The 115343-nt window shown below is 72.1% G+C and carries 98 protein-coding genes and 1 pseudogene (2 of these 99 only partly in view); 41 read left to right on the plus strand and 58 right to left on the minus strand.

Annotated features, from left to right (window positions below; genetic code table 11):
• From Pta02_RS04825 to Pta02_RS04855, 7 genes are all read left to right on the plus strand, one after another.
• Positions 1-516: the 3' portion of a LysR family transcriptional regulator gene (locus tag Pta02_RS04825; RefSeq protein WP_203873432.1), read on the plus strand. The gene continues 432 nt to the left of window position 1, outside the view; only the last 516 of its 948 coding nucleotides appear in the window; the start codon falls outside the window, past its left edge; it ends in the stop codon at positions 514-516.
• A gap of 100 nt (positions 517-616) precedes the next feature.
• Complete coding sequence (locus Pta02_RS04830) at positions 617-1771, plus strand: PP2C family protein-serine/threonine phosphatase (RefSeq protein ID WP_203873433.1); 1155 nt, start codon at positions 617-619, stop codon at positions 1769-1771.
• On the plus strand, positions 1768-3384 hold the full coding sequence (locus Pta02_RS04835; protein WP_203873434.1) for a sensor histidine kinase: 1617 nt from the start codon (positions 1768-1770) through the stop codon (positions 3382-3384). The genes Pta02_RS04830 and Pta02_RS04835 overlap by 4 nt, the downstream gene beginning before the upstream one ends.
• Complete coding sequence (locus Pta02_RS04840) at positions 3377-3817, plus strand: response regulator (RefSeq protein WP_203873435.1); 441 nt, start codon at positions 3377-3379, stop codon at positions 3815-3817. Before Pta02_RS04835 ends, Pta02_RS04840 begins: the two co-directional genes overlap by 8 nt.
• Positions 3818-4040: 223 nt before the next feature.
• Positions 4041-4835 (plus strand): succinate dehydrogenase subunit SdhC, encoded by a 795-nt coding sequence (sdhC, locus tag Pta02_RS04845; protein WP_203873436.1) that lies wholly within the window; start codon positions 4041-4043, stop codon positions 4833-4835.
• Positions 4836-4853: 18 nt separating this feature from the next.
• A complete protein-coding gene (locus Pta02_RS04850; RefSeq protein ID WP_203873437.1) occupies positions 4854-6758 on the plus strand; it encodes a fumarate reductase/succinate dehydrogenase flavoprotein subunit in 1905 nt (634 codons plus the stop codon).
• Between the two features lie 4 nt (positions 6759-6762).
• A complete protein-coding gene (locus Pta02_RS04855) occupies positions 6763-7527 on the plus strand; it encodes a succinate dehydrogenase/fumarate reductase iron-sulfur subunit (RefSeq protein ID WP_203873438.1) in 765 nt (254 codons plus the stop codon).
• A gap of 97 nt (positions 7528-7624) precedes the next feature.
• Here Pta02_RS04855 and Pta02_RS04860 read toward each other — a convergent pair whose 3' ends face one another.
• The 12 genes from Pta02_RS04860 to Pta02_RS04915 form a co-directional block, all read right to left on the minus strand.
• Complete coding sequence (locus Pta02_RS04860) at positions 7625-8404, minus strand: alpha/beta fold hydrolase (RefSeq protein ID WP_373872342.1); 780 nt, start codon at positions 8402-8404, stop codon at positions 7625-7627.
• A gap of 250 nt (positions 8405-8654) precedes the next feature.
• Positions 8655-10289 (minus strand): hypothetical protein, encoded by a 1635-nt coding sequence (locus Pta02_RS04865; RefSeq protein WP_203873440.1) that lies wholly within the window; start codon positions 10287-10289, stop codon positions 8655-8657.
• Positions 10290-10364: 75 nt separating this feature from the next.
• A complete protein-coding gene (locus Pta02_RS04870; RefSeq protein ID WP_203873441.1) occupies positions 10365-11858 on the minus strand; it encodes a hypothetical protein in 1494 nt (497 codons plus the stop codon).
• A 77-nt stretch (positions 11859-11935) separates the two neighbouring features.
• On the minus strand, positions 11936-12337 hold the full coding sequence (locus Pta02_RS04875; protein ID WP_203873442.1) for a (deoxy)nucleoside triphosphate pyrophosphohydrolase: 402 nt from the start codon (positions 12335-12337) through the stop codon (positions 11936-11938).
• A 32-nt stretch (positions 12338-12369) separates the two neighbouring features.
• Positions 12370-13458 carry a C40 family peptidase gene (locus tag Pta02_RS04880; RefSeq protein ID WP_203873443.1) on the minus strand — a complete coding sequence of 363 codons (1089 nt, stop codon included), beginning with the start codon at positions 13456-13458 and terminating at the stop codon, positions 12370-12372.
• Positions 13455-14126 (minus strand): hypothetical protein, encoded by a 672-nt coding sequence (locus Pta02_RS04885; RefSeq protein WP_203873444.1) that lies wholly within the window; start codon positions 14124-14126, stop codon positions 13455-13457. The genes Pta02_RS04880 and Pta02_RS04885 overlap by 4 nt, the downstream gene beginning before the upstream one ends.
• 2 nt (positions 14127-14128) lie before the next feature.
• A complete protein-coding gene (locus Pta02_RS04890) occupies positions 14129-16486 on the minus strand; it encodes a type IV secretion system protein (protein WP_239129587.1) in 2358 nt (785 codons plus the stop codon).
• Positions 16487-16617: 131 nt separating this feature from the next.
• Positions 16618-19110 carry an ATP-binding protein gene (locus Pta02_RS04895; RefSeq protein ID WP_203873446.1) on the minus strand — a complete coding sequence of 831 codons (2493 nt, stop codon included), beginning with the start codon at positions 19108-19110 and terminating at the stop codon, positions 16618-16620.
• A gap of 70 nt (positions 19111-19180) precedes the next feature.
• Positions 19181-22258, minus strand: a complete 3078-nt coding sequence (locus Pta02_RS04900; RefSeq protein WP_203873447.1) for a TcpE family conjugal transfer membrane protein — start codon at positions 22256-22258, stop codon at positions 19181-19183.
• 46 nt (positions 22259-22304) lie between these two features.
• Positions 22305-22580, minus strand: a complete 276-nt coding sequence (locus tag Pta02_RS04905) for a hypothetical protein (protein WP_239129693.1) — start codon at positions 22578-22580, stop codon at positions 22305-22307.
• A 163-nt stretch (positions 22581-22743) separates the two neighbouring features.
• Positions 22744-23475 carry a conjugal transfer protein gene (locus Pta02_RS04910; protein ID WP_239129590.1) on the minus strand — a complete coding sequence of 244 codons (732 nt, stop codon included), beginning with the start codon at positions 23473-23475 and terminating at the stop codon, positions 22744-22746.
• A gap of 754 nt (positions 23476-24229) precedes the next feature.
• Complete coding sequence (locus Pta02_RS04915; RefSeq protein WP_203873450.1) at positions 24230-24403, minus strand: hypothetical protein; 174 nt, start codon at positions 24401-24403, stop codon at positions 24230-24232.
• Positions 24404-24587: 184 nt separating this feature from the next.
• Here Pta02_RS04915 and Pta02_RS04920 point away from each other — a divergent pair, with 184 nt between their 5' ends.
• Positions 24588-25193 carry a hypothetical protein gene (locus Pta02_RS04920; RefSeq protein ID WP_203873451.1) on the plus strand — a complete coding sequence of 202 codons (606 nt, stop codon included), beginning with the start codon at positions 24588-24590 and terminating at the stop codon, positions 25191-25193.
• Between the two features lie 108 nt (positions 25194-25301).
• Here Pta02_RS04920 and ychF read toward each other — a convergent pair whose 3' ends face one another.
• Together ychF and Pta02_RS04930 are read right to left on the minus strand one after the other, a co-directional pair.
• Positions 25302-26390, minus strand: coding sequence for a redox-regulated ATPase YchF (gene ychF / locus Pta02_RS04925; protein WP_203873452.1), 1089 nt, complete (start codon positions 26388-26390; stop codon positions 25302-25304).
• Between the two features lie 123 nt (positions 26391-26513).
• The gene (locus tag Pta02_RS04930; RefSeq protein WP_203873453.1) at positions 26514-27377 is read right to left on the minus strand and encodes a hypothetical protein; all 864 of its coding nucleotides are present in this window, start codon (positions 27375-27377) and stop codon (positions 26514-26516) included.
• Between the two features lie 162 nt (positions 27378-27539).
• On the opposite strand from Pta02_RS04930, the gene Pta02_RS04935 reads away from it, so the two are divergent.
• Positions 27540-28853, plus strand: a complete 1314-nt coding sequence (locus Pta02_RS04935) for a DNA recombination protein RmuC (protein ID WP_203873454.1) — start codon at positions 27540-27542, stop codon at positions 28851-28853.
• An 80-nt stretch (positions 28854-28933) separates the two neighbouring features.
• Positions 28934-29458, plus strand: coding sequence for a DUF6542 domain-containing protein (locus Pta02_RS04940; RefSeq protein ID WP_203873455.1), 525 nt, complete (start codon positions 28934-28936; stop codon positions 29456-29458).
• Between the two features lie 120 nt (positions 29459-29578).
• Here Pta02_RS04940 and Pta02_RS04945 read toward each other — a convergent pair whose 3' ends face one another.
• Entirely contained in the window at positions 29579-30550 is a 972-nt protein-coding gene (locus Pta02_RS04945) for a 4-hydroxy-3-methylbut-2-enyl diphosphate reductase (protein WP_203873456.1), read from the minus strand.
• Positions 30551-30661: 111 nt separating this feature from the next.
• Here Pta02_RS04945 and Pta02_RS04950 point away from each other — a divergent pair, with 111 nt between their 5' ends.
• Both Pta02_RS04950 and xseA read left to right on the plus strand, forming a co-directional pair.
• Positions 30662-31648, plus strand: coding sequence for a DUF8129 domain-containing protein (locus Pta02_RS04950; protein ID WP_203873457.1), 987 nt, complete (start codon positions 30662-30664; stop codon positions 31646-31648).
• Positions 31649-31709: 61 nt separating this feature from the next.
• Positions 31710-33092, plus strand: a complete 1383-nt coding sequence (gene xseA / locus Pta02_RS04955) for an exodeoxyribonuclease VII large subunit (protein WP_203873458.1) — start codon at positions 31710-31712, stop codon at positions 33090-33092.
• Here xseA and Pta02_RS04960 read toward each other — a convergent pair.
• Positions 33070-33540 carry a GNAT family N-acetyltransferase gene (locus Pta02_RS04960; protein ID WP_203873459.1) on the minus strand — a complete coding sequence of 157 codons (471 nt, stop codon included), beginning with the start codon at positions 33538-33540 and terminating at the stop codon, positions 33070-33072. The two genes, xseA and Pta02_RS04960, sit on opposite strands and share 23 nt — an antisense overlap.
• 51 nt (positions 33541-33591) lie before the next feature.
• On the opposite strand from Pta02_RS04960, the gene Pta02_RS04965 reads away from it, so the two are divergent.
• A complete protein-coding gene (locus Pta02_RS04965) occupies positions 33592-33816 on the plus strand; it encodes an exodeoxyribonuclease VII small subunit (RefSeq protein WP_203873460.1) in 225 nt (74 codons plus the stop codon).
• Between the two features lie 50 nt (positions 33817-33866).
• Here Pta02_RS04965 and Pta02_RS04970 read toward each other — a convergent pair whose 3' ends face one another.
• The gene (locus Pta02_RS04970; protein WP_203873461.1) at positions 33867-34421 is read right to left on the minus strand and encodes a DUF4245 domain-containing protein; all 555 of its coding nucleotides are present in this window, start codon (positions 34419-34421) and stop codon (positions 33867-33869) included.
• Between the two features lie 77 nt (positions 34422-34498).
• The gene (locus tag Pta02_RS04975) at positions 34499-35071 is read right to left on the minus strand and encodes a TetR/AcrR family transcriptional regulator (protein ID WP_239129592.1); all 573 of its coding nucleotides are present in this window, start codon (positions 35069-35071) and stop codon (positions 34499-34501) included.
• 114 nt (positions 35072-35185) lie between these two features.
• On the opposite strand from Pta02_RS04975, the gene glpX reads away from it, so the two are divergent.
• Complete coding sequence (glpX, locus tag Pta02_RS04980; RefSeq protein WP_203873463.1) at positions 35186-36220, plus strand: class II fructose-bisphosphatase; 1035 nt, start codon at positions 35186-35188, stop codon at positions 36218-36220.
• A gap of 78 nt (positions 36221-36298) precedes the next feature.
• Here the strand turns inward: glpX and Pta02_RS04985 are convergent, their stop codons facing one another.
• Positions 36299-36901 carry a DUF1707 SHOCT-like domain-containing protein gene (locus Pta02_RS04985; RefSeq protein ID WP_203873464.1) on the minus strand — a complete coding sequence of 201 codons (603 nt, stop codon included), beginning with the start codon at positions 36899-36901 and terminating at the stop codon, positions 36299-36301.
• A gap of 132 nt (positions 36902-37033) precedes the next feature.
• Here Pta02_RS04985 and Pta02_RS04990 point away from each other — a divergent pair, with 132 nt between their 5' ends.
• A complete protein-coding gene (locus tag Pta02_RS04990; RefSeq protein WP_203873465.1) occupies positions 37034-38209 on the plus strand; it encodes an MFS transporter in 1176 nt (391 codons plus the stop codon).
• A 33-nt stretch (positions 38210-38242) separates the two neighbouring features.
• Here the strand turns inward: Pta02_RS04990 and iolD are convergent, their stop codons facing one another.
• From iolD to Pta02_RS05025, 7 genes are all read right to left on the minus strand, one after another.
• Complete coding sequence (gene iolD / locus Pta02_RS04995; protein WP_203873466.1) at positions 38243-40084, minus strand: 3D-(3,5/4)-trihydroxycyclohexane-1,2-dione acylhydrolase (decyclizing); 1842 nt, start codon at positions 40082-40084, stop codon at positions 38243-38245.
• A gap of 52 nt (positions 40085-40136) precedes the next feature.
• Positions 40137-40988 carry a 5-deoxy-glucuronate isomerase gene (iolB, locus tag Pta02_RS05000; protein WP_203873467.1) on the minus strand — a complete coding sequence of 284 codons (852 nt, stop codon included), beginning with the start codon at positions 40986-40988 and terminating at the stop codon, positions 40137-40139.
• A gap of 67 nt (positions 40989-41055) precedes the next feature.
• Positions 41056-41937, minus strand: coding sequence for a Cgl0159 family (beta/alpha)8-fold protein (locus Pta02_RS05005; protein ID WP_203873602.1), 882 nt, complete (start codon positions 41935-41937; stop codon positions 41056-41058).
• 44 nt (positions 41938-41981) lie between these two features.
• Positions 41982-42956: a 5-dehydro-2-deoxygluconokinase gene (iolC, locus tag Pta02_RS05010; RefSeq protein WP_203873468.1), complete on the minus strand. Its 975-nt coding sequence runs from the start codon at positions 42954-42956 to the stop codon at positions 41982-41984.
• A 38-nt stretch (positions 42957-42994) separates the two neighbouring features.
• Positions 42995-43891: a TIM barrel protein gene (locus Pta02_RS05015; protein ID WP_239129594.1), complete on the minus strand. Its 897-nt coding sequence runs from the start codon at positions 43889-43891 to the stop codon at positions 42995-42997.
• On the minus strand, positions 43888-44871 hold the full coding sequence (locus tag Pta02_RS05020; RefSeq protein ID WP_203873469.1) for a Gfo/Idh/MocA family protein: 984 nt from the start codon (positions 44869-44871) through the stop codon (positions 43888-43890). Before Pta02_RS05020 ends, Pta02_RS05015 begins: the two co-directional genes overlap by 4 nt.
• 107 nt (positions 44872-44978) lie before the next feature.
• Positions 44979-46583, minus strand: coding sequence for an aminotransferase-like domain-containing protein (locus Pta02_RS05025; protein ID WP_203873470.1), 1605 nt, complete (start codon positions 46581-46583; stop codon positions 44979-44981).
• A gap of 98 nt (positions 46584-46681) precedes the next feature.
• On the opposite strand from Pta02_RS05025, the gene Pta02_RS05030 reads away from it, so the two are divergent.
• The 6 genes from Pta02_RS05030 (at position 46682) to Pta02_RS05055 (ending at position 55418) form a co-directional block, all read left to right on the plus strand.
• Positions 46682-47650 (plus strand): DMT family transporter, encoded by a 969-nt coding sequence (locus Pta02_RS05030; RefSeq protein ID WP_239129595.1) that lies wholly within the window; start codon positions 46682-46684, stop codon positions 47648-47650.
• Between the two features lie 287 nt (positions 47651-47937).
• A complete protein-coding gene (locus Pta02_RS05035; RefSeq protein ID WP_203873471.1) occupies positions 47938-49590 on the plus strand; it encodes a fumarate hydratase in 1653 nt (550 codons plus the stop codon).
• A gap of 166 nt (positions 49591-49756) precedes the next feature.
• The gene (locus tag Pta02_RS05040) at positions 49757-50890 is read left to right on the plus strand and encodes a serine/threonine-protein kinase (protein ID WP_203873472.1); all 1134 of its coding nucleotides are present in this window, start codon (positions 49757-49759) and stop codon (positions 50888-50890) included.
• Between the two features lie 35 nt (positions 50891-50925).
• Positions 50926-53523 carry a serine/threonine-protein kinase gene (locus tag Pta02_RS41820; RefSeq protein ID WP_203873473.1) on the plus strand — a complete coding sequence of 866 codons (2598 nt, stop codon included), beginning with the start codon at positions 50926-50928 and terminating at the stop codon, positions 53521-53523.
• 91 nt (positions 53524-53614) lie between these two features.
• The gene (locus tag Pta02_RS05050; RefSeq protein WP_203873474.1) at positions 53615-55006 is read left to right on the plus strand and encodes a class II fumarate hydratase; all 1392 of its coding nucleotides are present in this window, start codon (positions 53615-53617) and stop codon (positions 55004-55006) included.
• Positions 55007-55031: 25 nt separating this feature from the next.
• Positions 55032-55418, plus strand: coding sequence for a tautomerase family protein (locus tag Pta02_RS05055; RefSeq protein ID WP_203873475.1), 387 nt, complete (start codon positions 55032-55034; stop codon positions 55416-55418).
• Here the strand turns inward: Pta02_RS05055 and mca (Pta02_RS05060) are convergent.
• Positions 55400-56257, minus strand: coding sequence for a mycothiol conjugate amidase Mca (mca, locus tag Pta02_RS05060; protein ID WP_203873605.1), 858 nt, complete (start codon positions 56255-56257; stop codon positions 55400-55402). The two genes, Pta02_RS05055 and mca (Pta02_RS05060), sit on opposite strands and share 19 nt — an antisense overlap.
• A 187-nt stretch (positions 56258-56444) precedes the next feature.
• A pseudogene (locus Pta02_RS05065) lies at positions 56445-57347 on the minus strand (RNA polymerase sigma factor); the annotation flags it as partial.
• A 428-nt stretch (positions 57348-57775) separates the two neighbouring features.
• Here Pta02_RS05065 and Pta02_RS05070 point away from each other — a divergent pair.
• The 4 genes from Pta02_RS05070 (at position 57776) to Pta02_RS05085 (ending at position 63417) form a co-directional block, all read left to right on the plus strand.
• Complete coding sequence (locus Pta02_RS05070; RefSeq protein ID WP_203873476.1) at positions 57776-58534, plus strand: 3-hydroxybutyrate dehydrogenase; 759 nt, start codon at positions 57776-57778, stop codon at positions 58532-58534.
• Between the two features lie 79 nt (positions 58535-58613).
• Entirely contained in the window at positions 58614-60575 is a 1962-nt protein-coding gene (locus Pta02_RS05075; RefSeq protein ID WP_307837447.1) for a helix-turn-helix domain-containing protein, read from the plus strand.
• A 128-nt stretch (positions 60576-60703) separates the two neighbouring features.
• Entirely contained in the window at positions 60704-62047 is a 1344-nt protein-coding gene (locus Pta02_RS05080) for an MFS transporter (RefSeq protein WP_203873478.1), read from the plus strand.
• Entirely contained in the window at positions 62044-63417 is a 1374-nt protein-coding gene (locus Pta02_RS05085; RefSeq protein WP_203873479.1) for a 3-hydroxybutyrate oligomer hydrolase family protein, read from the plus strand. Before Pta02_RS05080 ends, Pta02_RS05085 begins: the two co-directional genes overlap by 4 nt.
• Here Pta02_RS05085 and Pta02_RS05090 read toward each other — a convergent pair.
• The gene (locus Pta02_RS05090) at positions 63402-65381 is read right to left on the minus strand and encodes a glycosyltransferase family 2 protein (protein WP_203873480.1); all 1980 of its coding nucleotides are present in this window, start codon (positions 65379-65381) and stop codon (positions 63402-63404) included. The genes Pta02_RS05085 and Pta02_RS05090 overlap by 16 nt on opposite strands.
• Before the next feature lie 60 nt (positions 65382-65441).
• Complete coding sequence (locus Pta02_RS41030; protein WP_239129596.1) at positions 65442-66188, minus strand: aggregation-promoting factor C-terminal-like domain-containing protein; 747 nt, start codon at positions 66186-66188, stop codon at positions 65442-65444.
• 328 nt (positions 66189-66516) lie between these two features.
• On the opposite strand from Pta02_RS41030, the gene Pta02_RS05100 reads away from it, so the two are divergent.
• The 3 genes from Pta02_RS05100 to Pta02_RS05110 are packed head-to-tail and all read left to right on the plus strand — an operon-like array spanning position 66517 to position 69196.
• Positions 66517-67191 (plus strand): response regulator, encoded by a 675-nt coding sequence (locus Pta02_RS05100; protein ID WP_203873481.1) that lies wholly within the window; start codon positions 66517-66519, stop codon positions 67189-67191.
• Positions 67188-68624: a sensor histidine kinase gene (locus Pta02_RS05105; RefSeq protein ID WP_203873482.1), complete on the plus strand. Its 1437-nt coding sequence runs from the start codon at positions 67188-67190 to the stop codon at positions 68622-68624. Before Pta02_RS05100 ends, Pta02_RS05105 begins: the two co-directional genes overlap by 4 nt.
• A complete protein-coding gene (locus Pta02_RS05110; RefSeq protein WP_203873483.1) occupies positions 68621-69196 on the plus strand; it encodes a hypothetical protein in 576 nt (191 codons plus the stop codon). Before Pta02_RS05105 ends, Pta02_RS05110 begins: the two co-directional genes overlap by 4 nt.
• A 223-nt stretch (positions 69197-69419) precedes the next feature.
• On the opposite strand, the gene phoH2 is transcribed toward Pta02_RS05110, so the two are convergent.
• The 11 genes from phoH2 to Pta02_RS05165 all read right to left on the minus strand — a co-directional run bounded on the left by phoH2 (position 69420) and on the right by Pta02_RS05165 (position 80533).
• Complete coding sequence (phoH2, locus tag Pta02_RS05115) at positions 69420-70763, minus strand: RNA 5'-3' helicase PhoH2 (RefSeq protein ID WP_239129597.1); 1344 nt, start codon at positions 70761-70763, stop codon at positions 69420-69422.
• A gap of 221 nt (positions 70764-70984) precedes the next feature.
• Positions 70985-71752 carry an isoprenyl transferase gene (locus Pta02_RS05120; RefSeq protein WP_203873485.1) on the minus strand — a complete coding sequence of 256 codons (768 nt, stop codon included), beginning with the start codon at positions 71750-71752 and terminating at the stop codon, positions 70985-70987.
• Between the two features lie 81 nt (positions 71753-71833).
• Complete coding sequence (locus Pta02_RS05125) at positions 71834-72349, minus strand: hypothetical protein (protein WP_239129598.1); 516 nt, start codon at positions 72347-72349, stop codon at positions 71834-71836.
• A gap of 210 nt (positions 72350-72559) precedes the next feature.
• A complete protein-coding gene (locus Pta02_RS05130) occupies positions 72560-72997 on the minus strand; it encodes an SCO6045 C-terminal-like domain-containing protein (protein ID WP_203873487.1) in 438 nt (145 codons plus the stop codon).
• Positions 72990-73796: an MbnB/TglH/ChrH family RiPP precursor modification enzyme gene (locus tag Pta02_RS05135; RefSeq protein ID WP_203873488.1), complete on the minus strand. Its 807-nt coding sequence runs from the start codon at positions 73794-73796 to the stop codon at positions 72990-72992. Before Pta02_RS05135 ends, Pta02_RS05130 begins: the two co-directional genes overlap by 8 nt.
• Before the next feature lie 87 nt (positions 73797-73883).
• A complete protein-coding gene (locus Pta02_RS05140; protein WP_203873489.1) occupies positions 73884-74858 on the minus strand; it encodes a TIGR04222 domain-containing membrane protein in 975 nt (324 codons plus the stop codon).
• Positions 74859-75115: 257 nt separating this feature from the next.
• Positions 75116-76987 (minus strand): phosphoenolpyruvate carboxykinase (GTP), encoded by a 1872-nt coding sequence (locus Pta02_RS05145; protein WP_203873490.1) that lies wholly within the window; start codon positions 76985-76987, stop codon positions 75116-75118.
• Positions 76988-77278: 291 nt separating this feature from the next.
• The gene (gene abmR / locus Pta02_RS05150; RefSeq protein ID WP_203873491.1) at positions 77279-77806 is read right to left on the minus strand and encodes an ATP-binding transcription factor AbmR; all 528 of its coding nucleotides are present in this window, start codon (positions 77804-77806) and stop codon (positions 77279-77281) included.
• A gap of 113 nt (positions 77807-77919) precedes the next feature.
• Positions 77920-79254: a C40 family peptidase gene (locus Pta02_RS05155; protein ID WP_239129599.1), complete on the minus strand. Its 1335-nt coding sequence runs from the start codon at positions 79252-79254 to the stop codon at positions 77920-77922.
• Positions 79255-79480: 226 nt separating this feature from the next.
• Positions 79481-79984, minus strand: coding sequence for a transcription elongation factor GreA (greA, locus tag Pta02_RS05160; RefSeq protein WP_203873492.1), 504 nt, complete (start codon positions 79982-79984; stop codon positions 79481-79483).
• Between the two features lie 120 nt (positions 79985-80104).
• The gene (locus tag Pta02_RS05165; RefSeq protein ID WP_203873493.1) at positions 80105-80533 is read right to left on the minus strand and encodes a DUF4307 domain-containing protein; all 429 of its coding nucleotides are present in this window, start codon (positions 80531-80533) and stop codon (positions 80105-80107) included.
• Between the two features lie 143 nt (positions 80534-80676).
• On the opposite strand from Pta02_RS05165, the gene mca (Pta02_RS05170) reads away from it, so the two are divergent.
• On the plus strand, positions 80677-81561 hold the full coding sequence (gene mca / locus Pta02_RS05170; RefSeq protein WP_203873494.1) for a mycothiol conjugate amidase Mca: 885 nt from the start codon (positions 80677-80679) through the stop codon (positions 81559-81561).
• 34 nt (positions 81562-81595) lie between these two features.
• A complete protein-coding gene (locus Pta02_RS05175; RefSeq protein WP_203873495.1) occupies positions 81596-81853 on the plus strand; it encodes a hypothetical protein in 258 nt (85 codons plus the stop codon).
• Between the two features lie 65 nt (positions 81854-81918).
• Here the strand turns inward: Pta02_RS05175 and Pta02_RS05180 are convergent, their stop codons facing one another.
• A complete protein-coding gene (locus Pta02_RS05180; RefSeq protein ID WP_203873496.1) occupies positions 81919-83070 on the minus strand; it encodes a hypothetical protein in 1152 nt (383 codons plus the stop codon).
• A gap of 122 nt (positions 83071-83192) precedes the next feature.
• Between Pta02_RS05180 and Pta02_RS05185 the strand changes: the two genes are divergently transcribed.
• On the plus strand, positions 83193-84059 hold the full coding sequence (locus Pta02_RS05185) for an alpha/beta fold hydrolase (RefSeq protein WP_203873497.1): 867 nt from the start codon (positions 83193-83195) through the stop codon (positions 84057-84059).
• A 1-nt stretch (position 84060) separates the two neighbouring features.
• On the opposite strand, the gene fxsT is transcribed toward Pta02_RS05185, so the two are convergent.
• The 4 genes from fxsT to Pta02_RS05205 form a co-directional block, all read right to left on the minus strand.
• Positions 84061-87948 (minus strand): FxSxx-COOH system tetratricopeptide repeat protein, encoded by a 3888-nt coding sequence (gene fxsT, locus Pta02_RS05190; protein ID WP_203873498.1) that lies wholly within the window; start codon positions 87946-87948, stop codon positions 84061-84063.
• Positions 87949-87950: 2 nt separating this feature from the next.
• Complete coding sequence (locus tag Pta02_RS05195) at positions 87951-89180, minus strand: TIR-like protein FxsC (RefSeq protein ID WP_203873499.1); 1230 nt, start codon at positions 89178-89180, stop codon at positions 87951-87953.
• Between the two features lie 94 nt (positions 89181-89274).
• On the minus strand, positions 89275-91692 hold the full coding sequence (locus tag Pta02_RS41035) for an FxsB family cyclophane-forming radical SAM/SPASM peptide maturase (protein ID WP_239129601.1): 2418 nt from the start codon (positions 91690-91692) through the stop codon (positions 89275-89277).
• Between the two features lie 14 nt (positions 91693-91706).
• The gene (locus Pta02_RS05205; protein WP_203873500.1) at positions 91707-91880 is read right to left on the minus strand and encodes a hypothetical protein; all 174 of its coding nucleotides are present in this window, start codon (positions 91878-91880) and stop codon (positions 91707-91709) included.
• A gap of 443 nt (positions 91881-92323) precedes the next feature.
• Here Pta02_RS05205 and Pta02_RS05210 point away from each other — a divergent pair, with 443 nt between their 5' ends.
• On the plus strand, positions 92324-94321 hold the full coding sequence (locus Pta02_RS05210) for a thioredoxin domain-containing protein (protein WP_203873501.1): 1998 nt from the start codon (positions 92324-92326) through the stop codon (positions 94319-94321).
• A 57-nt stretch (positions 94322-94378) separates the two neighbouring features.
• On the opposite strand, the gene Pta02_RS05215 is transcribed toward Pta02_RS05210, so the two are convergent.
• Complete coding sequence (locus Pta02_RS05215) at positions 94379-96592, minus strand: transglycosylase domain-containing protein (protein WP_239129602.1); 2214 nt, start codon at positions 96590-96592, stop codon at positions 94379-94381.
• Between the two features lie 108 nt (positions 96593-96700).
• A complete protein-coding gene (locus Pta02_RS05220; protein ID WP_203873502.1) occupies positions 96701-97180 on the minus strand; it encodes an Lrp/AsnC family transcriptional regulator in 480 nt (159 codons plus the stop codon).
• A 102-nt stretch (positions 97181-97282) separates the two neighbouring features.
• On the opposite strand from Pta02_RS05220, the gene hppD reads away from it, so the two are divergent.
• Positions 97283-98392: a 4-hydroxyphenylpyruvate dioxygenase gene (hppD, locus tag Pta02_RS05225; RefSeq protein WP_203873503.1), complete on the plus strand. Its 1110-nt coding sequence runs from the start codon at positions 97283-97285 to the stop codon at positions 98390-98392.
• A gap of 178 nt (positions 98393-98570) precedes the next feature.
• A complete protein-coding gene (locus tag Pta02_RS05230; RefSeq protein WP_203873504.1) occupies positions 98571-100019 on the plus strand; it encodes a M1 family metallopeptidase in 1449 nt (482 codons plus the stop codon).
• Between the two features lie 318 nt (positions 100020-100337).
• Here the strand turns inward: Pta02_RS05230 and ilvA are convergent, their stop codons facing one another.
• The 3 genes from ilvA to Pta02_RS05245 form a co-directional block, all read right to left on the minus strand.
• On the minus strand, positions 100338-101546 hold the full coding sequence (gene ilvA, locus Pta02_RS05235) for a threonine ammonia-lyase (RefSeq protein WP_203873505.1): 1209 nt from the start codon (positions 101544-101546) through the stop codon (positions 100338-100340).
• 168 nt (positions 101547-101714) lie between these two features.
• A complete protein-coding gene (locus Pta02_RS05240; protein WP_203873506.1) occupies positions 101715-102890 on the minus strand; it encodes an ROK family protein in 1176 nt (391 codons plus the stop codon).
• Entirely contained in the window at positions 102891-104081 is a 1191-nt protein-coding gene (locus Pta02_RS05245; RefSeq protein ID WP_239129612.1) for an FIST signal transduction protein, read from the minus strand. It lies immediately after the preceding gene.
• Positions 104082-104284: 203 nt separating this feature from the next.
• Between Pta02_RS05245 and Pta02_RS05250 the strand changes: the two genes are divergently transcribed.
• Both Pta02_RS05250 and Pta02_RS05255 read left to right on the plus strand, forming a co-directional pair.
• Positions 104285-105682: a sigma 54-interacting transcriptional regulator gene (locus tag Pta02_RS05250; protein ID WP_203873507.1), complete on the plus strand. Its 1398-nt coding sequence runs from the start codon at positions 104285-104287 to the stop codon at positions 105680-105682.
• A 125-nt stretch (positions 105683-105807) separates the two neighbouring features.
• A complete protein-coding gene (locus Pta02_RS05255) occupies positions 105808-107775 on the plus strand; it encodes a vWA domain-containing protein (RefSeq protein WP_203873508.1) in 1968 nt (655 codons plus the stop codon).
• Between the two features lie 19 nt (positions 107776-107794).
• Here Pta02_RS05255 and Pta02_RS05260 read toward each other — a convergent pair whose 3' ends face one another.
• The 3 genes from Pta02_RS05260 to Pta02_RS05270 form a co-directional block, all read right to left on the minus strand.
• Complete coding sequence (locus tag Pta02_RS05260) at positions 107795-108337, minus strand: GNAT family N-acetyltransferase (RefSeq protein WP_203873509.1); 543 nt, start codon at positions 108335-108337, stop codon at positions 107795-107797.
• Positions 108338-108414: 77 nt separating this feature from the next.
• Positions 108415-108825 (minus strand): DUF6292 family protein, encoded by a 411-nt coding sequence (locus Pta02_RS05265; protein ID WP_239129617.1) that lies wholly within the window; start codon positions 108823-108825, stop codon positions 108415-108417.
• Positions 108826-108874: 49 nt separating this feature from the next.
• On the minus strand, positions 108875-109714 hold the full coding sequence (locus Pta02_RS05270) for a GntR family transcriptional regulator (protein ID WP_203873510.1): 840 nt from the start codon (positions 109712-109714) through the stop codon (positions 108875-108877).
• A gap of 195 nt (positions 109715-109909) precedes the next feature.
• On the opposite strand from Pta02_RS05270, the gene Pta02_RS05275 reads away from it, so the two are divergent.
• Positions 109910-110131: a hypothetical protein gene (locus Pta02_RS05275; protein WP_203873511.1), complete on the plus strand. Its 222-nt coding sequence runs from the start codon at positions 109910-109912 to the stop codon at positions 110129-110131.
• A gap of 47 nt (positions 110132-110178) precedes the next feature.
• Here Pta02_RS05275 and Pta02_RS05280 read toward each other — a convergent pair whose 3' ends face one another.
• Positions 110179-110595: a DUF6292 family protein gene (locus Pta02_RS05280; RefSeq protein ID WP_203873512.1), complete on the minus strand. Its 417-nt coding sequence runs from the start codon at positions 110593-110595 to the stop codon at positions 110179-110181.
• Between the two features lie 283 nt (positions 110596-110878).
• Here Pta02_RS05280 and Pta02_RS41825 point away from each other — a divergent pair, with 283 nt between their 5' ends.
• From Pta02_RS41825 to Pta02_RS05290, 3 genes are all read left to right on the plus strand, one after another.
• Positions 110879-111001: a hypothetical protein gene (locus tag Pta02_RS41825; RefSeq protein WP_275423556.1), complete on the plus strand. Its 123-nt coding sequence runs from the start codon at positions 110879-110881 to the stop codon at positions 110999-111001.
• 111 nt (positions 111002-111112) lie between these two features.
• Entirely contained in the window at positions 111113-111358 is a 246-nt protein-coding gene (locus Pta02_RS05285) for a hypothetical protein (protein ID WP_203873513.1), read from the plus strand.
• A 10-nt stretch (positions 111359-111368) separates the two neighbouring features.
• Complete coding sequence (locus Pta02_RS05290; RefSeq protein ID WP_203873514.1) at positions 111369-111794, plus strand: hypothetical protein; 426 nt, start codon at positions 111369-111371, stop codon at positions 111792-111794.
• 20 nt (positions 111795-111814) lie between these two features.
• Here Pta02_RS05290 and Pta02_RS05295 read toward each other — a convergent pair whose 3' ends face one another.
• The gene (locus tag Pta02_RS05295; RefSeq protein WP_203873515.1) at positions 111815-112954 is read right to left on the minus strand and encodes a cystathionine gamma-synthase; all 1140 of its coding nucleotides are present in this window, start codon (positions 112952-112954) and stop codon (positions 111815-111817) included.
• 160 nt (positions 112955-113114) lie between these two features.
• Positions 113115-113348, minus strand: a complete 234-nt coding sequence (locus tag Pta02_RS05300; protein WP_203873516.1) for a hypothetical protein — start codon at positions 113346-113348, stop codon at positions 113115-113117.
• A gap of 138 nt (positions 113349-113486) precedes the next feature.
• On the opposite strand from Pta02_RS05300, the gene Pta02_RS05305 reads away from it, so the two are divergent.
• Entirely contained in the window at positions 113487-114650 is a 1164-nt protein-coding gene (locus Pta02_RS05305) for a sensor histidine kinase (RefSeq protein ID WP_203873517.1), read from the plus strand.
• A 3-nt stretch (positions 114651-114653) separates the two neighbouring features.
• Here Pta02_RS05305 and Pta02_RS05310 read toward each other — a convergent pair whose 3' ends face one another.
• A protein-coding gene (locus tag Pta02_RS05310) for a cystathionine beta-synthase (RefSeq protein WP_203873518.1) crosses the window boundary here: on the minus strand, positions 114654-115343 show its 3' portion. 681 nt of this gene lie beyond the right edge of the window; 690 of the gene's 1371 nt are visible here — the last part of the coding sequence; its start codon lies off the right edge, out of view — the gene reads right to left on this strand; its stop codon occupies positions 114654-114656.

Raw genomic sequence — 115343 nt, forward strand, 5'->3', positions numbered from 1 at the left:
CTGATCATCATGCCGCTGCAGAGCGACGACCCCGCCCTGGTCACCGAGGAGATCCTGCGGGAGAACCTGGTCGTCGTCTCCCCCTCCTCCTCGCGGGTGCGCAAGCCGTACCTGCGCATCCAGGAGCTGCGCGGGCAGCCGATGGTGATGTTCCGGCGCGGTTACGACCTCCGGGAGGCCACGCTCGGCGCCTGCCGGCAGGCGGGGTTCGAGCCGCGTTTCGCGGTGGAGGGGGGCGAGATGGACGCCGTGCTGCGCTTCGTGGAGGCCGGGCTGGGCATCGCGCTGGTCCCCTCGATGGTCCTGGACGGACGCCCCGGCCTGACGGGGACCCCGCTGGCGCCTCCCGGTCTGCGGCGCACGATCGCCATCGCCCACCGCAAGGACGTCGAGCCGACCCGGGCCGCGCAGGCCTTCCGCGCCACTCTGCTGTTCTTCCTGGCCGAGGCCGCCCACGAGGGCAGCCTGCCCGAAGGGGTGGAACTGCTGCCCGGCGGCCAGGCGGGGCGGCCGTAGTCCTTCACCGGACCGAAACCGATCGCCTATCCGCGACACGGGATCCGGCCCACTATTCTCGTAAGGTCGAACATGTGTCCCCCGAACCCGAAGAGGCGTCGTGACCGCCCCTCCCGACGAAACGCTCACCCTCCTCCTCATTGAGGATGATGCGGGCGACGCCTTCCTTGTGGAGGAGCTGCTCAGTGAGGCGGAGAACCCGCCGAAGATCATTTGGGTTCGCAGCCTGGCCGAGAGCCGGGTACGGCTGACCGACGAGGTCCGATGCGTCCTCGTCGACCTCTCGCTCCCCGACGCCTCCGGCCTGGAGGCCCTGCAACAGGTGCTGACGATGGCACCGGAGGCGGCAGTGCTGGTGCTCACCGGCCTGAACGACTCGTACGTGGGCGTCGAGGCGGTCTCCGCCGGGGCCCAGGACTTCCTGATCAAGCAGGACATAGACGCCCGGCTCCTGATCCGGGCCGTCCGCTACGCCATGGAGCGCAAGCGCGCCGACCTGGCCCACCTGAAGCTGGTCGAGGCCGAGCTGACGACCAAGGAGAACTCCCGGCTGGAGCGCGGCCTGCTCCCGGTCCCCCTGCTGCAGGACGGACTCCTGGACCACGAGGCCCGCTACCTGCCCGGCCGCCAGCGCACGCTCCTGGCCGGGGACTTCTGGGACACCGTGCAGGGCCCCGACGGCGCCGTGCACGTGGTGGTCGGCGACGTCTGCGGGCACGGCCCCGACGAGGCCGCCCTCGGGGTGGCGCTGCGCATCGCCTGGCGGACCCTGGTCCTGGCCGGCCACACCGGCAACGACGTGCTGCGCACCCTCGACTCGGTGCTCCGGGTCGAGCGCAAGTCCGGGGAGATCTTCACCACCCTCTGCACGATGACCGTGGATCCGGGCCTGCGAAGCGCCCGCATGCACGTCGTCGGCCACCCGCCGCCGCTGCTGATCCGCGACGGCGTGATCGACGTGGTGCCCGGCACGCCCTCCGGGCCTCCCCTGGGCATCTTCCCCAACATCGACTGGACCCCCATCGACGTGCCGCTGGGCGATCGGTGGTCGGTCCTGCTCTACACCGACGGCCTGATCGAGGCGACCGTGGGCGGCGGCCCGGACCTGCTGGGCACCGAGGGCCTGCAGCGGCTGGTCCGCGAGCAGGGCGGGGTCAACCTCGACCGGCTCATCGAACGCGTCGTCGAGCTGAACGGCGACAGCCTCAGCGACGACCTGGCCACCGTGCTCATCTCACGGGGAAGCAGGGAATGAGCGGGCCCTCCCGGCTCCGTCCCCTGCCCCGCCCGGCGCCCGCCCAGGGAGTCGGCAGGCTGCCGGTCGGACGGTGGTTCCTGCTCGCCGGGTCGGCCGCGGCGCTGATGATCGCGGTCACCGCCGTGATCACGGTCAGCGTGATCAGCACGACCCGCGAGGCCCGCTCGGTCGTGGTCGACGTCGTCGACCCCGCCGCGCTGAGCGCGCTCGAACTCTCCGGCGCGCTGACCACCCAGGAGAGCGCGGCCCGGGCGTACGGCAGGACCGGCGATCGGCAGCACCTCGACGACTACCGGGAGGGGATCCGCCGGGAGGGCGCCGCGCTGGCCGTGATCGACGACCTCCTGCCCCGCATGCCCGAGCGGGACGGCGTGCGCGCCGAACTCGCCGCGATCAGGGGTGCCACGGCGAGCTGGCGCAGGGAGTACGGCGACGCCGTCGTGGCCGGCGGCCGGGCCGATCCCTCGCAGGAGGTGCTGAGGGACGCCCAGCAGGCCGGCAACGTGCGCTACGCCGCGGTCCGCGCCTCCCTGACGGCGCTGGAGGAGCACCTGAAACGGCTGCACTCGGCCGCGGGCGAGCAGCTGGAGCAGGGATGGCAGCGGGTCTACTTCGCCCTCGGCGGGATCGCCGCGGTGCTGATCCTGACGGGTCTCGGTTTCGCGTTCATCGTCCGCTACGCCGTACTGCGCCCGGTGGCCGAGCTCACCGGACAGGTCCGCGCGGTCGCCCAGGGCGATTTCGGGCACGCCCTGAAGGTGGAGCGTCCCGCCGAGCTCGCCGAGCTCGCCGGCCACGTGGACGCGATGCGCGGCCGCATCCTCTCGGAGTGGCAGCGGGCCAGTGAGGCGCAGGCCAAGCTCCAGGAGCAGGCGGCCGAGCTGCGGCGCTCGAACGCCGAGCTGGAGCAGTTCGCCTACGTGGCCAGCCACGACCTTCAGGAGCCGCTGCGCAAGGTGGCCAGCTTCAGCCAGATGCTGGAGCAGCGCTACGGCGACCAGCTCGACGACCGGGCCAAGCAGTACATCGGCTTCGCGGTGGACGGCGCCAAGCGCATGCAGTCGCTCATCAGCGACCTGCTCGACTTCTCCCGGGTGGGCAGGCTCGGCGGCGAGCGCGTCCCGGTCGACGGCGCCGTGCCGCTGAAGGAGGCGCTGAACAACCTGTCGGCCCGGATCGAGGAGACCGGGGCGACGGTGACCCACGACGAGCTGCCCCGGGTGCTCGGCAACCGCCCCCAGCTCACCCAGCTGTTCCAGAACCTGATCGGCAACGCGCTGAAGTTCCGCTCCGACCGGGCCCCGGTCGTGCACATCGGGGTGCGCCGCGACGGGGAGATGTGGGAGTTCTCCTGCTCCGACAACGGCATCGGCATCGACGGCAAGTACGCCGACCGGATCTTCCTGATCTTCCAGCGCCTGCACGGCCGCGACGTCTACCCCGGCACCGGGATCGGGCTCGCCCTGTGCAAGAAGATTGTCGAATATCACGGCGGGCACATCTGGCTGGACGCCGGCGCCGGCTCTTCCGACCTCACAGAAACCGATGAATCACCGAAAAGCGGGACAACTTTCCGCTGGACCCTTCCTTCCGGAGACACGAATGAATGACATGCGCTGGATCGACGTGCTCCTGGTCGAGGACGACCCGGGCGACGTCCTGCTGACCCGGGAGGCCTTCGAGCTCAACAAGGTCAAGAACAAGCTGCACGTCGTCAACGACGGTGAGCAGGCCATGGCGTTCCTGCGCAAGGAGGGCGACTACGCCGACGCGCCGACCCCCGACCTGATCCTGCTCGACCTCAACCTGCCCCGTAAGGACGGCCGCGAGGTGCTGCAGGACATCAAGGCCGACGACCAGCTGCGCCGGATCCCGGTGGTGGTGCTGACCACCTCCGAGGCCGAGGAGGACATCTTGCGCAGCTACAACCTGCACGCCAACGCCTACGTCTCCAAGCCGGTGGACTTCGACCAGTTCATCAGCGTGGTCCGCCGGATCGACGACTTCTTCGTGACGGTGGTGAAGCTGCCAAGTTCTATCTGACTTTTACGGGACCTCTCACTGTCTGACGTGACAGGAATCACACTCAGTCAGCGAAAATGTGAGTGACGCTTCTCACACAAGTGCTGGGCCGCGTCGTAACGTATCCCCCACCGATAGGCGTGCGCCCCTGTGAGCCGGCCTGGGCCCGCTCCGGCGTGCGGCACAACTGAAACGACCCGGACCCCTTGGCGAGCAGGGTCCGTGGGAGGTGGAGAGGTCCCCGATGACCCAGACAGCGGCCGACAGTCCGGCCCCGGCCAGAAGGCAGCGCGCGCAGCTCAAAGAGCGCACCCTGCGAACCGACCAGTGGTGGCGTTATCCACTGGTCACTTTCATCATTTTCACGGCGTTCCTCGTCTACGCCACGTGGGCGATCTTCGATAACGATTTCTTCGTCGCGCCGTACCACGCGCCCTTCGCCTCGCCGTGCCTGGCGGAGGCGGTCTGCCCCGAGGAGGCGCAGCTGTTCGGCTGGGCGCCGTTCGGCGACTGGTACACCTGGCCTCCGGGCCTGCTGATCCTCGGCCTGCCGGCGGGCTTCCGCTTCACCTGCTACTACTACCGCAAGGCCTACTACCGCGCCTTCTGGCTGTCGCCTCCGGCGTGCGCCGTCAACGAGCCGCACAGCAAGTACACCGGTGAGTCCCGTTTCCCGCTGATCCTGCAGAACATCCACCGCTACTTCTTCTACGCGGCGATCGTGGTCGGCCTGATCCTGGCCTACGACGCGGTGAAGGCGCTCATCGAGAAGCCGGCCGGGATCGGCACCTGGGTCCTGATCGGCAACGCGATCCTGATCAACCTGTACACGCTGTCGTGCCACTCCTGCCGGCACATCACCGCCGGGCGCCTGAACCACTTCTCCAAGCACCCGATCCGCTACCGCGCCTGGGGTTTCGTCTCCAAGCTCAACGCCAAGCACCAGGAACTGGCCCTGATCTCGATGTTCTCGGTCATGGGCGCCGACCTGTACGTACGGCTGGTCGCCAAGGGCGTCATCTCCTTCCCGTTCGCATAAGGAACCGTGGAACCTCACATGGAAATCGAGCGTCACGAATACGACGTCGTCGTCATCGGCGCCGGCGGAGCGGGGCTGCGGGCCGCGATCGAGGCCCGACAGCAGGGCAAACGCACCGCGATCGTCTGCAAGTCGCTGTTCGGCAAGGCGCACACCGTCATGGCCGAGGGCGGTGCCGCCGCGGCCATGGGCAACGTCAACAGCGACGACAACTGGATGGTGCACTTCCGCGACACCATGCGCGGCGGCAAGTTCCTCAACAACTGGCGGATGGCCGAGCTGCACGCCAAGGAGGCCCCGGACCGGGTCTGGGAGCTGGAGGCCTGGGGCGCGCTGTTCGACCGCACCAAGGACGGCAAGATCAGCCAGCGCAACTTCGGCGGCCACCAGTACCCCCGCCTGGCCCACGTCGGCGACCGCACCGGCCTGGAGATGATCCGCACCCTCCAGCAGCGCGTGGTCGCGCTGCAGCAGGAGGACGAGAAGCTGCACGGCGACCCCGAGGCCTACATCAGGGTCTTCCAGGAGTGCACGGTCACCCGCCTGCTCAAGACGGGCGACCGTCCCGGGGACGCCGTCTCCGGCGCCTTCGGCTACTGGCGGGAGAACGGCAGGTTCATCCTGTTCGACGCCCCCGCGGTCGTGCTGGCCACCGGCGGCATCGGCAAGTCCTACGTGGTCACCTCCAACTCCTGGGAGTACACCGGGGACGGCCACGCGCTGGCGCTGCTGGCCGGGGCGAAGCTGATCAACATGGAGTTCATCCAGTTCCACCCGACCGGGATGGTCTGGCCGCCGTCGGTCCGCGGCATCCTCGTCACCGAGTCCGTCCGGGGTGACGGCGGCGTGCTGCGCAACTCCGAGGGCAGGCGCTTCATGTTCGACTACATCCCGGACGTGTTCAAGGACCAGTACGCCACCACCGAGGAGGAGGGCGACCGCTGGTACAACGACCAGGCCAACAACCGCCGTCCCCCGGAGCTGCTCCCGCGCGACGAGGTGGCGCGCGCCATCAACGCCGAGGTGAAGGCCGGGCGGGGCTCACCCCAGGGCGGCGTCTATCTGGACGTCTCCACCCGGCTCCCGGCCGCTGAGATCACCAGGCGGCTGCCGTCGATGCACCACCAGTTCAAGGAGCTGGCCGACGTCGACATCACCAAGGAGCCCATGCAGGTCGGCCCGACCTGTCACTACATCATGGGCGGCGTCGAAGTCGACGCCGACAGCGGCGCGGCGTCCGTACCCGGCCTGTTCGCCGCCGGCGAGGTCTCCGGCGGCATGCACGGCTCCAACCGGCTGGGCGGCAATTCCCTGTCCGACCTGCTGGTCTTCGGCCGCCGGGCGGGCGCCGGGGCCTCCGCCTACGTCGACGGGCTCAAGGCCCGCCCGGCGGTCTCCGAGGAGTCGGTGGCCGCGGCGCGGGCCGAGGCGACGGCCCCCCTGGAGCGCGACGGTGAGAACCCCTACGAGGTCCACCACGAACTGCAGCGGACGATGAACGAGCTGGTCGGCATCATCCGCAAGGCCGAGGAGATCACCCAGGCCCTGGAGGCCGTGGAGAAGCTCAAGGAGCGGGCCAAGGGCGTGGGCGCGATCGGCGGCCGGATCTACAACCCCGGCTGGCACCTCGCGCTCGACCTGCGCAACATGCTGCTGGTCTCCGAGTGCGTGGCCAAGGCCGCGCTCAAGCGCGAGGAGAGCCGCGGCGGGCACACCCGCGACGACTTCCCCGGCATGTCCCCCGAGTGGCGGCGCAAGCTCCTGGTCTGCGGCGCCTCCGCCGACGGGTCGGACGTCACCGTCGAGGAGAAGGTCCAGCCCGCCATGCGCGACGACCTGATCAGCCTGTTCGACCGGGCCGAGCTGAAGAAGTACATCACCGAGAAAGAGCTGGCCGACTTCGACGCGCTGGTCAAGGAGTAGAGCCATGAGTTACAAGGCGAAGTTCCGCGTGTGGCGGGGCGAGGGCGGCGAGGGAAAGCTTGAGGATTTCACCGTCGAGGTGAACGAGGGCGAGGTCGTCCTCGACATCATCCACAGGCTCCAGGCCACCCAGGCGCCCGACCTGGCCGTACGGTGGAACTGCAAGGCCGGCAAGTGCGGTTCGTGCTCGATGGAGATCAACGGCAAGCCCCGGCTCGGCTGCATGACCCGGATGTCCACCTTCGCGGAGGACGAGACGATCACCGTGACGCCCATGAGGACGTTCCCGGTGATCAAGGACCTGGTCACGGACGTGTCGTTCAACTATCAGAAGGCGCGGGAGATCCCGTCCTTCACCCCGCCGGCCGGCGTGCAGCCGGGTGAGTACCGCATGCAGCAGATCGACGTCGAGCGGAGCCAGGAGTTCCGCAAGTGCATCGAGTGCTTCATGTGCAACAACGTCTGCCACGTGATCCGCGACCACGAGGAGAACAAGCCCGCCTTCGCCGGGCCGCGCTTCCTGATGCGGATCGCCGAGCTGGACATGCACCCCTACGACGTGGTGGACCGCAAGGACTCCGCCCAGGAGGACCACGGCCTGGGCTACTGCAACATCACCAAGTGCTGCACCGAGGTCTGCCCCGAACACATCAAGATCACCGACAACGCGCTGATCCCGATGAAGGAGCGCGTCGTCGACCGCAAGTACGACCCGCTCGTCTGGCTGGGCGACAAGATCTTCAAGCGCTCCAGGAGCACGAAGGGCTGAGGCCCGGACCGCTCGCCGTACCGGCCCGCCCAGGCGGCCGGTGCGGCGAGTTCTGCTTTTCCGGGCCTTCGCCGGCCTCCGCCGGGCGGCTCCCCCCTCAGGCGGCCGCGCCGCCGAAGAAGTCGGCCAGCGCCGGGGCCAGCACCTCGTCGGGCACGCCGTGCCAGTCGCCCTTGAGCGCCAGGTGGCGCCCCCTCGGAAGAGCCGCCGCCACCTCCTCGGCCCAGCCGCGCAGCCGGTCGTCGCTGGCCTCGCTGTTGACGACCAGGGCGGGCGCGGTGACGGCCTGGAGCGTCTCGCGGGAGACGGCCGCGGTGACCCGGCTGTCGTAGGCGAGCGTGTGCGCGATGCCCTCCAGCGCCGGGAAGAACGGGGCCTGCCGCATCCCCGCGGTCATCTCCTCGGGGACGCCGATGCTCCGGTGGAAGTGCTCGACCGCGTCGGCCCGGCGGCCGGCGGCGACGAGCTCGTCGATCTCGGCCGCGAGGTCGCCCTGGTCGTCCTCCTGCGGCCGGTCCAGGACGATCGGCGGTTCGAGGAGGGAGAGCATCGGGATCGGCAGCCCGGCCGCGGCGCCGAGCAGGCCCAGGACCGCGCCGGAGGAGAAGCCGTGGACGAACGCCCGCCCGCCGGTCGCCTCGATCACCGCCGCGAGGTCCTCCACCTCCCGCTCCACCGCGTACGGCGGGGTGTCGCCGCTCTCGCCGCGCCCGCGCCGGTCGTAGGCCACCACCGTGAACCTGTCGGCGAGGTGCCGGGCCAGCGAGCCCATGGGCCCGAACCCGCGGAACCCGCCCGCCGCGTCGACCAGGACGAGCGTCGGCCCGGTCCCCGCTTTCTCGAATGCGATGCGCGTGCCATCGCGTGACGTCACCATGGCGATCCCTTCGTCCGGCGGCCTCCGACGCTACAGAACCCCACCGACAAATCCGCGCTCCCGACCCGGGCGCCCGCCGTACCTCACGGGGTACGGCGGGCGCGGCAGCGGGAGCGGACGGGCAAAGGGCGGGAAGGACCGTACGACGGGGCAGGCCGGTGGGGCGGCGTGGCAGAGCGCAGGCGGAGCCGTACGGCGGGCACGGATCAGGGGCGGCGTGGCAGAGGGCGGGCGGGGCCGTGCCGCGGGCCTACGGGCGCTTGCGGCGGAACAGGCCGCGCTTCTGCTTGCCCGGGCCCTTTTCGGGGAGCGGGTAGACCGCCGTGGCGCCGCCGGGCGGGACGTCCTGGGGCGGCGGACCGGCGGGCCCCTGCCACTGCGGCGGGGGCTGCTCCGGGAACCTCATCGTGCCGCCCGGACCGTCGGCCGGACCCTGGGGGCCGCCCGTGGGACCGGCCGGACCCTGGAACGGACCGCCGGCGGGATCCACCGGACCCTGGAACTGACCACCGGGAGCGTCCGCCGGACCCCGGGACGGGCCGGCCGGCGATCCACCGGGAGCGAACCAGGCGTCGGGCACGGGCGGCGGGAGGTCGGGACCCGGTCCCTGAGCGCCGGGCTGTCCGAAGTCATGTCCCGTGACCTGCGGACCGAGCGGTCCACGGTCGTGTCCGGAGCCCTGCGGCCCCGCGTCCTGGAGGCCGGGATCCTGGGGGAAGCGGTCCGAGGCGGCCGGGCCCTGCGGGGACTGCTCCTGCAGAGCGGGATCCTGCGGGAAGGGAGGGCCGGAGAAGTCGCCCAGGCCCTGCGGATGCGCGGCCGACGGGTCGCCGGGGCGCCCGTGCCCGCCCTGGTCGCCGGGAGCGGCGGGGGGCTCGAACCACGAGGACTGGCCGGGGGCCTGCGGGGCGTCGAAGCCGTAGAAGGGCTGCTCGGAGCCGGGCGGCGGCGCGTAGGCCGTCGTCTGCTGGTCGTAGAGCGTCTGGTCGTAGGCCGCCTGGTCGTAGCCCTGGGGGTACTGCTCGGGGAGGTAGCCCTCGGGGTAGACCGGGGGATACATCTGCATCGGGACGAAGCTGATGATCGGGGCGTACGCCGCGCCCCCCTGGTAGGCGGGGTGCGGGAAGCCCGCCGACGCGTACCCCGGGCCCGCCGGATAGGCGGCGGGGTCCATGGCCCGGGGCCCGGCCCGGCGGACCGCGGCGGCGTGGGCCAGGCGGCGCAGCCTGCCCTCGAAGATCAGGATGGCGAACACCACGAGCAGGACCAGGATCAGCGCCGGGATGCCGAGCTGCTGGCTCAGCGCGGTCGTGTTGTACTCGGAGCCCGCGTTGCGGATCTCGTACGGCACCGTGGAGGAGTCGGGCTCGAACGAGCTGGCGCCCGTCTCCGGCGTCACCGTCGGGATCGCGGTCTGCGTCGGCTGGGTGCTGGGGAACACGACGTCGGGGTCGGTGGCCGTCTCCGAGGGCACGACGGGCGGCGGCTGGACCGGGGCCGTGGTCGCCGGGGCCGGCGGCGCGGTCGTGGCGGGCGCCGTCGTGGCGGGCGCCGTCGTGGCCGGCGGCTTCGTCGTGGTCTTCGTCGGCGTGACGGTGACCGTGGCGGTCACGGTGACCTGGTCGGTCGAGGTGCTCGTGGGCTCGGGGTTGGGGTCGTCCGGGTTGTGGGTGATCGTGACGGTGACGACCGGCGTGGGGTCGCACTCCGCGGAGGGATCGACGTCGCATCCCGGGATGGAGGTGGGGCCGGCGATGACCGCCCTGGTGGAGGCGTCCGCCTGGCCGGAGCCGGCGAGCGCCCCGGCGGCGATCGTGATCATGCCGCTCAGCCCCAGGGAGAGGGCCACGGCCGAGACGGCCGCCACACGGCGAGATCTCGTCACCGACGCCTCCGTGAAATCCCGCACTTCTCAGGTCGAGGAAATTCTAGTGCGGTAAAAATAACAGCAAAGCACCTTTTACAGTACAGCTCGCGAAGCGCGCCTCCGCTGGATCCTCGCTTGCAGCCACAACAGGCCGAGCAGTCCGCCGATCGCGACCCCCGCCGCGGGAAGTCCGCGGATTCCTTTCAGGTCCTCACTTGACTGGCCCACGGTACGCATCTCCGGCTGCGAGCCGCCCGGGTCCATGGGCAGCGGCGCCCCCAGCGGCTCCGAGCCCGACAGGCCCGGCGGTACGGCCGGGGGCGGCGCGGCCGGGGGCATCCGGACCCCGGGAGGGGCCCAGGCGCCGGGGGTCTGGGCCGCCGCCGGCGGCGGGAAGCTCGGCGCGGCGGGAGCCGGGGCGACGGTCACCGGGCTCGTGTACAGGTCTCCGATGATGATCGGGTACGGGGCCTGGGGAGTCTGCGGGAGCTGCGCGCTCTGCGTGCCCTGCGGATCGGGCTCGCCCTGCGAGGACTCCGGCAGCAGTTCACTGCCCAGGTCTCCGGCGTACGGGTCCTCTCCCCGGTTCTCCTTTTCGCGGTCTTTCTTTTTCCGCGGCTCGTCCGGCTCCGGCCATTTCGGCAGCACCGTGGCCCGGGGCTCCTCCTCGGGATCGTCCGGGGTGGAGGGGGCCGGCTTGAGCGGCGCCGGCTTGCCCGGAGGCGTGCCGGGCCTGCCGGGCGACGTGCCCGGCTTGGACGGCAGCTTGCCGGGGATCGCCGGGATGGGCGAGACCGGGGGCACGGGGGGGACCGACCCCTCCCCTTCCTGGGCCGGGCACCCCGGATCGGCGGACACGGCCTCCGCGCCGCCCTCTCCGCCCCCGGCCGGGTCTCCGGCGCACTCCCCTCCGGACCCGGACGAGCCCTCAGAGCCGGACGAGCCCTCAGAGCCGGAAGAGCCCTCGGACCCGGGCGAACCCTCCGGCCCGGACGGGCCCTCCGGAACGTCACCCTCGGATCCCGGCGGGCCGTCCGGGACATCACCCTCAGACCCCGGCGGGCCGTCCGGGACGTCACCCTCGAAACCGACCGCCTCCCCATCGGGTCCGGCCGGGGCGTCGGGGGCCTCCTCCGGAGCCTCCGGCACGTCGGACGGGGAACCGGAGAGGCTCTCCAGGGCCGCCACGAGCCCGGCCAGGTCACCCTCGTCATGGTCGCGCAGCCAGCGCCACAGCTCCTCCGCGCTCTCCCGCTGCTCCTGGAGCAGGCTCCAGATATCGTCCGTCTCGTGCTCCCGGAGCCACCGCCTGAGCTCCTCCGCCTCCTCGGCGTGCTCCTGGAGCCAGTCCTCCGGCCGCTCCTGGCCCTGCCCCCCGAGCCGGTCCTCCAGCCGCTCGCCCTCTCCCAGGGCGCGCAGCCACGAGGCGAGATCCTCGGCCGCGGAGTGGCCGGACACGACGGGCGCGTCCCCGAGCGCGTCCGTCACGGGCGTGTCCGCCACCGCCATCGCACCGGGAGCCAGCGCCCCCGTGCCCACGGCCGACACCACCACGACATGCCTCAGCCATCCGGTTACCCCGCTCACCGTACGTCTCCGATCCCCCGACTCGGACGTACGAGGACAGCACGCCCAGTAGCTGTTATGTCACCATGCGCTCACTTTCAACCCTCACGCATGAGGTCTCGCACGGCGTTCACGATCGGCAGGTCGGCGGGCAGCCAGGGCACGTCGTACAGCTCGTCCGGGGTGAGCCAGCGCAGGTCATGGTGCTCCTTGGCCTCCGGGGTCCCCTCCACGATCACCGCGAACCAGACCCGGAGCACGTAGCCCTTCGTGAGCGGCCAGTCGCCGCCGACCCGCTCGCCGATCTCGATCAGGACGCCGAGTTCCTCGTGGCACTCGCGGATCAGCGCCTCGTGGTCGTCCTCCCCCGGGTCGACCTTCCCGCCCGGGAACTCCCAGCCCCCGGCGAGCTCGGGCGGCTCGGCGCGCTGGGCGGCCAGCAGCCGGCCCGCCCCGTCGACGATCGCGGCCCCCACGACGATTTTCTCCACGCTTTCCATGAGCCTCGATTCTGTCCCATGGGCGGTACGGCCTAACCCTGCTCCCTCAGTTCGAGCTGGGCCCGGATGGCGGGGTTCTGGAGAGGGCGGGTGAAGCCGACGATGCCGGTGCGGGTCCGGTAGGACGTGACCTTGATCGGGCCGCACAGGCGGCACCTGGCCTCGACCATCTTGCCCGGTGAGACCACCATGCCCACGTGCCCCGGCCTGTCGGGGCCGGTGCCCGGACCGGCGTTGAAGAAGACCAGGTCCCCGGCCTGCTCCTGGCCGGCCTCGACCTTCACACCGAACGGCCACTGGCCGAAGGTGGTGCGCGGGATGGACAGGCCGACGCTCCGGTAGGCCATGTAGATGATCCCCGAGCAGTCGAAGGCGTCGGGCCCCGTGCCGCCCCACAGGTACGGCTTGCCGCGCTGGGCCAGCGCGTAGGAGAGGATCTGCGCCACCACGTCGTCGGGCGCCGCCGCCACCAGCGGCGGGTCGCAGGCGGGCTCCGCCTCCGGCGGGGTGCCGACCTCGCCGTCCTCGGCGTACTTGCCGGCGACCTCCATGACCTGGTCCACGTACCACCAGGCCCGGTTGTAGACGAACAGCGCCCGCCGTACGTCCTCCGGCGCCCCGTTGCGCTTGAGCATCTTCGCCGCGCCGAGGATGGCGTCCGCCGGGTTGTAGACGTCGGCCCAGCCGTCGCCGTCGCCGTCGGAGGCGTAGCCGTTGAACTCCGACGGGATCTTGATCTTCGCCTTGCCGCCCCAGGTACTGATCAGGAACTGCATCGGCCCCGCGGCCCCGGCGTAGTTGGTCCCGCTCTGCACGCCCGGGAGCGTGGAGCGCCCGTGGTCGGTCTCGCGCTTGCCGACCCCGGCCAGCACGTTCCACTGCACGCCGACCTTCTCGCCGTGCTCGCGGTACAGCTCCAGGTACTCCGGCGGGATGTCGGAGGTCGCCGTCTCGGAGGCGCCGGCCGGCCGGCCCGCGCTCTCCTCGCAGTCGGGGATGTCGCCCCCGCCGGTGAACGAGGGGAAGGTGCTCACCATCATCATCGGGGCCATGACCAGGGTCACCAGGCAGATCCCGGCGACGGCGAGGACCAGGATGATCCGTGCCCTCCCGCCGCTCATCCGTCCGTCTCCGCGGCCCGGTCGTCGCCCTCCTGCCCGTCCGCGGCCGGCTGGAGGTCGTGGACCCGCCAGCCGGAGCCGACCGGGACGAGTGTGACGGCGTACTCGTCGGTGCGGTCACGCCTGCCGCTCTTGGCGGTGATCTGCTCGGTGGCGGTGACCACGAACACCACCGAGGAGTCCTGGATCTGCCGGATCTCCTTGACCTTCGCCGATCCGGCCGAGACCACCTCGTCGGCGCTGTTGGCCTCCGCGAAGCCCGGCGCCGTGCGCGCCCGCACCAGCGTGTCGCCGAACTCCGCCGTGGCGTAGCCCCGCAGCCGCTCCCCCGCGGCCACCGGGTCCTCGTCGTAGCGGTAGGTCCCGTACTCGGCGGCGAAGCGCTCGGCGTAGTCGGCGGCGGCGGCCAGCTCCTGCTTGCTCATCGGCAGGTAGGAGTAGACGTCGAAGGGCGCGTCGCTCGCCGTCGCCTCCGGGCGCGACGGCTCCGCGGACGCCCGCGCCGTCGCCGGTGCGGTACGGCCGACGCCCGCGGACTCGGCCCGCGGCCGCTCACCGGCCTCGGACCCCGGAGAGCCCGAGGACATGGTCAGGTACACCCCGACCGCGGCGAGCACCGCCACGAGCACCGCGAAGACGACCCCCCTGCGGCCGCCCGGCTCCGACATCGTCAGTCCTTGTCCGGGTTGGACGGGCGGAGCCAGAAGGGCGTGGGCGCCTCATCGGCCCGCTTGCCCCGGTCGGACCGGCCGGACAGCCAGAGCGGGGGCGCCTCGGAGGCGCGGTCCGAACGGCCGGAGTCGCCGCCGCGCGAACCCCCCGATCCCCGCGAACCGCCGAAGATGCTCCCGCCGGAGTCGGAGGAACCGCGCGAGCCGCCCGAGGAGCCCCGTGAGCCGCCGCCGAAGATGCTGCCGCCCGACGAGCCGGAGGACGTCCGGGAACCGCCGGAGGAACCGCGCGGACCGGTGTTCCGCGAGCCGCCGGAGGAACCGCGCGAGCCGCCCGAGGAGCCTCGCGAGCCGCCGCCGAAGATGCTGCCGCCCGACGAGCCGGAGGACGCCCGGGAACCGCCGGAGGACGGGGCGGGCGCCGAGCCGCCGCCCGAGCCCGAAGCGTTCTGGGAGGCCCAGCCTCCGCCGGACCGCCCGCCGAACCAGCCGCCGGCGCTCCCGGTGCGTGCGGGAGTGCCGCCGCCGGTGCTCTCGCCGCGTGCGGGGGCGCCGCCGCCGGTGCTTGCGCCGCGGGCGGGGGGCACGGTGCCCGCCGTACGGCCTCCGGACAGGTTGAGCGGCGGCGCCGCGCCGGTGCGCGGGGCGGTGACCGGACGGCCCACGCCCTTGCGCCGCGCGCCCGACTGGGCGTCGGTGTCCAGCGGCGCGGGCTGTCCCGCCACCGGGACCCGGGTGCCCGAGGGCGTGCCCGCCGCCGCACCGCCCTCCTCGCCGCGGAGCTTGCCCTGGGCGACCGCGGCCGCCGCTCCGGCGGACGCCCCCCCGGCCACCGCGGCCGCCTGCAGCAGGGGCTCGGCCTTGCGCGTGCCCCACCGGCCGGCCCGCACCGCCGCGACCGGCGGCAGCACGCCCGCCGCCCGCTGCAGGGTGGGCGCGCTGGCCGCCTCGCCCAGCACCCGGGTGGTGAAGGTGTGCCCGTCCATCGAGGCGAACAGGTGCTGGAAGGGGCGCCGGTAGAAGAAGACCGCGATGGTCAGCAGCGCCATGAACATGACCTGCATGCCCCACGGCATGGCGGCGGAGATGATCAGGGCGTAGCCGTACACCAGCACGCCCAGCACCAGCGCCAGCACGGCCTGCCGCAGGAGCGTGCCGACCAGCATCTCCACCCAGCGCATCGCGATGATCCGGCCCGAGCCCGGATGCACGCCGATCAGCAGGAAGACCGGCGCGAGGATCAGCAATAACAGGAACCCGACCTTCAGCACCAGCAGCGAGACCGCCACCAGGAAGATCAGCAACCCGGCGACCACCGCGGCCATGAGCGCGCCGATCGCGATGCCGAGCCGGCTGGTCCAGTCCTTGCCCTGCAGGAGGAAGTAGATCGGGGTGTTCTTCAGGTAGGTGACGACCTCCTGCTCGTACCGGGCCTGATGGGCGCTGCTGCTGGGCAGCTGGGCGGCCTTCTGCTCGGCCAGGTCGATGGCCTGGATGTCCAGCACCTTGGGCCCGAAGTCGCGCACCACCGGAGCGTCGGCGTCGGCGGTGCCGAACATGCCCATCAGCCACGGCTTGCAGACCAGGGTGGACCACAGGGCGTCGGCGTTCTGTTCCACCGCCGGGACGCCCGTGCGGCCGTAGCCGCCGGCCTGCGCCTGCGGGCTGGTCTCCCCCTTGGCCGGTATGCACGACGCCCCGCCCGCGCCGGGCAGGCCGGAGAAGGCCGAGTTGACGACCTCTCCGGTCTTGTCGGTGACGATCTTGCCCATCCCGGTGAGGTCGCCGGGACGGCTGAAGAACCACACCGCGACGGTGACCGCGAGCACCATCCAGATGACGCCCTCGGCGGTCGTGGTCGCGCGCTTGCGGATCAGGCCGTACCAGGCCAGCCAGATGGCCCCGAGGATCACGACGGGCCGCAGGTACGGCCAGTACATCGCGTTGGACAGGCTGACCACGATGTCGTCGACCACGTTCTTGATCGACTCCAGCGGCCCCTCGGTGGCCGCCGCCTGGTAGGTCGTGATGGTCAGCCGGTCCAGCGCCTTGGCCCAGGAGAAGACCGTGTTGGCCCAGGCGTTGCCCAGCACCGCGGCGACGTCGTCGCAGCCGAGCTCGTTGGTGTGCCAGAACTGACCGCTCATGCCGTAGGTGGCGTAGTTCGACTGCACGCCCGAAGGCTGCGCCGCCGCACCCTCGACGGGCGGGGGCTCGACCAGGCCGTCCACTCCGGCGCCGACGACCTCGGGGGCCAGATCGGGCGAGAGGTCGCAGGGCGCCGCGGCCGCGATGGACCCGCCTGTGGGGAACACCAGCGGCAGTGCCGTGAACGCCACCAGCGCCACGAGCGCCACGGCGATCCGGCGACCGACTCGCCCGCCGGACCGTCCCGGACGCCGCCTGAGCGTCCATCCGCCGACGGCACGTCCCGGCCACCGGCGCGAACGTCTCCCACGGGGAGGATTCGATCCCTCGTCGGAGTCCTTCATGACCGCACCTCCAGCGCCGCAGCCGCCGCCTGACCGACTCTGTCGCCCCCAGGAAGATCATGCACGTTCTCGTGGGGTTTGTCGTGGGTGGGATTCGTGTCGAGCCAGCTCAGCAGCTCACCGGAGATGAGATCCACCCCGATGCGGCCCGCACGGCCGTCCAGGTCGCGGAACACGCACTCGCCGTTGCCCAGCAAGCGCAGCACCGCCTTGTGCTCCTCGGAGGGATCGACCCCGAGCAGCGCCATGACGTTCTCCACCTCGACGCGCTCGGTGGAGCGGAAGGCGAACACCGACGACAGACAGTTCGTCACCTGCTCGTTCAGCAGGTCGCCGGCGTTCTGCGAGACCAGGACGAGCGCGGTGTTGCGCGAGCGGCCCATCCGGCTCACCTCGGGCACCAGCTTGGCGCCCTCAGGCGTGGAGGTGATCGCCCACGCCTCGTCCAGGAAGATCGCCTTGGGGGTCCGCCGGTCCAGGCCGTTCATCAGGCCCCGGGCGAACTGGGCGACCAGGTACAGCAGCGCCACCGACAGCCGCTGCTCGTAGGAGTAGTCGTCGCGGCCGGTGGTGGCGTCCGGCAGGGTCAGGCCGCCGAGGGTGAAGACCGTGGTCCAGCCCTGGGTGTCGATCTGGTCGCCGCCGGAGGGGTCGAAGCAGAGCCGGGCCAGGTGCATCTCCGACATCGAGCGCAGCACGGCGCCCAGGTTCTTGGAGGCGGCGTCCTCGGCCTGCTCCAGGAAGTCGACGACCTTGCCCAGCGAGGGGGCCTCGCCGTTGGAGACCGCCGCCACCGCCTGGATCATCGCCGACTCGCGCTCCTCCGACATGCGCGGCAGCAGCAGCCGCAGCGTCTCGGTGGCCATCGTCTTCTTGGCCGCGAGATCCTCTCCGAAGGAGAACGGGTCGAGCAATCCCGGCGCGGCCGAGCCGAGCGGGATGATCCGCGCCTTCCTGCCCCGCTCCTGCAGGAGCCGGACCAGGGAGTCGGCGTCGCCCTTGGGGTCGATCACCGCCACCGTGACCCCGCGCATCGCCATCTGGTAGATCATCAACAGCGCCAGCGTGGTCTTGCCGCCGCCCGGCTCACCGGTGATCGCGATGGCCGTCGGCCGGTTGCGCGCCGCCGCCACGAGCGGGTCGAAGTGCACGATGCTGCGGGCCCGGCCCAGGGTCTCCCCGATGTACGGCCCCGCCCAGCCGGCGTTCGTCTCGTCCACCCGGTCGCCGAGGTCCACCGTGGCGGTGGCCATGCCGCCCGCGATGGTGCGCAGCGGCTGCCGCTGGGCGTAGGCGTTGACCCGCACCCGCTCGCCGGGTAACGCCTCGCAGAACAGCGAGAACTGGTCGCCGGTGGAGTTGACGATGTCGATGCCCATGTCGCGGTAGTGCTCCACGACCGCCTCGACCCGCTGCACGCAGATCTCCTCGGTGGGGGCGGAGACGATCAGCCGGTGCCAGCCGTACACGAACGGCAGGCGCTCCTTGGTGATGCCGTGCTCCAGCATCCGGGCCGCGTCGATCTGCTCGGCCAGCGCCAGCGGCGCCTCCGCGCCCGCCTCCCGGATGTGGATGTCCATGTCACGGGCGTGGGCGAGCTTGCGCGCGACGTCCTTGCTGGCCTTGACCGGGGGGATCAGCCGCATCCGGGAGCTGATCTCGACGGGGAAGGGCAGCTGGTCGGCGAAGTGCATCCACGGCTCGCCGTCGGGGAAGGGCATCAGGTCGGGGAAGCGGGCGAAGGACAGGTGGGCGACGTAGGAGTCGCCGTGCGGCTGCTCGATCCGCAGCAGCGACCTGCCGTTGTGGATCTGCCCCTCGACCAGGGACTCGATCTCCCCCTTGCCCCACCGGCGTTTCGGGCTGGCCGAGGCGGGCGGGTCGCCCAGGGATCCGGTCGCGGCGTGCTGGAACAGCCAGGCGATCTCGGTGGAGGTGGCGTGCCGGGCGTACAGGGCGCTGGCCCCCAGGGCCCGCCCGAGCCGCTCGGCCGACTCGGTCCACCGGGTGATCTCGGCCTTGGGGATCTGGTCGTCCTCGATGCCCAGGGCCTTCTCGCTGCGCTGGTAGAAGCCGAAGAGCTGGGCGAACACCCCGGTGCCCAGCTGCACGCCCCGCTGGCCGAGCCGTACGCCGAGGTAGACCTCCTTGTTCCAGAAGTCCTTGGCCCAGACGTGGCGGTACATCTCCTCCAGATAGTCGCGCCAGCCCGGCCCCTCGTCGGAGGTCGCGTTGAGCGCCATCGCCCACTCCGCCGCCGGGTAGGTGCGGTGCGCCACCCGCAGGTGCACCTCGGCGTCCGGCATCCTGATCGCCGCGAGCGCGATCGTGATGTTGGTGGCCAGCGCCTCCCGCTCCTCGGGGGTGATGAACTCGTAGCTCACGGTCGGGAGGCGGAAGTACGCCCACGCCGCCGAGTCGGTCAGCAGGATCCGGTCGTCGAAGTAACGGACGGCCAGGCGGCTGCGGGCCCGCGACGCACGGCTCATACGCCCTCCTCCGGCCGCACGGCCCGATCGGCCGCTGTCGGGGACAGCTCGTCTTGTCGCGTCCCGGGGATCACTGGGCCAGTTCCTCCTCGTTCGTTCGCGCCGCCCGCGCCGCTCCGAAGCCGGCCACCACCACACCGGCCAGCGCGAGATACGCCCGTCGGCCGGCCGCGCGCAGGTGGGACGGTTCCACCCGATCGGACCTGCCGGGAGCCAATTCGTCCTCCCAGGGCACACGGACGATGGCCCGGCACCTTCCCCGCGCCACCGCCTCCGCCTGCTCGACGTCACCCATGCTCCGGCGGCTCACCCCGTTGACGACCATGACCGCCCGCCGGCGCAGGTCCTCGCAGCCGTGCCCGTCGAGCCACTCGTAGGTCATCGCCACCGCGTCCGGCCCGTCCTCGCTGGCCGGGGCGACCAGGACCAGCTGGTCGGCGTACGGCAGGACCCGGGCGGCCAGCGCCGCCGCGGGGTCCACGACGATCAGCTTGTAGTGCAGGTCCAGCAGGTCCATCGTCCGGCCGAGCCTGTGGTCGGAGAACAGCGCCCGGTCCGCCAGGCGCTGCTCGGCGCCCGCGTCGGTATCGCCCGCCAGGACCTCCAGACCGGAGGCGCAGCGGCTGGTGTAGGCCCGCATGCCCAGATAGCCCTGGACGTTGTCCAGGTTCGCCAGCAGGGAGCCCAGCGTCTCGGGCGACTCCTCCTCGATCCGCCCCGACAGCGGATGCGGCCCGGCCCCGGCGTCGACCGCGAGCACCCGGTCCTCGCGGTAGCGGGCGAGCGTGTGTCCCAGCATGAGCGCCGTGGTGGTCTGACCCGCGCCACCGGTGCACCCCAGCACGACCACCCTGCGGCTGCCGCTGAAGATCCCCTTGGCCCGCGCCTCGTCGATCTCCGACCCGTCCGTACGGCTCCCGCTCCCGGGGCCCATCACGACCTGGGCCAGCCGCCGCCATCCCCCTTCGGAGTCACGCCCGACGACCGACTCGACCCTGCGGACCCTGGCCTCCCCACGCCCCGGCCCGCTCTCGCCCCGCCCCGCCCTGGGCACCGGCACCCCGGGATCGGCCTCCCCCGCGGTCCCCGAGGGAACCGCCCGGATGGAGACGTTCCCCGGCACGATCATCGGCCGCTCCGGCCCCCGACCCCACCGATCCTGCCCGGTCCGCTCGCCTTGCCCCTCACCGGCCCGCTGCCCGCTCTGAGCCGCCCCACCCTGCCCGGTCCGGCCTTCAGCCTGCTGCCCGCTCTGCTCGGCCGCCCGGACTTCATCGGCCTTCCGGGCCGCCGTTTCCCGGGTCTGCTCCTCAGCCTGACGTCCGGTTCGAGACTGGGCCTGCTCCCCGGCCCGATGTCCGGTCCGGGGCTGCGCCTCACCGGCCAGATCCGCCGATCTCCGCCCGGGCCGGATCGCCGCCGGTTGCCCGGTCGAGGAGTCGCTCTTGCCGATGGGCGACGGCTGCCCGCGGCGGTGCTGGGCGCGTACGCCCTCGTCCGTCTCCGCCCTCGTCCCGGCGCCCTGCGACTCGGCCGGAGCCTTACCGGATGGCTCCTCCGAGACTCTGCCGGAAGCCGTACCCTCCAGGCCGCCCTCGGCCCGAGCCGGAGAATCCTCGGCCGTGAACGGCCGAGCCGCCGAAGTCCGCTCCGCGGGAACCGCATCCTCCGGGCCACCCTCGGCCCGGCCTGAAGGAACCTCGGTGGGGAACGGCCCGGCGGACGGAGGGATCTGAGCCGGAGGCGAAGGGGTGCGCGGTGGCAGGGGCGGGGAGACCCGGTCGGCCTCGGCGGAGGCGGCGAGCCTGCGCAGGCGGCGTAGCGCCTCGGTGTCGATCGGGGTGGCGCGTCCGCCCGTCGCCCGTGCGGGTCGCGGTGCCGTACCCCCGGAGGGCTCGGCCGGTTCGGCACGCTCCTGCGGTGCGGCGTGGGACTCTTCCACCGAACCCGCACCCGAGCCCGAACCCGATCCGGCGGGCACTCCGGAGGAGGACGCGGATCCGGCCGGAGTGGCGGGAGCCGCCCCGGACGAGGAGGCGGGAGCGGCCGATGTCGCGGAGACCGACCCCGGGGAGGCGTCCGAAGCAGCGGGCTCGGACGAGGTGATCGGAGCGGTGGACTCGGACGAGGTGGCCGGAGCGCCGGGATGGACCGGCACGTCGGAACCCACCGATCCCACCTGTTCGGCGGAACCGGCCGGCTCCGCCCGCGCGGTGGAGTTCACCGGCTCCGCCGCGGCAGAACCCGTCGACTCCGCCCGCGCGGTGGAGTCGACGGCCTCCGGCCGTGCGCTGGAACTCCCCGACTCCGGTCGTGCGGTGGAAGGGGTCCCCTCCGGTGCCGGTGCCGGTGCCGACGCCACGAGACGATCACCCCGTGTGCCGCGCCTTTCAGGATCGGCCGACTTCGCGGCCACGAGCTTGTCGGCTCGCGCGGGTCGCGTGCCGGGGACGGGCCGTACGTCGGGCGCAGGCCGTACATCGGGCACGGACCGCAGGTCGGAGACGGGTCGCACATCGGGCCGCGCGTCAGAGGCGGGCCGGGGGGACGGGGGCGCATCGGCGGGCGGGGCGGCATGGCCGAGGGCGGGGGCGGTGCCCTTGCGGGGGGCGACGGCCGTGCCCCAGACCACGCGGTCGCCGGCGACCGGTGCGGAGGCCGCCGCGGCGGCGGCAGCGGCCACGGCGGGGCGGACCGTCCGCGAGGGGGAGACCGCCCGCTTCGGCTGCGCGTGGCGTGCCCGGCGGGTGGCCTTGACCCGGACCGGCGCGGCGGGCTGGGGGGTGGCGCGCCAGACCCGGCCGGTGAGGGCGATCTCCGTGGGTTCCGCGTCGGGGGCCATCCTGCACCAGGTCCGCGGCTCGCCCATGTAGCGCACCTGCGACTGCAGCAGCTCCGTGAGCCTCTTGCTCTCGATCACCGGCCGGGTGGAGAGCCAGGTCACCACTCCCGGCGGAACCAGGTAGACGACGTGCCAGGGAGTCTCGAAGGGCACACCGACCAGCCACAGCAGGAGCGACCACGGTGCTATCACACCCACGAACACACCGATCCAGACAATCGGAAGCGGCATCGGCAGCCGTAGGTCGTACAGCTTGTAGAGCCGCTTCTCAATTCGCCAGATATTGGTATAAGTGGGCAGATCCACTCGCTCCTCCTTTCGCTGCTCGATGTCCGGCCGCACGGATGCGGCCTCAGCCTCCGGTGATGCCCAGGGCTCCGGCGATCGCCTTGGCCGTCACCTCGATGATGTTGGGCACGTAGAAGATCACGCCGATCGCGATGGCCAGGATGATGAACTGCACGAACCTGGTGATCTCCCGGGTGAACAGGAAGAACAGGGCCACCACGGAGACGATGACGAGGAAGAGCGGGGCGAAGAACCGGCGCAGGAAGTCGGCCAGGCCCTCGGTGTTCACGCCCGCGGGAGGACCCGCCGGAGGATTGGTCGGCTGAGCGAGATCGATCATGCTCAGCAGGATGGTCTTCAGGGTCACTTCTCGTCCTCCGTGCTCATGATCGCCGATTTCCGGCGGTCATGGGCGCGCGACGCGCGCGCGTCGGCCGCCTCACCGCCGGTTGGCCGATCAGGGGGGCTCTGTTCACTGCGGACTGGCACCGTTCGATCATGCGTCATCCCGCGGACCGTTCCGCGCCGCGGATTTCTTTGACGAACCACTTGCCGTCCTGCTCGACCACGGTGAGGACGTAGGACTGTTCCAGCTTCCCGCTCATGTCGCCCGGATCGCCGGGGGTGGGCTCGGCGGACGGGGCCGCCCCGGTGGGCACGCCCCAGACCACCGTGGCGGTCACCTCCCGGGTCGCGCCGCTGACGAGCGGCACGGCGAGGTCCTTGAGCTCCACGAAGGTGAACGCCCCTCCGAAGCCCTCCAGGGTGACGCCCGAGGCGGCGTACTGCTGCAGGGAGGCGGTGTCGCTCGCCGCGTAGGCCTTGAAGAAGTTGGCCATGGGGGTGCGCAGCTCCCGCTCGACGGCGTCGTCGCGCTCGGGCTCGGGCAGCACGGGCAGGTTCGCCGCCGACGGGGCCGGCAGGATGCCCGGACGCCCCGAGACCACGAACCGCCCGTCCTGCGGGTCGTGGAAGATCGGCACGGACAGCAGCTGCCGGCGGTTGCCCGACTGGTACATCAGGGTCACGACCGCGTTCGAGCCGTCGACGACCCGGGTGTCGTACGGCTGGATCGCCCCGGCGCTCATCCTCCCGAGACCGTCCCAGCCGAACTGCGGCTCGGCCCCGTCGGGGAGGAAGGGAGCCAGGCGGCCGGCCCGCTCGGACGCGCGGACGGCGTCGAAATTCAGGTAGACGGCCGCGAACTGGCTGGCGAAAGACGTCGCCTCCGTCACGGGGAATCCCTGGTCGGTGGGGGTGGAAGCAGTTCCTCCCGCCGTTCCTTGCTGGGTAAATCGCTCAAAAGGCGCACGGACCCCATTTACCACGATAACCACAATTAACGCCCACAGGATGGCGCGCCCGGTCCACACCAGCCAGCGCCCGCCGCCACCGGACCAGCGCCCGCGGCGCGGCGTCCGCCCGCGCGCCGGAGCGCGCTCGGGATCGTCGAACTCCTCCGTGTACGCCGAAAGCTCAGGGTCGCCAGCGATCCGCGGATCCTGCTGGACGGTGGACCTTCGAGCCATCACGCCTCCGCTCGCGCCGATTCCCCCGGTTGGCGCGGTGTCGTATTACTCCCGATCCCGTTAGCCATGGTGAAGTAATTACCCTAACCGCCTTGCCGATTCTTCCAGGAAAACCACGCCCATGCTGCAGGCATCGCCCTCACTGAGCAAACCGGATCTGGGAGCGGCCGGACGACCGGGACAGTTCAGGACGATGAACGCAGCACATTACTCCTGGCCAGCGCCAGGACCGGTTACCCAAACGCCATCCCTTGCTATCCGTGGAGCGCCGTGACTGTCTCGACCTGCGCCTTTGGGAGAAGGGACTGCTGAGGACGGCGTGACGTGGCGTCACCGGGCCCTCACACCACGGCGCCCCCGCCGGATGGACGGAGGCGCCGGCCGTACGGACCGCGCACGGATCGGCCGGGCGAAGTCCGTACGGATCCCGTACGGCTCGGCCGGGCGGAGGCCGTACGGATCACTCGGACGGAGGATCGAAGCCCGTGCACGGCTGAAGCGTCCACGAGCGGCGGATCCGCGCGTCGAGCAGCTTGCGCACCAGCTCCGGGTCCATCTCCTTCAGCACCTGGAGAGGAAGGCTGCTCGGCTCGGAGCGGTCGGCGGGTTCCGGGGTCTTCCTTCTGCGGGTCATATCCGCAGCCTGCGCCTCCGCCCCGCGGATGTCCAGGCGGAGCCGGACCCCGGAAGGCACCCCGGCGCGGCGGGCCGGGCCCCTGCGGACCGAATCCGTATCCGATCCGTCAGCGTCCGTGCACCGAGCGCACACCACGCGCGTCCTCTTCCCCGCCCGCATCCTCGATCCAGGGAGACGCCCGATGCGCGTTCGCCGCATGGCCGCAGTCCTGCTCCTGCTCGCCCCCACGCTTCTCCTCGCCCCACCGGCCTCCGCGGCTCCGAAGGTCTACAAGGGCGAAGGCGACCGCGTCCTGCGGATCCGGGCGACGGCCGAGCCCGGCATCGTGAAGATCACCTATGACGGGGAGGGCTACTTCTCCGTCTGGGGACTCACGTCCAAGGGCAAGATGAACGACCTCCTGGCGTCCGCCACCGAGGCGTACAGGGGGACGGTCGCCTACAACACCACCGGGGCGGGCGACACCGCGGGACTGAAGATCAGCGGCGATGGGGCGTGGACCGTGCAGTTCCTGCCCCTGTCGAAGGCCCGCTACTGGCCGATCACCGCCAAGGGCCCGGGCGACGACGTGCTCCGGCTGACGAGGACGAGCAGGGGCCTGCGCACCTTGCGGATCCGCTACGCCGGCGACGGCTACTTCTCCGCCTGGGCGCTGACCGCCTCCGGGCGCCTGCACGACCTGCTGGCCTCCGACGTCGACCGCTACAGCGGGACGGTGCCGCTGCCGCCCGGCACCCGGTACGTGAGCGTCAAGGCGTCCGGACCGTGGTCGATCGTCCGCAAGTAGCCGGGCGTCCCACGGGGCCGCGACTCCCTCGGTCATGACGCGTCCGGCCCGGACGGGGGCGGTGAGCCACCCGGCCGGGCCGGACACGTGTACGCCGGACGCGTGCGGCTAGACGTTGAAGCGGAACTCCACGACGTCGCCGTCGCGCATGACGTAGTCCTTGCCCTCGATGCGCGCCTTGCCCACCTGCCGGGCCGCGGCGATGGAGCCGGCCTCCACCAGTTCGTCGAAGGAGACGATCTCGGCCTTGATGAAGCCGCGCTGGAAGTCGGTGTGGATGACCCCGGCGGCCTCGGGGGCGGTCGCGCCCTTGCGGATCGTCCAGGCCCGCGTCTCCTTGGGGCCGGCCGTCAGATAGGTCTGCAGGCCGAGGGTCTCGAACCCGACGCGGGCGAGCTGGGCCAGGCCCGACTCCTCCTGGCCCACGGACTGCAGCAGCTCCAGGGCCTCCTCGTCGGAGAGCTCGACCAGCTCGGACTCGATCTTGGCGTCCAGGAAGACCGCCTCGGCGGGGGCGACGATCCCCGACAGCCGGGCCCGCAGCTCCTCGTCGACCAGCTCGTCGGCGTCGAGGTTGAAGACGTAGAGGAACGGCTTGGCCGTCAGCAGGTGCAGCTCCCGCAGGTCGGCCGGGTCGATGCCGGCGCCCTTGGCCCCGGCGTAGAGCGTCGTGCCGCCGTCGAGGAGCTTGGACGCCGCCTCGGCGGCGTCCAGCGTGGCCTTGCGGTCCTTGTTGGTCCTGGCCTCCTTCTGCAGGCGCGGGATCGCCTTCTCCAGCGTCTGCAGGTCGGCGAGGATCAGCTCGGTGTTGATCGTCTCGATGTCGCGCTCGGGGGAGACCGCGCCGTCCACGTGGGTCACGTCGGGGTCGCTGAAGACCCGGATGACCTGGCAGATCGCATCGGTCTCGCGGATGTTGGCCAGGAACTGGTTGCCCCGCCCCTGCCCCTCGGAGGCGCCCCGGACGAGCCCGGCGATGTCGACGAACTCGACCTTCGCAGGAATGATCTTCGCGGAGCCGAAGATCTCGGCCAGCTTCTCCAGGCGCGCGTCGGGGACACCGACGATGCCCACGTTGGGCTCGATGGTGGCGAACGGATAGTTCGCCGCCAGGGCGTTGGCGGTCTTGGTCAGCGCGTTGAAAAGCGTGGACTTACCGACGTTGGGCAATCCGACGATGCCGATGCTCAGGCTCACGTGACCCGAGTCTACGGGGAAGCGCGCAGTGCTGCCCGACGCAGGCAGGTCACGGGCGCCGGAGTCCGCCGTCCGGCGCAGGCGGGTCACCCGACGCCGGAGCCCGCCGTCCGGCGAGGCGGGTCACCGGGCGCCGGATTTCGCCGTCCGGCGCAGGCAGGTCACGGGACGGCGGACCCCGGGGTCGCGCACCCGCAGGTAACGGTCGGAGCCGCGGGGACAGCCGGAGCGGGCCTCGGCCCTGGCCGTCACCTTCGCCCAGGCGCGGCCGGACGCGCACGGCGCCTTCACCAGCGCCTCGCGGCTCACCAGCCGCCCTCCCGGCCTGGCCACGCAGTCGCCCGCCGAGAGCACCCGCCCGCCCTCTCCCAGGCAGGCGACCGCCCGGTCGTCCAGGGCGATCGCGTCCAGGGCCTCGCGGGGGCAGGCGGAGCTCCGCTCCACCACGGCCAGCACCTTGCCGTACCAGCCCTCGGCCGAGCAGGGCCGCTCCCCCTCGCGCAGCGTCAGGCAGTCACCCGCCCGCAGCACTCCCCCGCCCCGGCCCGGGTCTCCGGGGTGCGGGCCGCGGAGGTTGCGTACGCACGCCGTACGGTCGGACCGCGAGGCGGACATCCCGGCCTCCGCCCTCTCCGGATCGGACGCCTTCGGGGACGACGCCTTCGAGGCCGGCGAGGCCGGCGCCTTCGGGGACGGTGTGACCGGAGGCGTCGTGATCCTGACGAACTCGTCGGTGATGACGGGGCAGTCGGGCGCGCGGAGGCCGACCATAGAGATCACCCTGCCGTCGGCGTCGTCGCAGAGCACCAGGGCGAACCTGCCGCCCTCGCGCTCGACGCAGGCCCCCTTCTTCCAGGTGAGCGCGGCGGTGGCCGCCTCGGCCGCCCGCGTCGCCTCGTGCGCCCGCTCGGCGCGCCCGGCGATGAACACCCCCGTCGCGGCGACCACCGCCACAGTGACGGCCGCCGTCACCCCGAGCGCGGGCACCGCCCTGGACCCCAACCCCCGTGCGCCCACAGAGACCCCCTACTTTCCGTGTTCAACAACAAACTTTGGGTGATCGGATGCGTTCGCACAAGCGGAACACGAGGGTCGGTCGGAAAGCGTGTCGGACGCATGGGAGCCGCCATACCTGGGATCATGCGAAAGATGGACGTCATGGCACTCGCCTTCCAGTTGGCCGTGGGACTCGCGGCGGGGCTCGCGATCGGGTTCCTGCTGGGCCGGGGGCGCGCGTCGGCCGGGGCGTCGGACGCCGTCACCCGCCTGGTGGAGGCCGAGGCCCGCGCCGCGGCGGCCGAGGAGAAGGTCCGCTACGTCGAGGAGCAGCTCGCCGAGCGCTTCCAGGCCCTGTCCGCCCGCGCGCTGGACGTCAACAACCTGCGCTTCCTGGAGCTGGCCGAGACCCGGCTGGCCGCGAGCCGCGCCGAGGCGACCGGGGAGCTGGAGCAGCGCAAGCAGGCGGTCGAGCACTTGATCGAGCCGCTGAAGGACACCCTGGCCCGGGTCGAGACGCAGCTGCGCGACACCCAGTCGGGCCAGCGCGCCGCGCACGCCGAGCTGACCCGGCACATCGACGTCATCCGCGAGAGCAACGACCGGCTCCGCGACCAGACCGGCGCCCTGGTCCGGGCCCTGCAGCGGCCCGACGCCCAGGGCCGGTGGGGGGAGCTCCAGCTGCGCAGGGTCGCCGAGATCGCCGGCATGCAGCGCTTCTGCGACTTCGACGAGCAGGCGAACGCGACGACCGCCGACGGCGCGCTCCGCCCCGACATGGTGGTGCGGCTGGCGGGCGGCAAGAACATCGTGGTCGACTCCAAGGTCTCCCTGGCCGCCTATCTGGAGGCCGCGGAGTCCGCCGACCCCGACCACCGGTCCTCCCGGCTCGACTCCCACGCCAGGCACGTGCGCGAGCACGTGGACCGGCTGGCCGCCAAGAGCTACTGGCAGGCCTTCAGCCCGGCGCCGGAGTTCGTCGTGCTGTTCATCCCGGGAGAGGCCTTCCTCGCACCGGCGCTGGAGCGCGACTCCGGCCTGCTGGAGTACGCCATGCGGCGGCGGGTCCACATCGCCACGCCCACCACACTGATCACCATGCTCCGGACCGCCCAGTACGCCTGGCAGCAGGAGGCGCTCAGCGAGAACGCCCGGGCGGTCTTCGAGCTCGGCAAGGAGCTGTACGAACGGCTGAGCACCATGGGCAGGAACATGGACGCGATGGGCCGCTCGCTGAGCCGGGCGGTGGAGGCCTACAACCGCACGGTCGGCTCCCTGGAGACGCGGGTGCTGGTGAGCGCCCGCAAGCTGAACGACCTGGGGCTGGTCGACACCGACATGGATCGGCCCGCCACGGTCGAGGACCTCCCCCGCGCGCTCACCTCTCCGGAACTGCTGGAAGAAGACACGCCAAGCTCATCCCTCATCTCCCGGTTGAACGGTAAGTTGGCCAACGACCTGCCTTGAAAGGTGTTTCCTGGAACCGGGGTGCGGCGGACACTGGAAACCGCGGGGGCGGCTGTGAGGGGGACGGGCGAGGTGGTCGCATGAGTGAACGTAGCCGGGCATCCGGCATCCGGCTGACCGCGCGGGGGGCGGTGGCGTCCATGCTGGTGTTCACATTGGCGGGAAGCGTGCTGCACGCCCTGTTCGGGCCCTCCGCCCTGGTCGGGGCGGCGTTCGTGGTCGGCTGCGTGGCCGCGGTGTCCCTGGTCAACCCGCGCGACCTGCTCCCGCTGGTGGTCTCCCCGCCGCTGGTCTTCTTCGTCGCCGTGTTCATCACCGAGGCGGTCCGCTCGTTGTCGGCGGCCTCGCCGGTCCAGGCCTTCGGCTTGGGCATGTTCACCGCGATGTCCGGCGGGGCCCCGTGGCTGTTCGCCGGCTCGGCCCTGGTGCTGGTCGTCGCCTGGCGGCGGGGGCTGACCCGGTGCGTCCGCGAGCTGCGCGAGGAGATCCGCGCCGGAGCCCCGGGGGTGCCCCGCCCGAGGGTCGGCGACGACACCGGCTTCGCACCCGAGCCCGAGGGTTATTTCGAGCCCCGGATCTACGGCACCCCCCGCGAGGGTCAGTGACCCTCGCGGTCCGGCGGGCCGTACGGGCCCGGTGAGCACCGCATCCGAGCCTGACGGGCGCCGTACGGACCCGGTGGGTGCCGTACGGCGGCGCCCGGCGCCGCCGTACGACGGGGCGCGTCAGACGGCCGCGGCCCGGAGGTTCTTGCGCAGCTCGTGCGGGAGGGCGAAGCGCACGTTCTCCTCGACGGAGTGGACTTCCTCGACGTCGTCGAAGCCGTTCTCGGCGAGGCGGGCCAGGACGCCGGCGACCAGCTCGTCGGGGACCGAGGCGCCGCTCGTCACGCCGACGGTGGTGACGCCGTCGAGCCACTCGTCCTTGATGAAGGAGGCGTTGTCGACGAGGTAGGAGGCGTCGGCCCCGTGGTCGAGGGCGACCTCGACCAGGCGCTTGGAGTTGGAGGAGTTCTCCGAGCCGACGACGATGACCAGCTCGGCCTGCGCGGCGATCTCCTTCACCGCGACCTGGCGGTTCTGGGTGGCGTAGCAGATGTCGTCGCTCGGCGGGTCGATGAGGCCGGGGAAGCGCTCCTTGAGCCGGGTGACCGTCTCGGTCGTCTCGTCCACCGACAGCGTGGTCTGCGAGAGCCACACCAGCCGCCCGGGGTCCTTGACCTCGACGGAGTCGACGGCGGCCAGGCCGTCCACGAGCTGGATGTGGTCGGGCGCCTCGCCCGCGGTGCCCTCGACCTCCTCGTGGCCCTCGTGGCCGATCAGCAGGATGTCGTAGTCCTGGGAGGCGAAGCGCTTGGCCTCGTTGTGCACCTTGGTGACCAGCGGGCAGGTGGCGTCGATCGTCTTCAGCCCGCGCTGGGCGGCCTCCTGATGGACGGCCGGGGAGACGCCGTGGGCGGAGAAGACGACGATGGCGCCCTCGGGGACCTGCTCGGTCTCCTCGACGAAGATCGCTCCGCGCTCTTCCAGCGTCTTGACCACGTGGGTGTTGTGCACGATCTGCTTGCGGACGTAGATCGGCGCGCCGTACTGCTCCAGGGCCTTCTCGACGGCCTGGACCGCCCGGTCGACCCCCGCGCAGTAACCACGGGGCTTCGCCACAAGTACACGACGGGTCGCGCGGGTCTTTGAAGTCATGTTCTTATGCTACGTGGAGTGCCCATGGGGTCCGCTCATGTGCCCCTTGACCTCGCAATGACCCCAACTGCCAGACAAGCCGTCCAATACAGACCTCCCAAGGGAGACGAAATGTCAGTCCCCGATCTCTTCCGCACCGTCGCGGGGAAGGCCAAGGACCTGCCCCTGCACATGTTGCAGACCGCGCTGAGCGGCGTCGGCCAGGCCCTGCTGCTCGGCGACCGGGTGCGCAGCCGCCTCAAGCGCCTGGCGGGCAACGACGAGGAGCTGGAGGAGACCACCCGTCCCACCGCCGCCGACCAGCTCGCCGAGACGGACAAGCCCGCCGAGGACAAGCCCGCCCGCCGCGAGCCGGTCATCTTCGCCCCCGCCAAGCCCAAGCCGAAGCCCGCCGAGAGCGAGCCGGAGCCGGTGAAGGCCGAGACGGCGGAGGCCGAGACGGAGCCCGCGGCCGTGAAGGCCGAGACCGTGAAGCCCGAGCCCGCGAAGGCCGAGACCGTGAAGCCCGAGCCGGTGAAGGCCGAGAGCGCGGCGGAGACCGAGCCCGCGGCCGTGGCCACGGCCGAGCCGGCCGCGACCGAGTCCAACGGCGCCAAGGCCCGGCCCGAGCCGGTCATCTTCGCCCCCGCCAAGCCCAAGCCCGCCGAGACCGAGCCGGAGCCCGCGGCCGAGATCGCCGCGCCGCCGGCCGTGAAGGTCGAGGTGGCCGAGGTCGAGGTGGCCAAGCCCGAGACGGCCGACGCCGCCGCGGTCGAGGTCGTGAAGACCAGGCCGGCCAAGCCGAGGACGGCCAAGCCGAAGGCCGCGACGGCCGCCAAGAGCACGACCTCCAGGAGCACGAAGGCCGCCAAGGCCGCGGACGAGCCGGAGAGCGGGACCGGGACGGCCGATGCCGTCGAGGCCGGCGTCGCGGCCGTGCCCGCCGAGCCGCTGCCCGGGTACGCCGAGCTGACCGTGGCCTCGCTGCGCGCCCGGATGCGCGGCAAGAGCGCCGAGCAGATCAGGGACCTGATCGCCTACGAGAAGGCCACCAGCGCGCGTCCCGAGGTTGTGCGGATGTTCGAGAACCGCCTGACCAAGCTCGAAGCCGGCCAGTGATCCGCCGCTGCGCGTAGGCAATCCCCCGCTCCGCGTGCGGCGTCCGCGTAGGGTCTTCGCCATGAGCGCGAAGACCACACCGGAGCAGCCGCTGCCGGTCCGCACCGTCCTGCAGATGGTGGGCGGCTGGATCGGCAAGCTCGGCACCGTCTGGGTCGAGGGGCAGATCACCGAGCTGACCGCACGCGGCGGGACGGTGTTCCTGACCCTGCGCGACCCGGTGGCCAACATGTCCGCCCGGGTCACCTGCCCCCGCGGCGTCTACGAGGCGACCGTCCCCCGCCCGGTGGACGGCGCCCGGGTCGTCATGAACCTGAAGCCGGACTTCTGGGTCAACCGGGGCTCCTTCGCGTTCACCGCGCTGGAGATGCGCCCGGTCGGCGTCGGCGAGCTGCTGGCCCGGCTGGAACGGCTGCGTCAGGTGCTCGCCGCCGAAGGGCTCTTCGGCGCCGACCGCAAGCGCCGCCTGCCGTTCCTGCCCGGCACGATCGGGCTGATCTGCGGCCGCGACTCCGCGGCCGAGCGCGACGTCCTGGAGAACTCGCGCCGCCGCTGGCCCGCCGTGCGCTTCAAGGTCGAGCCGGTCGCCGTGCAGGGGCCGTACGCCGTCGGCGAGGTCACCGAGGCGCTGCGGAAGTTCGACGCGGACGCCGAGGTGGACGTGATCGTGATCGCACGGGGCGGCGGGTCGCTGGAGGACCTGCTGCCCTTCTCCGACGAGTCCCTCGTCCGGGCCGTGTCCGCGTGCCGGACCCCGGTGGTCAGCGCCATCGGCCACGAGCAGGACAGCCCGCTGCTCGACCTGGTCGCCGACGTGCGGGCCTCCACCCCCACCGACGCGGCCAAGAAGGTCGTACCGGACGTCGGCGAGCAGCTCACGCTCGTACGCCAGCTGCGCGACCGGGGCCGCCGGGTGACCGCCGGCTGGCTGGACCGCGAGACCGCCTGGCTGACGGCGGTCCGCTCCCGGCCGTCCCTGGCCGACCCGGTCCGCGAGATCGAGCGCCGGGCCGAGCAGGCCGAGCAACTGCGGGACCGGGCCCGGCGCGCGCTCACCGGGTCCCTGGACCGCGCCGGGGACTCCCTGGGGCACCTGCGCGCCCGCCTGGTCGCCCTGTCGCCCGCCGCCACCCTGGAACGCGGCTACGCGATCGTCCAGCGTCCGTCCGGCGACGTGGTACGGCGCGCGGCCGACGTCGCCCCCGGCGACGAGCTGACGGTCCGCTTCGCCGACGACCGGATCACGGTCAGGCGCGAAGCCGCCGCGGGAACGAGGGCCAAGAGGGAGCCCGCCGCCGGAGCCGAGGCCGGGCGGGGGCCCGCCACGAGGACGAAGGCCGGCAAGGAGCCGGCCACGGAAACGGCGGCCGGGCAGGATCGCGCCGCCGGAGCCGGGCGGGAGCCCGTCACGGCGCCGAAGGTCAGGAAGAAGCCCGCCACGTGAGCGAGGGATAGCCGTCCTCGACGAAGCCGAACTGCCGGTACAGCGGCTCCCCGTCGGAGGTGGCGTGCAGGTCCACCTTGCGGATGCCCGAGGCCCGGTACCACTCCATGAGCGCGCCCATGATGGCCCGGCTGTGCCCGCGGCGCCGGTGGCCGGGGTCGGTGGTCATGCCCTGGATGTAGCCGTACCTGCCGTCGGGCAGGCTCGGCCCGGGGAAGCGGTCGAAAATGAGACCGATCCCACAGGCGGCCAGACCGCCCTGCGGGGCGTCCACGACGTAGACGGCCGTGTCGGCGCTGCCGAGGCGTTCCTTCAGGCTGTCGGCGTAAGCCTCCTCCCAGAGGCTCTCGACCGGGAGGCTGCCGTCCATGGCCATGCGGTCGGCCAGGATCTGGCGCAGCCGGACCAGCTCGGGGATGTCGTCGGGGGTGGCGCCGCGGACGGTCATCGATCCATTCTCCCAGCCCTCCCGCGTGATCCCACCCTTTAGGGTGGGTGGGTGGCTGAGGACAAGACGCCGTCGTATGAGCAGGCGCGCGAGGAGCTGACCGAGGTGGTCCGCCGTCTGGAGGCGGGCGGCCTGACCCTGGAGCAGTCGATCGAGCTGTGGGAGCGGGGCGAGAAGCTGGCCGCGCTCTGTGAGGAGTGGCTGCAGGGCGCCCGGGTGAAGCTCGCCGCGGCCATGGCCAAACGCGGCCAGCCCGCTCCCGACTCCCCCTTCTGAGTCTCCGGTTCCGTACGGCCCGCGCCGCGCGTCGCCGTACCCGCTCTCGGCTAGCTGGGGGTGGGCGTGGGGGTCTCGGTGGGCTTGGGCTGCTGCTTGAGCGAGCTCGCCAGGGCGGTCAGCTCGTCCCACTCCGCGGTGCCGGTGACGACGACGGTCGAGCCGGGCAGGAGCCGTACCAGCGAGCGCTGGTTCTTGTCCTTGCGATAGCGCTGCTCCCAGCTCTCACCGGCGATCCGGACGCTGCCGGTGGCCTGGTCGGTGTTGGCCATCCGGCTGGCGAAGCCGGCCGCGGGCTTCTCGTCGCTCTGGATGAGCATCGCGTGCCTGCGCTCGGCCGTGGCGAAGCCGAGCCGCCAGGTCACCACGCCCTTCTGGTTCGTCGCCCGGGAGCTGTTGGGGACCCAGTTGGCCGGAACCGGCTCGGGGGCCCAGACCGGGAACGGCGCGTCGCGGCGCAGGTTGGCCACGTCGATCGAGTAGTCGACCCTCGGGATGCGCTCCGTCCTGCTCTGCGGGGTGACGAACAGGAAGATCACGACGCCGACGAGGCAGACGCCCATCGCGACGACGTAGCCGTAGAAACCCTGAGTGAAGCGTTGCACGACTGGCGAGACTACCCGCCCGCAGGGCCGGTCCCGCGCCGGGGATGGCGGCGGGGATGGTGACGTCGGGGGCGGCGTCAGGGGCGGCGGATCTGCCCGATGATGGTCAGGGCGTCCTCGGCGAGCCTGCGGGAGGCGGTCTCGTCCTCCGACAGGGCGACCTCGGAGACCGCGGCGGCCAGGGCTCCGGTGAGGACCACGACCAGCGCCCCCTCGTCGTCCTCGAACAGCGCGGCGTTGCGCTTGGCCCACTGGCGCAGCCGGTCGCGCATGATGACCTCGAAGCCGGGCGGGCCGTCACCGCGCAGGAACAGCGCGGCCAGCTCGCGCTCGGCCAGGCAGCCTTCGAGATAGGCGCGGGCGCCGGCGACGAACAGCCGCATCGGGTCGGTCTCGCCCTCCGCCTTGGCGGCCTGGACCGCCTGCTTGGTGCGCTGGGCCTGGCGGTTCTGGAACTCGTCGAAGAGCGTCAGATAGAGATCGGCCTTGCCGGAGAAGTGGTGGTAGAGGCTGCCCACGCTCGCCCCCGCCCGCGCGACCACGTCGGTGACCCCGGCCTCGGCGAAACCGCTCGCGACGAAGGTGTCCCTGGCCGCCGCCAGAAGCGAGACGCGTGTGGCGGCGCCCCGCTCGGAGGTCCGTGCAGTCACGCTCGTCACCAACCGTTCCGTGTCGCTGCTCGTGGTTGGGACACATTATCCTCCGCGGCCTGGCAAGGAGGGGACAACTACGATTGCCGTAATCCACGAGAGGGGCTTTCCGCCATGTCCGAGCAGACGTCCGTCCCCGCAGCCCTCGCCACGGGCGAGCACGCGCCCGACCGCAACCTCGCGCTCGAACTGGTCCGGGTCACCGAGGCCGCCGCGATGGCCGCGGCCCGCTGGGTGGGACGCGGCGACAAGAACGGCGCCGACGGCGCCGCCGTCAACGCGATGCGTCAGCTCATCAACACGGTCTCGATGAACGGCGTGGTGGTGATCGGCGAGGGGGAGAAGGACAACGCGCCGATGCTCTACAACGGCGAGTCCGTGGGCGACGGCAGCGGTGCCGAGTGCGACGTGGCCGTCGACCCGATCGACGGCACCCGGCTGACCGCCCTGGGCATGCCCAACGGGATCTCGGTCATCGCGGTCAGCGAGCGCGGCTCGATGTACGACCCGTCGGCCGTCTTCTACATGGACAAGCTGGTGACCGGGCCCGAGGCCGCCTCCGCGGTGGACATCAACGCGCCGGTGGCCGACAACATCAACGCGGTGGCCCGCGCCAAGGGGTGCGGTCCCTCGGACGTCACCGTGGTCATCCTCGACCGGCCCCGGCACGAGAAGATCATCAGGGAGATCCGTGAGGCCGGCGCGCGGATCAAGCTCATCACCGACGGCGACGTGGCCGGTGCGATCATGGCGGCCCGCGTCGGCACCGGCATCGACCTGATGCTCGGCATCGGCGGCACGCCCGAGGGCATCATCGCGGCCTGCGCGCTCAAGTGCCTGGGCGGCGTGATCCAGGGCAGGCTGTGGCCGCAGGACGACGCCGAGCGCCGCCGGGCGCTGGACGCGGGGCTCGACCTGGACGCCACGCTGACCACCGACGACCTGGTCAGGTCCGACGACGTGTTCTTCGCGGCCTCCGGCATCACCGACGGCGAGCTGATGCAGGGCGTGCGCTACCGCGGCGGGCACGCGGTGACCAGCTCCCTGGTCATGCGCGGCCGGTCCGGCACGATCCGGAAGATCGAGAGCGAGCACCAGCTCTGGAAGCTCCGCGCCTACAGCGCGATCAACTTCGACACCGCCGGCTGAGACGGCCGAGGCGGCTGGGAGGGCCGAGACGTCCCGGCCCCGCCCGCCCGGCGCAGACCCCGGGCGGGCGCGGGCGGGTCAGCGGCGGAACCAGGAACGGCGGGGACGCTTGGGCGACTTGGCGACGATGTTGCCCATGGAGACGACGCCGGTGATCTCGATGACCGGGCCGTCGGGCGAGGACGGCACCTGGTTCTTCTTGCCGCCCAGGAACGTCGAGGCGGGCATCTCGATCCGGACGCCCTCCGGGACGACCAGCGTGAGCGTCCCGCCCATCACGGTGACCTGGAGGGTCACGTGCCTGGACTGCAGCAGCGCGTCGCACAGGTCGAGGGTGACGTTGGCGCAGATCGCGGTGGCGGTGAAGTGCGAGGGGACCACCCAGCGGCCCGAGCGCCTCTCCGAGCCGAAGAAGGCCGCCACCGGGCGGACGTCCGTCCGCAGCGGCTGCTCCTCCGGCGGCAGGAGGTCGGCGATGAGCGCGGTGATCTCACCGAGCGTGCGGGCCTGATAGAGCCTTTCGAGCCGCTCCTCGTGCTCGTCGTGGCTCAGCCGCCCGTCGGCGAGGGCGTCGTTGAGGACCACGGCCACCTGCTCACGGTCGGTGTCTCCCGCCCTCAGATCGGCGGGTTTCGGCTCTGCGGTGTTCTTACGGATCGCGGGAGGCCTGAAGGAGTCCACCCTTCGACGATAAGCCCTCCCATCCCCTGTCCGGGCGGATCGGCACGGCCCCGCACGGGACCATTGACCCCCGGGAACGGCGCCCCTACGCTGACGGAAACTTGAACCCCCCTCATGTTCATGGAGGCCGTGGTGCCGACCCCGCGTGACAGGCAGGCACGGGTGGCGACCTGGGGCGCCTTCTTCGTCCAGGGCCTGTGCTTCGCCACCCTGCTCACCCACGTGGCCGATCTGCAGCACAAGTTCGAGCTGAGCGACGGCGACCTCACCATGGTCCTGCTGCTGGTGCCGGTGATCGCGGGAGTCGGGAGCGCCGCCGCGGGCTTCCTCGCCGCCCGGTACGGCAGCGCCCCGGTGCTGAGGATCTCCCAGCTGGCCGTGTGCGCCATCGTGGTCCTCCTGGGCTGGAACGGCGACCTCACCGGCCTGTACGTGCTGAGCGCCGCCTTCGGTCTCGCCGTCGGAGCGGTCGACGCGGCGATGAACATGCAGGCGGTGGCGGTCGAGCGCACCTACGGCATGAGCGTGCTGACCGGCTTCCACGCGGTGTGGAGCGTCGGCTCGATGCTGGGCGCCGGGATCAACTCCGCCTTCAGCGCGCTCGGGGTGGACCTCAGCTGGTCCTTCACGGTCCCGGTGGTGATCGGCGCGGTCATCTCGCTGGTCATGCTCCCCCGCCTCTACGGGCGCGAGGAGGAGCGGGCGACCGCGCGGGCCGTGGAGGTCGCGGCGGCCCGGGTGCCGTGGCGGCCGATCATCCCGCTCTGCCTGGCGATGGCCTTCCTCTACGTCGGCGACGCGGCGGTCTCCAACTACAGCACCGTCTACATGGAGAGCGCGCTGGGGGCGACCGGCTGGCTGGTGCCCTTCGCCTACCTCGCCTACCAGGCGGCGATGCTCCTGGCGCGGATCCCCGGGGACCTCGCCGTGCGCCGGTACGGCCCGGCCCCGATGGTCCGGCTGGGCTCGGTGGTCGCCACGCTGGGCCTGCTCGGCATCGTCGTCGCCCCCGGCGCCGTGCCGGCCGTGCTCTCCTTCGGCCTCGTCGGCATCGGCCTGTCGATCATCGCCCCGCAGTCGTTCTCCGCGGCGGGCCGCCTGGGAGCAGGGGCCGAGACCGCCATCGCCCGGGTCAACCTGTTCAACTACGTCGGCTTCGTCGTCGGCGCCGCCGTGGTCGGGACGGTCAACGACCTGGTGAACGTGCGGGTGGCGTTCATCCCGGCCGCGGTCCTGGTGGCGCTGATCGTGTTCCTGGCGAAGGGCTTCCAGCCCCGGACCGCCGAGGCCGCGGCGCGTCAGGGATAGCGCTCGCCGGGACGTCCGCCGCTCCCGGGCGTGTCACAGATAGGGCAGCTGGTCCCGCTTGGCCCTCTCGTAGGCCTCGCGGGCCCGCCGTACCTCCTCCTCGCCGGACACCTCCGCGACCGGCACGTCCCACCAGGCCGTGGTGGCCGCGGCGGGGCCGGGAACGGTCTCCACGTACACGACCGTGGTGCGGGAGGACCCGCGGGCCTCGGTCAGCGCCGCGCGCAGCGACTTGGGGTCGTCGGCGCGCAGCACCTCGGCGCCCAGGCTGGCCGCGTTGGCGGCCAGGTCGACCGGGACGAACGGGCCGTCCAGCTGCCCGGAGGCGCCGCGGGCGCGGTAGGCGGTGCCGAGCCTGCGCGCCCCGACGGACTCCGACAGCCCGCCGATCGAGGCGAAGCCGCGGTTGTCCACCAGGACGATCACGAGCTTGACGCCCTCCTGCACGGCGGTGGCGATCTCCTGGGCCATCATCAGGTAGGACCCGTCGCCGACCAGCACGAACACCTCGCGCTCCGGGGCGGCGAGCTTCACCCCCAGCCCTCCGGCGATCTCGTAGCCCATGCAGGAGTAGCCGTACTCCACGTGGTAGGCGCCGGGCTCGCGCGTCATCCACAGCTTGTGCAGGTCCCCGGGCATCGACCCGGCCGCGTTGACCACCACGCCGTCCTGGGCGACCTCGTTGACCAGGCCGAGCACGACCGGCTGGGTCAGCTCCTCCCCGGTGGTGACCAGGGAGACCTGCTCGTGCCAGCCGTGGGCCAGCTCGGCGGCCCGGCCGGTCCACCCCGCCTCGGCCCGCCAGTCCCCCAGCGCCCCGAACGCCTCCAGCGCCGCGCGGGCGTCGGCGACGAGCGTCTCCCCGGCGTTCTTGGCCGCGTCGAAGGCGGCGACGTTGACGTTGAGGAACCGGGCCTGACCGAACAGGGTCCGGGAGGCGGTGGTGAAGTCGCTGTAGCGGGTCCCGACGCCGATCACCAGGTCCGCCTCCCGCGCCAGCGCGTTGGCCGCGGCGGTGCCGGTGTGGCCGACCGCGCCGACCCAGCGGGGATGGTCGTACGGCACGGCGCCCTTGCCCGCCTGCGTCTCGGCCACCGGCACGCCGTGCCGCTCGGCGAAGGCGGCCAGCGCGCCGGCGGCCCCGCTGTAGATCACCCCTCCCCCGGCGACGACCAGCGGCCTGCGGGAGGCGCGGATCAGCTCCAGCGCCCGCTCCAGCGCGGCGGGCTCGGGCACCGGCCGGGCCACGTGCCAGACCCGCCGGGCGAACAGCTCCTCGGGCCAGTCGCGGGCCTCGGCCTGCACGTCCTGCGGCAGCGCCAGCGTGACCGCGCCGGTCTCGGCCGGGTCGGTCAGCACCCGCATCGCGGCCAGCAGCGCCGAGGGCAGCTGCTCGGGCCGGTTGATCCGGTCGAAGAAGCGGGAGACCGGCCGCAGGGCGTCGTTGACCGTCACGTCGTAGGAGCGCGGGTCCTCGAGCTCCTGCAGGACCGGGTTGGCGACGCGGGTGGCGAAGACGTCGCCGGGCAGCAGCAGGACGGGGATCCGGTTGATCGTGGCCAGCGCCGCCCCGGTGACGAGGTTGGTGGCGCCGGGGCCGATGGAGGTGGTGCAGGCGAAGGCCGAGAGCCGGTAGCGGGCGCGGGCGTAGCCGACGGCGGTGTGCACCATGGCCTGCTCGTTGCGGGCCGGATAGTACGGCAGCGCGTCACCGGTGCCCGCGCCCCGCTCGGCCAGGGCCTGGCCGAGGCCGGCCACGTTCCCGTGGCCGAAGATGCCCAGGACGCCCGCGACCAGCCGCTGTTCGGCGCCGTCGCGCTCCGACCACTGGCCGGCGAGGAAGCGCACCAGCGCCTGTGCCACCGTGAGCCTCATCGTGCCTCCTCGGGGAGAGCCGGGGCTCCGGGCCGCGCGGCCCGGAGCGGGGTCAGCGCCGCGTGGCCGCGTCCGTCACGGGGCCCGCCGCGGGGCCCGTCATGGGGACCCGGGGGTCGAGCGGCTGGTCCGCCCAGGAGGAGCGGACCCACGCGTGCCGGGGGTCGTCGCAGAAGGCCATCGACCGCTCGTCGGCGGGCCCGGCCAGCACGTTCAGGTAGTACAGGTCGTAGCCGGGGGCCGCCATCGACGGGCCGTGGTAGCCGTGCGGGACGAGCACCACGTCACCGCACGAGACCTCGGCGAGCACGTCGTGCGTGCCGTACACCCGCTGGTAGCCGGGGCCGCCCTCGAAGTAGTAGATCTCCTCCAGCACGGCCTCGTGCTCGGAGGCCGTGTCGTGCTTGTGCGGCGGGTAGGACGACCAGTTGCCGCCGGGGGTGAGCACCTCGACCGCCACGAGCTTGTCGCACTCGAAGGCGTCGGGGGAGCAGAAGTTGTTGACCTGGCGGCTGGCCTGCCCGGTGCCGCGCACCTCCACCGGCACCTCGCCGGCCGGGCCGTACCGCACGGGCAGGCGCCGGGACGCGCGGGCCGAGGGCAGGGCGAAGCGGCCCTCGCCGGTGATCCGGACGGTCGCCTCGACCGGCAGGTAGGCGAAGTCGGAGACCGCGTGGAAGACCGAGGTGCGGCCGTCGAGCGCGAGCCGTACCCCGTCGCACTCGACCACGCACGACCCCGACATCGGCAGGACCAGCATCTCCTCGCCGCCGGTGGCGAACTCGACGCTCTCGCCCGACAGGTTGAGCAGGCGCAGCCCGCAGTAGGTCCATCCGGCCGACTCGGGGGTCAGCCACAGCGCCCAGGGAGCCAGCGCGGTGCTGCCGGCCGGGATGAACGTCATGCCCCCTCCCCGCGCCGTGACCGGCCGGGACGCGGCGGCAGCGCGCCGCGCCTGTGTGATCGCCTGCTCATGTCGCCTCCAGCATCGCCGCCGCGGTGTCCACCGCCGCTGCCACGTCGTCATCGGAGGGGTACAGCAACGCCCGGCCCACCACAAGCCCCCGGACGCCGGGAAGCCGCAACGCCTTGCGCCAGGCGGCGTACGCCAGGTCGGGCGCGTCGCCCGGGTCGCCGCCCAGCAGCAGCGTGGGCAGGGTGGTGGCGCGCATCACCCGCTCCATGCCGTCCACGACCGGGATCTTCAGCCACGTGTGCGCCGAGGTCGCGCCGAGGCCCTGGCAGACGTGCACCGACCGGATGACGCCCTCGGCCGACAGGTCGTGGGTGACCGCCCCGTCCACCCGGCGCGACCAGAACGGCTCGACCATCGCGACCAGCCCGCGGGCGGCCAGCTCGGTGACCGCCCGCCCGCAGGACTCCAGCGTGGCGGCGGTGGCGGGCTCGTCGACGCCGATCCGGCAGAGCATCTTGCCGCCGTCCAGGCCCATCCGCGCGATGGTGGCGGCGTCGTAGGCGGTGAAGCGGTCGTCGAACTCGAAGACGGTGCCCTGCACGCCGCCCCGGTTCATCGACCCGATGACGACCTTGCCGTCCAGCGCGCCGAGCAGCAGCAGGTCCTCGACCACGTCGGGGGTGGCCAGCAGCCCGTCCACGCCCGGCCTGGCCAGCGCCACGCACAATCGCCGGAGCAGATCGATCCGGCTGCCCATGGCCAGCGGCCGGTTGCCGACGCCGAGCGCGCCCCTGGCGGGGTGGTCGGCCGCGATGATCAGCACCTGGTCGCGCTCCTCCAGCAGGCTCCGCCTGCGCCGGGCGGCGGCCGCCTCGGCGATCCGCCAGGGATGACGCGCCCTGGTCTCCAGCAGCCTGCGGTGGTCGGCCTCCCGCAGCCCCGCGATCTCCTCGGCTCCAGATCTCTCGGCCCCCGATCCGCTCACCGCCCGCCCCCTCGCCTCGCATCCGGCCGGCCCCCGCCCGGCGCGGCCGGTGTCCCGGCCGCACCGAGCACGTCCAGCACCTCCTCCACCGCAGGCATGGCCGGCGCGCAGGCCAGCCGGCCCGCCACGATCGCCCCGGCCGCGTTGGCGAACCGGAGCGTGCGCTCCAGCGGCCACCCTTCGAGCAGGCCGTGGCAGAGCGCCCCGCCGAAGGCGTCGCCAGCGCCGAGCCCGTTGACGACCTCGACCGGGACCGGCGGCACCTCCACCGTCTCGCCCGCGGTCATGCCCAGCACCCCGCCGCCGCCCTGTTTGACGACCGCCAGTTCCACGCCCGCCTCCAGCAGCGCCCTGGCCGCCTCATGCGGCTTGCGCGTGCCGGTGGCGACCTCGACCTCGTCGAGGTTGCCGACCGCGACGGTGACGTGCCCGAGCACCCCGCGCACCTGGTCGCGGGCCTCCCCCGGATCCGTCCAGAACATCGGCCGGTAGTCGAGGTCCAGCACCGTGTGCCGGCCCCGCGCCCGGGCCCGCCAGGCGGCCAGGTGCGCGCTGCGGGACGGCTCCGCCGACAATCCGGTCACCGTCGCCCAGAACAGCTGCGCCGCGGCCACGGCGGGCAGGTCGAGCTCCTCCGGGAGGATCTCCAGGTCGGGGGCCTTGGGGTAGCGGTAGAAGTAGAGAGGGAAGTCCTCCGGCGGCCGGATCTCGCAGAACGTCACCGGGGTGGGCAGGCCGGGCACCGCGGTGACGTAGCGGTCGTCGACGCCGTACTCCCGCAGCGCGTCGTGGACGAACAGGCCGAACGGGTCGGCCCCGGTCCGGGTGATCACGGCGCTGGAGCGGCCCAGCCGGGCGGCGGCCACGGCCACGTTGGTCGGACTGCCGCCCAGGTACTTGCCGAAGGTCTCCACCTCCCGCAGCGACACCCCCACCTGCAGCGGGTAGACGTCGACCCCGACCCGTCCCATGGTCAGGACCTCGGGCGCCGGCGCGGAGCCCTCCGCCCTCACGAGAGCCCTTCCAGGTAGGCCAGGCTCTCCCGGACGTTCCACCTGGGATCCTCGTCCGAGGCGGCCCCGGGTCCGAGGATGACGTCCTGTTCCAGGACGTACCAGCCGGCGTAGCCGGCCGCGGTCAGGCGGGCGACGATGCCCGCCACGTCCACGTCGCCGAGCCCGAGCGGGCGGTACAGGCCCGCCCGCACCGCCCGGGTGTAGGTCAGCCCGCCCTCCCGCACCCGCCCGGCCGTCTCGGCGTCCACGTCCTTGAGGTGGACGTGGGCGACGCGCCCGGCGGCGCGGCGGACCAGCTCGCCGGGGTCGGTGCCGCCGATGAGCAGGTGGCCGGTGTCCAGGCAGAGCGGCACCGTGCTGCCGTCGAGCACCCGGTCCACCTCCTGCGGGGTCTCGACCATGGTCCCGACGTGCGGGTGCAGGGTGACGGCGCGGCCGAACTCCCTGGCGTCGCGCAGGATCAGGCGCAGGTTGTTGAGCAGGGTCTTCCAGCCGCCGGCGTCCAGGACGGGCTTGGCGTCGTAGCCCTCCCCGCCGGTCGCGGCGGCCAGCACGACGACCTCGACGTCGCCGTCCTGGAAGGCGCGCATGGTGGCGCGGACCTCGGGGAGCGGGTCGTAGCGGGGGTCGTGCAGGACGACGGGGACGAACCCGCCGACCGCGCGCAGGCCGTACCGCCCGAGCAGGGCGCGGCACCGCGACGGCGAGGGGGGCAGGAAGCCGGGGGGGCCCAGCTCGGTGGCCGTCAGGCCCACGTCCCGCATCTCGGCGAGCACCAGGGAGCGGTCCAGCTGCCGCCCCCATCCGGGGACCTCGCACACGCCCCAGGAGATCGGGGCGCCGGCCGTCCTGATCGCGCCCTTGCCCGCCGGCCGCTCCGGCCCGCTCATCTGACCACCTCCGCCACTCGGACCGCCCGCCGTTGCCGCAGCGACAGGTCGGCCGCCTCGGCGACGTAGAGGGCGGCCAGCGCGTCCTCGACGGTGCACGGACTGTCGATCTCCCCGCGGGCGGCGGCCAGGAAGGCCCCCAGCTCGGCCACGTAGGCGGCGGCGAACCTGGTGGCGAAGTCCGGCCACGGCTCCCCGCCGGGTTGCAGGCCCTCGGCGCTGGTCAGCGGGGCGCGCGGATCGAGGCCGACCGCCTGGGTCCGCAGCGTCCCGGCCAGCTCCATCCGCACGTCGTAGCCGGCCCCGTTGTAGCGGGAGCCCTGCAGCGTGACCAGCGTGCCGTCGTCCATCGTGACGAGGGCGGCGCTGTTGTCGACGTCCCCGGCCTCGGCGAAGAACGCCTCGCCGCGGTTGGCCCCGGTCGCGTAGACGCCGACGGCCTCCCGGCCGGTGACCCAGCGCAGGATGTCGAAGTCGTGGATGTGGCAGTCGCGGTAGATCCCGCCGGAGGTGGCGATGTATCCGGCGGCGGGCGGGCGGGGGTCGGCGGTGATCAGGTGCACCCGGTGCAGCCGCCCGATCTCCCCGGCTCGCAGCGCCCGGCGGGCCTCGGCGTAACCGGCGTCGAAACGGCGCTGGAAGCCGATGTGCACGACCGTCCCGCTCTGCTTGGCGGCCTCCAGCACCCGGACCGTGTCGTCCACGTCCGAGGCGGCGGGCTTCTCGCAGAACACCGGGATCCCCGCGGCGCAGGCCCGCAGCAGCAGCCCGGCGTGGGTGGCCGTGGGGGTCGCCACCACCAGGGCCTCGGCCTCGAAGGGATCGCCCACCCCGGCCTTCTCCCCCAGCCCGGCGGCCACTTCGGCGGCCCGTTCCCCGTCCTCGTCGGCCACCACCAGCTCGTCGACGCGGGGGTGCGCCGCCAGAGTCATCGCGTGGAACGCCCCTATGCGTCCGAGACCCAGCAAACCGACGCGCATAATGCCTCCGGCGGAGAGAGCGGCTGGTTTCCAGTTCTAAGCGACGCTCCGGGCATCGTCAAGACTTTGTCAGGACATGCGGACGATCTATCAACTCGGCGAGGTCGTCAGCGCGCCCTCAGCGCGAAGGCGCGGATCACCTCTCCCGTGCGGTGGACCGGGAGCCTGGCGAACCCCATGACGAGGGCGGGCGGGCCCGGCCGGCGGCGCATCGGCCCCACCGGCTCGGCCGCCAGCCCGCACTGCCGCGCCGCCGCCGCGACGGCCGGTTCGTCCCAGTCCCCGGGCAGCTCGGCGAGCAGGTGCAGCCCGGCGGAGACGCCGCGCACGGTGATCTCGGGGAGGTGCTCGGCCAGGGCCCGGACCAGGGCGTCGCGCCGGATGCGGTACTCCCGGCGCATCCGCCGCAGGTGCCGGTCGTAGGCGCCCGTGCGCACGAAGTCCGCCAGCGCGTACTGCTCCAGCACCGGGGAGCCCATGTCCAGCTCGCTCCGCGCCAGCCGTACGGCGGCGGCGATCTCCGGCGGGGCCGCCACCCAGCCGAGCCGGAGGCCGGGGGCCAGGGACTTGCTGACGCTCCCGGCCAGGACCACCCGGTCGGGGGCGAGCCCCTGCAGGCAGCCCACCGGGTCGCGGTCGAAGCGGAACTCGGCGTCGTAGTCGTCCTCCAGGACCGTCGCGCCCGTCGCCGTGGCCCATTCGATCAGCTCGGCGCGGCGGCGCGGGGAGAGCACGACCCCGGTCGGGTAGTGGTGGGCCGGAGTGAGCAGCACCGCCCGCACCCCCGTCCCGGCGAGCGCCGCCACCTCGACGCCCTCCTCGTCCACCGGGACCGCGACCGGGTCGGCCCCGGCCGACCGGAGAAGCGGGAGCTGGCGCAGGCCGGTCGGGTCCTCGACCGCGAGCCGGATCCGCCCGGGGCCCGGCGGCGGGGCCGCGCCCCCGTCCACGAACCAGCTCAGGTCGGCGCCGCTCCGGTCGCCCGCGGGCAGCCGCCCGGCCAGCGCCTGCACGGTGAGGTTCAGCCCCTGGGCCACCCCGCCCACGATCACCAGGTTCTCCGGCGTGACGTCGGCCCCGCGGACCCTGCGCAGGTAGGCGGCCAGCTCCTCGCGCAGCTCGGACACGCCGCCGGGGTCGCCGTAGTCCAGGGCGTCGGCGGGCAGCGCGGCCAGCGCCCGCCGGGTGGCGGCCGTCCACCGCTCGCGGGGGAAGGAGCGCAGGTCGGGCGAGGTGGGACGGCGCGTGTAGTCGCACTCGGGGACCGGCTCCCCGGGAGCCGCGGCGCCGCCCTCCGGGCGCTCGCGCGGGCCGGCGGGGCCTGCGACGGCGGGACCCGCGTCCGCGGAACTCGCGGCGGCAGCACCTGTGACGGCGGGATCCGGGGCGGTGAAGCCCGCGGCGGGGCCCGCGGCGGGGCCCGCGGCGGGGCCCGCGGCGGAGTCCCGGGCCGACGGGGCGCGGCAGGCCGCGGGGGCCACCCGCGTCCCCACGCCCACCCGGGAGATCAGGAAGCCCTCGGCGACCAGCTGCTCGTAGGCCTCCACCACCACGCCGCGCGAGAGCCCGAGGTCCCTGGCCAGCTCCCGGCTGGCGGGCAGCCGCTCCCCGGCCGCCAGCCTGCCGCGCCGTACGGCGTCGCGCAGCTCGCGGGTGATCTGCCCGGAGATGCCCCCCGCCTCGCGGTCGATGGTCAGGTGAAGATCCGCCACCCGTCCCCCTCCAGATCGGCCGCAGCCGGGATTGGTCCTGTTTCCCAAGCGCCGATTGGACTGAACGAGGGAACCATTGGCTTCCTAGCATTCCCGACATGAGCACCGATGTCATCACCAGAGGCGGGGAAACCCGGGGTCTCGTCCAGGCCTCCGGGGCGATGTTCCTGGTGGGCACCCTCGCCGGGGTCGCCGGAGCGATCCGGGACTATCCCCTGTACGGCGGGCAGGCGCTGCGCTATCTCCTGGCCTCGGCCGTCCTGCTGGCCGTCGCGCGACTGGCCGGTCTGAGGTTCCTGCGGCTGACGCTCAAGGAGACCGCCCTTCTGGTCGCGCTCTCCATCACGGGGCTGGTCATCTTCAACGTCTGCGTGATCGAGGCGACCGGGCACGGCGGCCCCGCCCTGGTCGGCACCGTACTCGGCACCGTCCCGCTGGCGCTGGCCCTGCTGGACGGCCGCCCCTCGCCCCGGGTGGTCGGGGCGGCGGCCGTGGTGGTGGCCGGGGCGACGGTGGCCACCGGGCTGGGCAGCGGCGACATGACCGGTCTGCTGTGGTCGCTGGGCGCTCTGGTCTGCGAGGTCTGCTTCTCGCTGCTGGCCCTGCCGCTGCTGCCCCGGCTGGGCGCGGTGCGGGTCTCGGCCTACTCGGCGGCGCTGGCCGTGCCGATGCTCGTGGTGATCGGCCTGACGGTGGACGGCGCCGCGATGCTGCGCGTGCCGACCCCCGCCGAGGCGGCGGGCCTCGGCTACCAGTCGATCATCGTCACCACCGTGGCGTTCTTCCTGTGGTACGACGCGCTGCCCCGGCTCGGCCCCGGACGGGCGGGGCTGTTCGCCGGGCTGATCCCGGTGGGCGCGATCGCGACGGGGGCCGTACTCGGCCTCGGCGCCCCGTCGGCCGCCGACCTGGCCGGCGCCGCGCTGGTCGTCGCCGGCATCGTCATCGGCCTGCGGGTCTCCCGGACCCGCCAGGCGCCCCCGGGAACGGACGGCGGCTCAGTGCCGCAGCGGTCCCCAGAACTTGCTCTCCTCGGCGACGCTCCGCAGCACGATCGCGAGGAGTGATCCTCCCAGACCGACGCTGATGATCGCCCCGAGCACGTACATCACGATGTAACCGGCTTCCATGACTCCTCCTCCTCAAGCGGTGGATCGGCCTTCATCGATATCTTCGTCGGCCCGCGTCCCGGGGTTGCCCGTCCCGTCCGATGGCAGCGTCAAGATTCGGCGCCGATATCCGGTCAGGCGCCCGGCCGCGGCGGGGGCGGCGCCGCGGCCCTCCGGAGCGCCCGCCGGGAGGCCGTACCCTCTAGGGGACCGGAGAAGACCCCCGGCACGGAGGATCCGAGACGATGCCCGAGTTCGACTACACCGACCTGCTCCCGCTGGGACCGGATGAGACGCAGTACCGTCTGATCAGCAGCGAGGGGGTGCGCGTCGTCGAGGCCGCGGGCCGCAGGTTCCTGGAGGTCGAACCCGAGGCGCTGCGCCTGCTCACCGAGACCGCGATCCACGACATCTCCCACTATCTCCGGTCCTCGCACCTCGCCCAGCTCCGGAAGATCATCGATGACCCGGAGTCCAGCGGCAACGACCGCTTCGTCGCGCTCGACCTGCTGAAGAACGCCTCCATCTCGGCCGGCGGCGTGCTCCCGATGTGCCAGGACACCGGCACCGCGATCGTGATGGGCAAGCGCGGCCGGCACGTGCTCACCGACGGCGCCGACGCCGAGCACGTCTCGCGGGGCGTCTACGACGCCTACACCAGGCTCAACCTGCGCTACTCGCAGATGGCCCCGATCACCATGTGGGAGGAGAAGAACACCGGCTCCAACCTCCCCGCCCAGATCGAGCTGTACGCCGAGGACCCGCACGGCCACCCCGACGAGTACAAGCTGCTGTTCATGGCCAAGGGCGGCGGCAGCGCCAACAAGTCGTTCCTGTACCAGGAGACCAAGGCGGTCCTCAACGAGAAGCGCATGCTGGCCTTCCTGGAGGAGAAGATCCGCTCCCTGGGCACCGCCGCCTGCCCGCCGTACCACCTGGCGATCGTGGTGGGCGGCACCTCGGCGGAGTACGCCCTGAAGACGGCCAAGTACGCCAGCGCCCGCTATCTGGACTCCATCCCCACCTCCGGCTCCCCCAGCGGTCACGGCTTCCGCGACACCGAGCTGGAGGCCAAGGTCTTCGAGCTCACCCAGAAGCTCGGCATCGGCGCCCAGTTCGGCGGCAAGTACTTCTGCCACGACGTCCGCGTGATCCGCCTGCCCCGGCACGGCGCCTCCTGCCCGGTCGCCGTCGCGGTCTCCTGCAGCGCCGACCGCCAGGCCCTCGCCAAGATCACCCCCGAGGGGATCTTCCTGGAGCAGCTGGAGACCGACCCGGCGCGGTTCCTGCCGGAGACCACCGACGAGCACCTGTCGGACGACGTGGTGAAGATCGACCTCAACCGGCCGATGCAGGAGATCCTCGCCGAGCTGACGAAGTACCCGGTCAAGACCCGCCTGTCGCTGACCGGCCCGCTGGTCGTGGCCCGCGACATCGCGCACGCCAAGATCGGCGAGCTGCTCGACGCGGGCGGTGAGATGCCGCAGTACATGAAGGACCACGCCGTCTACTACGCCGGCCCCGCCAAGACCCCCGAGGGCTACGCCTCCGGCTCCTTCGGCCCCACCACCGCCGGCCGGATGGACTCCTACGTCGAGCGCTTCCAGGCCGCGGGCGGCTCCATGGTGATGCTCGCCAAGGGCAACCGGTCCAAGCAGGTCACCGAGGCCTGCCAGAAGTACGGCGGCTTCTACCTCGGCTCGATCGGCGGCCCGGCCGCCCGCCTGGCCCAGGACTGCATCAAGAAGGTCGAGGTCCTGGAATATCCGGAGCTCGGCATGGAAGCCGTCTGGAAGATCGAAGTCGAGGATTTCCCGGCCTTCATCGTGGTCGACGACAAGGGTGAGGACTTCTTCACCGACACCACCGGACCGGTTCTGACAATCGGCCGCCGCTGACGGGTTCCGGCCGGGTCCGCGCAGGCCGTGAGGCCGCCGCCGGACCCGGCCGGATATCACTGAGCGTTTCCCAACGGATACAAGACAGAAAATCTGACTACATCAGGCAAGAAACTTCAGGCCTGTCTCTACTGGTCGCATTGCGCAAATAGGTAAGCTGCCCAACATGCGTGCGCCGTCCGGATACCTCCTTGCCGCGCGATATCGGCTTGTGGAGCCGGTCGGCCGTGGCGGCATGGGCACGGTCTGGCGGGCGCGCGACGAGCTGCTCGACCGCGAGGTCGCGGTCAAGGAGGTGCGCCTGCCCCTGGTCCTGGACGAGGACCTGCGGGCGGAGCTGTGCGCCAGGACCGAGCGCGAGGGGCGGGCCACCGCGATGGTCGCCCATCCTTCGGTGATCACCGTCTTCGACGTCGTCACCGAGGACGAGCGCCCCTGGATCGTCATGGAGCTGCTCAACGCCAGGTCCCTGGAGCAGCTGGTGCAGCAGGAGGGCCCGCTGCCGCCGCGCCGGGCGGCGGAGATCGGGCGGCAGGTCCTGGGCGCCCTGCGGGCCGTGCACGCCAAGGGCATCCTGCACCGCGACGTCAAGCCCAGCAACGTCCTGGTGACCGAGGACCGGGCGGTCCTGACCGACTTCGGGCTCGCCGCGCTCGAAGGCGACGCCTCGATCACCCAGGCCGGCATCGTGCTCGGCTCGGCGGGATACATCGCGCCCGAGCGGGTGCTGGGCGCCAAGGCGAGCCCCGCGGCCGACCTGTGGTCGCTCGGGGCGACCCTCTACACCGCCGTCGAGGGACGCGGCCTGCACGGACGCCGTACGGCCGCCGCCGCCCTGGCCGCGCTGACCAGCGGCGAGCCGATCCCGATGGAGAAGGCCGGGCCGCTGGCCCCGGTGCTCCAGGGCCTGCTCGGCATCGACCCGGTCACCCGTCTCGACCCGGTCCGCGCCTCCCTGATGCTCTCCCGCGTGGCGGCCGGCGGGTCGGCCGAGGATCCGCTCGCCCGCGCGGCGGGCAAGGCCGTGCGCAACGCCGCGATGATCGCGCCCCCGTCTTTCCATCGCCGGCCCCAGCACCGGGGCCTGCACCGTGCCGGATCGACTCCCGGACCCGTCCCGCTGCCGGTCGCGACGCCGGTTCCGATGCCGCGCGGGCACCGCCGGCCGATGGAGGGGACGCACCGCAAACCCCTGGATCCGTGGCCGACGCCGCGTCCTTTTGTGAGATTTATGTCACCTTTTATCCGCTTGGTGCTCCCACGTCGCCTGTGGCCCAAGGAACTCCGCAAGCGCGGTTAAAGCGTTCATCAAGCTCCAATCGCTATCTTCTACTCATGCCGGAACAGCAGACGCGCGTGCTCGCTGACCGCTACGAGCTGATCACACCGCTCGGCCGAGGGACGATGGGCACCGTTTGGCGGGCTCACGACCGTTCCCTGGGCAGGGACGTGGCGATCAAGGAGATCCGTCAGGAGCCCGGGCTCAGCGAGGCACAACGCGCCGAACTACGGGAGCGCATGATCCGCGAGGGTCGTACGGCTGCCCGCATCAGCCACCCATCAGTCGCCACCGTCCACGACGCCATCATCGAGGACGGCAGCCCGTGGATCATCATGGAGCTGGTGCAGGCGCGCTCCCTCGAACGGGTGATCGAGGAGGAGGGGCCGCTCCCGCCCCGCCTGGTCGCCGAGATCGGCGCCGACCTGCTGGGGGCGCTGCGCGCCGCCCACGCCCAGGGGATCCTGCACCGCGACGTCAAGCCCGGAAACGTGCTGATCACCGAGAGCGGCCGGGTGGTGCTGACCGATTTCGGCATCGCCAAGGCCGAGGGCGACACGAGCCTCACCCAGACCGGCATGGTGATCGGCTCGCCCGGCTACACCGCCCCCGAGCGGGCCCGAGGAGAGCACACCGGGCCCGAGTCCGACCTGTGGTCGCTCGGGGCCACGCTGTACTTCGCGGTCGAGGGCCGCCCGGCCTACGAGCGCTCCTCGGTGGCCGAGACGCTGGCCGCGCTGATGACCGAGAACGTCGACCCGCCGGTCCAGGCGGGCCCGCTGCGCCCGGTGCTGGAGCAGCTGCTGGAGAAGGACCACACGGCACGCCTGACCCCCGGCCAGGCGGCCGTCATGCTGCGCGCCGTGGCCGACACCCCCTCCGCCGAGGCGGCGTCCCTGGAGCTCGACGAGCCCGGGACCGCGGGCGGGTCCGGCTCCGCGGGCTCGAAGGGTGCCGCGGGTGCCTCCCCGGCGGCCGGGGACGCGGAGTCCGGCACCGCGGAGGAGACCGCCCGGGACGGGGCGGAGGCCGCCGACGAGGCCGGAACCGGCCCCGTGCGGGCCGTGGCCATGGGTGCCGGCGCTGCGGGCGGCACGGGCGTCTCAGGCGCCTCGGACGTCTCGCAGGCTGCCGGAGACGCGGACGGAACCGGTGCGTCGGGCGACGGGACCGGGGCCGTGAAGGCCGAGGCCGGGGCCGTGAAGGCCGGGGCCGACAGTGCGGCCGAGCCTGCGACGGCCGAGGGCGCGGAGCACGGAACCGGCGAGGGTGCGGAGCCGGGAACCGGTGGTGGGACCGGATCCGCGGAGGCGGGAGCCGAAGCCGGGCCGGCGGCGGACGAAGAGGAGTTCGACGCCGACCGCACCATGATCGTCATCCGGCCCAAGAACGGCCTGCGCCTGCCCGGGACCGGTGAGACCCCCACGGCGGCCCCCGTACCCCCCGCTCCCCCGGCCAGGCCCCGGCCCCGGCCGGACGTGACGTCCGACCTCGGGGTGCCGGTCGCCGGGAAGCCGAAGGGCCAGGCCGCCGCCGAGGCCGCGAAGCGCGGGGCCCCGGACGCGCCGCAGATCGACGACTCCTCCCCGACGCCGCCGCACGGCTTTCCCGTCGTGTCGAAGCTGGGCACGCCGGTGGCCGGCAAGCCGGCCGGTCCGGGTGCCCCGGCGGGCTCCTCCACCGACGACGAGTCGACGGCCGTGGGGATGCTGCCCGGCGCCGGCCGTCCCGGCGGGCCGGCGGGCCCGGGTGGTCAGGGCATGACCGGCGGTCCGGGTGGACCCGGTGGTCCCGGCGGGTTCCCCGCGCCGGGCCCGGGCGGACCGGGCGGGCCCGGTCCCCAGGAGGGCTGGCAGCCGTTCCCGCCGGGATCGGGGCCGGGACCCTCGAACGGCAGCCACCCGCCCTCCGGGCTGGGCACCGACCTGTTCGCCATCGCCGGATCGCAGGGCGGACCGGCCGCGCCGAACGCCAAGCCCCCGGGCGGGAAGGTCGGAACGCTCGTCCTCATCGGGGTGGCCGCCGTCTCCATGGTGATCATCATGATCCTGGTGGTCGCGGCCTTCGCCGAGACCGGCGCGGGCGACCCCACCGCGGCGAACCTGTCGGCCGGCACGTCCGCGGCCTCGGGGTCGGGCGCCGGCGAGGACGCCGCGCCCGCGGCGTCCCCTGACTCCTCGCTCGCTGCGGACCTGCGGCGGCACGAGGACGCCGAGGGGTTCAGCATCGACCCGCCGGCCCCGCTGCGGGCGAGCAGCCGGGGGGACGACGTCGTCTTCAAGAGTGAGGACGACACCCGCTATCTCCGGGTCAACACCTCCGCGCACCCCTCCGGGAACGTCAGGGCGAGCGTCAAGGCGGCCCAGAGGGCCGCGGCCAGCGCCGGGACCTACCCCGGCTACCGGCTGATCGGCGTCACCGCGGTCGAGCCCGAGCCGTACGCCGGGGCGAAGACCGCCGACTGGGAGTTCACCTACGTCGCCGGCGGCGAGACCATCCACGTGCTGGCCCGCTTCGTGAACCTGCCGGGCGAGAACGACTACACCATCTACTGGGCGGTCCCCGCGACCTCCTGGGACGAGCAGGCGGGGATGCGCGAGGCCGTGCTGGCCTCCTTCCGGCCCGCCGGGGAGAAGGCCTCCGGCGGCTCCTGAGCACCGCCCGCGCGACACCGTCCGGCGGTGCCGGTGGCGACACCGGCACCACCGAACGGCGGGCTTATGCCCCGGGTTGCAGACTGGGGCCATGAGTGAGTATCGGATCGAACATGACTCGATGGGCGACGTGCGCGTTCCGGCGAGTGCCAGGTGGCGGGCCCAGACCCAGCGGGCGGTGGAGAACTTCCCGATCTCGGGCCGCGGCCTGGAGAGCCCGCACATCGCCGCCCTCGGCCTGATCAAGGCGATCGCCGCCGAGGTCAACGCCGAGCTCGGCGTGCTCGACAAGGAGCTGGCCCAGGCCATCGCCGAGGCCGCCACCGACGTCGCGGAGAACGAGTGGGACAGCGAGTTCCCGATCGACGTCTTCCAGACCGGCTCGGGGACCTCGTCCAACATGAACGCCAACGAAGTGATCGCCACCGTCGCCGAGGAGCGGCTGGGCCGCCCCGTGCACCCGAACGACCACGTCAACGCCTCCCAGTCCTCCAACGACGTGTTCCCCACCTCCATCCACGTGGCCGCCATGACCGAGGTGACCTATCACCTCATCCCCTCCCTGAAGCACCTGGCCACCGCGCTGCGCGCGAAGGCCGCGGAGTTCTCCGAGGTCGTCAAGGCGGGCCGTACGCACCTGATGGACGCCACCCCGGTCACGCTGGGCCAGGAGTTCGGCGGCTACGCCACCCAGATCGACAACGCCGTCGCCCGGGTGCGGAGCGCGCTGCCCCATCTGGCCGAGCTCCCGCTGGGCGGGACCGCGGTCGGCACCGGCGTCAACACCCCGCCGGGCTTCGCTCCGAAGGTCATCGACAAGCTCCGCGAGGCCACCGGGCTCCCGTTCGTCGAGGCCCCCGACCACTTCGAGGCCCAGGGCGCCCGGGACGCGGTGGTGGAGCTCTCCGGCCAGCTCCGGACCGTCGCGGTCTCCCTCAACAAGATCGCCAACGATCTCCGCTGGATGGGCTCGGGCCCGCGCGCCGGGCTCGGCGAGGTCAACCTGCCCGACCTGCAGCCCGGCTCCTCGATCATGCCCGGCAAGGTCAACCCGGTCATCCCCGAGGCCGTGTGCATGGTCGCCGCCCAGGTCGTCGGGAACGACGCCGCCATCGCCTTCGCCGGGGCCTCGGGCACCTTCGAGCTCAACGTGGCCCTGCCGGTCATGGCGCGCAACGTCCTGGAGTCCGTACGGCTGCTCGCCAACGTCTCCCGGCTGCTGGCCGACCGCTGCGTGCAGGGCATCACGGCCAACACCGAGCGCCTGCGGGAGTACGCCGAGTCCTCGCCGTCCATCGTCACCCCGCTCAACCGCCACGTCGGCTACGAGGAGGCCGCGAAGATCGCCAAGCAGGCCCTGGAGGAGCGCAAGACCATCCGGCAGGTCGTCATCGAGCGCGGCCACGTCGCCGACGGCACCCTCACCGAGGAGCAGCTCGACTCCCTGCTCGACGTCCTGTCCATGACCCGCCCGCCGTCGTAGATCGACTGCCTGGCAGACTCACCCCATGACGCAGATCAAGTTCTACGGTCGCCGCGACGTCTGGGCCCCGCTTCGGCGGGAGCTGTCCGACGTCGTGCACGAGTGCGTGGTCGAGACGTGGAAGCTCCCGCCGGACAAGCGGTTCCACCGCTTCCTGCTGCTGGACGCCGAGGACCTGCTCTGCCCGCAGCGGAGCGAGCGCTATCTGATCGTGGAGATCGTCTGCTTCACCGGCCGCTCGGACGAGGCCAAGCGCGAGCTGATCCGGGCCCTGTTCGCCCGGACGCGGGAGGCGCTCGGCCTCGCCCCCGAGGATCTGGAGATCGTCATCCTGGAGGCGCCCCAGGTGAACTGGGGCATCCGGGGCGTGCCCGGCGACGAGCTGGCCCTGACCTATCCGGTCACCGTCTGATCGCCGCGGATCCCGGCGAACAGGTCGGTCTCCGGCAGCGTCGTCTCGACGTGTGAGCGGGCGAGGTGGTACTCCTCGGTGGGCCAGATCTCCCGTTCCACGTCACGCGGGGTGGAGAACCACGGCCCCTCGGGGTCGATCTGGGTGGCGTGCGCCTTGATCGCCCGGTCCCGGATCTCGAAATAGTCGTCGCAGGTCACCCGGGTGGTCGTGGCCAGCTGGGGCATGCCCTCGAACCAGTCGTCGGTGATCTCATCGGCCAGCGGCGACTCCAGCCCCCGGGCGAGCAGTCCCTCGTTGATCGCGGTGAACCACTCGCGGGTGAACGACACCGAGTAGTAGAGCTTGAGCGGCCGCCACGGCTCCCCGGTGCCGGGATGGCGCTCCGGGTCGCCCGCGGCCTCGAACGCCTCGACCGACACCCGGTGGGTCATGATGTGGTCCGGGTGCGGATAGCCGCCCGTCTCGTCGTAGGTGATGATCACATGCGGCCGGAACTCCCGCACAGCCGCCACCAGCGGCCGCGCGGCGACCTCCAGGTCCTGTACGGCGAAGCATCCCTCCGGCAGCGGCTCGCCCTCCCCGGGCAGCCCCGAGTCGACGAAGCCGAGCCAGCGGTGGCCGACGCCGAGGATCGCGGCGGCCTCGGCCATCTCCTTGCGCCGGATCTCCGCCATGTTCTCCAGCACTCCCGGCCGGTCCATCGCCGGGTTGAGGATGTCGCCGCGCTCCCCGCCCGTGCAGGTGCACACCAGGACCTCCACCCCCTCCCGGACGTAGCGGGCGAGCGTCGCCGCCCCCTTGCTGGACTCGTCGTCGGGGTGGGCGTGCACCGCCATCAGCCGCAGCGGGTTCGTGGTCACGGATTCTCCTCGAAGTGGGGAAGGCCGGAGGCTCGAAGGGGAAGGGAGCTCCGGGAAGAGGACGGGGCCGGGCCTCGGTCCCGCGGGGACGGGCCCGCGCCGAGGGGTCAGGGGCTCAGCGGGGTCAGGGGGTCGGCGAGGTGGTGAGGTCGGCGGGGCGGGGTCAGCCGAGATAGGCGCGCAGCCCGAGCGACCGGGACGGGTGGCGGAGCTTGGACATGGCCTTGGCCTCGATCTGGCGGATGCGCTCCCGGGTGACACCGTAGTCCTTGCCGATCTCGTCCAGGGTCCTGGGCCGCCCGTCGTCGAGGCCGAAGCGCAGGGCGACCACACCGGCCTCGCGCTCGCTGAGCGTGCCGAGCAGCTCGCGCAGCTGCTCGCGCAGGAGACCGGCGGAGACGACGTCCTCGGGGGTGACGGCCTGGGAGTCCTCGATGAGGTCGCCGAACTCCCCGTCGCTCCCGTCGCCCAGCGGGGTGTGCAGGGAGACGGGGTCGCGGTCGTATCCCTGCACCTCGGCGACCTTCTGCGGGGTCATGTCGAGCTCGCGGGCCAGCTCCTCGCCGGTGGGCTCGCGCCCCAGGGTGGTCAGCAGCTCCCGTCTGGCCCGGGTGAGCCTGTTGATCTGCTCCACCATGTGGACCGGGACCCGGATGGTCCGCGCCTGGTCGGCCACGGCCCGGCCGATCGCCTGCTTGATCCACCAGGTGGCGTAGGTGGAGAACTTGAAGCCCATGGTGTGGTCGAACTTCTCCACCGTGCGGATCAGGCCGACGTTGCCCTCCTGGATCAGGTCCTGCAGGAGCAGGCCGCGCCCGGTGTAGCGCTTGGCGACCGAGACGACCAGCCGCAGATTGGCCTCCAGCATGCGCTCCCTGGCGCGCCGGCCGTCCTCGGCGATCCACTCCAGCTCGGCGCGCGCGTCCGCCGTGAGCGCCTCGCCCACGGCCTCCAGCCGCTCCCTGGCGAAGGCGCCCGCCTCCATCCGCCTGGCCAGATCGACCTCCTGCTCGGCGGTGAGCAGCGGAATCGTGCCGATCTGCTTGAGATAGTCCTTGATCGAGTCCGTGCCGGTGGTGATCAGGAGCCTCTCCTCACACGAAATTTGTGTTGGACCTAAAATTAGGACCGAAACAGTGATCCGTCAAGAGAAAATATGTCGAACCTAAAAATCGGTCGGATCCACGAGAGAGCGGCGGCACGGCCACGTGACCGCCCGGCCCGCCGGCCCCCGGCGGGCGGAAACTCCATGGGCGGCTCCTGGCGGCACCCCTTTCATCGAACACGGTTTCGATGGTACGTCGCCCCCCGCCGTCGCGGGGGCGGCACGCCGTACTCTCATCGCCGTGGTTTCCGGGGAATCGGCGACGACGTCCCCGTCCCGCCGGCACCGCCTGCGGACCGCCGTGCCGTGCGTCCCGCACATAACCCGCCACGACAGTGTGTCGGCGGGCGACATGGGCCGGGATCCCGCCCGTTGCCTACATTCGGCACATGATTGACCTGACGGCGCGACGGGCCGTGGTGACCGGGGCGGGCAGCGGGATCGGGCGCGCCTGCGCGCGACGGCTGGCCGACGCCGGAGCGCATGTGGTGGCGGTGGACATGGACGCCGAGGCCGCCGCGAAGGTGGCCGCGGAGGTCTCCGGGACGCCGGTCGTGGCGGACCTGTCCACGCCCGGCTTCCTGGAGGCCTTCCCGCCCGGCCTCGTGCGCGGGGCCGACATCGTGGTGAACAACGCCGGGTTCCAGCACGTGGCCCCGGTCGAGGAGTTCCCGCCGGAGGTCTTCACCAGGATCCTCAAGGTCATGGTCGAGGCCCCGTTCCTGCTGGTGCGGGCGGCCCTGCCCGGGATGTACGAGCGGGGATGGGGGCGGATCGTCAACATCTCCTCCATCCACGGCCTGCGCGCCTCGCCGTACAAGGCGGCCTACGTCACGGCGAAGCACGCGCTGGAGGGGTTCTCGAAGGTCGTCGCCCTGGAGGGCGCCGCACACGGGGTCACCTCCAACTGTGTGAGTCCCGCCTACGTCCGCACTCCCCTCGTGGAGCGCCAGATCGACGCCCAGGCCGCCACCCACGGCATCGGCCGGGACGAGGTCGTCGAACAGATCATGCTCGCCCCCGCCGCGATCAAGCGGCTGATCGAGCCCGACGAGGTCGCCGAACTGGTCGCCTACCTGTGCGGCCCGCACGGCTCCTTCATGACCGGAGCCTCCCTGCCCGTGGACGGGGGCTGGACCGCCCGCTGACGTCCGGGGACCCACGCCGACCGCCCGGGTCCGGGGGCGGCCGGATCCCGGGCGCGGCGGCACCGCGAGAATGGACGACATGAGCGCGCGGGTGTTTCTGGAGCTGCTGGCCAGGGAGGCCTCGGCGGTCGAGTTCGAAGGGCCCGTCCTGGCCGCCAGGACGTCCGGGGCGGACCCGGCGACGCTGGCCGAGCTGGAGGAGACCAAGCTCGCCGCGCTCAAGGTGCGGGCGCTGATGCGGCGCAGGGCCAGGCGCGAGGCCGAGCTGTCGGCGCTGTTCGACACCGCCGGCGACCTGGCCGGCCTGCGGAACCTGGACGCCGTGCTGGAGGCCATCGTGCGCCGCGCCCGGCAGCTGCTCGGCACGGACGCCGCCTACATGACGCTGCACGACCCCGACCGGGGCGACACCTGGATGCGGGTCACCGACGGCTCGGTCTCGGCCAAGTTCCGCGCCCTGCGCCTGGCCATGGGGGCCGGGCTCGGCGGGCTGGTGGCCCAGACCGCCACGCCGTACGCCACGGCCGACTACTTCGCCGACGAGCGCTTCCGGCACATGTCCCACATCGACGACGCGGTCAAGGAGGAGGGCCTGGTCGCCATCCTCGGCGTGCCGCTCAAGCTCGGCGCGCGGGTCATCGGGGTGCTGTTCGCGGCCAACCGGAGCGTGCGGCCGTTCACCCAGGACGAGGTGGTGCTGCTCGGCTCGCTGGCCGCCCACGCGGCGGTGGCCATCGACAACGCCCGCCTGCTGCAGGAGACCCGCAACGCCCTGGAGGAGCTCAGCGAGGCCAACCGGCAGGCCGGCGCGCACAGCCAGGCGGTGGAGCGGGCCGCCCTCGCGCACGACCGGATGACCGGGCTGGTGCTGCGCGGCGGCGGGGTCGAGGACGTGGCCGCCGTGGTCACCGAGGTGCTCGGCGGCTCGCTGGTCGTGCTGGACGGCGCGGGACGGCCGATCGCCGGCGACCTGAGCGAGCTGGACGGCACGGGCCGGCCGGCCGGCGGCGCCCAGGACGGGCCGGAGAAGACCGTGTCCGGGGCAGCCCCGGCCGGAGCGACCGCAGCCGGGATGGCGGCGGCCGGTGTGACCGCGGCGGCCATCGCGGAGGCCGCGCAGTCGTCCCGGACGCTGGGGCGCACCGTCAGGAAGGACGACCTGCTGGTCGCGTCGGTGGACGTCGGCGCGGAACCGCTGTGCACGCTCGTGCTGCGGGCCGACGGCCGGGTGGCCGCCACCGACCAGCGCATCCTGGAGCGGGCGGCGCTGGTCACCGCGCTGCTGCTGCTGTTCCGCCGCACCGTGGCCGAGGCAGAGGGCCGGGTCAGGGGCGAGCTGCTCGACGACCTGATCTCGCGGCCCGGCCTCGACGGGCTGGCCGACCGGGCCCGCCGGGTCGGCGTGGACCTGGACGCCGGTCACGTGGTGGTCGTGGTCCGGCACGACGGCCAGCGCGAGCGCGCCGCCTTCTGGGCCTCCTCACGCGCCACGCTGGAGCGCGGGCTGGCCGCCCAGCGCGGGGACGAGCTGGTGCTGCTGCTGCCCGGCGACCGGCCGGGCCCGCTGGCCAAGCGGATCGCCGCCGAGCTGAGCGCCTCCCTCGGCCGGCCCGCCACGGCGGGCGCCTGCGGCCCGGTGCACGGGCCCGCCGGGGTCGCCGCGGCCCACGACGAGGCCCGCCGCTGCGCCGACGCGCTGCGCGCCCTGGGCCGGGCCGGCGAGGGCGCCGGTGCCGCGGAGCTGGGCTTCGTCGGGCTGCTGGTGGGCGACGGCCGCGACATCGAGGCCTACCTGCGCTCGGCGCTCGGCCCGGTGCTGGACTACGACGCCCGCCGGGGCACCGCGCTGGTCCACACCCTCACCGCCTACTTCGGCGCGGGCGGCTCGCTCTCCCGTACGGCCGAGGCCCTGCACATCCACGTCAACACCGTCACCCAGCGCCTGGACCGGATCGGCCGGCTGCTGGGCGCCGACTGGCAGGACCCGGAGCGGGCCCTGGAGATCCAGCTCGCCCTGCGGCTGCACCGGCTGCGCGGCTGACGACCCCGCCGCGGGGCTCCCACATAGCCGCCTCACCCGGTATGGGGATCGCCCCCATAGGAGTGATGCCGGTCACTACGTACGGTGAGCCGACATCCCCCCGACAGCGACTCCCATTGGTGAGTGAGATGGCTGAGAAATCCCCCACCCCCATCGGAAAGATCGTCGGCGCCAGCCTCATCGGCACCACGATCGAGTGGTACGACTTCTTCCTGTACGGCTCCGCCGCCGCGCTCGTCTTCAACAAGCTCTTCTTCCCCGAGGCGGACCCGCTCACCGGCACCCTGCTGGCGTTCCTCACCTACGCGGTGGGCTTCGTCGCCCGCCCGCTCGGCGCGGTCGTCTTCGGCCACTACGGCGACCGGCTGGGCCGCAAGCGGCTGCTCGTCATCAGCCTGGTCCTGATGGGCGGCGCGACCTTCCTGATCGGCTGCCTGCCGACGCACGCGGCGATCGGCGCGGCGGCCCCGCTGCTGCTGACGGCGCTGCGGCTGGTGCAGGGCTTCGCGCTCGGCGGCGAGTGGGGCGGTGCGGTGCTCATCGTCTCCGAGCACGGCGACTCCGCGCGGCGCGGCTTCTGGGCCTCCTGGCCGCAGGCCGGCGCCCCCGGCGGCAACCTGCTGGCCACCGCCGTCCTGGCGGTGCTGGCCGCGGTCCAGTCCGATGAGACCTTCCTGAGCTGGGGCTGGCGCGTGCCGTTCCTGCTCTCGGGCGCGCTGGTGCTCCTGGGCCTGTGGATCCGGCTGTCCATCAGCGAGTCCCCGGTCTTCCAGCAGGCCATGGCCAACGCCGAGCACAGGCCCAAGGCGTCGATGCCCATCGTGGACGTCTTCCGCTACCACTGGCGGGACGTGATCACCGCGATCGGCGCCCGCTTCGCCGAGAACGTCTCCTACTACGTGATCACCGCCTTCGTCCTGGTCTACGCCGTGGAGGCCACCAAGCTGGACAAGGGCTTCGTACTGAACGCGGTGCTGATCGGCTCGGCCGTGCACTTCGTCTCGATCCCGATGTGGGGCGCCCTGTCCGACCGGCTCGGCCGCCGCCCCGTCTACCTGATCGGCGCGGTCGGCGTGGGCCTGTGGGCGTTCGCGTTCTTCCCGCTGATCGACACGGGCAACTTCGCCGCGATCACCCTGGCGGTCACGGTCGGCCTGGTCCTGCACGGGGCGATGTACGGCCCGCAGGCGGCGTTCTTCTCCGAGCTGTTCGCCACCCGGATGCGCTACTCGGGCGTGTCGGTCGGCGCGCAGCTCGCCTCGATCGTCGCGGGCGGCCTGGCCCCGCTGATCGCGGTGGCGCTGCTCAAGTCGTACGGCTCCGCGTTCCCGATCATGCTCTACGTCGCCGGCGGCGCCGTGCTGACGGTGATCACCATCCTCCTCGCCAAGGAGACCCGGGGCCGCGACCTCGTCACCCTTGAGGCCGGCGCCGACGAGACCGCCGCCGCCACCGAAGGCGTCAAGCCGTGAGCCGGCCGCGCGGGCCGATCGTGCTCGCCTCCGGACTCGCGATCGCCACCGCCGCCGTGCTGGCGGTGAGCGCACCGGCCGCGAGCGCGGGGGTGACGGGCACCACGCAGACGGCCGCGGGCGGGCACTGCGACCGGCAGGACAGGGTCGCCGTGCCCGGGGCGGAGAAGCAGGTCGTCGCCTGCCTGGACGACCTGACCACGGCGGGGACCGTGGCCTCCGGGCACACCGACCCGGCCGACTGGTCCGGGCTGCACCCGGCGGGCGCGGTCAACCCCACGGGCGTGCCGGGCATCCAGGTCGACGGCTACTTCCCCGACACCTCCACCACCAACACCAACCACGGCTGGAACCACGACGCGCAGTTCGTGCTCCGGCTGCCCGACAGGTGGAACGGCGGGCTGGTCGTGGCGGGCACGCCCGGCAACCGGGAGCAGTACGCCAACGACTTCACCGTCTCGGACTGGGCGCTGGCCAAGGGCTACGCCTACGCGGTGACCGACAAGGGCAACACCGGCGTCGCCTTCCACAAGGACGGCCGGGAGCCCGGGGACGCGATCGCCGAGTGGAACCACCGGGTCACGCAGATCGCCGTCGCGGCCAAGGCCGTCGCCAGGCAGCGGTACGGCAGGCTCCCGGCGCGCACCTACGCGGCGGGCATCTCCAACGGCGGCTATCTCGTGCGCTGGCAGCTGGAGAACCGGCCGTGGCTGTACGACGGCGGGATCGACTGGGAGGGCACGCTCTGGCGGGTCAAGGGTGACAACCTGCTGAACTTCCTGCCCCCGGCGCTGCGCGCCTATCCCGAGGGCGACAACCAGGCGATGTACGACGCCGGGTTCGCCAAGGGCTCGGAGTTCCTGTGGCCGTTCCACCACCAGGTCTACTGGGACCTCACCCAGCGCATCTACCGGGAGGAGATCGACCCGGACTTCGACGGCGCCACCGAGGCGGGCACCCCGTACTGCGCCTCCGGCACCCCGGCCTGCGACGCCGACTACGACTACGACGCGCGCAAGCCGTACCGGGCGATGCGGAAGATCGCGCTGACCGGCCGGATCGGCAAGCCGCTGATCACGATCCAGGGCACGCTCGACACGCTGCTGCCGATCTCCCGCAGCGGCGACGTCTACGCGCAGATGGTCGGCGAGCGCCGGCCCTTCCGCTACTACCGCGTCACCGACGGCACCCACACCGACGGCCTCTACGCCGCCTACCCCGACAGGCTGCGGCCGCTGCTGCCGTGCTTCCGCAGCGCGTTCGAGGCCATGGAGGGCTGGGTGGAGCGGCGGCAGAGCCCGCCGCCCAGCGCGACCCTGCCCCGCCCGGCCGGCGGCGACCTCGTCAACGAGTGTCAGTTGGGGGTGTAGCGGCGCGGTACGGGCCGGGATGACCGGACCATGTTCCGGGCGCCGGGGATCCGCCGGGCGATGCGTTTGAGCAGCGGGTCGCGGCGCTCGGGCAGGGGTGCGGGCACGACGCCGCGGCGGATCTCCACCCGGCCGCCGCGGCTCATCTCCACGCCGAAGCGGAGCCCGACCTCCTCATCGTCCATCCGCAGGAACGGCACCCACGCGCCGGGGGCCAAAAAGCCGTGGCGGGGCAGGCGTTTCATCGGGACCCTGGCGATCAGCCGCCCGGCGGTGTGACCGGGCAGACCCGGCTCGACCAGGGCGGGGGCGCAGACCTCGCGCTCGCCGTCCGGTGCCTGGCGCAGCACCAGTTCGGCCGGGGACCCGCCGCCCGGCGGCATGTACGGCACGGGCACCACGACGAAGACGTGGTCGCGCCCGTGGGTGACCGTGGTCCCGGTCGAGACGAGGACGACCGACTCGGGGAAGGAGCGGGGCTCCACGCACAGGCCCAGCTCGCCGTGGTCGGACCACCAGGGGACCACCGGCCGCCCCGTGTGCTCCTGCGGCGATCCGGTGCAGTGCACCGGATCGCCGGCCACCCGGGCGCGCCCCTGGTGGACGCCGCCGCGCAGCCGCATGTGGACCTCCCACAGACCGGAGGGCAGGGTCCCGCCGGGGAGCGCGGAGGCGGCGTCGAGGGTCGCGGTGCCGGTGACCTGCACCCTGATCGCGTCGCCGTACGGGACGCGGACCACCGAGCAGCTGACGGGGAGCATGTGCACGGCCCCGGTCGCCTCGTGCCGGATGTAGACCTCGAAGCGGGTGCGGGAGACCGCGGCGGTGACGTCGGCCACGTCCGGCGGGAGCCGGAGCCCGTCCAGCGGCAGCGGCGAGGTCCAGAGCAGGCGGTTGTCCTCGTGCGGCAGGAAGCGGGTGGGGGTGCCGTCGCCCCGCATGATCTCCCCCGTGAGGTTCATCACGAGCATGCCGTCCCGCCAGGCGACGCTCTTGATCTCCGCCCGCAGGAAGGTGCCGCGCAGGGCGTGGGCCAGCGCGACGAGCTGGTCGAGCCGGCCCGCGCGCAGCAGCGCGGCCCGCGCCCGCAGCTGGACCGGCATGTAGTGGTCCAGCCTCCCGGGGAAGCGCCGCAGGACGATGTCCCGCAGCGTGGTGAAGGCCAGGGAGCGGTCGGCCGACGACGAGGTGAACCTGGTGCCGCCGAGCCGGCGCAGGACCGCGGTGCGGAACCAGTGGGCGTACAGGCGGTCGCGCTTGCGCCCGCGGGGGACCGACTCGTCGATGACGTCGAGCAGCTTGTCCAGCTCCGCGGCGTGGGCGCGCGGGCCCACCGGGTACTCGGGCCGCTCCCCCAGGTGACAGCAGACCTCTCCGGCCATCACGGTCACGGTCGCCGCCCGCAGGTAGGCCCGCAGGACGAAGGCCTGCTCCGCCAGCGGCCCGCCGGCGCCGGGGAAGGCGATGCCCTCGGCCACCAGGAACGCCCTGCGGTAGAGCTTGTGCGGCGTGAGCAGGGACAGCAGCCCGTCCCCGAGGACGTCGGCCCGCTGCCGGTCCCGGGAGAACGCCGCTGGCGCGGGCCCGTCGTCGCCGGCCAGCCGCCCGACGAGGACGTCGGCCTCCGTCTGGACCGCGCGGTCGTACATCCGCGCCAGGGCCGTGCGATCCAGCTTGTCGCCCTGGTCGAGCATGTAGACGTACTCGCCCCTGGCGGCCTCCAGGGCGGCGTTGCGGCCGCGCATCGGAGAGCCGATGCGTGGCAGGTGCAGGACCCTGACGTTGGAGCGGGACTCGGCGATCACGTCGAGCCGCCGGGCGGTCCCGTCGTCGGAGCCGTCGTCGGCGAAGACGACCTCGTACTCCTCCGCGGCCATCGACTGTTCGATCACCGATCGGATGCACGCGTCAGCCGTATCACCGGGGTTGTGCACCGGCACCACCACGCTGACCTTTATCCCCATACCGCCCAGGATGCGCGCCCTAACGGGCGGATGGGGCCTGACCTGCCGGTCTGGGGTGTTTCAGTACCATCCCTTGGCCTGAGAATGACCCCAGGCGCCGCAGGGCGTGCCGTAGCGGCCCTTGATGTAGCCCAGCCCCCACTCGATCTGGGTGGCCGGGTTGGTCTGCCAGTCGGCGCCCGCGCTGGCCATCTTGTGACCGGGCAGCGACTGCGGGATGCCGTAGGCGCCGCTGGAGCGGTTCATCGCCCGCTCGTTCCAGCCGCTCTCCTTCATCCAGAGCTTCTCCAGGCAGCCCCACTGGTCGGCCCAGCCGCGCGCCTCCAGCATCTGCTTGGCGATCGCCCGGTTGCCGGTCGGGTTGGCGGTGCCGGCCGGGAGCTGCTTGGGGTCGAAGCCGCCGCCGCCCGGCGCCTCCTTGACGATCTTGATGGGGTCGAGCGGCTCGCGCCCCTCACGCTTGCGCTTGAGCGCGTCGGCCTTGAGCGCCTGGACCGCCTGTGCCTTCAGCGCGTCCGCCTGGGGGTCGGGCCCGAAGGGGTCGCCGCCGCCGAAGGCGTTGGCCAGCTGGTCGAGAGTGAGCGCCTGATCCGCCGGGGCGGAGGCGTTCTGGGCCGCGGTGTAGGCGGTGAACCCGCCGCCGCCCGCGACGACCACGGCCACCAGGCCGAGGATCAGACCGCGCTTGGGCGTCAGCCACCCCCGCGGTTTCGCCGGAGCCTTCGTCTTCGGAGTCTTCTCCGACTTCCTGCCGGTACGGCGGGAGCCGGGCGCCTGGCGCCCCTTCAGGGGCGGGCGCTCCTTCACGGGGGGCGATCCTGCACTCACGACCTATGAGCTTGCCGTGCACAGGGGGGTGGTCCGCAACCGGAACGGGAGAAGAGGGAGAGGTTGCGTGGAAAGTCACGCTGTTCACAAGGGCCCGACTCCCTGCTTACGAGGACTTTCCCGATATTTGACCCACTCTATGTGATTTTCATCACATCGGCGTGGTGAAGGGGGGGCAGGGCTCCTCCTTGGGCCGGAGAGAAGGGCCCGGTACCGGACTTTCCACGCGTGAGGTTGTGACATAGACCTCAGGTCACAGTCTCATGACATGGTGGGAGCTATAGGACGTTGCAAGAATAATGACCAGGTGGCCGGCATTCTCCTCGTTGAAGACGACCCTTCGGTCAGGACCGCTCTGGAGCTGGCGCTGGCCCGCCAGGGCCATTCCGTGACCTCCTACGAGACGGGTGAGGAGGCGCTGGACCACATCCGCTCCCGCCGTCCCGAGATCGCCATCCTGGACGTCATGCTGCCCGGGATCGACGGGGTCGAGGTGTGCCGCAGGATCCGCAAGATGGACCAGCTGCCGGTGATCCTCCTCACCGCCAGGGGCGACGACCTCGACATCGTCGTGGGCCTGGAGGCCGGGGCCGACGACTACGTGGTCAAGCCGGTCGAGCCGCGCGTGCTGGACGCCCGCATCCGCGCGGTCCTGCGCCGGGTGGAGTCGGCCACCTCCGACCGCATCACCTTCGGCGACCTGGTGGTGGACCGGGGGGCGCTCAAGGTCACGCTGGGCGGCCGGGAGGTCCACCTGACCCCCACCGAGCTCCGGCTCCTGCTGGAGCTGGTCCGCCATCCCGGCCAGGTGCTCAACCGGCGCTATCTGCTGCGGGCGGTGTGGGACCACACCCACGCCGCGGACTCCCGGCTGGTGGACGCCTGCGTGCAGCGGATCCGCGCCAAGATCGAGGCGGTGCCCGCCGAGCCGGAGTTCATCCACACCGTGCGCGGCTTCGGGTACCGGTTCAGCCCGCCGTGAGGCGGATCTACACGGGGCTGCGCGGACGCCTGGTCATCGCCTTCACCCTGATCGCGGTCGCGGCCTCCGCCCTGGTGGCCGTGATCGGCTACGAGCTCGTCAAGAACCGGGTGATCGAACGCGCCGAGTACACGGCCGCGGCCAACGTGCGCGACACCCTGACGGGCAGCAGGTTCCCCATCAGCGCCCTGTGGCCGGGGGACAGCCCGCCGACCGACATGGAGATCACCGTCCTGCAGAAGAGCCTGCGGGTGCCCGGCGGCGCCGTGGTCGTCCGCTACGAGGACTTCCTGTACGCCGACGGCTCCTTCGGCATGAACGACGTGCCCGCCGACCTGCGCGCCCGCGCCGCCGACCGGATGGCCTACAAGCGTCAGGAGATCCGCGGGGCGATGTGGCTGGTGATCGGCACGCCCGTGTGGCGGGTGGAGCCCATCCACCTGCCGCAGCCGACCGGGATGAGCGTCTTCGTGTTCGTCCCCCTCGCCGAGGAGGAGCACCTGCTGATCGGCATGCGCCAGCCGCTGGCGGTCGCCGGGGCCATCATGCTGGCCGTGGCCCTCGCGGCGGCCCTGGTGTCGGCCCAGCGCGTGCTGCTGCCGGTGCGGCGGCTCGGCACGGCCGCCCGGGCGCTCGGCGCCGGGCACCTGGACACCCGGCTGCCCGTGCACGGCCAGGACGAGCTGGCCGAGCTGACGGCCACCTTCAACGACACCGCCGCCGAACTGGAGCGCAGCGTGTCGGAGCTGCGGGCGCTGGAGGCGATGTCCCGCCGGTTCGTGGCCGACGTCTCCCACGAGCTGCGCACCCCGCTGACCGCGATGACCGCGGTGACCGACATGCTCTCCGAGGAGGCCGAGCGCCTGCCCAGGGAGCCGGCGGTGGCCGTACGGCTGGTGCTGCGCGAGATCGAACGGCTGCGCACCCTGGTGGAGCAGCTCATCGAGGCCAGCCGCTTCGACTCGGGCACGGCCACGCTCAACCTGGAGACCGTGAACATCTCCGACGCGATCGAGGACTGCCTGGAGATGCGCGGCTGGTCGCACCAGGTCAAGGTGAACGCGCCCCAGGGGCTGGCCTTCTCCGTCGACCCCCGGCGCTTCGACGTCATCGTCGCCAATCTGGTCGGCAACGCCCTGCGGCACGGGGAACCCCCCGTCACGGTGTCCGCCCGCAGCACCGAGCACGGTTTGGAGGTGAAGGTGCGCGATCACGGCAAGGGCATCCCGGCCACGGACCTGCCCCACGTGTTCAACCGCTTCTACAAGGCCGGCACGCGCGGTGACGGCAGCGGGCTCGGCCTGTCCATCGCCCGCTCCAACGCCCAGCTGCACGGCGGCACGATCTCGGTGCGCCCGCAGGATCCCGGCACGCTCTTCACCGTCTGGCTGCCCCCGGCGGGCGAGGGCCCGCAGGGAGAAGAACCGCGATGAGAAGACCCTCCGCAAGGTTCGCACGGGGCGGGTTCGCCTGCCTCGTGACCACGGTCGCCCTCGTGCTCGGCGGCTGCGGCATCACGCCCACCGAGGTGCGGGACCTGGGCCGCCCGCCGGTGATCAGCTACAGCCCGACGTGGGTGACGGTCTATCTCGTCCGGCAGGGACGCCTGGAGCCCGCCCGGGTCCCGGTGGTCTCCGACTCCGTCGACAACATCGTGGACACCCTGTTCCGGGCCGGCAAGCAGCCGCCCAAGCCGGGGCTGACGAGCGAGCTGATCGGCTTCAACCACTACGACAGCAAGACCACCCGCTACAGCGGCGCCTCCCAGCGCAACGACCCGGCCGGGGAGATGGGGTACCGGCTGAACGTGGTCCTGACCGGTGAGGGGAGGCTCTCCCGGCTGGGGCTCGCCCAGATCACCTGCACGGTCCGGCAGAACAAGCAGGAGAGCATCTGGAGCGTCGAGATCACCCGGCTGTTCCCGGGGACCCCGGAGTCGCTGGGAGAGCACACCTGCTTCGAGTTCCGGAACCTGGCCGCCAGGGGCGTACGGCTGCCCCCGTGAGAATCGACCGTGCCGATCGAGGCGCCGCACGCGGCTGACCGCACCCGTGGGAACCGGCCGCCCCGGTCACGATGTCGCAGGCGGCTGACCGCACCCGTGGGAACCGGCCGTGCCGGCGGCGGCCCCTTCCACGGGGGGCGTCGTCCGCCTCCAGTACGGACGTGCCCCCCGTGGAGGGCCCGGCGGGCGGATCGGGCGCAGGGCTCCGGTCCGCCCGCTCGGCTCACATCGTCACGTCCTCCAGCATCTCCGTGACCAGCGCGGCGATCGGCGAGCGCTCGGAACGGGTCAGCGTGACGTGCGCGAACAGCGGGTGCCCCTTGAGCTTCTCCACCACGGCCACCACCCCGTCGTGCCTGCCCACACGCAGGTTGTCGCGCTGGGCGATGTCGTGGGTGAGCACGACCCGGGAGTTGGCGCCGATCCGGCTCAGGACCGTCAGCAGCACCCCGCGCTCCAGTGACTGGGCCTCGTCCACGATCACGAAGGCGTCGTGCAGCGAGCGCCCGCGGATGTGGGTGAGCGGGAGGACCTCCAGCATGCCCCGGTCGATGACCTCCTCGATCACCTCGGGCGTGGTGATCGCGCCCAGGGTGTCGTAGACGGCCTGCGCCCAGGGGCCCATCTTCTCGTTCTCGGTGCCGGGCAGGTATCCGAGCTCCTGGCCGCCCACGGCGTACAGCGGGCGGAAGACGATGACCTTGCGGTGCTGACGGCGCTCCAGGACCGCCTCCAGGCCCGCGCAGAGCGCGAGCGCGGACTTGCCGGTGCCGGCGCGCCCGCCCATCGAGACGATGCCGACCTCGGGGTCCATCAGCAGGTCCAGGGCGATGCGCTGCTCGGCGGAGCGGCCGTGCAGCCCGAAGACCTCGCGGTCGCCGCGGACCAGGCGCACGGTCTTGTCCGGCAGCACGCGGCCCAGCGCCGACCCCCGGCTCGACAGCAGCCGCAGTCCGGTGTGCGTGGGCAGCTCCCGGGCCTCGGTTATGTCGGCGGTGCCGTGCTCGAACAGCGCCTCGACGTCCTCGTCGGCCACCTGGATCTCGTCCATGCCCGTCCAGCCGGACTCCACGACGAGCTCGGCGCGGTACTCCTCGGCGGCGAGGCCGATGGAGGCGGCCTTGATGCGCATCGGGAGGTCCTTGGACACCAGCACCACGTCGAGACCCTCGGCGGCCAGCGAGCGCGCCACGGTCAGGATGCGGGTGTCGTTGTCGCCGAGCCGGAACCCGACGGGCAGGATGGACGGGTCGCTGTGGTTGAGCTCGACCCGGATGGTGCCCTCGCCGATCGGCATGGGCTCGTCCAGACGTCCGTGGGTCACCCTCAGGTCGTCCAGGCGCCGTAGCGCCTTGCGAGCGAAGTAGCCCAGCTCCGGATGGTGCCGCTTGCCCTCCAGCTCGGTGATGACGACGATCGGGATGACCACCTCGTGTTCGGCGAAGCGGCTTATCGCCGCCGGGTCAGCCAGAAGGACCGAGGTGTCCAGGACGTACGTGCGCCGGTTGCCGGCCGACGACGCGGATGCGGACGAAGGGTGTGCCACGCGTTCTCCCCCGGGCGCCATGGCTGGCGCCCTGCCATGAGCTGGGATGCGGACCGGACCCGGGCCCGCGTTCTCGGCTCGCCGAGAGGGACCGGTGGCCGGCCCTCCCTGACGCGTCGTGACGCAAAGGCGGGCCCTCTCCGGAGTAGGCGGACTGTGCCCGCCTACTTCTTACGGTACGTCCTGAATACCCACCTTCCAATGACGCACGCGTGACCGGAAGGAGGTGTTCACGTTGCGTTTCAGGTGCCGTACCGTCGGTGCCGCGCGGCATACGAACGGAGGGCCCGCAGAAAGTCGACCCTGCGGAAGTCAGGCCAGTAGGCCTCGCAGAAGTAGAACTCGGAGTGGGCACTCTGCCAGAGCAGGAAGCCGGACAGCCGCTGCTCCCCCGATGTCCGGATGACCAGGTCCGGATCGGGCTGACCGCGCGTGTAGAGATGCTCCGCGATGTGCTCCACATCGAGGACCTCGACCAGGTCCTCGATGGTCGCCCCCTTGCTGGCGTGCTCCAGGAGGAGGGAGCGCACCGCATCAGCGATCTCACGCCTTCCTCCATACCCAACCGCAACGTTCACAATCAAACCGGGACGGTGCGATGTTGCTTCTTTTGCATTTTTAAGGACATGAGCCGTGTGATCGGGCAGGAGGTCGAGCGCGCCCATGGGCTTGATGTGCCACCCGGCGGCCACGAGCTCCTGGACCACGTCCTCGATGATCTTCATGAGGGGTTCGAGCTCGTCCTTGGAGCGGTTGATGTTGTCGCTGGACAGCAGCCAGACCGTGACGACCTCGACGCCCGCCTCCCGGCACCAGCCGAGCAGCTCGGAGATCTTGTCGGCTCCCTTGCGGTGCCCCCGGCTGACGTCCTCGATGCCCATCGCGCGGGCCCAGCGGCGGTTGCCGTCGACGATGACTCCGACGTGACGGGGCACCATGTCCCGATCACGGGACAGCTTGGTCTCCAGTCGCCGTTCGTACAACCGGTAGACGAGATCACGCACGCCCATGTGGAGCCCCTCCCCTCAACGCCCGTGGTCGAAGGGCGCTGACAGGCAATTATCACCGCCGGCGGGACTTGTCCGTCCCTTCTAAGAGATTCTGCTGGACTTGTCAGACTTGTGCGATCCCAGGCACTCCTCGGCCTCCGTCACGAGCATCTCCACGAACTCGCTCAGCTCGGCCGACGTCAGCACCGCGCGCAGTCCCACGCCGTCGCTGCCCCAGGCCTCCAGGAAGGCCCTCCTGGTCAGTTTCCACTCTCCGGCCGGACCCCGCTCCTGCGGCGTCCACATCGGGATCGTGCGCAGCTGGCAGCGCAGCTCGCCCCCTCCCACCAGGCCCTTCCTGGCCCGGTAACGAAAAGCGAACAGTTCCCCCTCGTCGGGCAGATCGGGGAAGCGGTCGTCCGGGTCGGGCCAGCGCCCGTCACCCCGGGCCCGGGCCTCGGCGACCCCTCTGGCCAGCCGGCTCAGGAACCAGCCGCACCGCTCGCCCACCGTCCCGTACGGCGCGCCGTCGCGGTGCAGCTCCAAAGTGACCTCGTACGGCGAACCGAGGCTGTCCCGGCACGCGATGGGCGTGACAGTCAGGTATGAACCATCCACGCATCGCAGTCCGCCCACGTCACAGAGCGTATCCAGGTACGCTCCGACAAAACGTCTTCCCCGGCTCCGAGTCCCCCGCCGGCCTGCGATCGCCGTGGATCATCGCGACTGAGCGCTCCGCCTCTCGTCACTCTTCGTGACGTTCCCACCTCACCTCAGGGCGGCGCCGCGTTCCGCCCTCCGGGCACGCGGCCCACGGCCCGGGGAGTCTCATCCCGTCCGGCGCCGGGTGAGCCGGGCCCACCATGGGCGGGCCGGCGGGCCGGGCGCGTCGGAGATCCGGCCCGCCGCCCTGAGCGCCTCGGCGAAGTCCCGCGCGTCGGCGCGGGAGCCGCCGGACGGCTTGGGACGGTCGCGGGCATAGGCCTCGAACTCGGCCGCGAAGTCACCGCCGAGCGCTCTGAGGAGGTCGGGCCGGAGCCGGGCCACCACCCCCCGCCGTTTGGCGATCAGGCTGGAGCTCTGGATGCGCAGGCGCTCCCGGTCGAACCCCCCGGGCGCCCGCCCGCCCGCCACCAGGGCGGCCAGCAGCTCGGCCTGCGCCCTGGCCAGCTCGGCCCTGGCCTCGGAACCGGCCGCTCCCCCGGAGTCGTGGCCGGGGCCCTCCCCCGGGGCGGCCTCCGGGGGACGCCGGTCGAGGTCAGTCACGGGCCGCCGCCTTCCGGATCCGGTCCAGCTCGGACTGCAGGGCCCCGTCGCTGGGATAGTCGGCGTCCCACTCCAGCAGCACCCCCGGAGGGTCGACCCGAGCGCACAGCTCCGACAGGATGGCGAGCACCTCGTCGGGGACGTGATCGGTGTGGGTGTCGTGCCAGACTCCGCCGTGCGAGTGACCCCCGGCGACGTGCACGTAGGCCAGCTCGGACAGCGGCAGGACGTCCAGGGCGTCCACCGCCCGCAGGCCGAGGTTGACCTCGTTGGTGTAGAGGTTGGCCACGTCCACCAGGAGCTTGACCCCGGTCGCCTCCACCAGCCCGCCGAGGAACTCCGCCTCGGTCATCTCGTCCTGCGGCCAGCCGAACAGGGCCGCCACGTTCTCCAGCGCCAGGGGGACGTCGAGCGCGTCCTGCGCCCGCCGTACGTTCTCCACCACCACCTTGAGCGCCTCACGGGTGCGCGGCACGGGCAGCAGGTGGCCGGCCTCCATGCCGCCGGCGCGCACGAAGGCCAGGTGCTCGCTGACCAGCGGCGCGCCGAGCGCCTCGGCGCACGCCGCCAGATGGGCCAGCCGGTCGGGGTCCGGCGGCTCGGCGCCGCCCACCCCCAGCCCGACCCCGTGCGGGATCACCGGCACGCCCCTGGCGCGCAGCACCCGCAGCGACTCCGGCAGCCGGTCGGGACGCACGTTCTCCGCGATGACCTCGACGAAGTCCACACCCCGCAGTCGCTCCACCGTGAGGTCGATCTCCGGCCGCCAGCCGATGCCTACACCGAGCGATTCAGCCATCGCCGCCTCCTCCGCAACCCCTGAAGCCGGGTGACCCGGCCGCCGTCCCCCGCTGTTCCCGCTGCGCGGTCGCCGGGGCGGAGCGGCTCAGCCGCCGCCGCAACCTCCGCCGCAGCCGCCGCCACCGCAGCTCGACCCGCCGCCGGAGTCACCGCCACCGCCGCCCGAGTCGCCGCCGCCGCCCGAGTCGCCCCATCCGCCGCCGCCGAAGTCACCGCCGCCGCCGTAGGAGGAGTCGCCGCCCGTCCCGCCGCCGCAGGAACCGCTCACGTAACCGCTGGTCATGTCGCGTTGCTGCAGGTGCATGGCCACATCGGGATCGTCGAGCTCGCTCAGGCCGTACAGGGCGACCGGGAAGCCGACGGCGAAGGCCAGGTCGCCGCTCACCGGGCGGACGCCTCGGATGTGCGACCGGCGGGCGGAGACGAGCGCCTCCGTGCCGGTCCTGGTGAGCACGCTGCGCAGAGCCGACTTCTGCGTGGAATGGACGACCAGGCCCACGACCGCCGTCACCAGGCCGATCAGGAAGGCGAGCACGGTGAGCCCGTCGTCCAGGCCGATCACGGCCGTACCGATGCTGAAGACGACCGCGAGCACCGAGAGGGTCAGCAGCCGGCTGAGCATCTTGCGCGCCTCGGTGAGCGCGCCGTCTGGCACCAGCAGCCCGCGGCCGACCAGGTTGTAGCGCAGGCCGTCCATGGCCTGTCCCTGGGCCACCGTACGGCGCAGCTCACCGGCCGGGCAGCTGCCCCCGCGCGCGGCGAGCGCCTCCAGGACGGACCGCTCGACCGGGTCCGGGGAGGGCGGGGCCCCGGCCACGAGGCCGATCTGCCCGTCCCGCGAGACGCGCACGCCGCCGCCCCTGGCCAGCAGGCCGAGCGCGGTGTTGACGGTGCGGAGCGGTCCACCGGACAGGTAGGCCAGCTCGTAGGGGGTGAGCGGGCCGCCGGCATGGCTCACGGCGGCCTTGCGGATCCTGCGGTGCTCGACGCCCAGCGCCACCGCCGCGGTGACGGTCATCACGGCGAGGGCCGCCGCGATGACGATCAGTACGACTCCCATGTCCGCCTCCTGAAAAGGACCGGGGGCCTATGCCCGTTGCCTGATAGACGCTCGTGGAGACGCGGAAGTTTCTCCTGGAAGGAGCCTATTTCACCGTCGGCGCCCGACGCACCCGCCGGAACCCCGGCGGCCGCCCGTCGTCCCGGGTGGCAGACGCGCCGGAACCCCGGCGCCTGGCGGGCGCCGGGGTTCCCGGAAGGCCCGGGGCCAGGAGGGACCCGGGCGGGGGAAAGCCGGAGGGGATCCGGGGGCGGAGATCAGCCCAGGCGGTCGACCAGGGCGTTGTACTCCTCCCACAGCTCCTTGGGCAGGTGGTCGCCGAAGGTCTCGAAGAAGGACGGGATCAGCGCGGCCTCCTCCTTCCACACCTCGGTGTCCACGGTGAGCAGGGTCCGCAGGTCCTCGGCGGAGAGGTCGAGGCCCTCGCTGTCCAGCTCGGCGGGGAGCAGGCCGATCGGGGTCTCGACGGCCTGCGCCTTGCCGTTGAGGCGGTCGACGATCCACTTGAGCACGCGGCTGTTCTCGCCGAAGCCGGGCCAGATGAATTTGCCGTCGGCGTTCTTGCGGAACCAGTTCACGTAGTAGACGCGCGGCAGCTTCGCGCCCTCGCGCTGGCCGATCTTGACCCAGTGGGCGAAGTAGTCGCCCATGTTGTAGCCGCAGAACGGGAGCATCGCGAACGGGTCACGGCGCAGTTCGCCGACCGTGCCCTCGGCGGCGGCGGTCTTCTCGGAGGCGATGTTCGCCCCGATGAACACGCCGTGGTTCCAGCTCAGCGCCTCGGTGACGAGCGGGACCGCGGTGGCGCGGCGGCCGCCGAAGAGGATCGCGGAGATCGGCACGCCCTTGGGGTCCTGCCACTCGGGGGCGATCGTCGGGCACTGCCCGGCGGGCACCGCGAAGCGGGCGTTGGGGTGGGCGGCGGGCTCGTCGCTGTCCGGAGTCCAGTCGCGGCCCTTCCAGTCGGTCAGGTGCGCCGGGGGCTCGTCGGTCAGGCCCTCCCACCACACGTCGCCGTCGTCGGTGAGGGCGACGTTGGTGAAGACGCTGTTGCCCCAGAGCGTCTTGATCGCGTTGGCGTTGGTGGACTCGCCGGTGCCGGGCGCGACGCCGAAGAAGCCGGCCTCGGGGTTGATGGCGTACAGGCGGCCGTCCTCGCCGAAGCGCATCCAGGCGATGTCGTCGCCGATCGTCTCGACCTTCCAGCCGGGGATGGTCGGCTGGAGCATGGCCAGGTTGGTCTTGCCGCACGCCGACGGGAAGGCCGCCGCGACGTAGCGGGTCTCCCCGCTGGGCGGGGTGAGCTTGAGGATGAGCATGTGCTCGGCCAGCCAGGGGTCCCCATGGTCGCGCTTGCTGCGGCCTTCGTTGGCTCGTTCCTCGCTCTCTCCGGCCTTTCGCGCGCCGACGCCGTCGCGGGCCATGGTGCTGGCGATGCGCAGCGCGTAGCACTTCTTGCCCAGCAGGGCGTTGCCGCCGTAGCCGGAGCCGTACGACCAGATCTCACGGGTCTCGGGGAAGTGGCTGATGTACTTGGTGGTGTTGCAGGGCCACGGCACGTCGGCCTGGCCGGGCTCCAGCGGGGCGCCCACGGAGTGCACGCACTTGACGAAGTCGCCGCGCTCCTCGATGAGCCGCAGGGCGGCCTCGCCCATCCTGGTCATGACCCGCATCGACACCGCCACGTACGGCGAGTCGGTGATCTCGACGCCGAGCTGCGAGATCTCGCCGCCGAGCGGGCCCATGCAGAACGGGACCACGTACATGGTGCGGCCGCGCATGCTCCCCTTGAAGATCTTCCCGAAGGTCGCGCGCATCTCGGCGGGAGCGATCCAGTTGTTGGTCGGGCCCGCGTCCTCCTCGCGCTCGGAGCAGATGTAGGTGCGGTCCTCGACGCGGGCGACGTCGCTGGGGTCGGAGGCGGCGTAGAAGCTGTTCTGCCGCTTGGCGAGCCGCTTGAAGGTCCCCTGGTCGACCAGCAGGTTCGTCAGGCGCGTCCACTCGGCCTCAGAGCCGTCGCACCATTCGATCCTGTCGGGCTGGGTGAGCTCGGCGATCTCCTTGACCCAGGCGGCCAGTCCCTCGTGACTGGTCGGGCTGGAGGTGGATACGTCAACGGTTGCGGTCACTGCGGCAGCTCCTCACGCTTCTCAGGGCCAAATCATCATTGACGACGCAACCGGACTTAATCCAATTGGCGTAGACCAGTGAATACGTCCGGCCGGACGCCGTCCCGCCCCGGGCCGAACCCCGCCGGTCGGCATATGACCTGGCAGGGGCCGTGGCGTTCGGATGTCCCTACCCGAAAGAAGCGCTTTTAAAGAAGCCGTTACGGCCAGTGGTATAGGCCAATAGCAGAGGTCTAAACCAATATCGACAAAGGTTCAGACCACTTTCACGACCATTTTCCCTGTCCAGCCTCAGGAATCGACGTCGGGTCCCGCCGCGCGAACCCGGTCGACGTGCTGCAGCGCGTCTCTCAGATCGGCCAGCCAGGTGTCGGTGTGCTTGCCCACCAGACGGACGCACCAGGCCAGCGCGTCACTCCTGCTGCGCGCCACTCCCGCGGCCACCAAGGTGTCCAGGACCCGGCGCTCCGTCTGGCGCAACCGTGTCATGACAGGGACCGACAGTGTGGTGAACATCACCGTCTGGTCACCGACCGCGACCCCCCAGGACACCTTCCTGCGGAATCGGTGCTCGGCCTCCAGGGCGATCTCGATGCGCCGCTCCCTCGTCTCCTCCCGGAAGCGCTGCACCCCGCCCTCCAGGGCGGCGGCCCGCTCCACCTCGGAGACGCCCTCGGCCAGCGACGGCGGCCGGATGGTGCCGATCACCGTGATCTCCTCACGGTCGAGCACGATCTCCGGCGGGCCCTCGAACCAGCCGTCGGGCATGCGACCGGAGAACCACCCCCGGAGCTTCTCGCGTGCTTCGTCGTTTTCCATGTAATCGAGATTACAACTCTATTCGAAGGCTGGCCATAGGCACCGGAGCAGGGGTGACGGGACGACGGGCCGGCGGTCCGGTTACGGCCTCGGCTCCGCGGCGGAAGGGCCGCTCAGCGGACGCGGGCGGCGATCTGCGGGCTGATCCGGACGGCGCCGGCGAAGTTCTTCGTGGTGACGGGGACGAGCTTGACCACGTCACCGGTCCGCGGCGCGTGGAGCATCCTGCCCCCGCCCCAGTAGATCGCCACGTGCGAGACGTAGCCGGGGTTGGTCGGGTCGTGACGCCAGAACAGCAGGTCGCCGGGCTGGACCTCGGACAGGGGGACCTGCGGGCCCGCGACGAACTGCTGGTGCGTCACCCGCGGCACCTTGACGCCCGCCTGCGCGAAGGCCCACTGCACCAGGCCGGAGCAGTCGAAGGAGTCCGGGCCCTCGGCGCCCCAGACGTAGGGGCGGCCGAGCTTGCCGATCGCGGCGGTGAGCATGGCCTTCACCTGCGGGGGGCTCACCAGGGCCTCCGCGGGCCAGACCGTCTGCCGGGGGGCGGTGAAGACCGGGTTGACCGTGACGACCTGGCTGCCCTTGGGCAGGATCTTCAGGAGGGTACGGCGCAGCCGGGCGGTGTCGGCCCCGGGGGCGCTCACCACCAGCGCGTTGTCCTGCGGGACGCCCAGGGCGCGCGCGGTGGTCCGGGAGACCACGGCGTCGACCGCGCCCATGCCCATGGTCGCGTAGGCGCCCACCCGCAGGCTGTGCCCGGGGGCGGAGACGGTCTTGCCCAGCGGCATCCCGCCGTCGTTGCCCAGGACGAAGGAGACCGCCATCTCCCCGGCCGCCAGGTTGCGCCACAGCCGGTCGGAGGTCGCGGTCGGGCGCGGGGTGTAGGCGCGGAAGGTCGAGGGGTTCACGCCCAGTGTCTGCACCCGTTTGCCGTCCAGGACCACCTCGGCGGCGTCGGCCTGTTCGACCGAGCGGATCCCGCGGACCTCGGCGGCCCTGGCCACCACGGCCGGGCTCAGCGGCCGGTGGGCGACCACGAACAGGTGGGGTCTGCGCATCGCCTTGAGCGGGGCGACCGGCTCGGGGGCGGCGGTCGGCACGGCGTCCTGCGTCCCGGAGGCCGGCCCGACGGTCGACGGGGCCGTCGGCCCGGCGGTCGGCCCGGCGGTCGGCGGGATGGTGGGCAGGGTGATCGGCCCGGTGTGGGCCACCGGGGCCCGGGGCCCCTCGTCCCCGGCCGCGACCCGGCCGGGATCGCGCCCGGTCAGCTGGGACAGGACCACCAGGTCGGCGGCCAGGACGGCGACCAGGAGCACCGCGATGGCCGGGACCGCCCCTCTGGCCACGCGCACGCCGCGGTGGCCGCGGCCGAGGCGGGGACGGTAGGCGAGGTCGCGGCGGATCTGGTCGAGCAGGCCGGAGCCGCCCGTCCGCCGTTCGAACACGTCGCCTCCCCCTTCCGCCTGCCCGGCCCCTTGAGTGATCCGGCCTCACGAGCCTGCCGCACATCGCGATCGGATGCACGCGAACCCGCCAGAACGCTCTGATCTCGTAACACTCTCGATCCCGTGACACCCTCGCGGGCCGGCGGGCCCCCCGCGACACGACGATCCGCCGGGACCGAGGGTCCCGGCGGATCCGTCACCGCGAGGTCACATCACGCGCGGAGGTTCAGTTGCCACCGGTGTACGGCACGGCCTCGAGGATCTCCACGGTGTTGGAGCGGCCGTTCGGCATCGTGTAGGTGGCCTTCTCGCCGATCTTCTTGCCGTTGATCGCCGCGCCGAGGGGGGACTTGGGCGAGTAGACGTCGATGGGGGCGCCGCTCTCCTCGCGGGAGGCCAGCAGGAACGCGACCTCCTCGTCGTCACCCTCGAAACGCACGGTGACGGTCATGCCCGGCCCGACCACACCCTCGGTGCGCGGGGCCTCTCCGACCTTGGCGCTGTCCAGGATCTGGCGGAGGTGGAAGATGCGGGCCTCCATCTTGCCCTGCTCGTCCTTGGCGGCGTGGTAACCGCCGTTCTCCTTGAGGTCGCCCTCTTCACGGGCGGCCTCGATCTTCTTGGCGATGTCGACGCGCCCGGGCCCCGAGAGGTACTCGAACTCCGCCTTCAGGCGGTCGTACGCCTCCTGAGTGAGCCAGGTGACGCTCTCGTTGTGGGAGTCGGCCACGGGTTCTCCTTGCATCCTCTGTGGAGCTTCGCTCTGTGGGGCTGGTGCTGGGGGGTAACGGACGATCGAATCTCGACAGGCTAACAAGTTAAGCGCTCGAACGCTTCCCCAAATGTCTCACTATACGAGATGGCAGTACTCGACGTCCCCGGAAGTGGCCTGGGCACTGGTCTCTAGCCGTTCAGTAAGCCGGACATATCCCTTACCAGCCGGAATATCGACCAGCCGGCTCCCCACTTCTCTGTGGTCCACATCCATCGCGCGCAGGCGGCAGCGGGCCGCGCGGTCGGACGGCTTGACGATCTCGAAGAGGATCTGCACGGAGTCGGGACGGTTCGCGTCGAAGGCGACGACCTGGTCGATCACCTCGGTGTCCCCCTTGGCCGCCCACATGACATAGCCCCAGCCGCCTGCGAAGACGGCGCACAGGATCGCGATCACCCCGTGCACCACGAAGCGTCCCCTGCGCTGCGGCCGGTCGGGGAAGTCGCCGGGGGTGCCGAGGACGGGACCTTCGAATCGGCCCTTCTCGGCCTCGCTGGTGGCCATGACGGAATCTCCCTGCACTACCTCGGCGTTATCCGAGACAATTGTCCCCCGCGGGGGTCTCGCCCCCGCGACCGCCTTGAGAAAAACTAACCCCTCTCCGGAGTGACCACGCCGCCCGGAGAGCGAAGAGGAGAAAACGAGCCGTGAGTGCACCTCTGAGGCTGATGGCCGTTCACGCCCATCCCGACGACGAGTCCAGCAAGGGCGCCGCCACGATGGCACGTTATGTCGCCGAAGGTGTGGACGTGCTCGTGTGCACCCTCACCGGAGGGGAGCGCGGCTCGATCCTGAATCCCAAGATGGACCGCCCCGACATCCTGGAGAACATCGGCGAGGTCCGCCGCCTGGAGATGGAGCGCGCCCGGGAGATCCTCGGCGTGCAGCAGCGTTTCCTGGGATTCGTCGACTCCGGCCTGCCGGAGGACGAGAACGAGCCGCTGCCCGAGGGATGCTTCGCGCTCCAGCCGATCGAGGTCGCCGCCGCCCCCCTGGTCGCCGCGGTGCGCGAGTTCAGGCCGCACGTGATCCTGACCTACGACGACGACGGCGGCTACCCGCACCCCGACCACATCATGACCAACCGCGTCTCGGTGGAGGCCTTCGAGGCCGCCGGCGACCCCGACCGCTATCCCGAGGCCGGCGAGCCCTGGCAGCCGCTGAAGCTCTACTACCACATGGGCTTCACCAAGGAGCGCTTCGAGGCGCTGCACGAGGCCATGACGACGCGGGGCATCGGCTCGCCGTACGCCGACTGGATCTCCCGCTGGGAGGACCGCCCGCAGAAGTGGCCGGTCACCACCCGCGTCCCCTGCGGCGACTACTTCGAGGCCCGCGACGCCGCCCTGCTGGCGCACGCCACCCAGGTCGACCCCGACGGATTCTGGTTCGTGTGCCCCCGCGAGCTGCAGCGCGAGATCTGGCCGACCGAGGACTACCACCTGGCCCGCTCCCTGGTGGACACCGAGCTTCCCGAGGACGACCTGTTCACCGGCATCCACGCCGAGAGGGTCTCGCCCGCCCGCCCCTGACACGACCACGGGGTGCCGGTGGCAGACTTGACGCGTGATTGCCTTCAACCCTGCCTCCACCGGCGAGGTCAGCCCGGGGCTCCTCGGCTTCGTCGTCGTGGCCGCCCTGGGTTTCGCCCTGTTCTTCCTGATCAAGTCGATGAGGAAGCAGATCTCGAAGATCGAGGTCCCGTCCGAGGCCGAGCTGCGCAAGTCCGCCGAGGCGGGTAAGCCTGCCGAGGCGGGCGAGCCCGCCGAGGTGCACAAGTCCGCCGAGGTGCGTGAGCCCGACGGCGAGAGCCGGTCCAGCTAGGGACCCGAGCCCGGCCGCCGGACGGCTGCGCCGTCACCCGGTCCGGGTCCCCGGCCGGGCGGTCCTCAGTCGAACGGCGACCACGCCCGCTCCAGCGCCCTGGGCAGCCCCCAGTGTCCCAGCGGGGTGAGAATCTCGTTCCTGTCGACGATGCCCAGCGACGCCCACAGCGGCGTGACCGAGCCGAACAGCATCTCGGCGGCCTCCAGGTCCTCCGGGTCGTCCAGGTCGACGTCGATGTCGTCGGACTCGGCGATCAGCCGGGCGATGCGCTCGGGCGAGGCCAGCACGCCGGGGCCCCGCCTGGCCAGGGCGGCCACCACCGCCAGCCAGTCCGCGTAGTGGATGGCGCACAGCGCCGCCAGCGCCGTGTCCTCGTGGCCCAGCTCGCCCTCCAGGTCGGTGAACCCCTCCACCGTGTCGCCCTCCTCGGGGAGGTCGGAGATCGGCCCGGCGATGCCCGCCGTGACGGTGAGCCAGAGCTCCTCGTCGTCCTCGGGCAGTTCCTCGCCCTCCTCGAACCCGGCGCACGCCCGCAGCACGTTGCCCGGATACCCCGGACCGGCCAGCACCTCGCGCAGCCGTACGCACGCCCTGTGCAGCTCCGAGGCGGGCCGTACGGGCTCGGGCAGCTCCGTCAGGATGCGCCGCAGCTCGCCGAGCGCGAAGGCCTCCTCCTCGTCCCGGGCGGCGAACATCTCCTCGTCCTGCTCCTCGCCCACCACGACCGAGGGGATCCGCCCGTCGGGCAGCGGGCTGTTGAGCCAGTGCTCCTGCAGGTCCTCGTAGGCCTCGCGGGCGCCGTCGTCCTTGCGCGCGAGCGCGTCCGGGTCGATCACTCCCTCGGCGACCCGCTCCTCCAGGTGGACGACCAGCCGGCGGTACATCTCCTCGGCGACCGGGCCCCGCTCGTCCTCCTCGGGCCAGACGAAGAAGCTCCTGGTCAGCAGGAGGGGTTCGGTCCCCGTGGACTCCAGCCAGCGTTGCACGTCGCCCACCGTGGCGTTGCCCGACTCGATCGCGCCGAGCGTCGCCTTGACGGAGTCCCAGAAGGCCGGGGACATCGGGTTGCCCGCCGCCAGCAGCGCCCTGCGCAGGTCGGGGACGGCCACCAGGGCGACCCCCGAGGGCACCGCGAGAAGCGCGCGAACCACGTCACGCCGGGTCAGTTCGGCGGCCGGGCGACCGGCGTGCGCGCAGACAAAGTCGAGATCCACGCTCCGTGAGCCTACGCCCCTCCAGGACCTCGCGGGAGCCGGGAACGCCGGGAGGAATGACAGGGGACACCGCCCAAGAAAAAGGGAAAAACCTCCATGGACGGGCAACGGGGAGGTCGGCCTTGACGGCTCTGGTGAGAACTCCGGACGGGAGAACGCTCGCGGTCGACCAGAGCGGCTCCCCCGGCGGGAGGCCCGTCTTCCTGCTGCACGGCACGCCGGGCAGCCGGGTCGGGCCCCTCCCCCGCCCCACGCTCCTGTACCGCATGGGCATCCGCCTGATCACCTACGACCGCCCCGGATACGGCCTGTCCGACCGGCTGGCCGGCCGGAGCGTCGCCGACGTGGCGGCCGACGTGGCCGCGATAGCCGACTTCCTGGACGTCGCGCGCTTCGCGGTGATCGGCCGCTCGGGCGGCGCCCCGCACGCGCTGGCCTGCGCCGCCCTGCTGCCGGACCGCACCACCCGGCTGGCCGCCCTGGTCCCGCTGGCGCCCCGCGGCGCCGAGGGGCTCGACTGGTTCGAGGGCATGTCCCCCTCCAACGTGGTCGAGTACACCGCGGCGGCGCGCGGGCCCGGCCCGCTCACCGCGCTGCTGACCTCCGTCGCCGACCAGGTCAGGGCCGATCCGACCCGCCTGGTCCCGGCGCTCGACGCCGAGCTGCCCGAGCCCGACCGGCACGTCGTGGCCGACTTCGGGATCAGGAGGATGCTGGCCGGGACCTTCGCCGAGGCGCTGCGGCACTCCGCGGCCGGGTGGGTGGACGACGCTCTGGCCTTCAGCGCGCCGTGGGGCTTCGACCCCGCGGCCATCGGGGTGCCGACCCTGCTGTGGCACGGCGACGAGGACGTCTTCTCCCCCGCCGGCCACGCGCGCTGGCTCGGGCGGCGCATCCCCGGCGCCACGGTGGTCATCGAGGAGGGCGCCGCCCACTTCGGCTCGCTGCGCGTCCTGCCCGACGTCCTGGCCTGGCTGGCCGCCGGATGAGTCAGAACGGCTGGGGTTCGAGGTCGCGGTTGATCCGCCGCCACTGCCGCAGGTAGGTCAGCGTGGGGTGCTCCTCGCCCAGGACGCGGGCCTTGTCCGCCAGCACCCGTTCCCTGAGCCGCTCCGCCTGGGCGCCCCGATCCGTCGTGTGGAGGGTGACGGCCAGGTTGGCCTCGCAGGCGAGCGTGTCGGGGTGCGCGGGGCCGAGCGCGTCCCGCAGCGTGTCGAGCGTGCCGCGCTCCAGCGCCTCGGCCTCCTGCGGCCTTCCCGCGTCGGCCAGGCAGTTGGCCAGGTTGACGGCGGCGGACAGGACGAAGGGGTGCCGCTCGCCGAGCGCGGCGCGCAGCCCGTCGAGCACCTCCCGCGCCTGGGCCGCCGCGGTGACCACGTCCCCGGTGCCGCGCAGGTAGATGGCGAGGTTGTTGCGGGCGATCAGGGTGACCGGATGGCTCTCTCCCAGGCTCTGCCGGTAGATGTCCACGATGCCCGCCGCGCGGTCGCGCGCGGCGACCTTGTCGTCCAGCGCCGACTCGCAGCAGGCCAGCTCCAGCGTCGCGGCCAGGGCGTCGGGGGTCCGCGGGTAGCGCTGCCGATAGCGTTCCTCGGTCTCCTTCGCCAGCTGCCAGGCCTCCTGCTGGTCCCCCGCCCGGCGCAGGGAGACCGCCAGGCTCTTGGCCGCCCGGAGGGTGTCGACGAAGTTCTCGCCGAGGGTCTCGCGGTAGCTCTGGAAGGTCGTCCGCAGGATGTCGGCCGACTCCCGGTAGATCCCGATCTCCCGCAGGTCGCGGGCGAGCTGGGTGGCGGAGAAGAGCGTGTAGGGGTGAGTGGGGCCGAGCACGTGGTTGCGCCGGCGCAGGGTGTCCTCGTCGAGCTCGCGGGCGTTGTGGCTGTCGCCGACGAGGCGGTAGGCCAGGGCCAGGTTGTTGGCGGCGGCCAGGGTCCTGGGATGGTCCTCGCCGTACAGCGTCTTCCACTGCTCGAAGGTCGCCTTGTCCATCTCCAGCGACCTGCCGTACTCCCCCAGCCCGCGCAGGTCGGCCGCCAGGCCGCCGGAGGTCATGAGCGTGTGCGGATGCCGCTCGCCCACCACCGCGCGCTGCATGTCCCGCACCCACTCGTTCAGCTCCCGGGCCTCCTGGTACCTGCCCTGGGACCGCTTGACGTTGGCCACGTTGAACAGCAGGTGCAGGCGCTGGCGGTCCTCGACCCCGAACTTCTCCTCCCAGTAACCGGCCAGCTCGTCCCCCAGCGCGAGCGCGGTGTCGAAGTCCCCGCGCTTCCACAGGTAGCGCACCCGGTCGGTGAGCAGCTGGCGGGTCTCCTCCTCGGTGCACTCGGTGGCCCGGGAGGGCTGCAGGTGCTGCCAGATGAGGTCGTAGCGCGTCCAGTTCTCCGGGTCGTCCACCTCGCCCTGGCGCGGCCTGGCGCCGACCAGGATGCGGTGCACCTCGTGGCAGGCCTGCTCCTGCTCGTGCTCGCTCATCTGACTGCGGATGACGGCCTGGACCAGGCGGTGCACCTGGATGGTGTTGTTGCCCTGGTCCACCTTCGCCAGCGCGAACCTGCCGATCTCCTGGATGACCCGGCCCAGCACCATCTTCTCGCGCAGCATCTCGTCGTACGGCAGCAGCGAACCGATCATCTCGTCGCTGTAGAGCAGGGACATCGAGATCGGCTCCGGGGCGAAGAACGCGCACAGCTGCAGCAGCCGCACCGAGGCCGGGGAGCTGTCGCGCAGCTGGGCCAGCGACAGGTTCCAGGTGACCGCCACCGGGTGCGGATAGTCGGCGGGCTGCCCCAGGGACAGCACCCGGGCGGTCTCCGACCCCAGCTGCTCCACGAAGGTGGCGGCGGGCATGCCCGTCTCGGCGAGCCAGGCGGCCGCCTGCTCCACCGCGATGGGCAGGTGGCCCAGGGCCGCGGCCACCTCCAGCGCGTCCCGGGCCGCCAGACCGGGGACCCGGCGGCTCAGGTGCTCCAGGCTCTCCTCCTGGCTGAAGACGTCGACCTCCAGGGGAGCGGCGACGCTCGACCACGCCTGGTTGCGCGAGGTGATCACCACGTGGCCGGTCCCGCCGGGGAAGAAGTCCCGCAGCTCGTCGGGGTCCCCGGCGTTGTCGAAGACCAGCAGCCAGCGGGAGTGCGGGGCGCCCAGCCGCAGCGCCTCGCGCACCGCCTCCACGACCTCGGCGATGCTCTCCCCGACGCGGATCCTCAGCTCCCGGGCCAGCTTCTCGAACGCCGCGTTGATGCGCTCGCGGTTCTCGGAGGGCACCCACCAGATCAGGTCGTAGTCCGCCTTGAAGCGGTGGGCGTACTCCAGGGCGACCTGCGTCTTGCCCACGCCGCCCAGGCCGTACAGCGCCTGCGGCAGCACGACCGCCGCGCTGCCGCCCACGAGCTGGTGGCGCAACGTCTCCAGTACGGCGCCGCGGCCGGTGAAGGCGGCGTTCCTGGTGGGGACGTTCCAGACCTGCGGGACGCTTCCCGGGAAACGCGCGCCCACGGCCGACAGGTCCGCCGCCGCGATCTCGTCGGCCACGCCCATGGCCCTCAGCAGCGTCTCCGCGGCCGGGCGCTCCTGCAGCCGGGTCAGGTCGGTCAGGGCCCGGTCGCCGTAGGGGGACGGGAAGCGCGACTCCGAGATCCGCACCGCGACCAGCTCGCTCTGCCCCGCCGCCTCGGCGGCCGTCAGGCGCGACCACACCTCCGGCGCCCGCGGGGCGTTCAGGTAGGCGGCGGAGAGCACGGCCAGCGTCCTGGGCGCCTCCCCCTCGCCGTCCTCCTCGCCGCCCGCGTCGACGCCGCGCAGCGCGACCCGGTGTCCCCGGCGGTCGAGCACGGCCGCGATCCAGTCGGCCCACATCCGGTCCTCGCGGGCGTAGCTGATGCGCACGTCGATCTGGGGGGCGGGGTGCCGTCGCACGAACTTCTCCAGGTACCGCAGCCGTACGGGCTCCTCCAGGCGGGGGAAGGAGGTCACCTCGCCCTCGGTGACCACCGCGGTGAGCCGCTCGAAGGCCGCCAGCAGGGAGCCCGGCCGGGCCGGGTCGTCGCCGAACGTGGCGAGGATCTCCTCGAAGGCGTAGAAGGGGGTGTAGGGGATCTCGACGCCGCCCCAGTACTGGTCGGCCTCCTGCGGCGTCATGCCGGTGGGGAAGCCCTCGAACTTCCGCCGGGCCAGGGCGCGCCCGGCGTCGCACCGTTCCTTCTCCCCGGTGTCGATGCGCATCGGGACCGGCAGGATGCGGATGCCGCGGTCGCCGTAGCGCTCGCCGATGTCCCTGGCCATCTGCGAGGCGCCGTCGATGCCCTGGTTGGCCAGGGTGAAGCAGTCGACGAGGACGTCCGGCAGGTGGACGGTGCAGATCCCCGCGATGTCGCTGGCGCCGGTGCGGCTGTCGATGAGGGTGTAGTCGTAGCACGCCTTCATGTCGGCGCGCAGCGCGTCGAAGAACTGGCCCCCGCCCTGCCGGTCGTAGAAGTTGTCCCAGTTGAAGCCGGAGGCCGGGGAGGAGTAGTCGCGGTTGGCCCGGCCGGGCGCCAGGAAGTCCAGAGTCCCCCCGCCGGGGAACTCCCAGTCCAGGGAGATGGCGTGCTTCTCCGCCCTGGCGTACTTGGTGTGCCAGTCGCCGGGCCGGGGCTCGTTGCGCATCACCGCCCACTGGTAGTCGGAGATCAGGTCGATGACCCCGGCCGCGGTGGTGGCCGTCCCTGGCGCCAGGAACGGGGCGAAGAACTTGTGCAGGCCGGGCGACTCCAGGTCCCAGTCGACCACGAGCACCCGCCTGCCCGCGCTGGCGAGGATCCAGGCCGTGTTGGCCAGCGCCATGGTGCGTCCGGTGCCGCCCTTGTACGAGTAGAAGGTGACGACCTTTCCTTCGCTCATGGTCACTCCTCGGGCCGGGTCAGCTTGGGACGGTCGATCTTCTCCCCCTCGGGGGGATAGGCGGGGGCCCGGTTCAGGTACCGCTGCTCCGCCCTGCGCAGGACGTCGGGCAACATGTTGCGGAAGTCGTCGAACCCGGGGACGTACGGCCTGGACTCCGGCTCGGCGAGCTTGGCGCCCAGGGCCGCCCGCAGGTCGTGCCTGAGCCGTTCCTGGTGCCGCACCGTCTGGGGGTCGTCCAGGTTCCACGGGACCATGACCGTCACCCAGGGCCGTCCCGGCCGGTCCACCGGGCGCAGCGCCCGCCTGCCCTCCTCTCCGGAGGCCGCCCACGGGTCCACCAGGACGACTCCGGGGGCGTGGGAGTCATCGGCCTCGAGCATCCCCGTGTGCTCGCCCAGCGAGCCGATCTCCGGCAGGAACCCCCGCGAACGCGCCACCTCGGCGACGCAGTCGGCCAGCGGTCTCCTGTCGCCGCCGGTGCGGTAGGGGTCCCACTCGGAGGCCGTCTCGCCGTAGTAGGCGGGGTCGCGCCCCTCGGGCAGCGACCCGGTGCCGGGCGCGACCACCGTCACCGTGATCGGCCGCTCGGGGACGCTGTCGGTGAACACGCTCTTGGCCGTGGTGAAGTTCGAGATGTTCCCCCGGGGCATGGGGGTGTTCTCGGCCACCTCGATGATCCGCCGTCCCAGCTCGTGCACGGCGTTCTGGTAGTGCCTGCGGTACTTCTGGAGCTTCATGATCCCGTAGAAGCCCTGGTCCGCGTAGTGCTGACCGAGGTCGGTGTGGTTGAACTGGATGTCCCGGGCGACCTGGGGCATCGCCTCCAGCCTGACCGGGGTCCACAGGGCGGGGATGATCGCCTCGGGCATCGCCCCGCCCGCGGCGACGTGGTCGCCGGCACGATCGACGAAGCAGGCCCACTCCTTGCCGCAGGACTCGCTCTCGAAGTAGCGGGGTGAGTACAGGGGGACGAACACCCGGCAGGTGGACAGCTGCTCGGACAGGGCGCGCGGCCAGTTCTCTCCCGTCCGCAGGCCCCGGTCCATGTATCCGGCCGAGCCGGCGGGCACGTTGGTGTGGTGGAGGATGTAGTCGCACAGCGCGCGGAAGAGTCTTTCCACCCACTGGTTGGGATCGCCGGAACCCGTGCCGTCGAGTGAGGGGACATGGGCATAGCTGAGGAAGAAATACGGTCCTTGATAACCCCCCGAAGAGTGCGGCGCAGCCATCCGCCCCCCTTCCCCGGTGAATACTCACTATAGGAACGGGGCGTATATCGGAAAAGTGGCGGTGCTCTGATTCCGGCTGTTTCCGGGAAGGAAATCAGACCTGCGGGGAAACCGCGGCCGTCCACCGCTCCCGGTGGACGCGCGCCGAGCGGGCGGCCTCGGCCTCGGCCGCCTCGGAGACGGGCTCGTCCAGCCACGCCGCGACCGAGCGCCGCATCTCCGTCACGAACCTGCCGCCCAGCGGGGTCAGGGCGCCCGAGGCGGCGAGCGTCTCGATCGCCTCGGCCGTGTCCCGCCGCCAGCGGGCGAACTGCGCCTCCGCCCGCCCGGGGCCGGCGTGGCGGCGCACCCTCCAGAAGTCCGTCACCGCGATGTGGGCGTAGGTCCCCTGCAGCAGGCCCTCCAGCGGCCGGGGGTCGTCGCGCCAGGGCGCGTAGAACAGGCGGGTGTCCCCCTCGTCGTACAGGTCGAGGATGTCCAGCACGGCGCCCAGCTTGACGTGCTGGAACTCGTGGACGACGAGCAGCGCGAGCGTGGCGGGGTCGTCGGGCAGGGCCGCCGCGACGGCGCCGAAGGCGTGCCTGGCGGTCGAGCTCACCTCCCGCCCCCCGGGCGCCGGGGCCAGCGGCGTCAGGACGGACAGCCCCGCGCGCAGACCCGGCGCGTAGGCGGGCAGCTCGGACTCGATCAACGCCCAGGCCTCCGCGAAGGCGCGCTGCCAGGCCGACGCCCGGTCGCCGGTGAGACGCCCGGCCGCCGGCCACTGGTGGCAGTCCCTGAACGGGTCGGTGTCCTCCAGCGCGACGGAGAGGCCGCCCGCCGACAGCCGCCTGACCGGGTGCCAGCCCGGCCACTCGCCGCAGGCGCGGGGATCCAGGTCCGCCCCGCCGTCCAGCGCGATCCGGCCCCCGGACACCTCCAGCCGTGCCGTACGGCCCGCGGGGTGCGCGGCGGGGCCCGTCTCCGGGCGCGCCGTACGGCCCGCGCCGGCGGGGTCCACCTCCAGGGCGCCGAGGGAGGGCAGGTGGACCGCGCCGCCGAGCACCCGGACGTCGAGCGCGGCGGTGACGCCCGCCCGGACCGCCGCGGCGGCGGCGACGTTGGCCAGGTGCCCCGCGTGCCGGCCGTCGCGCAGGCACTCGGCCGCCCAGACCCGTACGTAGGGGTGGGCGAGAACGGCCTCGACCGCGCCGGGATGCGTGCCGTCCAGGCCGGTGATCAGCTCCCAGGCCCGCCTCACCATCGGACCGGCGCCCTCTCCGCCGTCCGGGCCGAGCTCCGCGTTGACCGCCGCCAGCAGGGCCCGCCGCAGGCTGCGCTGCGACTCGGCCAGATGCCCCACCTCGTCCCCGCCGCCGAAGCCGGAGGCCAGGGCGCCCAGGGCCGCCGACGGCAGGGCGTGGGTCGGCTCCGGCGTCCTGGCGCGGATGTGGGTGATCAGCTTGAGCAGGTCGGCGCAGTACACGCTGGGGTTGGCGAACCCCGAGCCGCGCCGGTGGCGGTGGGCGTACAGCCCGCCCCCGCAGCTGTCGACCACCGGGCAGGCGCGGCACTGCCCGCACAGGCCCGCAAGGCCCTGCTGACGGGCCAGCACGCCGGTGTGCCGGGCCACCTCGTCCAGGGTGTCGCGCAGCACGTGCAGGCCGGTGGCCGGCGCCCCGTCGAAGGCCGTCTTGAGCGAGTCGGCCTGCTCGTAGCTCCCGTCGGTCTCGATGACGACCAGATCGGAGGGCTGCAGGCCGAGCGACTCGGTGAGACTGGACCCGCCCCGGCTGGTGGAGAGGATCGACTCGAACATCCGCACCGGCGGGGCGCCGCCGTCGGCGGCCCAGATCTCGAAGATCTCGATCAGCCAGTCGGCGTAGGCGGTCGGCGCCGGGCGCGGCGGCGGGGTGTCCCAGGTGGCGTGCGGCAGCAGGAAGTCGATGCGGGGCGGCTCCAGCGCGGTCAGCGCGCGGTAGACCGCGACGGGGTCGTTGGCCACGTCGACCGTGCACAGCAGCCCGGCGTACAGCTGCGGCCGGGCGCGCAGCAGCTCGACCGCGCGCAGCACCAGGTCGTGGCTGCTGCGCCCGTCGGCGAAGCGCCGGTGGCGGTCGTTGGCGGCCCGGTCACCGTCGAGCGAGACGCCCACCTTGACACCGTGGGCGGCGAACACCTCGCAGAACCGCTCGTCCAGCAGCACGCCGTTGGTGTGGACGCGCAGGTCGAGCGCGCAGATCCCGTCCAGGTGGCCGCGCAGTTCGGCGGCGACGCGCTCCAGCCGGTCGGGCCCGGCCAGCAGCGGCTCGCCGCCGTGCAGCACCACGTGCACCCGGTCCAGGGCGTGCGCCTTGACGTGCTCGGCGATGCGCATGGCCGTCCAGGAGACGGTCTCATCGGAGATCACCTTGGGCCGGGTGCGCCAGCTCTGGTCGGCGTGCTCGTAGACGTAGCAGTGGTCGCACGCCAGGTCGCACCGGCTGTGCACCTTGAGGACGAACTGCCGCAACGGCGTCGAGGGCCTGCTCACAGCGGCCCCCTGGATCAGATGGAGGAGTTGAACGCGGCCACGGGAACGCGCCGGACCTCCGGCGAGCCGGGGAGGATCCGGCGCACGATGCCGTCGAAATCGGCCCGGCCGACGAGCGAGAGCGGGACGTCACGGAGATCCCTGACGTCGGAGGTGACGTCGGCCTGCTTCTCACCCGATGCGTTCATGGCCTCAAACCGCTCTATCCTCGAACCGCTCTATGCGTTGCCGGGACTCGGCGAGGCCCGGGGATTGGATTCCAATATCCGGAGGGGAGCCGTACCGACCTCAGATGATTCTAGCCTTTCGCCTCGGCCGCCGACGGGCGACCCTGCGGAGGCAGTGAAGTATTGCACAGGCGTTAGATCTCCGTCATCTCGCCAAAAGGTTAAAAACTACTTTGTCCCCAAATAAGTGCCTTTAACGTCAAATAGCATGCGTGTCCTTTTGGTGTGGTCAATGCCGCGGGCACCGCGACGACCGCCGGACACCCCACCCGGCCGCGGCGTCCGGTCCGGGCCGTCCCGCTTTACTTGGAGCAAGGCCGGGCCGCGGGGGTAGGAGTCCCACGTCCGGCCCCGCCGGGCCCGCACCGCGGGAAGGCACGCACCACGCACCCAGGAGCGCCTCGATGAACAAGCTGAAGGACGCCACCAGTCCTTATCTGCTGCAGCACGCCGACAACCCGGTCCACTGGTCCGAGTGGGGCCCGGAGGCGTTCGAGGAGGCCGCGCGGCGGGACGTGCCCCTGCTGATCAGCGTGGGCTACTCGGCGTGCCACTGGTGCCATGTCATGGCGCACGAGTCGTTCGAGGACGAGGCCACCGCCGCGCTGATGAACGAGCACTTCGTCAACGTGAAGGTGGACCGCGAGGAGCGTCCCGACGTGGACGCCGTCTACATGGCCGCCACCCAGGCGATGACCGGCCACGGCGGGTGGCCGATGACGGTCTTCGCCACGCCCGAGGGGCATCCCTTCTACACCGGCACCTACTTCCCCCGCCCGCAGTTCCAGCGCCTGCTGACCGCGGTGGCCACCACCTGGCGGGAGGACCGGCAGGGCGTCCTGACGCAGAGTTCGAAGATCGTCGAGGCGCTGGGCGAGCACACGGCCTTCCCGTCGGGACCGCTGCCCACGCCGGAGACCCTCACGCAGGCCGTACGGAACCTCGCCTCGTCCTTCGACCCGGTGCACGGCGGGTTCGGCGGGGCGCCCAAGTTCCCGCCGTCCATGGCGCTGGAGTTCCTGCTGCGGTACGGCGCCGCCGCAGGGCCCGAGGCGGACCGGGCGATGTCGATGACCGGGCGCACGCTGGAGGCCATGGCCAGGGGCGGGATGTACGACCAGCTCGCCGGCGGGTTCGCCCGCTACAGCGTGGACGCCGAGTGGATCGTGCCGCACTTCGAGAAGATGCTCTACGACAACGCCCTGCTGCTGCGGGTCTACACGCACTGGTGGCGCGCCACGGGCTCGGCCCTGGGCAGGCGCGTGGCGCTGGAGACCGCCGACTGGCTGCTGGCCGAGATGAGCACCCCGCAGGGGGGCTTCGCCTCGGCGCTCGACGCCGACAGCGAGGGGGTCGAGGGCAGGTTCTACGTCTGGACCGTGGACGAGCTGCAGGAGCTCCTCGGCGAGGAGGACGGCGACTGGGCCGCCGGAATCTTCGAGGTCACCGGGGCCGGGACGTTCGAGCACGGCACCTCGGTGCTCCAGCTGCCGTCCGACCCCGACGACCCCGACGACCTTGGGCGGTTCGAGCGGGTGCGCGCCGCCCTGCTGGCCGCCCGGGCCCGCCGGGTGCGGCCGGGCCGGGACGACAAGGTGGTCGCGGCCTGGAACGGCCTGGCCGTCGCGGCCCTGGCCGAGGCGGGGGTCCTGTTCGACCGGGCCGACCTGGTGTCGGCCGCGCGGGCGGCGGCCACCCTGCTGGAGGAGGTGCACATGGACGGCGACCGGCTGCTGCGCACCTCGCGCGAGGGCCGGGCGGGGGGCAACGCGGGGGTCCTGGAGGACTACGCCGACGTGGCCGAGGGCCTGCTCACCCTCTACGGGATCACCGGGGAGACCCGCTGGTTCCGCCGGGCCGAGGCGCTGCTGGAGACCGTGCTCACCCGCTTCTCCGACGGATCCGGCGGGTTCTTCGACACCGCCGACGACGCCGAGCGCCTCTTCCAGCGCCCGCAGGACCCCACCGACAACGCCACGCCCTCCGGCCAGTTCGCCGCGGCCGGGGCGCTGCTCACCTACGCCGCCCTGACGGGCTCGGCCCGGCACCGGGAGGCCGCCGAGGCCGCCCTGGGCACGGTGAGCGTGCTGGCCGAGCGGCACGCCCGGTTCGCCGGCTGGGGCCTGGCCGTGGCGCAGGCCGCCGTCTCCGGCCCCGTCGAGGTGGCCGTGGTCGGCGCGCCCGACGACCCTGCCACCGCGGCCCTGCACCGCGCCGCGCTGACCTCCCCCGCGCCCGGCCTGGTCATCGCCCTCGGCGAGCCCGGTTCCTCCGGCGTCCCCCTCCTGGAGGGCCGCACGCCGGTCGGCGGCTCCCCGACCGCCTACGTCTGCCGCAACTTCACCTGCAGGATGCCCGTCACCACCCCCGCCGAGCTGAAGGCGGAGCTGGCCGGCTCCTGAGACCGGCTCGTTCCGGTACGGCGGGCTGGTGCGGCCGCCGTACCGGAAGGCGCGGACTCAGCCGTTGGTGTTGACGTCCCCGCCGCCACCGCCGGTGCCGCCGTCGTTCCCCGTCCCGCCGTCACCGCCGTTCCCGGTCCCGTCTCCACCGGTCCCGCCGCCACCGCCGGTGCCGTCGTCGTTCCCGGTGCCGCCGTCGTTCCCGGTCCCGTCTCCGCCGGTGCCGTCGTCGTTCCCCGTCCCGCCGTCACCGCCGTTCCCGTTCCCGTCCGGGTCGGGGACCGCCGTCGGGTCGGGGTCGGGGGCGGCCGTCTGCTCGGGCGTCGCGGGAGGGGCGACGTCGTCCTGGCCGCCGTCGCCGCCGTAGTTCCCGTAACCGCCGTCGTTGTACGGACGCTCGCCGGTGGGGGAGGCGTAGCCGTAGTCGGACGGCTTGGGGAACTGCTTGACGGGCTTGCCCTGCATCGCCTCGGTCATGAACGTGCGCCAGATCTGGGCGGGGTACTGCCCGCCGTACTGGACGCTCCCGCCCACCACCACCGGCTTGTTGTCGTCGCGGAACATGTCCACGGCGACGGAGAGCTGCGGGGTGTACCCGGCGAACCAGGCGGACGCCGACTTGTCGGTGGTGCCGGTCTTGCCGGCCACCGGGCGGTCGTAGAGACGGGCCGCGGTGCCGGTGCCGCCCGTGACGACCTGGGTCAGCGTGTAGGTGACGTCGGCCGCGGTCGTCTCGGAGAAGACCTGCCGGCCCTTGTCGGTGATCCTGATCCGCTCGTCGCCGTCGATGATCGAGCGGATCACGTGGGGCGAGCGGTGCACGCCGTTCGCGGCGAAGGTGGCGAAGCCGGAGGCGTTCTGCACGGCGCTCACCGAGCTCACGCCCAGCGGCAGCGTCGCGGCGTTCTCGTGCGGGGTGATCTGGTCGACGGGGATGCCCGCGGCCTCGGCGGCCTCGGCCACCTTGTCCAGGCCCACCCGCTGGCCGATGTCCACGAACGCGGTGTTCACCGAGTGGCGCATGGCGTTGATCAGGTTGACCTGACCGTAGGAGGCGCCGCCCGAGTTGGGGATCGGGTGGTCGGGGTCGGAGGCGACCCTCATGGGCGAGTCGCCCTCGACCCGCGTGCTCAGCTTGAGGCCGTCCTCCAGGCCCGCGGCCAGCGCGTACGCCTTGAACGTGGAGCCGGCCTGCACCTCGGCGGAGAAGGAGTTGTCGAACTTGTTGGCCTTGTAGCTGCGCCCGCCGTAGAAGGCGAGGACCTCGCCGGTGGCGGGGTCGACGGCGGCCAGGCCGGTGCGCACCTTCGGCGAGGTGCCCTCGGGCAGGACCGAGGTGACGGCCTGCTCGGCGGTCTCCATCAGCTTCTTGTCGAACGTCGAGATGATCTTCAGGCCGCCCTGGTTGACCATCTCGTCGGTGTATCCGCGCTTCCTGAGCTCGGCCATGATCTGGTCGAGCATGTAGCCCTCCTGGCCCTCGGGGGTGAAGACCCCCTTCGGCTCCTTCAGGACGGGGAACTCGGCCTCGGCGGCCTCGGCCGGGGTGAGCGCTCCGGTCTGCACCATGCCGTCGATCACCCACTGCCAGCGCTGCTTGGCCGCGGTCAGGTCGGCGCCCTTGGGGTCGGCGAAGCGCGACGGCTGCTGGATCACCGCGGCGAGGTAGGCGCTCTCGGCCACGGTCAGCTTGCCGACGTCCTTGCGGAAGTAGGCGTCGGCGGCGGCCTGGACGCCGTTGGCGCCCCGGCCGAAGTAGATCGTGTTGAGGTACTGCTCCAGGACCCAGTCCTTGCTCTCGGACCTGTCCACCTTCAGGGAGATCATGATCTCTTTGAGCTTGCGGACCGCGGACCGCTCCTGGCTGAGGCCGCTGTAGTAGTTGCGGACCATCTGCTGGGTGATCGTCGAACCGCCCTGGAGCTGCTTGCCGGTGACGGTGGACCACATCGCGCGGGCGGTCCCCTTCAGGGACACGCCGCTGTCCTCGTAGAACGAGCGGTTCTCGGCCGCGATGACCGCGTCCCTGAGGCTCTCGGGAACGTCGTTCAGCTGCACGTTCCTGCGGTTGACGCCCTGCTTGGCCAGGACGGTCTTGCCGTCGCGATAGTAGATCACCGAGCCCTGCGCGGTCGCGGCGGACTGCGTGCTGTCCGGAATGGGGGTCATCGCCCACGCGACGGCGAACAAGCCGATCATCATGACGAAGCCGACCCCGAAGGTGATGATCGCGGCCCGCAGGATCCTTCTCCCGCGACTGCCCTTCCTCACCCGTGCACACCCCCCTGATTCAGGCCGCGCGCGACCCCCGTCAGCCCTGCGAACCGTTATGGGTAAACGACGGACGGCGACGGGTGATTCCCTCTTCGGAACCTAGGGTCAGTCTCGTTCCCCGCGCGGGACATCTCTCACCAACGGCAGGATCCGGTATGGCACGGGGGTGTCCAGGGCGATCACCGAGGAGGTCCTGACCACTCCCCGGACCTCGACGATCCGGTCGATGACCTGCTGGAGGTCGGCGTTGCTGCGCGCCACCACCCGGCAGTGCATGTCGTCGCCGCCGGTGATGGTGTGCACCTCCAGCACCTGCGGGATCCCGGCGAGCTGGTCGGCGACCGGGTCGTGCCCGCTGATCTGGCGGATCTGAAGAGTGACGAACGCCATGACGTCGTAGCCGAGCGCGGCGGGGGCGACGTCGGGCCCGAACCCGGTGATCACCCCCCGGGCGGTCAGCCGGTCGAGCCGGGCCTGGACCGTGCCCCGGGCCACGCCGAGCCGCCGCGAGCACTCCAGCACGCCCAGCCGGGGCTCCTGCGCCAGCAGGGCGATGAGCCGGGCGTCCAGCTGATCAATCGTCATGATGTACAGATGCTCCGATCTGACTGGTCAGTAGCTATACAGATTGTCCACTTAAATAAGTAACTCTTGCACAGGTAAGCCAATGAACCAGACAGTGTCTGCATGAGTGACGTCTTCCCCGTGAACGGCATGGACGCCGTGGTCTTCGCCGTCGGCAACGCCAAGCAGGCCGCCCACTACTACTCCACCGCGTTCGGCATGCGGCTCGTGGCCTACAAGGGCCCGGAGACCGGCAGCCGTGACGAGGCGGCCTATGTCCTCACCTCCGGCGGCGCCCGCTTCGAGCTCCGCGGCGCCGTACGGGCCGGAACCGACATCGCCCGGCACGTGACCGAGCACGGCGACGGCGTGATCGACCTGGCCATCGAGGTCCCGGACGTGGAGGCGGCCTACGCCCACGCGCTCGCCCAGGGCGCCGAGGGCCTGGCGGAGCCGTACACGATGGAGGACGACCACGGCAAGGTCGTCATGGCCGCGATCGCCACCTACGGCCAGACCCGGCACACGCTGATCGACCGCTCCAACTACAGCGGGCCGTACCTGCCCGGCTACGTCGCCGCCGAGCCGATCGTCGCCCCGCCCGCGGTGAAGAACGGCCGGCTGTTCCAGGCCGTCGACCACTGCGTCGGCAACGTGGAGCTCGGCAAGATGGACGAGTGGGTGGAGTTCTACAAGAAGGTCATGGGCTTCACCAACATGGCGGAGTTCATCGGCGACGACATCGCCACCGAGTACTCCGCCCTGATGTCCAAGGTCGTCGCGGACGGCACCCGCAAGGTGAAGTTCCCGCTCAACGAGCCGGCCGTCGCCAAGAAGAAGTCGCAGATCGACGAGTACCTGGAGTTCTACGGCGGCCCCGGCGTGCAGCACATCGCCCTGGCCACCAACGACATCCTGACCACGGTCGACCACATGCGGGCGGCCGGGGTGCAGTTCCTGGACACGCCCGACTCCTACTACGACGACCCGGAGCTGCGCGCCCGCATCGGCGAGGTCCGGGCTCCGATCGAGGAGCTGAAGAAGCGCAAGATCCTGGTCGACCGCGACGAGGACGGCTATCTGCTGCAGATCTTCACCAAGCCGGTGCAGGACCGCCCGACGGTGTTCTTCGAGCTCATCGAGCGGCACGGCTCGCTCGGCTTCGGCAAGGGCAACTTCAAGGCGCTGTTCGAGGCCATCGAGCGCGAGCAGGAGCGCCGCGGCAACCTGTGAGGCCGGAGGGGCGGGTTCCCGGCTCACCGTTTTCCCGACCCGCCGTTCCCCGACCCGCCGTTTCCCGGCTCACCGTGATGCCGTCCCCGTCACGGTGAGTACCGGACCGGGCGTGCTGGCGTAGGCTTGTCAGCCTGGGTCCCGGCACGGCCCGGGCCGGGAAGGGGACCTCTCAACCATGCTGTCGGGTCGGCCGGTCATCGCGGCAACCACCGTCCTGCTGTGCGCGCTCGGCTGCTCCCCCGGCGGGACCGGCGAGTCCGCACCGGCCACCGCCCGGCCCTCCTCCGGTGCCGCGACTCCCTCCTCCGGGGGGCCCGCCTCCGCGGGCGCGCCCGGGATCGGCGACCCCGACTTCCCCACCGACGGCAACGGCGGCTACGACGCCGAGCGCTACCGGCTCACGATCGGCTACGAACCGGACTCCCGGCAGCTGTCCGGGGTGGTGGTGATCGAGGCCAGGGCCACCCAGGCGCTGTCCCGCTTCAATCTCGACCTGTCCGGGTTCACGGTCGGCGAGGTCACGGTGGACGACAGGCCCGCCACCTTCGGGCGCTCCGGCGACGAGCTCAGCGTGACCCCCTCCCGGCCGATCGACGACCGGGCGGCCTTCCGCGTCAAGGTCGTCTACTCCGGAGAGCCCCGGCCGGTCAGGAACTCCTCCAACCTCGGCACCTACGGCTTCATCCCGACCCGGGACGGCGCCTTCGTCACCTGCGAGCCCAACGGCGCCAAGACCTGGTTCCCCGTCAACGACCACCCCTCCGACAAGGCCCTGTACGACTTCGAGATCACCGTCCCCGCCGGGCTGACCGCGCTGGCCAACGGGGAGATGGTCGGCAGGCCGAGGACCTCCGGCGGCAGGACGACCTACCTCTGGCGGGAGAACCACCCGATGGTGAGCTATCTGGCCACCATGACCCTGGGCCGGTTCGAGCTGCGCGAGGGCGAGACCGCCTCCGGCATCAAGAACCTGGCCGCGGTGGACCCGCGCTTCGGCTCCTCCCTGAACAAGCTCTACAGGATCTCGGGAGAGGTCACCGACTACTGGGCCACGGTGTTCGGCCCCTACCCGTTCTCCTCGACCGGCGGGGTGGTGGACGACTTCTCCGCCGGATACGCGCTGGAGAACCAGACCAAGCCCATGTACGGCGGCTTCGACCCCGACGAGGACATCATCGCCCACGAGCTCGCCCACCAGTGGTTCGGCAACAGCCTCAGCATCACCCGGTGGAAGGACCTGTGGCTCAACGAGGGCTTCGCCACCTACGCCGAGTGGCTCTGGTCGGAGCACAAGGGCGACTCCACCGCCGAGCAGCTCTTCCGTCAGCACTACGCCGCCGACGACGACGACCCGATCTGGGCCTACCCCCCGGGCCGCGCCCAGCCCGACGACCTGTTCAACAACTCGGTCTACACCCGCGGCGGCATGACCCTGCACGCCCTCCGCCAGCGCATCGGCGACCAGGTCTTCTTCGAGCTGCTCAAGACGTGGAACGCCGAGCACAAGCACGGCAACGTGACCACCGAACAGTTCACGGCCCTGGCCGAGAAGCTCTCCGGCAGGCAACTCGACGCCCTGTTCGACGCCTGGCTCTTCCAACCCCGCAAACCCGCCACCTGGTAACCCCCCGGAGCACGCAGTCCCGGAGCGGAGAGCGCGTACGGCGACCGGGCCTGCCTGCGACGCCGGGGAACCCGTGACGAAAGGGCGGTGAGGATTTCCGGATGACCACCGGCCTGACCCCCGGCCCTTCCGGCAGCACGGGCTGCCGACCGGTGGCTTCATCCCGGCCCACCATCCCGCCGCCCCACGCTGCCCCCGCTCATCCCGGCCCCCATCCTCCGGCGCCGGTACGGCGGGGCGTGACGCGGGCGTTCCCGGCGCCGCCGTACGGCGGGCGACCCGTCGGGCGGCGACGTGAGGTCAGGTGGCGACGTGAGGTCAGGTGGTGACGGGGCGGTAGCCCTGTTTGCGGAGCACGCCGAGCACCTCTTCCGCGTGCTCGGGCCCCCGGGTCTCCAGCTGCAACTGGACCTCGACCTCCCCCAGGTCGGCGCCGACCCGCTCGTGCGCGATGTCCAGCACGTTCGCGCGCAGCTCCGCCACCTCGGCCATCAGCGCCGCCAGCGTGCCCGGCCGGTCGGGCAGCGAGATCCGCAGGGTCAGATAGCGTCCCGCCGCGGCCAGGCCGTGCCGGAGCACCTTGGCCAGCAGGAGCGGGTCGATGTTGCCCCCGGAGAGCACGGCAGTCACCGGCGGCTCGAAGACCTCGGGGTGGGCCAGGATCGCGGCCACCGACACCACCCCCGCGGGCTCGACGACCTGCTTGGCCCGCTCCAGGCACAGCACCAGCGCCCGGGAGATCTCCTGCTCGGTGACCGTGACCACGGTGTCGACCAGATAGTGGATCAACTCGAACGGCAGCTCCCCCGGCAGGCCCACCGCGATGCCGTCCGCCATCGTGCCGGAGGGCTGGACCACGACCGGCTGCCCGGCCGCCAGCGAAGCCGGATAGGCGGCGGCCCGCTCGGCCTGCACACCGACGATCCGCACTCCGGGCCGCAATGACTTGACCGCGAGCGCCACCCCGGCGGCCAGGCCTCCGCCGCCGATCGACACCGCGATCGTGCCGACCTCGGGCAGCTGGTCCAGGATCTCCAGGCCGATCGTGCCCTGTCCGGCGATGACGTCGGGATGGTCGAAGGGATGGATGAACACCGCGCCGGTCCGCTCCGCGTGCTCCCGCGCCCGCGCCAGCGCGATGTCCACGGTGTGCCCGGCGAAGACCACGGCGGCGCCGTAGGACCGGGTCGCGGCCACCTTGGGCAGCGGTGCCCCCTCCGGCATGTAGACCGTCGACTTGGTCCCGACCAGGCCCGAGCCGAGCGCCACGCCCTGCGCGTGGTTGCCCGCGCTGGCCGCGACCACGCCGCGCCCCAGCTCCTCCTCGGTCAACCGGGCGATCCGCACATAGGCGCCGCGTACCTTGAAGGAGCCTGACCTCTGGAGGTTCTCGCACTTGAGGTGTACGGGCCCGCCGAGAAGACCGGAGAGCACGTGCGAGTGCACCACCGGGGTCCGCACGGCGACGTCGGCCAGGAGCTCACGGGCGGCGACCACGTCCTCGAAGGTCACCTGCGGTGTCGACATGCGGGCCATCATCCCACCACGTGAGATGCATTCCGGTGCCGCACTCGTCGGAGGCGGACGACCCGACAGCCCGTATCGGGTCGTGAGCCCGCCCGTGAGGCACGTCCGCGGTGGGCCGGGTGTCGCCCACCCGGCTGCGCCTCACGACAGACGAACCCGCCCACGGCACTACGACTGGTCCCCGGGCGACCAGTAGCGGTCGGCGGCGAGGATGAGGGCGGCGGCGCCGACGAGGCCGGCCTCCTGGCCCAGAGAGGCGGGGACCACGCGGACGCGGCGGGCGAAGTCCATCCTGGCGTGCGTGCGGAGGGTCTCCTCCAAAGGATCGAACAGCGGGGGTCCGGCCTGGGACAGGCCGCCGCCGACGGTGACGACGTCGAGGTCGCACAGGTGGGTGGCCGAGGCGATGGCCAGGCCGAGCGCCCGCCCGGCCCTGCGCATCGCGCTCAGGGCGATCGGGTCTCCCGCCGCGGCGTCCAGTGCGAGCCGCCGCCCGCTGGCCGGGGCGGCCTCGACGTACGCCGGAGCGACGGCGGACGTCCCGGCGAAGGCTCCGCCCGCCTCGCCGGAGGACCCGGCCCCGCCGCCCTCCGTGCCCGCGTCACCGTCCCCCGCACCTCCGATGCCGTCCTTCGCCCGAGCGGACCCGGCCCCGCCGCCCTCCGTGCCTCCGACGCCGTCCTTCGCCCGAGCGGATCCGGCTTCGGGGGTGCCGTCCTCCGTCCCACCGGATCCCGCCGCCCCGCCCGGGACCCACCCCTGTTCGACCGCCCACGCCGCCAGCCCGGGCCCACGGGCGATCGCCTCGAGACAGCCGCGGCCCCCGCAGCCGCAGGGCGGTCCGTCCGGGTCGACGATGATGTGCCCGATGTGCCCGGCGTTGCCGCTGCCGCCGTCGATCAGACGGCCGCCGAGGATCAGGCCGCCGCCCACCCCCGTGGACACGACCATGCCGAGCATGTTGGCGCTGCCGCGCCCGGCGCCCCGCCAGTGTTCGGCGGCGGCCAGGCAGACGGCGTCGTTGTGGATGCGGACCGGGACCCCGGGGAAGCGCCGGGCCAGCCGTTCCCTCAGCGGGAAGTCGCGCCAGCCCGGCATGTTCAGCGGGGAGACCGCCCCCTCCGGCCAGCTCATCGGCCCGCCGCAGCCGATCCCGACCCCGGCGACCGGGGAGTCCCCCGCGACGGAGACGATCAGCTCGTCGAGGGTCTTCCACAGGATGCGGGCGTCGCCGCCGGGGGGCGTCGCGACCCGCCCCGCCGTCCGCACGACGCCGCCGGGGTCGACCACGGCGACGGCGAACTTGGTCCCGCCGATGTCGACGGCCAGTACGGGTCCGGACATTCAACGATCATAGAGTCGCTCGGTGGACGGCTGCGAGGAGAAGACCAGCAGGCAGGCGGTGAACCCGTGCACGTGGTTCTGGCTCCCCACCGGCCCGATCTCCCCCGCCGCGAAGAACCCGGCCACCCCGATCGGGCCCAGCGTGTCGCTGACGGCCATCGTGTCGTGATCGGCGGTGCCGAACATGGCGGAACCCCGGCCGTTGCACGAGAACAGCAGCGCGCCGTCCACCCGGCCGAACTGCTCGCGGTGGGCGTCGAGCAGCTCGTAGAGGTCCTCGTCGGCGGTGGCGGCGTCGCGGACCTGGAAGCGGACGGTACGGCCGACCTCGACGATGTCGCCGATGGCCACGCCCTCCCGGTCGGGGTCGATGCCGAGCACCCCGCGGATCAGGAAGTCGCCGTGCTCGTGGCGCTCGGCGTACTCGTTCATGGCCAGACCGATCTGCAGCCCCGAGGCGACCAGGTCGCGGTCCTCCTCGTCCAGCGCGCTGACGATCTCCTCCAGCCGGGCCAGGGCGGGCTGCCCGGCGAGTTCGAGCAGCAGGTTGTCCTCGACCTCGGTGACGGTCATGGAGGGGCCGATCGGGCGGCAGCCCTGGCTCACCACGGTGCTGACGTTGACCTCGCCGCCCAGGAGCACGCCGACGGCGCCCTCGGTGTAGACCTTGCCGTCGGCGAACAGCCGTACCGCGTCACGGCCCTGCAGGGCGTTGGCCAGCCCGCCGACCAGCGGCAGATCGCCCAGGACCTCCCCCGAGCGCTCGACGAAGCCGTCGGTCGGGAAGGTGTACGGGTCGGCCAGCAGGATGGCCACCCGGTCGTCGGGGTTGCGCTCGGGCAGGCCCACGACGACGAACTGGTCGTCGGCCCGCAGGCTGTCCAGCGCGAAGGTGGTCAGCCGGGCCCCCTCGAGGGTGGCGGCCCAGGCGCTCACCGACGGGACGACCTCGACCCCCTGCCCGTCACCGATCACGCCGGTGGAGCTGCAGCCGACCACTGCGGCGCCGGGGGCCATGCTCATCGCGCGCAGCCCCGCCCGGGAGACGTCGTCGGGGTCGTCACCGCAGACGAAGAAACAGACCAGATCCGGTGACCCGCTCAGCCCGCTCAGGGCCTGGCCGACCGCGGACTCCGCCGCCGCGACCAGGTCGGAGCCCACGGCGAGACCATCGGCGAAACGACTTGTCAACAGCGCCACCCGCCCCGCCTCCCCTCTTGTCCGAAGCCTTACATCCCAATGTCTTCCCTGAATGCCGAAGCTTTTCCCTGAGCGATTCTCCCCACTGCGAGGGTCCGCACGCATGCTGACGTTCACGCGATGGTCAAGATCCGAAACCGGGATGAGCGTGATGAGGCTGCCGGTTTCGCCTCAGGCAACGTAGTCTCGATCCCGTGCCTCAGATTCCAGAGCCACGGACTCTGCGCGAGCTTCGCGCGAGCGGCCATATCCACCGTACGGTCAAGGCCGAGATCCGCGAGAACCTCCTCGCCCTCCTGCGGGAGGGCAAGCCGCGGTTCCCCGGCATCGTGGGCTTCGACGACACCGTCCTGCCCCAGTTGGAGCGGGCTCTGCTCGCCGGTCACGACCTGGTCCTGCTCGGCGAGCGCGGCCAGGGCAAGACCCGGCTCATCCGCACCGTGACCTCCCTGCTCGACGAGTGGACCCCGGTCGTGGACGGCTGCGAGATCAACGACCATCCCTACGCCCCCGCCTGTGTGCGCTGCCGCCGGCTGGCCGCCTCCGCCGGAGACGACCTGCCGATCTCCTGGAAGCACCGCGGCGACCGCTACGGCGAGAAGCTCGCCACCCCCGACACCTCCGTCGGCGACCTGATCGGCGACATCGACCCCGTCCGGATCGCCGAGGGGCGCACGCTCGGCGACCCCGAGACCGTCCACTACGGCCTGGTCCCCCGGAGCAACCGGGGCGTCTTCTCGGTCAACGAGCTGCCCGACCTGGCCGAGCGCATCCAGGTGGCGCTGCTCAACGTGCTGGAGGAACGCGACATCCAGGTCCGCGGCTACAACCTCCGGCTGCCGCTGGACATCCTGTTGATCGCCAGCGCCAACCCCGAGGACTACACCAACCGGGGCCGGATCATCACACCGCTGAAGGACCGCTTCGGCGCCGAGATCCGCACCCACTACCCGCTCACGGTCGAGGCCGAGCTCGCGCTCATCCGCCAGGAGGCCGCGCTCGACCACGTGGGCGCCGACCTGCCCGGCCACCTGATCGAGGTGCTCGCCCGCTTCACCCGGCTGGTGCGCGAGTCCACGGCGGTGGACTCCCGTTCCGGGGTCTCGGCCCGCTTCTCCATCGCCGCGGCCGAGACGGTCGCCGCCTCCGCCATGCGGCGGGCGGCGCTGACCGGCGAGGAGCACGCGGTGGCCCGGGTGGCCGACCTGCCGGGCATCGCGCACACGCTGCGCGGCAAGGTGGAGTTCGAGGTCAGCGAGGAGGGCCGGGAGACCGAGGTCCTGGCGCACCTGCTGCGCCGGGCCGTGGCCGAGACCTTCCGCGCCACGCTCGGCGGCATGGACCTGTCGGTGCTGCTGGACAGGTTCTCCGAGGGCGTCCAGGTCGAGTCCGGTCCGCTGGTGCCCGCCTCGGAGCTGCTGCACCGGATCGGCCCGGTGAACGGCCTGGCGAAGATCATGTCGCGTCTCGGGATCGACGAGGAGTCCCCCGGGCACGCGGCCGCCGCGCTGGAGTTCGCCCTGGAGGGTCTGTACCTGCTGCGCCGCCTGTCCAAGGACGAGGTGGACGGCTCGACGGTCTACCGCACCTGAACGGACGCGGACGTACGGCACCGCCTTTCGCCCCTTGAGGACGTGACCGGCGGTGCCGGCCTCAGGGGACCGGCCCGGCCCCGGAGACGCGGCCGACGGTGTGAGTTGTGGAAAGGCGGGACGGCATGAGCTATCGCTACGGCGAGTACCGGGACGGGCCCGACCCGCTCGCCCCGCCGTACGACGTCCGCTCGGCCCTCGACAGGATGGGCGACTCCATCCTGTCGGGGTCCAACCCCGGGCACGCCCTGCGCGACCTGCTCAAGCAGGGCCCGCCCGGCGCGGGCGACCGGCGCGGGCTGGACGACCTGCTGCGGGAGGTACGGCGCCGCCGCCGTGAGCTGCGCGAGCGGGGCCGCCTGGACGGGACGCTGGAGCGCGCCCGGGCGCTGCTGGACAAGGCGATCGGCCAGGAGCGGGCGGAGCTGGAGGGGGAGCCGGGCGGTCCTCGCCCGACCGACGACGAGACGCTGGTCCGCCTGGCGGAGCTGGAGAACGTGCCGGACGACCCGGCCAGCGCGATCCAGGCGCTGAGCGACTACCGGTGGCGTTCCGAGGCCGCGCGGCGGACCTTCGAGGAGCTGCGCGACCTGCTGCGCCGGGAGGTGCTCGACAGCCAGTTCCGCGGTATGAAGCAGGCGCTGTCCGACCCCGACCCGGCCGCGATGGAGCGGGTCCGGGAGATGATGTCGGACCTGAACGACATGCTCGAACGGGACGCCCGCGGCGAGCACACCCAGGATGACTTCGACCGCTTCATGTCGAAATATGGGGACATGTTCCCGGAGTCGCCGCGGAACCTGGAGGAGCTGGTCGACCAGCTCGCCCGCCGGGCCGCCGCGACCCAGCGCCTGCTGGCCTCGCTCACCCCGCGCCAGCGGGAGGAGCTCGCGGCCCTGATCAGCCAGACGCTGGAGCAGGCCGGACTGGCCGAGCAGATGCGCCGCCTGGGCGATTCCCTCCAGGCCCGCCGTCCCGACCTGGCCTGGAACACCCCCGAGCGGCTGACCGGCGACGACCCGATGGGGATGGGCGACGCGGTGACCGCGCTGGACGAGCTCGCCGACCTGACCCAGCTGGAGGCCGCGCTCCGCCAGGACTACCCCGGCGCCGACCTCGACGACATCGACGAGGCGGCGATCCGGCGCGCGCTCGGCCGCTCGGCGGTCGACGACCTGGAGGCGCTCAAGCAGATCGAGCGCGAGCTCGAACAGCAGGGCTACCTGCGCCGCCACCGGGGCAAGCTGGAGCTCACCCCCAAGGCGGTCCGCCGCCTGGGCGAGACCGCCCTGCGCCGCGTCTTCGCCTCCCTGGACGCCGGCCGCCGCGGCGACCACGACCAGACGGACGCGGGGTCGGCCGGGGAGCTCACCGGCTCCACCCGGCCCTGGCGCTTCGGCGACGAGCAGCCGATCGACGTGGTCCGCACGGTGGTCAACGGCGTACGGCGCGGCGCCAGCCGTACCGGGGCCGTGAGCCTGTCGGTGGACGACTTCGAGGTGGCCGAGACCGAGCGGCGCACGGCCGCGGCGGTGTGCCTGCTGGTGGACCTGTCCTACTCGATGGCCCTGCGCGGCACCTGGGCGGCGGCCAAGCAGACCGCGATGGCGCTGCAGGCCCTGGTCAGCTCCAAGTTCCCGCAGGACTCGGTGCAGATCGTCGGCTTCTCCAACTACGCCCGCGTCCTGCAGCCCGACGAGCTGGCCGGTCTGGAGTGGGACATGGTCCAGGGCACGAACCTGCACCACGCCCTGCTGATCGCCGGCCGCCACCTGGACCGCCACCCCGACTTCGAGCCGGTCGTGCTGGTCGTCACCGACGGCGAGCCCACCTCGCACCTGCGCCGCAACGGCTCCTACGCCTTCGAGTGGCCGCCCACCGCCGAGACGCTGGAGCTGACCCTCGCCGAAGTGGACAAGATGACCCGCCGCAGGGCGACGCTCAACGTGTTCATGCTCGCCGAGGACGAGCGGCTGAAGGACTTCGTCGACGAGGTCGCCCGTCGCAACGGCGGCCGGGTCTTCTCCCCCAGCGCCGACCGCCTGGGGGAGTACGTCGTCAGCGACTTCCTGCGCGCCCGCCGCGCCCGGTAGATCCGCCCTGCTAGCGGATCTACCGGTGCATCAGCACCGTCGAGGGATAGCCCGTCAGGCCGAGCTCGTCGAGGACGTCTTCGGGGATGTCGGCGGCCTTGGTGAACCCCTGGCTCCGGTAGTAGGCCTCCAGGCCGGGGTTGTCGCGCCAGATGTCGAGGCGCAGCCACCGTGCTCCGCGCTCGCGCCCGCGCTCGGCCGCCCAGTCGATGATCCGGGCGCCCAGCCCGCGATGCCTGCGGCTGACGATCAGCCTGTGGATGTAGACGGCGCGATCACCCTCCGGAGGGCTCTCCCGCAGGCTTCCGCGCCAGAACCCGTAGCAGTCCTCGTCGCAGAGGGTGATGGTGGCCAACGGTTTCGACGGGGCGCGGAGCATCCACGTCCTGCCCTCGCGGATGGCCTCCAGGATGCGCCGCCGCTGAGCCTCGAGAGTCGGCCAGGCCTTCTCCCACTGGGTGATCCGCTTGTCCTCTGCGAGCCATCTGGCGGCCTCGGCACGCAGTGAGAGGATGAATCCGACATCGTCCTCGGCCGCCGGACACATCTGTGGGAGGACCAACCCGACTCCAGCCCTCGGCACGATGCGCTCGCGGCCGGGCCTACTGCCTCCCGGGCTGCCGGGAGGCAGCTAGGGGTTCAGGCCGTCACCAGGCCCTCGGCGTAGTGCGCCAGAAGCGCATCGAATCCATCGTCGTAGTCGCGGAACGAACGGTAGGTCGGACGATCGGCTGCGTCTGCGTTCCCCCCCTCCCGCAGCAGGGCGAGTGACTCCACCACCCTCGCGGGCTCAGGCAGGACTCCGCCCCCCAGATAGCACATGCCCGACAGGACGGTACGTTCCCCCTTCCTGCCCGAGACGAAACCGCCGTGCCGCCACCCCGTCTCCTCGTCCCAGACGAGCGCCGTGCCGTCGGTCAGGCAGATCGTCGCGTCCCGGGGGTCGAAGGGGTCGTCCCACCAGGTGGCCGCCTCGTCGCCGAGGGCACGGGCGACGATGGCGGCGTAGGCGGCGGGAAGGCGGAGCCATTCCTCACTGTATGGAATCACGATCGTTTCCTCTCTCTGGATTGTCGGGGGGAGGTCTGTGCGGACCGGACTAACCGGTTTCCCTGTCACGACTCCCCCGGCCGCTCTCACCTCGGGCCGAGACGTCACCGATCTCGTAGGCGACCTGTGTGCTGTCGCCCGCGTAGACGGTGATCGTGAGCCGGATGGGCCGTTCACCGGAGTAGGCGACGCGGAAGATCTCCAGCACCGGCGCCCCCGGCGGGCTCCCCAGGAAGGCGGCTTCCTCCCGGGTCGGCATACGACAGTTGATCTCGTCTCGGAACCCGGTCTGGACATACCCGTTCTCGGCGAGGACTCTGACCGTTCCGCGAGGGATGTCCTCCGGGGACATGAGTTCCGTCCCCTCCGCGATGTCCTTCGGGTAGAAGGACTCCTGCTGGGACCACCTCTCACCGTCGACGAACCGGTCCATTCTCCGGACCACGACGGGCTCACCCTCCTCGATCTGGAGGCGTGCGGCCACCTCGGGAGTGGCCCGTCTGAACTCCATCCGAAAGTTGTCCTGCTCCGGCACGACACCTTCGCGTTCCAACGCCGATTTGAAGACGTCCTTGGGTCCCAGGGGTATGCCCTGGGGCTCGGTCGACTGCAGCACGGTGATCGTGCGACGCTCCCGGACGAACGTTCCCCGGCCCGCCCTCGACTCGATCAGACCTTCGTTCGCGAGAGCGGCCACAGCCAGGCGCACGGTGTTGCGGGAGACGCCGAACTCCTCTTCGAGGTCGGCCTCCGAGGGCAGTTGCTCGCCCGGCCGCAGTTCTCCCCGATCGATCCGGGTGCGCAGGTGCTCAGCGATCTGTCGATAGAGAGGTTCAGGCACTTCTGTCGTTCCCTCCCAAAGGTGACCGGATGGATACCTTCTTCTCACTTTTACATGAAATCGGTTAGACCCAGCCTACTCGTTGGTACAAGTCAGACGAGCAGGACGGCAGGTGCGAGAAGAACGAGGCCAATGTAGTCCGGTTCCGGAGTCCTGTCATTCGCCTGGGCGCGAAAACTGCACAGCGGCAGGAGAAGGGAGCTGGCCATGTGGGAGCTGGCCATCGCAGTCACATTGGTTTCGATGGGCATCACTGCCGGGGTCTTCGTTGTCATCGTCATGGGCATCCGCATGGAGGACGCCCGGGGATCGGCCACGGGCCGCGCGCCCGACAGGATGACCGCCGGAGTGCGGCGGGTGCTGGGCCTGCACGTCGACCACACCGGATGCCGGTACGTCAGCAGTCCGGAGTACGCCTGCCCGAGGTGCCGCCGCGCCTCCTATCCGCCGCGGATGATGCGGTGAGGGCGGCCGGGACGGTGAGGACGGTGAGCACGCGTCCCCGGGAGGGCTCAGGCGTAGGCGAGGTAACCGTTGAGCGCGAGGTCGAAGCCGTCGCGGTAGTGGCGGTAGGAGCGGTAGCAGGGGCGCCAGGCCGTGCTGTTGCCGACTCCGGCCCTGGCCTCGCGGACGGCGTCGGGGACCCGGTCGGGACGCAGCAGCAGCCCGCCGCAGAGATAGCGCGCCTCGGCCAGGACGGTGCAGGCGCCGGGGTCACCGGAGACGAAACGCCCCTGGCGCCAGCCGCTCTCCTCGTCCCACACCAGCGCCTCGCCGCCGATCAGGCGGATGGTGCCGGCCCGCGGGTCGCACGGCCCCGCCCACCAGTCCTCGACCTCGGCGCCCAGCGCCTCCACGACGCGACGCAGATAGAAGACTGGCTGGTGGCGCCATTCGTCGGTGTACGGCTCGACATGCTTCACAGCCACAACGGGCACTCCTTTGTGCCTTCGCGCACGATCTCGGATCAGGTGCCCGCCCGGCACGGCCGCGGCCGGATCGCCGGCGGCCCCATCACACGGGGACGAGCACTCAGTGATCCTACTCACACCACCCGGATGCTCAGGCACGAACGGGGAGATCCGCTCCGGCGCGTCACGGGGCCCCGTTTGTTGGCTGAAATGTAATCCCCCGGTGACAACATATTCCGCCCGCCCTCCGTCTTTCTTATCAAGCACCTTCCCCGCCAACGAGCCGAAGGGAGTGAGTCGGATGATCGCGGTGATTCTCATCGTGTTGATGGTCGTCACCATTGTGGGTTTCGAGCTGCTCCTCGGCTCGTACCCCCGGGTCGGCCAGGACGCCCTCGAGCAGGAGCGATCCGGCCTGTCTTGAAACGCGGCGATATCCGGGGAAGGCTTGTTTGACCCTTCCCCGGAGGAGCGCATGTGGATCGCGGCCGTGATAACAGCCGGAATCGTGCTCATCGCTTTTCTCATCGTCCTCGTGCTTGTCGTGATCAGTATTCACGTCGAGGACAACCGCACCTCGATCACCGGCCGCGCCCCGGGCATCACGACGGCGGGCGCCCGGCGCCTGCTCGGAGTGAAGGTCGACCACAGCACCTGCCGCAGGAGACCCCAGGACGCCTGCCCGCTCTGCCTCCACCTCCTGCGCAAGGCCGAACAACAGGACGCCCCCGACCCGCGCGGGTTTCCGAAGGCACAGCCGGGCGAGATCATCGGGGACTAATCTCGGGCGCATGACAGATCTGCTGCTCTGGCTGCACATCGGCTTCGCGATCTTCGCCCTGGGGCCGGTCACCGCGGCGACCGTGTCCACCCCGCGGTTCATCCGCGCCCGGAACGTCGACGTCCTGAGCTATCTGCACAGGACGACACGCGCCTACGCCATCGCCGGCGTCGGCGTCTTCCTGTTCGGCGCGCTCCTCGGCCGGGAGTATCTCGGCAGGCCGTACCTGTCGGTCTCCATGACCCTCTTCATCGTCGCCGCCGTGCTCCTGTTCATCGTGGAACGCGACCAGCGCGCCGCCATCCGGGTCCTCTCCAACGAGAACCCGGACGACGACGCCAAGGTCCAGACCGGCCGCATCGCCATGCTCTCCGGGCTGATCTCCCTGACCTGGCTGATCATCCTCGTCCTGATGGTCTGGGGCGACCCCGTCTGATCGAGACGCGCCGGCGTCGCCTAAGACAGGGCTTGGGTGAGGTCCGCCAGGAGGTCGTCGATCGACTCGATGCCGACCGACAGGCGGACCAGGTCGCCGGGGACCTCCAGGGGCGAGCCGGCGGCCGAGGCGTGGGTCATGCGCCCGGGGTGCTCGATCAGCGACTCCACACCGCCGAGCGACTCGCCCAGCGTGAAGAGCTTGGCCCGGTTGCAGATCTCGACCGCATCGGCCTCCCCGCCCGCGACCCGGAAGGAGACCATGCCGCCGAAGCGCCTCATCTGCTTGGCCGCGATCTCGTGGCCGGGGTGCTCGGGCAGCCCCGGGTAGAGCACCGAGATCACCTTGGGGTGGGCGAGCAGGAGGTCGGCCACCCGCTCGGCGTTGTCGCAGTGGCGCTCCATCCGCACCGCCAGCGTCTTGAGGCCGCGCAGCGTCAGCCACGCGTCGAACGGGCCGGCCACCGCGCCCATCGCGTTCTGGTGGTAGGCGAGCCGCTCGCCCAGTTCGGGGTCCTTGGCCACGAGCGCGCCGCCGACCACGTCGGAGTGGCCGCCCACGTACTTCGTGGTGGAGTGGACCACGATGTCGGCGCCCAGCGCCAGCGGCTGCTGGAGGTACGGCGAGGCGAAGGTGTTGTCCACCACCAGCAGGGCCCCGCAGTCGTGGGCGAGATCGGCCAGCGCCGCGATGTCGGAGATGCCGAGCAGCGGGTTGGTGGGCGTCTCCACCCAGATGATCTTCGTCTTCGGCGTGATGGCGGCGCCCACCGCGTTCATGTTGTCCAGCGCCACGGGGTCGTAGTGCAGCCCCCAGCGCTCGTGCACCTTGGCGAACAGCCGGTAGGTGCCGCCGTAGGCGTCGTTCGGGATGATCACGTGGTCGCCCGGCCTGCAGACCGTGCGCAGCACGGCGTCCTCGGCCGCCAGACCCGAGGCGAAGGCCAGGCCCCGGGTGCCGCCCTCGACTGCGGCCATGGCCTCCTCCAGGGCGGTCCTGGTCGGGTTGGCCGACCGGCTGTACTCGTAACCGGAACGCAGCCCGCCCACGCCGTCCTGCTTGTATGTGGACACCGCGTAGATGGGCGGCACGACGGCCCCGGTGTGGGGGTCGGCCTCCTGACCGGCGTGGATGGCCAAGGTCTCGAATCCTTCAGTCATACGGCCAACGCTACTCCGCCCCGCGCCCCGTGAACGTGGAGCGCCCCGCTCCCCGAGTCCCCGGCCCCGAGCCCCGAACCCCGAGCCCCGGCCCCGGGCCTCCGTCGCCGGCACCCCCCGAAGCCCCGGACCGCGGGCGCTCGCCGTATCCGCCCCGGCCTCAGGCGGCCTGCGACCGGCGCTCCGCGCCGTGGCCCGGCCGCAGCAGGACCACCTCGGCCTCCGCGGCCTGACCGGACTCCCCGGCCCGGATCCGCGGGGCCCGGATGTGGCGGCCGCTGCCGCCCTGGGCGGCCTCCCCGTTGATGCGCGACAGCAGAACCGGGTCGGCGAGCGTCAGAGACACCACGACGACGAGCCCGACGGCCAGGAGCACGATCCCGATGACAGTCATTTCCCTCTCCCCTTCGACGTGTCCAGCATCGCTCCCGGGGCCCTCGCCGTACCTCCGCTGAACGACCGGTTCGGAACAGGACGCCTCAGCCGATCGGCTGATATACCGCCTCAACCGTGGGGATTAGGCTCAACTGCCGTGGGGGAAACGAACCGGCTCGTCTACTGGATCCAGCGGCTCAGCGAGATCGCTCTGATCGGCTGGCTGGGACTGCTGTTCCTGCTGGACATCGCGGTGACCCTCTCGCTCAGCTCGGCGGGCGCGCAGTTCCTGGCGCTGATCCCCGGAGGCTACGGGATCTACGCGGTGCTGCGCCGCCGCCGCAGCCGCGTCCGGCCTTTCGTGATCACGCTGGCGCTGTCGTTCACGGCCACCGTCACGATCGGGGCGACCGGCGGCGGCATCCCCGGATTCGCCGAGACCGGATCCCTGCTCATCCTGACCATCGGCGGCCTGCGCTGGATCGAGCCGATCAGGAACGCCGCATTGTTCTCCCTGGTCTCGATGTTCGTCATGGAGTCGGCCGCCGCCCGGATCGGGGAGGACGACGGCGCCCTCGCCGCCAGCTTCCTCGTCTTCATCGGCTGGTCCGTCGCCGCCGGCATCGGCGCCTACCTCCGCTTCCAGCTGGAACGCCGCAAGGAGGCCGTCGACTCGGTACGGCGCACCGAGCGCCTGGAGCTGGCCAGGGAGCTGCACGACCTCGTCGCCCACCACATCACCGGGATCGTGGTCCAGGCCCAGGCCGCCCGGGTCGTCGCCGAGCAGAAGCCCGAGGCCGTCCTGCCCGCACTCGACGCGATCGCCGGCGCCGGGGCCGACGCCCTGACCTCGATGCGCCGCCTGGTGAGCGTCCTGCGGGCCGAGGACGAGGCGGCGCGCTCCCCGGGCACGCGCCTGTCGGACATGCGCCTGCTCGTGGAGCGCTTCTCGGCCGGCGGCCCCCAGGTGGCCTTCGACGTCGGCCAGGGCATCACCGACGACACCCTGGACCCGGAGGTGCTGACCACCCTGCACCGCGTCCTGCAGGAGTCCCTGACGAACGTGCGCCGTCACGCTCCGGGCACCGGCTGGGTGGAGGCCGACCTCCACCTGCTGGAGGGCGTCGTACGGCTGCGCGTCCGCAACTACGGCTCGGCCTCCGACTCCAAGATCTCCGGCCTCGGAGGCGGCTTCGGGCTGGTCGGCATGGCCGAGCGCGTCCAGGCGCTCGGCGGCCGCCTCATCGCCGGCCCCACCCCCGAGGGGGCCTGGGAGGTCTTCGCCGAACTGCCCGTCAAGGGCGGCCGGCCCGCCTCCTGAGCGTCAGTGGTTGGCCAGGAAGGTCAGCAGGTCCTGGCGGGTGAGCAGGCCGACGGGCTTGCCGTCGTCGAGGACCACGGCGGCGTCGGCCTTCTCCAGGGCCTCCACCGCGTTGGCGATGGGCTCGCCCGCGCCGATCATGGGAAGCGGCTGGGACATGTGGTCCGCCAGCGGGTCCTGCGGGCGCACCCGGCCCCGGTAGAGGGCGTCGAGCAGGTCGCGCTCCACGATCGAGCCGACCACCTCGGCGGCCATGACCGGCGGCTCCTCCTTCATCACCGGCAGCTGCGAGACGCCGTACTCGCGCATGATGGAGATGGCCGTGTCCACCGACTCGTGCGGGTGCGTGTGCACGAACTCCGGCAGGCCCGAGCCCTTGCGGCTCAGCACGTCCTTGACCAGGCCCTCCTCGGAGGAGGTGGTCAGGAAGCCGTAGTCGGCCATCCACTCGTCGTTGAAGATCTTCGACAGGTAACCGCGGCCGCCGTCGGGCAGCAGCACCACGACCACGTCGTCCGGCCCGGCCTTCTGCGCCACGCGCAGGGCGGCGACCGTGGCCATGCCGCAGGAGCCGCCCACCAGCAGCGCCTCCTCGCGGGCCAGCCGCCGGGTCATGCCGAAGGAGTCCTTGTCGGAGACCGCGATGATCTCGTCGCAGATCGTGGTGTCGTAGGTGGCCGGCCAGATGTCCTC

This window comes from Paraplanobispora takensis, assembly GCF_016863195.1.
Taxonomy (GTDB): domain Bacteria; phylum Actinomycetota; class Actinomycetes; order Streptosporangiales; family Streptosporangiaceae; genus Planobispora; species Planobispora takensis.

Bases quoted from the DNA above. Each gene is read 5' to 3' on its own strand.
- Pta02_RS04875 (WP_203873442.1), bottom strand. From the start codon at position 12,337: ATGGAAAGCGTGGAGAAAATCGTCGTGGGGGCCGCGATCGTCGACGGG.
- hppD (WP_203873503.1), top strand. From the start codon at position 97,283: ATGAGTGACGTCTTCCCCGTGAACGGCATGGACGCCGTGGTCTTCGCC.
- Pta02_RS05300 (WP_203873516.1), bottom strand. From the start codon at position 113,348: ATGACTGTCATCGGGATCGTGCTCCTGGCCGTCGGGCTCGTCGTCGTG.
- sdhC (WP_203873436.1), top strand. From the start codon at position 4,041: ATGACCCAGACAGCGGCCGACAGTCCGGCCCCGGCCAGAAGGCAGCGC.
- Pta02_RS05290 (WP_203873514.1), top strand. From the start codon at position 111,369: ATGACAGATCTGCTGCTCTGGCTGCACATCGGCTTCGCGATCTTCGCC.
- Pta02_RS05255 (WP_203873508.1), top strand. From the start codon at position 105,808: ATGAGCTATCGCTACGGCGAGTACCGGGACGGGCCCGACCCGCTCGCC.
- ilvA (WP_203873505.1), bottom strand. From the start codon at position 101,546: ATGTCGACACCGCAGGTGACCTTCGAGGACGTGGTCGCCGCCCGTGAG.
- Pta02_RS41825 (WP_275423556.1), top strand. From the start codon at position 110,879: ATGATCGCGGTGATTCTCATCGTGTTGATGGTCGTCACCATTGTGGGT.
- Pta02_RS05090 (WP_203873480.1), bottom strand. From the start codon at position 65,381: ATGGGGATAAAGGTCAGCGTGGTGGTGCCGGTGCACAACCCCGGTGAT.
- Pta02_RS05120 (WP_203873485.1), bottom strand. From the start codon at position 71,752: ATGGGCGTGCGTGATCTCGTCTACCGGTTGTACGAACGGCGACTGGAG.
- fxsT (WP_203873498.1), bottom strand. From the start codon at position 87,948: ATGAGCGAAGGAAAGGTCGTCACCTTCTACTCGTACAAGGGCGGCACC.
- iolB (WP_203873467.1), bottom strand. From the start codon at position 40,988: ATGACGTTCATCCCGGCCGGCAGCACCGCGCTGGCTCCCTGGGCGCTG.
- glpX (WP_203873463.1), top strand. From the start codon at position 35,186: ATGTCCGAGCAGACGTCCGTCCCCGCAGCCCTCGCCACGGGCGAGCAC.
- Pta02_RS04835 (WP_203873434.1), top strand. From the start codon at position 1,768: ATGAGCGGGCCCTCCCGGCTCCGTCCCCTGCCCCGCCCGGCGCCCGCC.
- Pta02_RS05015 (WP_239129594.1), bottom strand. From the start codon at position 43,891: ATGAGCGGGCCGGAGCGGCCGGCGGGCAAGGGCGCGATCAGGACGGCC.
- Pta02_RS05140 (WP_203873489.1), bottom strand. From the start codon at position 74,858: ATGGGAGTCGTACTGATCGTCATCGCGGCGGCCCTCGCCGTGATGACC.
- Pta02_RS04915 (WP_203873450.1), bottom strand. From the start codon at position 24,403: ATGACCCGCAGAAGGAAGACCCCGGAACCCGCCGACCGCTCCGAGCCG.
- phoH2 (WP_239129597.1), bottom strand. From the start codon at position 70,763: ATGGCGCCCGGGGGAGAACGCGTGGCACACCCTTCGTCCGCATCCGCG.
- Pta02_RS05240 (WP_203873506.1), bottom strand. From the start codon at position 102,890: ATGTCCGGACCCGTACTGGCCGTCGACATCGGCGGGACCAAGTTCGCC.
- Pta02_RS05210 (WP_203873501.1), top strand. From the start codon at position 92,324: ATGAACAAGCTGAAGGACGCCACCAGTCCTTATCTGCTGCAGCACGCC.
- Pta02_RS05205 (WP_203873500.1), bottom strand. From the start codon at position 91,880: ATGAACGCATCGGGTGAGAAGCAGGCCGACGTCACCTCCGACGTCAGG.
- Pta02_RS05295 (WP_203873515.1), bottom strand. From the start codon at position 112,954: ATGACTGAAGGATTCGAGACCTTGGCCATCCACGCCGGTCAGGAGGCC.
- Pta02_RS05055 (WP_203873475.1), top strand. From the start codon at position 55,032: ATGACGCAGATCAAGTTCTACGGTCGCCGCGACGTCTGGGCCCCGCTT.
- Pta02_RS05135 (WP_203873488.1), bottom strand. From the start codon at position 73,796: ATGGCTGAATCGCTCGGTGTAGGCATCGGCTGGCGGCCGGAGATCGAC.
- Pta02_RS41820 (WP_203873473.1), top strand. From the start codon at position 50,926: ATGCCGGAACAGCAGACGCGCGTGCTCGCTGACCGCTACGAGCTGATC.
- iolC (WP_203873468.1), bottom strand. From the start codon at position 42,956: ATGGGACGGGTCGGGGTCGACGTCTACCCGCTGCAGGTGGGGGTGTCG.
- Pta02_RS04855 (WP_203873438.1), top strand. From the start codon at position 6,763: ATGAGTTACAAGGCGAAGTTCCGCGTGTGGCGGGGCGAGGGCGGCGAG.
- Pta02_RS05075 (WP_307837447.1), top strand. From the start codon at position 58,614: ATGAGCGCGCGGGTGTTTCTGGAGCTGCTGGCCAGGGAGGCCTCGGCG.
- Pta02_RS05110 (WP_203873483.1), top strand. From the start codon at position 68,621: ATGAGAAGACCCTCCGCAAGGTTCGCACGGGGCGGGTTCGCCTGCCTC.
- Pta02_RS05035 (WP_203873471.1), top strand. From the start codon at position 47,938: ATGCCCGAGTTCGACTACACCGACCTGCTCCCGCTGGGACCGGATGAG.
- Pta02_RS04880 (WP_203873443.1), bottom strand. From the start codon at position 13,458: ATGAGCGGCGGGAGGGCACGGATCATCCTGGTCCTCGCCGTCGCCGGG.
- Pta02_RS04860 (WP_373872342.1), bottom strand. From the start codon at position 8,404: ATGGTGACGTCACGCGATGGCACGCGCATCGCATTCGAGAAAGCGGGG.
- Pta02_RS05165 (WP_203873493.1), bottom strand. From the start codon at position 80,533: ATGGCCACCAGCGAGGCCGAGAAGGGCCGATTCGAAGGTCCCGTCCTC.
- Pta02_RS04895 (WP_203873446.1), bottom strand. From the start codon at position 19,110: ATGAGCCGTGCGTCGCGGGCCCGCAGCCGCCTGGCCGTCCGTTACTTC.
- Pta02_RS05040 (WP_203873472.1), top strand. From the start codon at position 49,757: ATGCGTGCGCCGTCCGGATACCTCCTTGCCGCGCGATATCGGCTTGTG.
- mca (WP_203873605.1), bottom strand. From the start codon at position 56,257: ATGGCGGTGCACGCCCACCCCGACGACGAGTCCAGCAAGGGGGCGGCG.
- Pta02_RS04950 (WP_203873457.1), top strand. From the start codon at position 30,662: ATGTCAGTCCCCGATCTCTTCCGCACCGTCGCGGGGAAGGCCAAGGAC.
- Pta02_RS04940 (WP_203873455.1), top strand. From the start codon at position 28,934: ATGAGTGAACGTAGCCGGGCATCCGGCATCCGGCTGACCGCGCGGGGG.
- Pta02_RS04935 (WP_203873454.1), top strand. From the start codon at position 27,540: ATGGACGTCATGGCACTCGCCTTCCAGTTGGCCGTGGGACTCGCGGCG.
- Pta02_RS04960 (WP_203873459.1), bottom strand. From the start codon at position 33,540: ATGACCGTCCGCGGCGCCACCCCCGACGACATCCCCGAGCTGGTCCGG.
- Pta02_RS04840 (WP_203873435.1), top strand. From the start codon at position 3,377: ATGAATGACATGCGCTGGATCGACGTGCTCCTGGTCGAGGACGACCCG.
- xseA (WP_203873458.1), top strand. From the start codon at position 31,710: ATGAGCGCGAAGACCACACCGGAGCAGCCGCTGCCGGTCCGCACCGTC.
- Pta02_RS05275 (WP_203873511.1), top strand. From the start codon at position 109,910: ATGGGCATCACTGCCGGGGTCTTCGTTGTCATCGTCATGGGCATCCGC.
- Pta02_RS04885 (WP_203873444.1), bottom strand. From the start codon at position 14,126: ATGTCGGAGCCGGGCGGCCGCAGGGGGGTCGTCTTCGCGGTGCTCGTG.
- abmR (WP_203873491.1), bottom strand. From the start codon at position 77,806: ATGGAAAACGACGAAGCACGCGAGAAGCTCCGGGGGTGGTTCTCCGGT.
- iolD (WP_203873466.1), bottom strand. From the start codon at position 40,084: ATGAGGCTCACGGTGGCACAGGCGCTGGTGCGCTTCCTCGCCGGCCAG.
- Pta02_RS05070 (WP_203873476.1), top strand. From the start codon at position 57,776: ATGATTGACCTGACGGCGCGACGGGCCGTGGTGACCGGGGCGGGCAGC.
- Pta02_RS04905 (WP_239129693.1), bottom strand. From the start codon at position 22,580: ATGATCGATCTCGCTCAGCCGACCAATCCTCCGGCGGGTCCTCCCGCG.
- Pta02_RS05020 (WP_203873469.1), bottom strand. From the start codon at position 44,871: ATGCGCGTCGGTTTGCTGGGTCTCGGACGCATAGGGGCGTTCCACGCG.
- Pta02_RS05220 (WP_203873502.1), bottom strand. From the start codon at position 97,180: ATGACGATTGATCAGCTGGACGCCCGGCTCATCGCCCTGCTGGCGCAG.
- Pta02_RS04920 (WP_203873451.1), top strand. From the start codon at position 24,588: ATGCGCGTTCGCCGCATGGCCGCAGTCCTGCTCCTGCTCGCCCCCACG.
- Pta02_RS05050 (WP_203873474.1), top strand. From the start codon at position 53,615: ATGAGTGAGTATCGGATCGAACATGACTCGATGGGCGACGTGCGCGTT.
- Pta02_RS04945 (WP_203873456.1), bottom strand. From the start codon at position 30,550: ATGACTTCAAAGACCCGCGCGACCCGTCGTGTACTTGTGGCGAAGCCC.
- Pta02_RS05030 (WP_239129595.1), top strand. From the start codon at position 46,682: ATGAGCACCGATGTCATCACCAGAGGCGGGGAAACCCGGGGTCTCGTC.
- Pta02_RS04850 (WP_203873437.1), top strand. From the start codon at position 4,854: ATGGAAATCGAGCGTCACGAATACGACGTCGTCGTCATCGGCGCCGGC.
- Pta02_RS05230 (WP_203873504.1), top strand. From the start codon at position 98,571: ATGCTGTCGGGTCGGCCGGTCATCGCGGCAACCACCGTCCTGCTGTGC.
- Pta02_RS05195 (WP_203873499.1), bottom strand. From the start codon at position 89,180: ATGGCTGCGCCGCACTCTTCGGGGGGTTATCAAGGACCGTATTTCTTC.
- Pta02_RS05080 (WP_203873478.1), top strand. From the start codon at position 60,704: ATGGCTGAGAAATCCCCCACCCCCATCGGAAAGATCGTCGGCGCCAGC.